This is a genomic window from Kocuria dechangensis (assembly GCF_014636775.1).
Taxonomy (GTDB): domain Bacteria; phylum Actinomycetota; class Actinomycetes; order Actinomycetales; family Micrococcaceae; genus Kocuria; species Kocuria dechangensis.
Window position 1 is genome coordinate 1 of record NZ_BMEQ01000006.1, and the last position, 112,192, is coordinate 112,192.

The following is a 112,192-nucleotide window of genomic DNA, read 5'->3' on the forward strand; positions in this document are numbered from 1 at the left end:
GGCTCTCCGCCTCGCGCACCTCCCCGACCACCAGCCGGTCCGGGCGCATCCGCAGGGCCTCCTTGACGAGCCGGCGCAGGGGGATCTCCCCGGTCCCCTCCAGGTTGGGCTGGCGGCACTGCATGCCCACCACGTCGCGCAGCGGCACCTGCAGCTCGAAGATCTCCTCCACCGTCACGACCCGCTCGCGCGCCCCGATGGACGCGCACAGGCAGTTGAGCAGCGTGGTATTGCCCGCCCAGGTGGTCGCGGACGGGACGTCACGTAAGCAACAGGGAGCCGCTTGTCGGCTGTCCAACCTACGGTGAAGACATGACGTTCTCCGGGTATGACAGGGCCGAACCGTACTGGCTAATCAAGATGCGGCAGGCCGCTAAACAGCGCCCCAGAACTCGCTTTGTGAAGATTCGCTGGATCGAACTGCAGCACCTACTCCGCGAACGAGATGCCCTGTGGCAAGCAGCTAGTCCGGCAACTCGCGACAGGCTTGTGGCTCTGCGGGAGAAAGATGACTACGGCTACCTAGCGCCGTACGAGCTGAAGGCTTGGCAGGAGTGGCGCGACGGAGAGGAACCCGCCGAGACGGTGTCTTGAAAACTGGCGGGCCGGCCGAAGCAAGTGGCATGGACATTGCGCGTTCAGCACTGGGCACGCGCCCTCTCCCATGGCGGGGTCTGCACTCCAGCCTTGGACGTAAGATGCCAGCACCGGCACGAGCTGCAGAAGTACGCGCCTTTAGGCCCAATAAGGCCGCGTTTCGCATAACTGCGGGCCATTACTCGCATGGCGCTCACAGCCGTTCGACGGCTGGCGTAACGAATCTTCGAGCATTCCGACATGTCGATTTTCCTCGACTTGTCGCACTCGGCGGGCTCATATCCTGCCCGGTGCGCGGTTCACGCCTCATAGCGATCGGCCACGAAGGAACCTGAAGGCTCCGCTTGCGGACCACCATAGCCGAACAAAGCCGCTCATGCCGCCGACCACGGATCACTACGGGACCCCATCCAGCAGGCGGTGTTTTGAGGACTAGCCGAGTTGCCCGCCTGGGTGGCCCCGGAGGGAGCTCGCTTTGCACCCCGGAGCGTGCTCCATGAGTATCCCAAGGTCACCTGCCCGAGAGCGGCGAGTCCCCGCTCAATCCCTGCCAACCGGAACGCCACAGCCGTCTTCATGGCTTGAAGACTGATCCGCAGAGTTCGCTGATCTCAGAGGCCCGTCAGCACCTCCAGCGCCGATCCCAGCCCATCCTCGTCCCGGACAGCCCGCCCCACGCCCGCCGCCCGTTCCCGGCAGGCCATGGCCTCGCCCATGGCGGGGACCAGCGTGGCCTGCGTGAGCTTCCGGTACGGGACCGGTGCCGGGGCGAGGCCGAGCCGGTGGAGCTGGCGGCCCCAGAACGGCTGGTCGGCGATGAACGGCACCACCACGGAGGGCACTCCCGCCCGCGCCACGGTGTGGACCGTGCCGGCGCCGCCGTGGTGGACGGCCAGGGCGGCGCCGGGCAGGACCGCGTCGAGCGGCGCGGTCGGCAGCGCGAGCACGTCGTCGTCGCGGAGGTTCTCCGGCAGGGCGAGGCCGCCCCAGCCCGTGAGCAGCAGCGTCCGCAGCCCGTGGGCGCGGGCGCTCTCGACGACCGTCCGCCCCCGGGCATGCGGATTCCCCGCCGCCATGGAGCCGAAGCTCGCCACCAGGTACGGCCCGCCGCGGACGAACTCGGCCACGGCCGGGTCCGGCTCCTGGGCCGCCGAGTCCTCGTGCCACGCCCCGGTGAGGTGCACCGACTCCGGCCAGTCCGCGGGCCTCGGGAGCAGGTGCGGGCTGATGGCCTCCAGCGTGGCCCGGGGCGGTGAGGCCGGGGACGGGGCACGGCCGCCGGGCAGCTGGGCGCAGGCGCGCTCCATGTCCCGCCGGAACATCCGCTCGGCGGCCCGGGCCACCGAGTAGGTCGCCCGGTTGAGGCGCCCTAGGTCCCGGTTGACCACCCCGGGGGCGGGGAACTCCCGGGTGGGCGTGACCACGGGTACGAACTCCGCCAGCACGTGCGGGGCGCCGAGGGCGTCCGCCACGGCCGGGGCGGTGAGGACCTTGGGGTGGTGGACGACGACGTCGGGCCGGAACGCCAGCGTCTCCCGCACGGCGGCGGCCAGCATGCGCCGCATGCCGGGGCCCACCTCCGTGCGGAAGTGGCGCACCGCCGTCCACTGGGAGATCCCGTGCGTCTGGATCAGCCGGTGGAAGTCGACGTCGAGGGTCACTGCGTCCAGCCCTGCGACGTCCACGCCGGAGTTCTCCGGCAGGCCCAGCCGGACCTCGTGGCCGTGGGCGGACGCGCGACGTGCCAGCGCCGCGAACGGCTCCACGTCCCCGCGGGAGCCGGAGGTCAGCAGCATCATCCTCATGGACACAGTGTGCTCCTGCGGGGCTTCCTGGGCAGTGGTCTCGCTGATCCGTGTGTGTACCACGGGCCCCGGTCCGCGCGCCGCATGAGGATTCCAAGGGTCCTGTTGCGGCTCAAGGACATCCGGCGTGCACGGCTCGCGCCTCCCCGTTCACCGCGCTGGTGGCGATTAGCGTTCGTGCTGGGCAGTGCACCGGACCGTGCGTCTGGATCGGTGGATGCTCACCAGACCGACCACCACACAGATCGGAGCCCCCGTGAGCCGTCCGGACCGCCGCCAGGAGGAGACACCGGAGCGCAGGGAGTCCGGACTGCACTCGATGGCCATGCACTTCGGGGGCCGGATCGTGGAGGGCCGGGAGTTCAGGGAGGCCGCCCTGGAGCGGATGCAGACCAACCTTCCGGGCTTCCCACCGGAGCGCTACGCGGCCGAGCTCGACGCCGCCCTGGCCCGGATCGACGAGGCCCAGGTGGGCGTCATGGTCCGCCGGGAGCAGCTGATCGCCCAGGCCCGCGAGCTGGATGTGCTCAACGCGGTGTTCACCATCCGCTACTTCAACCGCCGCTACTCCGGGCACGTCGGGGAGTACGGCCTGGGCCGGATCAACCTCGTCGACGCGCTGGGCGATCTGTGCTCGCGCGAGCAGATCACCGAGGCGGTGCAGCGCTGCGACGCCCTGATCGAGGAGGGGATCCGCATGGGCATCGGCTCCTGGGACCACGAACCGAACATGGCTCGCCTGCGTGCTGTCCACCCCGGCTTCAACGACCGCGCCCTGATCGACGCCCTGGACTGGGGCCACCTCATCCACCGCTGAGGCACAGCACGCTCCCCACCGGAGATCCAGCACCCCTGCGGAGGGGACGCACGGGGTGACGGGCGTCGGCACGGCCTCCGACGTCACCGCCGGGCTCAGGGGCCCGACGGCGCCGGCCGAGACGTTCGCCGGGCGGAGCCGCGGGAGACCGACCGGACGGCGTCCGGCTCAGCCCAGCAGGATCACGTCCAGCCGCCGGGGCCCGTGCACTCCCTCCACGCGTTCGAGCTCGATGTCCGAGGTCGCCGAGGGCCCGGAGATCATCGTGACCGGGGCGGTGGGGGTGACGCGGGCCAGCGCCTCGGGGATCAGCTCGACCACCGTGGCGGCCGGCACCACGCAGATGTGGTGGTCGGGCACCAGGCTGATCGCCCTCCGGCCCTCGTCGGGGCGGCCGGTGAGGAAGATCGTGCCGGTCTCGGCGCAGGAGACGGTCGAGGAGGTCACCACGGCGTCCACGGCGTTGAGCTCGCGCACGCCCAATGCTGACGCCGCGCGGGCGTCGTTGGGGTCCGTGAGTGCTCGCCGTGCGGCGGTGTCCTCCGGCAGCCACGACCGGTCCAGCCCGGCGGGCACCACGTAGCGGGACGAGGCGCCCAGCAGCTCGGCGATCCGGCCCGGCAGGGACTCCGGGGTCTCGTGGTGGACGGTGGCCTTGTAGTCGACCAGTCGGTCCTCGAGCATCTCGAGGACCTCCGCCGCCGCCCGGTCCGAGGCGACCCGATAGGTCCGCTCCGCCGCGGGAGCCGAGGGTGTGTCGTGCAGGGCACCGCGGATGCGGGCCAGGATCTCGGTCTTGGCGTCGGTCATCGCTCTCCCTCGTCGTGCTGGGTGTCGGTCTCGGGGCCGGCCGCATCAGAACCGGAAACCGGCCCACCGTCCTGAGCCACCCGCTGCTCCGTCTCCTCGCTGTGCTTGGCCCACCAGTTGCGGAAGGACTCCTTGGGCGGGGCAGGGATGTCCCGCTCGTCGGTCCAGCCGCCGGCCATGCCGGGCAACCAGGAGATCGCGTGGTCCTTGCCGGCGACGGCCCGGCCCAGCGGCAGCCCCTTCTCCGCGAGCGCCATGCGCCTGCCGGAGGACATCACGAAGGAGGCGCTCTTCATCATGAGGTCCATCTGGGACGGGGCCTGCGGCAGGCGCCGGGTCCGGGCCGGCGCAGCGGCCGCACCTTCGTCGGACCGCTCGCCGTGGCGGGTGCGGACGTCCTCGTCGCGCAGGTGCACGAGGATCTCCGGGATGTTGATCTTCACCGGGCACACGTCGTAGCACGCCCCGCACAGCGACGACGCGTAGGGCAGCGACGCGTTCTGCTCCGACTCGATGCCGGTCAGCTGCGGGGAGAGGATCGCCCCGATCGGGCCCGGGTACGTGGAGCCGTAGGCGTGGCCGCCGGCCTGCTCGTAGACCGGGCAGACGTTCAGGCACGCCGAGCAGCGGATGCAGTGCAGCGCCGAGCGCCCGGCCGGGTCGTCGAGCACCGCGGTGCGGCCGTTGTCCAGCAGCACCACGTGCACGTCCTGCGGCCCGTCCCCGGGAGTGACCCCGGTCCACATCGAGGTGTAGGGGTTCATCCGCTCCCCGGTCGACGACCGCGGGAGCAGCTGCAGGAACACCTCCAGATCCTGGAAGGTGGGCACGATCTTCTCGATGCCCATCACGGTGATCAGCGTCTGGGGCAGGGTCAGGCACATCCGGCCGTTGCCCTCCGACTCCACCACGGTCAGCGTCCCGGTCTCGGCGACCCCGAAGTTCGCCCCCGACACCGCCACCGAGGTGGAGAGGAACTTCTCCCGCAGGTGGGTCCGCGCCGCCTCGGCGAGGTCCCGCGGCTCGGAGGTGAGCGTCTCGTCGGTCTCGGCCATCTCGGCCAGGAAGATGTCCCGGATCTCGTGCCGGTTCTTGTGGATGGCCGGGACCAGGATGTGCGAGGGCTTGTCGTGGCCCAGCTGGACGATCAGCTCCGCCAGGTCGGTCTCCGTGGCGGTGATCCCGTGCTCCTCGAGGTGGGCCTCGAGGCCGATCTCCTGGGTGGCCATGGACTTGATCTTGATGACGTCGGTCGACCCGGTGGCCTGCACCAGCTCGGTGACGATCCGGTTGGCCTCGGCCGCGTCGCGCGCCCAGTGAACGGTGCCGCCGCGGGCGGTGAAGTTGGCCTCGAACTGCTCGAGCAGCTCCGGCAGCCGCGCCATCACCTGCTCCTTGACGGCGGAGCCGGCCGAGCGCAGCTCCTCCCAGTCGGGCAGCTCCCCCGCCACCCGGGCGCGCTTGCCGCGGATGGTGTGGGTGGCGTGACGGATGTTGGCGCGCATCTGCGTGTTGCCCATCTCCGCCTTCGCGGCGGCCGGGAACGCGGTGGAGGCGTGCAGGTTGCCCTGGCCGTGGACGGGGCGGACGGCGGGCATGCCGAGTGCGGTGCGGCTCACCGGGCACCTCCTTCGGGAACGGACGGGGCGGGGGTCGACGACGCCGCGCGGCGCGCCTTCGGGGTCTGGATGGACAGCTCCACCGGCCCGGAGACCTCCAGCGGGTTCTGACGGGTGGAGGCGAGGATCTCGGCGAAGTGCACGGTGGCCACACCGGTCTCCCTGCGGGACATGGCCCCGCCCAGGTGCATCAGGCAGGAGGCATCCCCGCCGGTGCACAGCTCGGCGCCGGTGGAGACGATGTTGCCGATCTTCTCCTCGGCCATCGCCGCGGAGACGTCCGGGTTCTTGAAGGAGAAGGTCCCCCCGAAGCCGCAGCACTCCTCGGCGTCGGGCAGCTCCACGAAGTCGATGTCCGCGACGGAGGCGACCAGGTCCTTCTGGCGGTCGCCCAGGCGCAGCAGGCGCATGCCGTGGCAGGAGGGGTGGTAGGTCACCCGGTGCGGGAACCAGGAGCCCAGCTGGGCGGCGGCGTCGGTCACGCCGAGCACGTCGGTCAGCAGCTGGGACAGCTCGTAGGTGTTGCCCGCCACCGCCTCCGCGGCCCGCGCCAGGTCCTCGTCGCCGGCGGACCGGGCGATCATCGGCTGCTGGTGGCCCAGCGACGCCACGCAGGAGCCCGAGGGTGCCACGGCGACGTCGTAGTCGGCGGCGGTGAAGGCCTTGACGTGGTTGCGGACCACGGGCACGGCGTCGGCGAAGTAGCCGCTGTTGACGTGCATCTGGGAGCAGCAGCCCTGGCCGGGCGGGAACACGACCTCGTGGCCCAGGCGCTCCAGCACCCGCACCGTGGCCAGCGCGACCCGCGGGTACATCGCGTCCACGATGCACGTGGCGAACAGTGCGATTCTCATGCGACCTCCGGGATCGGGAGAAGAAGAAGGGGACGACGACGCCGCGCCGCCTGTGGTCTGACCATGCTAGACCGGTGAATCCCGTCACACAATCAGCGGGCGCAACGAGCCCGCCGCATGGGCGGAGCGGTTGGCGGTGTGACCTGGCTCATGTACTCTTCGTGGTCAGACCATTGTGGTCCGACCATAGCCGTGACGTGTTCCCGGCCGGTCCCGCACTGTTCCGTCCGCCAGTCCCCGTCCCTGGGAGTCCGAGTGACCACCTTCACCGCGATGACCGACGCCGTCGGCGGGAGCGTCGCGCTCTCCGCCCTCGTCGGCACCATCCCGCTGCTCACGTTCTTCGTCATGCTGCTGGGCGTCAAGGCCCGCGCCCACGTCTCCGGCGGCACCGCGCTGCTGGCGGCGATCGTCGTCGCCGTCCTGGCGTTCGGCATGCCGCTCTCCCTGACCCTGCTCTCCGCCACCCAGGGCGCGGTCTACGGCCTGTTCCCGATCGTGTGGATCGTGGTCATGGCGCTGTGGTTCTACCAGGTGACCGTCCTCAGCGGCCGCTTCGAGGACCTGCGGACCATCTTCGACACCATCGGCGGCGGGGACCTGCGCATCCAGGCGGTGCTCATCGCCTTCTGCTTCGGCGGCCTGCTCGAGGCCCTCGCCGGCTTCGGCGCGCCCGTGGCGATCACCGCCACCATGATCCTGGCGCTCGGGCTCAAGCCACTGAAGACCGCCACCGTGGTGCTCATCGCCAACACCGCGCCCGTGGCGTTCGGCGCGATCGCCATCCCGATCACCACCGCCGGCGTGCTGACCGGCCTGGACCCCGCCCGGATCGGTGCGGTCGTCGGCCACCAGGCGCCGTTCTTCGCGGTCATGGTGCCGTTCATCCTGCTGTTCATCATCGACGGGGTGCGCGGGCTCAAGGAGGCCTGGCTGGCCGCTCTCGTCATCGGCCTCTCCTTCGCGGTGGCCCAGTGGTGGACCGCCACGTACTTCTCCTACGAGCTCACCGACGTCGTAGCCTCCCTCGTGGGCCTGGGCGCCGCGGTCATCCTCCTGCGCTTCTGGCGACCCAAGGGCGCCGACGCCGTCCGCACCCGCCTCGGCGTGGAGAAGCCCCCCGCCCCCGAGGGCCTGACCCCGGGACGCGTGTGGATGGCCGTGCTGCCCTACGTCCTGGTGGTGGCGGTCTTCGGCATCGCGAAGCTGTGGACCCTCGGCGCGGACGTGCCGGCCGCGCTGGCCACCACCGATGTGTCGATCCCCTGGCCGGGCCTGCACGGACACCTGGTCAACGCCGCCGGCGAGCCGGTCAGCACCACCATCTACAAGCTCCAGTGGCTGTCGAGCCCCGGCACCCTGCTGCTGCTCACGGGCCTGCTCGTGGCCGTGATCTACTCCGTGTTCCACGGCAACGGCCGCTTCCGGCTCTCGGTGGGCAACGCCGTGGCCGAGATCGGGCGCTCGTTCTGGAAGATGCGCTTCTCCGCGCTGACCATCATGAGCGTGCTCTCCCTGGCCTACGTCATGAACACCTCCGGCCAGACCATCTCGATCGGCACCTGGGTGGCCGGCCTCGGGGCAGCGTTCGCGTTCCTCTCCCCCGTGCTCGGCTGGCTCGGCACCGCAGTGACCGGCTCCGACACCTCGGCCAACGCGCTGTTCTCCAACCTGCAGAAGACCGCCGCCGAGGGCACCGGGCTCGACCCGCACCTCATGACCGCCGCGAACACCTCCGGCGGCGTGGTGGGCAAGATGATCTCCCCGCAGTCCCTGGCCATCGCCGCGACGGCGGTGGGCATGGAGGGCAAGGAGTCCGCCATCTTCCGCTCCGTGATCTGGTGGTCGCTCGGCCTGCTCCTGCTGCTGTGCACCCTGGTGTTCCTGCAGTCCAACGTGCTGGCCTGGATGCTGCCGACCTCCTGACCGCACGCCCGGGGCCCCGTCCGACCACCCGGTCCGGCGGGGCCCCGCGCATCCCTAGAATGGTCCGGATCCCCTTTACCCCTCAGGAGCAGCCCGTGCCCCCGGCCCCACGCACGTACACCGTCGTCCTCGACTGGCTCGAGCAGCGCCTGCGCTCGGGCGAGATCTCCGTGGGGGACAAGCTGCCCGGCGAGCGCCAGCTGGCCGAGGAGTTCGGGATCTCCCGGGCCTCGGTCCGGGAGGCGATCCGGATCCTCGACGCCATGGGCCTGGTCCGCTCCTCCACCGGGTCCGGGCCGAGCGCCGGGGCGATCGTCATCTCGGAGCCCTCCGCGGCCCTGGCCTGGGCCCTGCGGATGCACGTGGCCACCCGGTCGCTGCCGGTGCGGGACCTGGTGCAGACCCGCCTGCTGCTGGAGACCCAGTCCGCCGTCGAGGCGGCCGCCGCGCCGGACTCCCCCGAGCGGGCGGCGGTCCTGGCGCACGCGGCGGAGCTCGTGGCGGCCATGGACGACCCGGAGCTGCCCGACGAGCGCTTCCACGCCCACGACGCCCAGTTCCACGTGCTGCTCACCTCGCTCGCCGGCAACGTGGTGGTCGAGACGATCATGTCCTCGCTGCGCCAGGCGACCATCGGCTACGTGCAGGAGACGGTCGCCCGCCTGGAGAACTGGCCGCAGGTGCGCCGCACCCTCCAGGAGCAGCACCAGGGGATCCTGCAGGCCTTCCAGGAGCGGCGGGGCCAGGACGCCGCGGCCGCGCTGCACGAGCACATCACCTGGTTCTTCGGCTTCAGCGCCGAGCGGTAGGCGGGCGCGCCCCGCGCGGCTGCTCCGCAGCTCGGCAACTCCGCGGCTCCGAGGCTCGACGGCCGCGCGGCTCGACGGCTGCGCGGCCCTGCCGCCTGCCGGACACACGACGACGGCCCCACCGGAATCCGGTGGGGCCGTCGCTGTTCGACCATGAGGTGCACGGTAGGGGGCCGCCGGCCGTGGGGGGTGCAAGGTGATCCAAGCCTTGCTCGGCCGCATCCCGGTCCAGGGGGGACAGTCCCGGGGTAGCCCCCTACCGTGAGCAGCCGGTGGACCATCCGGTCCGGCGCGGGCCCCTTCGGGGGGATGGGCCTCGTGCCGTACGGATGTCTCTCAACCCGCCCACCGGCTTTCCTTCTTCTCTGCTCGCACTACTCATCCTGCCCGGCCCGGACACCAAGATAAATGCACTTTCGTCTATTTTCTAATGGAAATACGTCCTGACCTGGGCCGCCGGAGCCGCTCAGTCGCGCAGCTGCGGCTCCACGAGCCCGCTCTGGTACGCCTTGATGAGGGCCTGGACGCGGTCCCGGACGCCGAACTTCTCACAGACGCGGCCGAGGTAGGCCTTCACACTGCCCTCGGACACGTGCATCTGCTCCGCGATCTCCCGGTTGCTCAGCCCCTGCGCCAGGAGGGTGACGGTCTCCATCTCGCGCTCGGTGAGCAGCGAGCGCAGCCCGTCGTCCGCCGGCCGGTGCTGCTGGTCCGGCACGGAGATGACGTTGTCGGCGAGCGCTCGCGCGATCGTCGGAGAGAGCGCGATCTCGTTGTCGAGCACCTGGTGGACCGCCGTGATGATCTCGTCCGGACGCGCGTCCTTGACGAGGTAGCCGGCTGCCCCGGCGCGCAGGGCCGGCACCACGAACTCCAGGGTGGAGAACGTGGTGAGGGCCAGCACCTTCGATCGGGGGCTGCGGGAGGTGATCTCCCGGGTCGCCTCGATCCCGTCCATCACGGGCATCTTCATGTCCATCAGCACCACGTCGGGGTCGGACGCCAGGCACCGGTCCACGGCCTCTCTGCCGTTGGCCGCGGTGCCGATCACCTCGAACCCGGGCTCGGCCGAGAAGAAGGACTTCAGGGCCTCCAGCATGAGGGGCTGGTCGTCGACGACCAGGAGTCTGCAATCTGTCACGCCCGACAGTCTATTTTTCCGGCAGGGCGACGCGCGACCGCCACGACGGTCGCGTCATCTTCGACAAAAGTCGCGTCAGCTCTGGACAAAGGTCAATGGTTCAGGTTCATTCGCATTGGCAAAATTGAGGTCAGCAGGACAGCGCACCCCCCTCTCCCGGCCGGGACACCTCTCTCCCCCCAGGTCCCCGCCGGAAGTCCCCCCGATCCGCTGCTGTCCGCTGACTTCACAGGAGCCCCCCATGAACAAGAAGAAGCTGACCACTGCCCTCGCCTCCGCCGCGCTCGCCGCGTCCTTCATCGTGGCCCCCGTCGCCCCCGCGAACGCCGGCCCGGTCATGACCCCCAAGGCCCCCGGCTACGTCATCTGCAAGTGGTGGCCCGTCTTCTGCTGATCATCTGCGGTAGACCTTTGATGTGACCGACACCATCGCATCCCCCGCCTCTTCGACACGAGCACCACGCACAGCCCGGAAGATCTCGTTCTTCCACGCCGAGCCCGTCGCCCGGTGGCTGTCCGTGGTGCTCGTGGTCTATGCCCTGATCCTCCTGCTGGAACAGCTCCGGTACGTCGTCACGCACTTCACAGGAGACATCACCCTCGACCTGATGCGCGCACTGGACGCCGTCCTGTCCTACGCCGTGATCGGCATGATCGGCTGGCGCGCCACCTGGGCCTCGCTGGCCTCGGTCACGTGTCTCGTCACCTCCGCACTGTCGAGCTACTACGGCACCGTGATCATCACCGTGTGCGTGGTGACGATCGCCGTCGTGGCGACCGCGACCCAGCGCTTCATCGCGACCCATCTGCTGGCCTACCTCGTCTGGGCTCTCGTGGCCACCAATCTCGAGGGACCGTTCAACGACTCGCTGTTCTGGTCCATCCTCAACGCCCTCATCATCTCGGCTCTCCTGGGCGGGGCGACCCGCTACTTCCGGCTCCAGCGCCGGAAGAACGAGCAGCGCGTCCGCGACCTCGAGATCCTCAACGAGCGCCTGCGGGAGGACGAGCGCCAGGCGCTCGCCCGCGACCTGCACGACGTCGTGGCGCACGAGCTGACGCTCATCACCATGCAGACCATGAGCAGGCGCCGCTCCGAGGACGTGGGCGAGCTGCACCAGGTCCTCGAGACCGTCGAGGACGCGGCCCGCTCGGCGCTGCACGAGCTGCGCGTGCTCCTGCGGCTGCTGCGCAACGAGAACGACGGCGAGCACCCCCGCGACGTCACCGGCGCGGGCCTGGCGATCGGCAGCCTGGCCCACGTGGTGACCTCCCTGGCGGCGAGTCTCAAGGACCTGCGCTTCGACCCCCAGGTCACGATGACGGGCGATCTCGAGGGGACGCCGACCACCACCCGCGGCACGGCGGCGCGCATCCTGCAGGAGGCCGTCACGAACATCATCAAGTACGCCCCGCGCGACTCCGTCTGCGGGATCACCGTGACGGCGGACGAGCACGAGCTGCGCCTCCTGGTGACCAACCCGCTCCCCCGGACCGGACAGCAGCCGTCGTCGGAGCTGTCCTCGGGCCTGGGCCTGCGCGGCATCGCCGAGCGCGTGTCCCTGCTGGGCGGTGAGGTGGAGAGCGGCCCGGTGGGAGGCCAGTGGGTGCTGGACGCACGGCTGCCCGTGGACGGCCGGGACGCCCTGTGAGGCCCAAGCCCCCGGCCGGGTCCGCCCCGGGGGCGGGGGCCGGCTCCACCACGCGGTCCGGAGCCGTCCCGCTGGCCGCGCTCCCGCCGCTCGCTGAGCGGGTCGCCGCCGTCGTGGCGGCCATCCCGGCGGGCCGGGCGCTGACCTACGGGGACGTCGCCGAGCTGGCCGAGTGCCGCTCCGCGCGGGCCGTCGGCACGGTCATGGCCCGCAACCCCTCCGGCGCGGAGCTCCCGTGGTGGCGGGTGGTCACCGCGCAGGGCACGCTGGCCGACCACCTCCAGCTCGAGGCCCGGCGGCACTACCTGGACGAGGGCACGCCCCTGCGCGAGGACGACCGACACCTGGTGCGCGTGGACCTGCGGCGCGCCAGGTGGTCACCGGGCGCGCCGCAGGGAGAGGGCGCGGAGGCCGCGCAGCGGGGCTGAGGCGGCTCAGTACTCGACCGGGCCGGCCACCTCCAGGAAGTTACCTGCGGGGTCGAAGCGGCGCCCGGTGAGCCGCTCGAACGCCTCGACGTAGCGGGCACGGGTCTTCTCGACCACCTCGTCGGGTAGCTCGGGCACCGGGCCCTTTCCGGTCCAGCCGGACTCGTCGGAGCGCAGCCAGTCCCGCACGTACTGCTTGTCGAAGGAGGGCTGGGCCTTGCCAGGCTCGTAGGTCTCGGCGTCCCAGAACCGGGAGGAGTCGGGGGTGAGCACCTCGTCGCCGAGCGTGATGGCGCCGCGGTAGGAGTCCAGGCCGAACTCGACCTTGGTGTCCGCCACGATGATCCCGCGCTCGCGCGCGATCGCCTCGGCGGTGGCGTAGATCCCCAGGGTCAGCTCGCGCAGCCGGTCCGCCACGGCGCGGCCCACGACGTCGGCCATCTCCTGGAAGGTGATCGGGAGGTCGTGCTCGCCCACCTCCGCCTTGCCGGTCGGGGTGAAGATCGGCTCGGCCAGCCGGGAGCCGTCCACGAGCCCGGGGGGCAGCGCGATCCCGCAGACCTCGCCCGAGGCGCGGTAGTCCTTGAGCCCGGAGCCCGTGAGGTAGCCGCGGGCGATGCACTCGACCGGGAACATGGAGAGGTTCTTGCAGATGATCGCGCGGCCGCGGACGGACTCGTGGACGTCCGTGCTCAGCACGTGGTTGGGCACCTCGGAGAGCTGCTCGAACCACCACAGGGACAGCTGCGTGAGGATCTTGCCCTTGTCCGGGATCTCGGAGGGCAGGATCTCGTCGAAGGCGCTGATCCGGTCGGTGGCGACCACCAGCACGGAGCCGGCGCGGTACTCGGCGTCGTCGTGGATCGCCACGCCGGTGGCGCGCAGCCGCGACTCGTCCGGGACGTAGAGCTCACGGACCTTCCCGGAGTAGACGTGGCGCCACCCGGGGATCTCCGGCGGGGTGGTTCCGGTGCTCTGCTCGGTCATGCCTGCTCCTGCCGGGGACGGGGTGCGGAATGGGAGGGGACGGTGATCTGCCCGCGGGCGGCCTTCAGCGCGATGTCGGTGCGGTGCTGGGAGCCCTCGAGCTCGATCAGGTCCGTGCCGCGGTAGGCGCGGTCGCGGGCCTCGTCCAGGTCCGCCCCGAGCGCGACGACGGCGAGCACGCGGCCGCCGGCCGAGACGATCCGGCCGGCGTGCTCGCCCTCGGGGGCGGTGGCCGTGCCGGCGTGGACGACGTGGACGCCCTCGAGGGCCTCGGCGGCCTCGAGACCGCCGATGGGATCGCCCTTCCGGGGGCTGTCGGGGTAGTCCTGGGCGGCGACGACGACGGCCACGGCCGACTCGGGGCGCCAGCGCAGCCGCTCGGCCTCGTCGAGGCGGCCGGTCGCGGCGTCCATCAGGAGCCGGCCCAGCGGCGTGGCGAGCCGGGCCAGCACGGCCTGGGTCTCGGGGTCCCCGAAGCGGGCGTTGAACTCGATCACGCGCAGGCCGCGGCGGGTCACGGCGAGCCCGCAGTACAGCACGCCCACGAAGGGTGTGCCGCGGCGGCGCATCTCGTCGACGGTGGGGCGGGCGACCCGCTCCACGACCTCCTCCACGAAGCCCTCCGGCAGCCACGGCAGCGGGGTGTAGGCCCCCATGCCGCCGGTGTTGGGGCCCTCGTCGCCGTCGAAGATCCGCTTGAAGTCCTGGGCCGGGCTCAGCGGCAGCACGCGCGTGCCGTCGGTGATCACGAACAGGGAGACCTCGGGGCCGTCGAGGAACTCCTCGATCACCACCGTCCCGCCCGCGGCGAAGCAGGCGTTGGCGTGGGCCAGCGCGGCGTCGCGGTCGGAGGTGACGACCACGCCCTTGCCCGCGGCCAGCCCGTCGTCCTTGACGACGTAGGGGGCACCGAAGGTGTCCAAGGCGTCCGCGGCCTCCGCCTCGGTGGTGGCCACGCGCGCCATCGCGGTGGGCACGCCGGCCGCTGCCATCACCTCCTTGGCGAACGCCTTGGAGCCCTCGAGCCGGGCCGCGGCCTGCGACGGGCCGAAGACGGGGAAGCCCGCCTCGCGCAGGGCGTCGGCCACGCCCGCGACGAGCGGGGCCTCCGGGCCGACGACGACGAGGTCGACCTCGAGCTCGCGCGCCAGCTGCGTGGCCGGCGCAGGGTCGTCGGCGTCCACGGCGTGCACCGGGACGACCTGCGCGATGCCGGCGTTGCCGGGAGCGCAGTGGACCTGCTCGACCTCGGGGTCGGCCAGGAGGGCACGGATGATTGCGTGTTCGCGGCCGCCTGGGCCCAGTACCAAAACCTTCACGCCCCCAGGCTAGTTCTCGCCGAGGGTGAACAGCACATCGGGACCGCTCCTGGCGACCAGGAGATCCGTCGCGCGGCCCTCCCCGGACCGGCCCGGCGCGCCGCGCGGGCGCTGACATACTGGGGCGATGCAGACCTTCACCTCGGACCGCGCCGTGGACCTCGCCGTGATCGAGCGCAGCGGCTTCGTCGAGTCCCGCCACCGCGGCTCCGCCGTCGTCCTGGACCCGGACGGGAACGCGGCCGTGACCCTCGGGGACGTCGCGGCGCCGATCTTCCCCCGCTCCACCCTCAAGCCGTTCCAGACGATCGCCTCCATGAAGGCCGGGGTCCCGCTGCGCGGGGCCCAGGTGGCCATCGCCTCCGCCTCCCACATCGGCTCCGCCGAGCAGCTCGACGCCGTGCGCTCGATCCTCTCCGCCGCCGGCGTGGACGAGGACGACCTGCAGTGCCCGCCGGACTGGCCCGAGGACGAGGAGGTCCGCACGGAGCTCGTCCGCGCCGGCCGGGGCCGGGCCCGGATCTGCATGAACTGCTCCGGCAAGCACGCCGCGTTCCTGTGGGCCTGCACCGAGAACGGCTGGTCGACCGACGACTACCTGGATCCGGAGCACCCCCTGCAGCGCACGGTCCTCGAGACGGTCGCGGAGTTCGCCGGGGAGCCCGTGGCGCACGTGGGCGTCGACGGCTGCGGGGCCCCGCTGGCTGCGATCTCCCTCACCGGCCTCGCCCGCGCCTACTCGACCCTCGGCCGGGCCGCCGGCAACCTGCAGGCCGACGCCCGCGCCGCCACGGTGGCCCAGTGCATGCTCGACTACCCCGAGTTCGTGCACGGCCGCGGGAAGTACAACACCGTGGTCATGGAGGAACTCGACGTCGTGGCGAAGCTCGGCGCCGAGGGCGTGCTCGCGCTCGGCACCCGCGACGGCTGGTCGGTGGCGCTGAAGGTCCTCGACGGCGGCTCCCGCGCCAACGCGCTCGTCGGGCTGGCCCTGCTCGCCCACGCCGGGGCCGTGCCCGCCCCCGCGGCCGCCGCGGTGATCGAGCAGGTCGTGCGCCCGATCATGGGCGGCTCCCGGCCGGTGGGCCGGATCCGCCTGGCCGACCCGCTCCTGGAGCTGCTGGGCCCGGACCTGGCCCGGGCGCTCGGGCAGGACTAGGCCGTGGCCCGCCGCCGGATCGACCCCGCGGACGGCGCCCTGGCCCTGGCCGCGTGGCGCGCGGACCCGGACGGGGCACCGCGCCCCACCGTGGCCACGGCCGTCCGCTACGCTCTCGAGGAGCTCGCCGAGCGGCTCCCGGGCAACAGCGTGGAGGTGCGCGTCCCGCCGTTCGGCGTCACCCAGTGCGTGGCCGGGCCCCGGCACACCCGCGGCACCCCGCCCAACGTCGTCGAGACCGGCGCCCGCACCTGGCTGGCCCTCGTGACGGGTGCGCTGTCCTGGGACGAGGCCGTCGCCGCGGGCGCGGTTGTGGCCTCGGGCACAAGGACCGATCTGGCGGACGCCCTGCCGCTGTTCTCCCGGTAGCCTGGAGTCCATGAGCTCCGCACCCTCCTCCCCCTCCCCGCGCCCGTCCGCGCGAGCCTCCTCGCGCCGACGCCGCCGGGACCGGGCGGCCGTGCCCCTCGCCGCGTCCGGGACCCAGCAGATGACCCTGCGCCGGGCGCCCAACATCTGGGCGTTCGTCGTGCTCGGCGGTCTGCTCGGCGTCGTCGCGGGCCTCCTCGTGGGCCTGGCCGGCGACGGCAGCGCGCAGTTCACCCAGGGGGCCGTGGTGATGTTCATGGTCTCGGTCGGGGCGGTGCTCGGCCTCCTCGCCGGCGCGGTCGCGGCCCTGGTGCTGGACCGGATCTCCGTGGCCCGCGCGCGGGCCGTCACCACCGAGGTCGTGGCCGGGGGCGCCGACGCCCCCGCCCCCGCGCGTCCCGACGACGCACGGTCCGACGACCCGCAAGCATGAGAGAAGGCCGATCGACGTGATTCGCCCTGATGGACAACTCAGCCACGACCTGCTGCCCGGCGAGAAGGGCCCCCAGGACGCGTGCGGCGTGTTCGGCGTGTGGGCCCCGGGCGAGGACGTCGCGAAGCTCGCCTACTACGGCCTCTACGCGCTCCAGCACCGCGGCCAGGAGTCGGCCGGGATCGCCGCGAGCGACGGCGAGCGCATCGCGGTGTACAAGGACATGGGCCTCGTCTCGCAGGTCTTCGACGAGACGACCCTCAACACCCTGACCGGGCACCTGGCCGTGGGCCACTGCCGGTACTCCACCACCGGCGGCTCCCACTGGGCCAACGCCCAGCCGACCCTGGGCGCCACCCCGCACGGGACCGTGGCGCTCGCCCACAACGGCAACCTCACCAACTCGGCGGAGCTCTACGACAAGCTCATCGACAAGTCCGGGTTCCCCTCCCGCGGCGAGATGGCGCAGGGCAACACCACGGACACCGCCCTGGTGACGGCGCTGCTGGCCGAGCACCCGCACGGCTCGCTGGAGGAGGCGGCCCTGCACCTGCTCCCCCAGCTCGTGGGCTCCTTCTGCCTCGCGTTCATGGACGAGCAGACGCTCTACGCCGCCCGGGACCCGCAGGGCATCCGCCCGCTGGTGCTCGGCCGCCTGGACCGCGGCTGGGTGGTGGCCTCGGAGACCGCCGCGCTGGACATCGTGGGTGCGTCCCTGGTCCGCGAGATCGAGCCGGGCGAGTTCGTGGCGATCGACGAGAACGGGCTGCGCAGCCAGCGCTTCGCCGAGACCCGCCGCGCGGCCTGCGTGTTCGAGTACGTCTACCTGGCCCGCCCGGACACCACGATCAACGGCCGCTCCGTCTACGAGTCCCGTGTGGAGATGGGCCGCCGGCTCGCCCGCGAGCACCGCGTCGACGCGGACCTGGTGATGCCCACCCCGGAGTCCGGGACCCCCGCCGCCATCGGCTACGCGGAGGAGTCCGGGATCCCCTTCGGCAACGGCCTCGTGAAGAACGCCTACGTGGGCCGGACCTTCATCCAGCCCTCGGACACCATCCGCCAGCTCGGCATCCGGCTCAAGCTCAACCCGCTGAAGTCCGTGGTGGCCGGCAAGCGCCTGGTGGTCATCGACGACTCCATCGTGCGCGGCAACACCCAGCGCGCCCTCATCCGCATGCTGCGGGAGGCCGGGGCCGCGGAGATCCACGTGCGCATCTCCTCCCCGCCCATCAAGTGGCCCTGCTTCTACGGCATCGACTTCGCGTCCCGCGCGGAGCTGATCGCCAACGGGCTCGGCGTCGAGGAGATCCGGGCGTCCCTGGGCGCCGACTCCCTGGGCTACATCTCCGAGGACGGGATGATCGCCGCCACCCAGCAGGAGCGCGCCGAGCTGTGCACGGCGTGCTTCTCGGGGACCTACCCGACCCGTCTGCCGGACGCGGACAAGCTGGGCAAGAACGTGTTCGAGGCCCGCGGCCCCGTGGACGTCTCGCCCCGCCGCGCCGATGACGAGCCCTCGGTGGCGCGCCGGCCCGAACACGCCTCGGCCGTGTCCATCGACACGCACCCCTCGGCCGACGACGGGTTCTCCCGCCACGCGACGGAGCACGCCACCGTGTCCGACGAGGACAGCGGCGTCGCGGCCTCCTGCGTGGGCTGCGACCCCGGACCGGACTCCGACCTGGAGGACTTCCTGCTCCCCGAGGACAAGGTCCCCGCGGACGCCCCCGACCAGCACCAGACCGCGAAGGACGCCTGACCATGGCCCAGAACCCCGCCTCCCCGAACCGTTCCGTCACCTACGCCGGCGCCGGCGTCGACGTCGAGGCGGGCGACCGCGCCGTCGAGCTCATGAAGAGCGCCGTCCAGGCGACGCACAACCAGAACGTGGTCGGGGGCGTCGGCGGGTTCGCCGGGCTGTACGACGTCTCGGAGCTCCTGACCTACCGCAGGCCCTACCTCGCCACCTCCACGGACGGGGTGGGCACGAAGGTCGCGATCGCCCAGACCCTCGACGTGCACGACACCATCGGCTACGACCTCGTGGGCATGGTCGTCGACGACATCGTGGTCGTCGGCGCGAAGCCGCTGTTCATGACCGACTACATCGCCACCGGCAAGGTCGTGCCCGAGCGGATCGCGGACATCGTGCGCGGCATCGCCGGCGGCTGCGAGCAGGCGGGCACCGCCCTGGTCGGCGGCGAGACCGCCGAGCACCCGGGCCTGCTGGCCCCGGACGAGTACGACGTCGCGGGCGCGGCCACCGGTGTGGTCGAGGCCGACGAGCTGCTCGGGCCCGACCGCGTCCGCTCCGGCGACGTCGTCATCGGCATGGCGTCCTCCGGGCTGCACTCCAACGGCTACTCCCTGGTGCGCAAGGTCATCAACGTGGCGGGCTGGTCCCTGGACCGCCAGGTCACGGAGCTCGGCCGGACCCTGGGCGAGGAGCTGCTCGAGCCGACCCGCGTCTACGCCGCCGACGTCCTGGACCTGGCCGCGGCCTTCCCGGTCAACGGGGCCGACGGGACCACCGGTCAGGGCGTGCGCGGCTTCAGCCACGTCACCGGCGGCGGCCTCGCGGCGAACCTCGCCCGCGTCCTGCCCGGCGGGCTGGAGGCGACGGTCGACCGGTCCACCTGGGAGCTGCCCGCGATCTTCCAGCTCATCGGCCAGCTCGGCCACGTCCCCCTGCCGGACCTGGAGCGCACCCTCAACCTCGGGGTGGGCATGATCGCGGTCGTCGACCCGTCCGTCGCCGACGACGCCGTCGCCCACCTCAACGCCCGCGGGCTGAGCTCCTGGATCATGGGCAGCGTCGGCGAGATCGACCCGGCGGCCGACCACAGCGGCCCGGACTGGGTGCAGGGCGCCAAGGGCGTGGACGGCGGCGCGGTGCGCCTCGTCAACGCCTACGCGGGCTGAGCCGGCACATCCCACCGGTTTCCACCGCCGAGGGGCGCCGTCCTGCCGGAGCACGCGAGTCGTTCCGGCAGGACGGCGCCCCTCGGTGCGTGCCGGCGTGTGCCGACATCGGAGGACGCCCCGCCGACAAGGCGGCCGGCACTTGCTGCCGACGGGCCTGCCGGTGAGGCGTGCGAGGGAACGCAAAGAAGGTGCCCGTCCGTGACGGGCACCTCTGTTGCGGAATGCAGTTGAGACGAGCGGAGTTCCCGGTGGTTACCGGCGGAAGTCCTCGTCGTAGTCGTCGGCGTACTTGTCGACGTAGGCCGAGTACTCGTCCTCGTCCTCGTCGATGCGGTCCACGACAGGTTCCTCCACCGGGGAGGGCTGCTCGCTGCCGCGCAGCTCGCGCTGCAGAGCGGTCAGATCGGTCTGCGGGCTGAAGTACTTCATCTCCCGCGCCTGCCGTGTCGCCTTAGCCTTTTGACGGCCGCGCCCCATGGCGTGACCCCCTCTGTCTCTTGGTCCGGGCGGCGGTACACAGGCACAGAGTACGGCCCCGGAAATGTCTTATGAATGGTTCGTGGGTCCAGGGTACATGTTTTGCCGGGTCGTTGCGCCCGCCCCCCGGGCCCGCAGGGCGCACTGTCGGGCACGTCACGGCCGGCGCTCCGGGAAGTGCCCCCGGGGATCCCGCGGTGGTCCCGCGACGCCTCTTCGACAGGCGCGACCGACCCGTCCACGGCAGGAGGGCCGCCGCCGGGGTCTCCCCCGGCGGCGGCCCTCCGGGGACCCGCCGCTCAGCTCGCGGCGTGGGCCTCCTCGTGCACCGAGGTGACGGTGAGCCCGTCCGCCACGACATCCGCGTTGACGTCCACCCGGACCGTGTCTCCGTCCACGACGGCCCCCGCGAGGATGGCCTTGGCCAGGCGGTCGCCGATCTCCCGCTGCACCAGCCGGCGCAGCGGCCGCGCGCCGTAGGCGGGGTCGTAGCCGGTGAGGCCCAGCCACTCGATCGCTGCCGGGGTGACCTCCAGGGACAGGCGGCGCTGCCCCAGGCGATCGGCCAGCTGGGCCACCTGGATGTCCACGATCTTGGCCAGGTCGGACGTGGACAGCGGGTCGAACAGGATGACGTCGTCGAGACGGTTGAGGAACTCGGGCTTGAACGAGGCGTTCACCACGTTCATCACCGCCTGCTTCTTGGCCTCCTGGTCGATCGTCTGGTCCACCAGGAACTGGCTGCCCAGGTTGGAGGTGAGGATCAGGATCACGTTGCGGAAGTCCACGGTGCGGCCCTGCCCGTCGGTGAGCCGTCCGTCGTCGAGGACCTGCAGGAGGATGTCGAAGACGTCCGGGTGGGCCTTCTCGATCTCGTCGAGCAGGACCACCGAGTACGGGCGGCGCCGCACGGCCTCGGTCAGCTGGCCACCCTCCTCGTAGCCCACGTACCCCGGAGGGGCCCCGACGAGCCGGGAGACCGTGTGCTTCTCGCCGTACTCGGACATGTCGATCCTGACCAGGGCCCGCTCGTCGTCGAACTGGAACTCCGCGAGGGACTTGGCCAGCTCGGTCTTGCCGACGCCCGTCGGGCCGAGGAACAGGAACGAGCCGATGGGCCGGTTCGGGTCCGCGATGCCCGCGCGGGACCGCCGCACCGCGTCCGCCACGGCGGTCACGGCCGTGCGCTGGCCGATCAGCCGCTTGCCCAGGATCTCCTCCATGTGCATCAGCTTCTCGGTCTCGCCCTGCAGCATGCGGCCGGCGGGGATGCCGGTCCAGGCCGAGACCACCTCGGCGACGTCGTCTGCCGTGACCTCCTCGGAGACCATGGTGTCGTGCGGGACGTTGGTGTCCTCCTGCTCCTGGGCGGCGTCGAGCTCCTTCTGCAGGGCGGGGATCTCGCCGTAGAGCAGCCGGGACGCCTCGCCGAGGTCGCCCTGGCGCTGGGCCATCTCCGCCTGCGAGCGCAGGTTGTCGATGCGCTCCTTGAGGTCGCCCACCCGGTTCAGGCCCGCCTTCTCGGCCTCCCACCGGGCGTTGAGCGCGTCGAGCTCGGCCTTCTTGTCGGCCAGCTCCTGCCGCAGCGCGTCGAGGCGCTCGACCGACGCGGGGTCGGTCTCGCGCTCCAGCGCGAGCTCCTCCATGGTCAGCCGGTCGACGGCGCGGCGCAGCTGGTCGATCTCCTCCGGGGCGGAGTCGATCTCCATCCGCAGCCGGGACGCGGCCTCGTCCACGAGGTCGATGGCCTTGTCCGGCAGCTGGCGGCCGGGGATGTACCGGTTGGACAGCGTGGCGGCCGCGACGAGCGCGGAGTCCGCGATCTGCACCTTGTGGTGGGCCTCGTAGCGCTCCTTGAGCCCGCGCAGGATCGCGACGGTGTCCTCCACGGAGGGCTCGCCCACGTAGACCTGCTGGAAGCGGCGCTCCAGGGCGGCGTCCTTCTCGACGTTCTCGCGGTACTCGTCGAGGGTGGTGGCGCCGATCAGGCGCAGCTCGCCGCGGGCGAGCATGGGCTTGAGCATGTTGCCCGCGTCCATCGCGCCCTCGGCCGCGCCCGCGCCGACGACGGTGTGCAGCTCGTCGATGAAGGTGACGATCTGCCCCTCGGACTTCTTGATCTCCTCGAGCACGGCCTTGAGCCGCTCCTCGAACTCGCCGCGGTACTTGGCGCCGGCCACCATGGACCCGAGGTCCAGGGAGATCAGCGTCTTGTCCCGCAGGGACTCCGGGACGTCGCCGGCGACCATGCGCTGGGCGAGGCCCTCGACGACGGCGGTCTTGCCGACCCCGGGCTCGCCGATCAGGACGGGGTTGTTCTTGGTGCGCCGGGACAGCACCTGCACGACGCGGCGGATCTCGGAGTCACGGCCGATCACCGGGTCGAGCTTGCCCTCGCGGGCCATGGCGGTCAGGTCGGTGCCGAACTTCTCGAGCGCCTGGAAGGTGCCCTCGGGGTCTGGGGTGGTCACCCGGCGGTCTCCTCTCACGGAAGGGATGGTGGTCCTGAGCTGGTCGGGGCCGGCGCCCGCGGTGCGCAGGATGTCGCCGGCCCTGCCCTCCTGCTGGGCGATCCCGTACAGGAGGTGCTCGGTGGAGATGTACTCGTCGCCGAGGGACTGGGCGAACTTCTCCGCGGCCTGGATGGCCTGGAGGCTGCCCCTGTTGAACTGGGCCTGCGCGGTGGACGCCCCCGAGGCGGAGGGCAGGGCCTTGATGGCGGCGCTGGCCTGCGCCGAGACGGCGTCGACGTCGGCGCCGGTGGCCTTCAGGACGGCGACGGCCACGCCCTCGCGCTGGTCCAAGAGGGCTTTCAGGATGTGGGGCGGCTCGACCTGGGGGTTGCCCGCGGTCGAGGCGTTGGTCGAGGCTGCGGAGAGAGCCTCTTGCGACTTGGTGGTGAACTTGGTCTCCACGGGGGCTCCTTGTCGGTCGGACGAACGGGGACGAACCGGTCTGAACGCTTCTCCACACCGAGTGCGCTCCAGGGGTTCAGCTAACCTGAGTCTATCGCACTCAACTCTGCTCGGCCAGGAAATGTTCCGGTCAGTACAGGGTTCCCGGAGGGCGCGGCTCCGGGGAAGACCAGCGGAAGATGTCGCGGTGGGATGTCGAGATCCCGCGCACGGCTCCGCCCCCGGGGGCGCGTTCGTCCGCCGCGGCACGGAGCGCGACCCATATCACATCCCTCTCAACCTGTCCAAGATCACACCCCAGAACCTTGGACGGGCTCGACACCGCCCGTAACATCGAAGCTTCATCCAGTTCGGCTCGACGACGCGCCTTCCACTCCACCCCTGCTCCACACGGAAGGAACCGCCATGTCCGCACCTCGCACTGCCGTGCTCCAGGTGGTCAACGCCCCCGGCCGCACCGGCACCCGCCTCGCCCTGTTCGCCCTCGCCCTCGGTGGCTTCGGCGTCGGCACCACCGAGTTCGCCTCGATGGGGCTGCTCCCCTTCATGGCCGAGGACCTCCACGCCTCCATCCCCTCCCTCGGCCACGCCATCTCGCTCTACGCCCTCGGCGTGGTCGTCGGCGCGCCGCTGATCACGTCCCTGACCGCCCGGGTGGAGCGCAAGACGCTCCTGCTCGGCCTGATGGCCGCATTCACCCTCGGCAACGCCCTGTCCGCCGCCGCGCCCACGCTCGACCTCCTGTACGTGGCGCGCTTCCTCTCCGGCCTGCCCCACGGGGCCTACTTCGGGGTCGCCGCCGTGGTGGCGTCCTCCCTGGTGCCCCGCGAACGCCGGGGCACGGCCGTGGCCCGCGTCGCCCTGGGGCTGACGGTCGCCAACATCGTCGGTGTGCCCCTGGCCTCCGCCCTCGGCGGCGCCCTGGGCTGGCGCTCCGGCTACGGCCTCGTGGTCGTCATCGGCCTGCTCACCGTCGCGGCCCTCGCCGTCTGGGTTCCGCGCACCCGCAACGACGGCGGCGTCTCCGTGGCCCAGGAGATCCGCGCGCTGGGCCGTCCCCAGGTGACCCTGACCCTCGTGGCCGGCGCGGTCGGCTTCGGCGGCATGTTCGCCGTCTACACCTTCATCTCCCCGATCCTGACCGAGCTCAGCGGGCTCGGCATCTCCACGGTGCCCTGGGTGCTGGCCGTGTTCGGCGTGGGCATGACCCTCGGCTCGCTGCTGGCCGGCCCGCTGGTCGACCGCTCGATCGAGCGCACCGCCATGGGCGCGGGCGCGGTCTCCGCGGTGGCGCTGGCCTTCTTCGGCCTGTTCGTCCACGTCCCGACCGCGGCCGTCCTCGGCGTGCTGTGGATCGGGATCATGGGCTCCGTCTTCACCACCGCGCTGCAGATGCGCCTGCTGCGCGAGGCCAAGGATGCTCCCTCCCTGACCGCGGCCATGAACCACGCGGCGTTCAACCTCGCCAACGCGATGGGCGCCTTCCTCGGCGGGACCGTCATCTCCGCCGGGTGGGGCTACCGCTCCCCCGCCTGGGTGGGCGTCGGGCTGGCCCTGGCGGGCCTGCTCATCCTGGGCTACGCGGTCCGGCTGCACCGGTCCACCCAGCGGGCGTGAGCACCCAGCACGCCTGACCACCCAGCACGCCTGAGCACCCAGGCGTCCTGAGGGCCCAGAAGTTCTGAACACCCAGCAGTCCTGAACACCCAGCAGTCCTGAACACCCAGCGGTCCTGAACACCCAGCGGTCCTGAACACCCGCGGCCCGGAGGCCGGTCACTCCCCGACCGGCCTCCGGGCCGCGGCACGTCCTGCCCCTGAGTTCAGGCGCCGCTCCGGGCCCGCCGTGCCACCGGGTCCACCGGCTCCTCCGACTCCACCGGCTCGTCCGACTCCACCGCCCGCACGAAGTCCGCGCACAGCCCCGGCCACTGGGCCAGCTCCGCGGGAGTCCCCGCCACGTGCAGGGCGTCGCCGGGCAGGACCGCCCGCAGCGCCTCGGCCGTCGACAGCGGGTGGGCGGCGTCCCCGGACCAGGCCAGCACCAGGGTCGGCACGCCGATCCGGGACAGCGCGTCGAGCGGCGGGAGGTCGGTGGCGGCCGCGCCGCGCAGCACGGTGGGCAGCAGGCCCGGAGCGATCCGCGGCGGGTGCGTCTCCCGGTCGGCCACCGCCGGCGGCCGCGGCGCGCTCCGCCCGGCCCGGAGGTAGGCCTGGAGCCCGTGCCGCTCGACCAGCTCGGCGCTCTTCCGGTAGATCGACGCCTGGCCGCGGCGCGAGGCCCAGGCGGTCGACGGCACGCACAGCGTGAGCGACCGGAACCGCTCGGGCCGGGCCAGCGCGGCGTGCAGCAGCGTGGCCGCACCCATGGACGGTCCGATGCCGTGCACCGGCTCGCCGGGCGCCACGGCGTCCAGCAGGTGCAGCAGGTCCTCGGCCAGCCGCGGCCAGGCCCAGTCGCCGGCCACCGGCTCCGCGGCGGAACGCCCGTGGCCGCGGGCGTCGTAGCGCACCGTCCGGTGGCCGGCGAGCCCGGCGGCCAGGTCAAGGCCCCCGGCGGTGTTGGCGGCGCGGTCGGACATCAGGCCGTGCAGCTGGACCACCGGCGGACCGGAGCCGGTCACGTCGTAGGACAACTGGCAGCGGGTGAGGTCGAGCGTCGGCATGCGCCCACGCTACGCCTGTGCGATCGTGGACGACGGTGGACCGTACGAGTCGTCGACGGCCGGACAGCGTCCCCCCCGACCAGGAGGTGCGCATGCGGTTGACCAACATCACGCACGCCCGGCTGCCCGAGGGCCGCCTGTCCAGCTGCACGATCCCCGCCACTCGCACCGGCCGCCGGCTGCCGGTGTCCTTCGACCAGGGCATGCACGTCGGCGCCGGTCCCCGCCCGGGGACCTGGATGGCCGTGTCCCTGGAGCTGGCCGCGCCGGTGACCACCGCGGAGCTGGGACGGGCCTGGGCCGGCGTGGTGGCACGCCATCCCACCCTGCGCACCGTCTTCTCCGCCGACGACGACGGCCGCCCCCGGCTCCACGAGATCGCCGACGCAGTGGAGCCGGTGTGGACCGGCCACGACGTCGGTCCCCTCGGGACGAGAGCCACCCTGCAGAGGGTGGTCGACGACGCCTGCTCTCCGCTGGCCCGGCCCTCGCACCGGCTGTGCCTGATCGAGCCCGCGGACGGGCCCGTCGTCGTCGTGATCGCGGCGGACCACTCCCACGTGGACGCCTGGTCCCTGCCCCTGCTCGCCCGGGACCTGGTCGACGGCCTGGCCGACGTCCGCGCCGGCCGCCCGGCCGGGGCGGGCCGTGAGCCAGCGGGGGCCTTCGTCGAGCACACGCGGGAGCTGGCGGCCCGTCCCCCGGCCCCGCCGCGGGTCGTGGAGCGGTGGGAGCAGATCCTCGCCGACGGCGGCGGCACCATGCCCGTGTTCCCGCTCCCCCTGGGCGACCTCAGCACCCCGGCCCCCGAGACGGTCACCACCGACGACGTGCTCGGCGCCGACGGCCTGGAGCGGCTGGAGGCCCGGGCCGGCGAGCTCCGCGTCCGGCTCCTGGACCTCGTGGTCTCCGTGCTGAGCCGGGCGGCCGCCGACGTCACCGGCCGGCCGCTGCGCGCCGTCCTGCCGGTGCACAGCCGCACCGAGCCGCGGTGGCGCGACGCCGTGGGGTGGTTCATCACCAATTCGGTCCTGGACTGCGCGTCCTCCGACCCCCAGGACTGCCGGGCCGCCGTGCGCGAGACGCTGGAGCTGGGATCGCACGCCCTCGAGCCCATCATGCGGCCCCACGGCGGCATGCCCGTCCCGCCCGGCATGTTCATGCTGTCCTACCTGGACTACCGGCGGCTCCCGGTGACCCTGGCCCCGGAGCTGCAGGCGCAGCACATCTCCGCCTCGGCGCCGACCACCGGGGTGCAGGTGTGGTTCGTCGTCGGGGACAGCGGCCTGCACCTGCGCGCCCGCTACCCGGGGACCGAGGAGGCCCACGTGTCGGTGGGCTCGTGGCTGGACGCCGTCGTGCGGGGACTGCGCACGGAGGCATCCAGGGGGCTGCCCTGCGGATCGGCGAGCCGCTCCGCCTGACCCCGCCGGCGGACGCCGCGGCGCCCCTGGTCACCGCCCTTCCGTCGCGCCTACCCTGGATTCCTGGCGTCGGTCGTGCTGGACCGGCGCCCGAGGGGGTCACCGATGTCCACCCGTGAGGGACGCACACTGCTGACGCGCCGGGACGCCGTCCGTCGGGAGCCGCTGAGCACGGGCCGCAAGGTCCTGCTCGGCTGCGGCATCGCGGCGTCGGTGCTCTACGCCGCAGGCAACGACCTGCTCGCAGCCTTTCTGTACGCGGGCTACAGCCCCCTCTCCCAGGCCATCAGCGAGCTCACGTCGCCCGGCGCGCCGACCAGGACGTCGCTCGTGGTGATGGGCTTCCTCTACGACGCGCTGATCCTCGCCTTCGGCATCGGCGTCCGGCGCTCGGCCGGGGGCAGCCGCGCTCTGCGGGTGGTGGGCGCACTGCTGATCGCCCATGCCGCGGTCGGGCCGCTGTGGCTGCCGTTCCCGATGAGCGCCCGCGGAGCACCCACGCCTCCCGGGTCGTTGACCGACACCATGCACCTGGTCCTCGGCGGGCTGACCGTGCTGATCATGCTCTCGATGCTCGGAGCCGGTGCGGCGGCCTTCGGCAGGGGGTTCCGGCTGTACTCCGTGCTCACCGCGCTGGCGGTGCTGGGCTTCGGTGCCTGGATGAGCAGCTACGTGCCGGCGGTGCCCGCCGGGGAACCCACTCCGTGGATGGGGCTGGCCGAACGGCTCATGATCTGGGCGTGGCTGCTGTGGATGGTCGTCCTGGCCGTCCTGCTCCTGCGGGACTCCCCCGCCCGCCCCGATCCCGGCCCGCGGGACTCCGGAGGAGGCGGCTGATGAGGATCGCGCTGGTCGGCGACGTCATGCTCGGCCGGCTCGTCAACGACCGGCTGAGGCGGGTCGGCCCGGCCTATCCGTGGGGGGACGTCCTCCCCTTGCTGGAGCGGGCCTCGCTGCGGTTCGCGAACCTCGAGTGCGTGATCGCCGACGACGGCCCGCCCTGGCCCCGCAAGACGTTCCACTTCCGCTCGGACACCAAGAACGTCGACGTCCTCCGGGTAGCCCGCATCGACGTCGTCTCGCTGGCCAACAACCACACGCTCGACCACGGCGTGCCGGCGCTGCGGGAGATGCTGCCGGTGCTCGACCGGCACGGCATCCTCCACGCCGGGGCCGGGCTGGACGCGGAAGCGGCGCGCAGGCCCGCGGTCTGCACCCGGGACGGAACCGCGGTCGGCTTCATCGCCTTCACGGACAACGAGCCGGGCTGGGCAGCCGGCCCCGGCTCCCCCGGCGTCCTCCACGTGCCCGTCGACCTCGGGGAGGCACGCGCCCAGGAGCTCCTGGAGCTCATCCGGCAGACCCGGCTCCGCACCGGCTTCCTCGTCGTCTCCGCCCACTGGGGATCCAACTGGGGCTCCGAGGTCCCCGAGGAGCACCGCGCGTTCGCCCACGCGCTGGTGGACGCCGGGGCGGACGCCGTCTTCGGGCACTCCGCCCACATCTTCCGCGGCGTCGAGGTGTACCGCGGCAGACCGCTGGTCTACAGCGCCGGCGACTTCATCGACGACTACGCCGTCGACCCCGAGGAGCGCAACGACCAGTCCTTCCTCTTCCTGCTCGAGGTCCAGGACGGCCTGCCCCGGAGCCTGCGTCTGCACCCGACCGTGATCGCGGACTTCCGGGCGGGACTGGCCACGGCGGACGCACGGTCGATCGCGGCCCGCATGCAGGAGCTCAGCGCCGAGCTCGGCACGTCGTTCTCGTGGCTGGACGAGGAGCGCTTCCTGGTCCTTCCCCTGGCCTGAGGCGGGCCCGGGGAGGCTCCGCGAGTACATCAGGCGGGCCATGCCCGGCTCCCTTCCCTCGCAGGAGGTCGGGCACCTCGACCATGCCCCTCACGGCCGACACCAGACCGGTCCGCCGGCAGAGACCAGGTGCCCGCGCCCGCGTGGCACACTCGGTCCCATGCGCGAGCTCGTCGTCCTCGGCACCGCCTCCCAGGTCCCCACCCGGACCCGCAACCACAACGGGTACCTGCTGCACTGGGACGGAGAGGGACTGCTCTTCGACCCGGGTGAGGGCACGCAGCGGCAGATGATCCACGCGGGCGTCTCCGCCTCGCGGATCACGCGCATCTGCCTCACCCACGTCCACGGCGACCACTGCTTCGGGCTGCCGGGCGTGCTCTCGCGCATGGCGCTCGACGGCGTGGCGCACCCGGTCCACCTGCACTACCCCGCCTCCGGCGAGGACGTGGTCCGGGCGCTCGTGTCCCTCGCCTCCCCCGGCACCGACCTGCGGCTGCACCCGCACGGGAGCGGCGGGACGGTCGCCCCGGGCCTGGAGGTGCGGCCGCTGCACCACCGTGTCGAGACCTACGGCTACCGGCTCGTCGAGCCCGACGGCCGCACCCTCCTGCGGGACCGGCTCGCGGCGGCAGGGATCACGGGGCCGGACATCGGCCGCCTGCACCGCGAGGGAAGCCTGCCCGGCGTACGCGTGGAGGACGTGAGCGTGCTGCGGCCCGGCCAGCGCTTCGCCCTCGTCATGGACACGGCACCGTGTCCCGGCGCCGAGGAGCTCGCCGACGGGGCCGACCTCCTCGTGGCCGAGTCCACCTTCAGCGACGACGACGCCGATCTCGCCGCGCGGCACCGTCACCTCACGGCGGGCCAGGCCGGCGCGCTCGCGGCGGCCGGCGGTGTCGGCACCCTCGTCCTCACCCACTTCTCCTCGCGCTACGGGGACCTCGCCCCGCTCGCCGAGCAGGCGAGAGCCCGCGCCGGCGGGGCGACCGTGGTGGCCGCGCAGGACCTCGACAGGATCCCCCTTCCCCGGCGGCGCCGGGCCTGGTGCTGAGCCACGACCCGCCGCCGTCCTGGCCGCCGCGCTGGTCGCGGCAGGAGGCGCAGGGCCGGCTCAGGGCACAGGACCGCTGTTGACGGCCCGCGGCCCGGCGCGTTGGATGGAGCGGTGGATCTCCCCTCCCTGCCCTGGCTGGAACGTCACCAGGTGGCCCTGTACGTCGCCGCGATCGCGGCCGCCGGGCTGGTGGGGTGGACGGTTCCCGGCTCGGCGGCGCTGGGATCGGCGATCAGCCCGGTGCTGGGCCTGCTCCTCTTCGCCACGTTCCTGGCGGTGCCCTTCACCTCGCTCGGCCGGGCGTTCGCCGACCTCAGGTTCCTGACCGCGGTGCTGGTGCTGAACTTCGTCGTCGTCCCCGTCGTCGTCCTGGTCCTCTCCCGGGTGGTCGCCGGCCACGAGGCCCTGCTGCTGGGGGTGCTGCTGGTGCTGCTGACCCCGTGCGTGGACTACGTGATCGTCTTCTCGGGCCTCGCCGGCGGCGCCGCGGACCGCCTGCTGGCGGCGTCCCCGCTGCTGATGCTGGCCCAGATGCTGCTCCTGCCGCTCTGTCTGACGCTCTTCGCCGGGGCGGGGACGGTCGCCCTGGTGGAGGTCGCCCCGTTCGTCGAGGCGTTCCTGCTGCTCATTGCGCTCCCGCTCGCGGCGGCGGCGGCCGTGCAGTGGGCGGCGCCGCGCGCGGCGGCCGCCCGGCGGATCGAGAGCTCGACGGGCGCGGCCATGGTGCCCCTGATGGCCGCCACGCTGTTCACGGTCGTCGCCTCCCAGGTCCGCGGCGTCGGGGAGCAGCTGGGGACGCTGGTCGCGGTCGTGCCGCTCTACGTCGCCTTCCTGGTCGTCATGGTCCCGACGGGCCTGCTCGCCGCGCGCCTCGCCCGCCTGGACGTGCCCGCCACGCGGGCCCTGGCGTTCAGCGGGGCCACCCGCAACTCCCTGGTGGTCCTGCCGCTCGCCCTGGCGCTGCCGGAGCAGCTGGCCCTGACGCCGCTGGTCGTCGTCACCCAGACGCTGGTCGAGCTGGTGGGCATGGTCGTGCTCGTCCGTCTGCTCCCGCGGCTCACCCCGGCCCGGGCTGCCTCGCGGAGCTCCGCGTAGGGGTCCGGAGGGCTCAGGCCGCAGAGGACAGCGTCAGCTGCCGCCGGTGGAAGTCGAAGTGCTCGGTCCCGTAGTGGTAGACCTCCGCCAGGCTCATGCGGTCCCGGAAGAACGGGTCCCACCGGACGGGGAAGTGCATGCCCCGGCGCAGCGCCTCCTCGGGCTCGCCGTCCAGCTGATCGTGCAGGGCGGCGACCGTGCGGTCGAACCAGCGCGTCAGCCGCGGCCCGTGGAACGCGAGCGCCCCGCCGCAGGAGCCGAGGTAGTTCACGAGGTGGAAGGGACGGGTCCCGGCGTCGAGCGCCCGGGCGAAGACCCGGCCGACGGGGTCCGGCAGCCGGCCCATGAGGCGGACCAGCCCGAGCAGCCGGCGCACGACCAGGTACCCGAAGAACATGTGGAACAGCATCTGCCCGTTGGTCCACCGGGTCCCGTCGGTGCGCCGGCGCAGGTCCGCCGGCGACGCCCTGTCCACCAGGGCGTGGAAGACCGCCTGCGCCCGCTCCAGCTCCTCGTGGATCGCCCGCCGGTCCACCGGTGCACCGTCCATGCTCAGCACCTCGTTCGTCCGTCAGCTCGTCCGTCTGCTCTTGAGTCTGTTCGTCCGTCTGCTCATGCGTCGGCTCGTCCGTCGTGCCCGGGCGTCCCGCGACGCGGGGGCGCACGGGGAAGCGCTAGTCGCGGCGGGTGACCTGCCGGAAGTACTGGACACCGGCGACGAGGTGCAGGACCGCGGCGACCTGGACGAGCACGCGGCCGCTGACCGTCACCTCGGTGCTGTTCCAGGCGGGTCCGGCGAGCACGAGCACGGAGCCGACCATCAGCAGCGCCGTCTTGGCCTTCCCCACCCTGGTCACCCGCAGGACGCCGAAGGTCCTGTGCCGCAGCGCGGCGATGCCGATCACGACGTCCACCACCACGATCGCGATGATCACCCACCACGGGAAGAGGCCGACGGCGGCGGCCGCGACTGCGATGGCCATGGTCCCCAGCCGGTCGGCGATGGGATCCATGACCTCGCCCACGCGACTGCGCTGGTTCAGGGCCCGTGCCAGGACGCCGTCGACCCAGTCGGTCAGCGAGAACACGGCGACGAGCACCAGCGCCCGCACGGGGTGGTCGTAGATGTGGAGGACGGCCAGCACGGCCGGGACGATCAGGCAGAACCGCGCCACCGAGACGACGTTGGGCAGTGTGAGCACGCGGTGGTAGTACGGCGACTCCTGCGGATCGACTGTGTCCTGGCCCTCCATGGTTCTCCCGCTCCTCCCGCGCGCCGGGCGGTCAGGTCGAGGGACCGCGCGGCTCGCTGCTTCGAGCGTATTCCATGGACGGGCGGTTCGCCGGAACGGGCCGGACACAGGGTGCCCGGCCCCGGCGCCGCCCGCCCCCGGGTGCGGGCCGTGCCCGGGGACCTGAGGCGCCCGCAGGTCCGGACCTGGGCCCTGTGACCAGCATCGTATTGGCTCCTCCCCGAGGATCACGTTAGGGTGCTGTGGTCCGGAAACCCCGTCCGGCGCCTCCCCCTCCCACCCCCGGGAGGTCCGGCTCGCCGGCTGTCGCATCCACCGCTGCGGCGCTCCGCTCCCGCAGCGGATTCCGCCCCGGCCCGACGCCGGAGGTGGTCGCGGCCTCCGCCGGCGCCCTGCTCGACCGGGCCGGCCGCCGCACGCGCCACCGCCCGGACGGCCCGCTGCACCAGGGCGGGCACCCGATCCTGCTGGGAGATCCTCCTTGACCCTGCTGACCGCCGAGCGCACGCGCGCCGCACGTCCGCCGGCCCCTGGGCGCCCCGCCCGCCGTCCCGAGATCCAGGGCCTGCGCGGGGTGGCCGTGCTGCTGGTGGTGGCCTTCCACGTCTGGACCGACCGCGTCTCCGGCGGGGTGGACGTCTTCTTCGTCCTCTCCGCCTTCCTGCTGACGGGCTCCTTCGCGCGCCGGATCGAGCGGGGCGGGCCCCTGGAGCTGCGGGCGTACTGGCTGCGCACGTTCAGCCGCCTGATCGGGCCGCTGGCCGTGATGCTGCTGGCGGTGCTCGCCGCGGTGCTCGTGCTCTACCCGCCCAGCCGCTGGGACACGCTGATCGGCCACGCCTGGGGCTCGCTGCTCTACGTCCAGAACTGGGTGCTCGCGGCCGAGGCCGTCGACTACTACGCCGGGGGCGGAGCGGCCTCCACCCCGCTGCAGCACACGTGGTCGCTGTCCCTCCAGGGCCAGGTCTTCCTGGTCTGGCCCCTGCTGCTGGCCGGGACCGCCTGGGCGGCCCGCCGGACCGGCCTGCGCTTCCGGAGCCTCGCGGCGGGCGTGTTCGGCGCCGTTCTCGCGTCCTCCCTCGCCTGGTCCGTGCTCAGCACGGCGGCGGAGCCGGAGGGCGCCTACTTCAGTTCGTTCACCCGGGCGTGGGAGTTCGCCCTCGGCTCGCTGGCCGCCCTCGCCGTCGCGGCCCTGCCGCCGGGGGCTGGGCCGGGCTCCGCGCGCCGCTTCCCGGAGCGCGCCACCGGGGCCGCAACGGGGGCCACAGCCGGGGACGCCGCCCGGAAGGCCCTCACCACGCCTCTCGGAGCGGCCCTCACCACTGCTCTCGCCGCGGGCCTCGGGTGGGCAGGCCTCGCGGCCGTCGTGGCGACCCCGTTCCTGATCGACGCGCAGACCCGCTTCCCCGGCGCGGTGGCGCTCGCCCCCACCGTGGGCGCCGCCGCGGTGCTGCTGGCAGGGGCCGTCGTGCACGGGTCACCGGCGGGGGTCGACCGCCTGCTCGCCGCCCGCCCCCTGACCTGGATCGGGGACCGGGCCTACGGCATCTACCTGTGGCACTGGCCGCTGCTCATCACCTACGCGCTGCTGCTGCCCGGCGAGTCCGTCCCGGTGCTGCACGGTCTCGGCGTCCTCGCGGCGTCCCTGGTCCTGACCCGCGCCACCGCTCCCCTGACCCGGCTGCCCGCGGTGCTGGCCCGGGCCGGACGGGCGCTCGCGCGGCGCCCCCGGTCCACCGTGGGGGACCTCGCCCGGCTGGTCGCGACCGTGGTCCTCGTGGCCGTTCCCGTGGGCACGGCCCACGGCGGGACCGTCCTGCGCGAGGCCCAGCTGCAGGCCGTCGAGCGGAGTGCCGAGAACTACCCCGGCGCCGCCGTCCTGCGGGGAGACGCGATCGCGCCCACCGGGGTGCCCGCCGTCCCCACGGCCGCCGAGCGCGAGGGCGAGTGGGGCGAGACCGGCGTGGAGTGCGCGCCCGAGGACGGCGCGGACCTGATCGGCGAGCTCGGCGACTGCTGGACCGTGGGGCCCACGGACGGGTCGGAGCCCGAGCGCACGCTCGTCGTCATCGGCGACTCCCACGCGATGCAGCTGCTGACCCCGATCAACCGGGCGGCCGAGCAGCACGGGTGGAAGGTCGTCAGCTACCTGCGGATGGGCTGCCGCTACGCGGCGGAACCGGCCGAACCGGCAGAGCAGGACGGGCAGGACGACGGGTGCGCCGCCTTCAACGCCGCCGCGAGGGACGCGGCCCTCGCCCAGGCGCCGGACGCGGTGCTGACGATCGGCACCCGCAGCCTCGCGGCGGCCCCGCACGAGGAGCTCGTGAGCGGCTACGAGGAGGGGGTGGGCGCGTTCCTCGAGGCCGGGGTGCCGGTGGTCGCGTTCCGGGACAACCCGCGCTTCTCCTACGACATGTTCGAGTGCGTCGAGGTCTTCGGTGCCCAGCACCCGCGGTGCAACGTCCCGCGCTCGGAGGCCCTGCTGCCCGTCAACCCGCTCCTGGAGGTCGCCGCGCGGCACGAGCAGCTGCACGTCGTGGACCTCACCGACCGGCTCTGCACCGAGGACGTGTGCCCCTCGGTGATCGGCAACGTCGTCGTCTACCGCGACCTCGACCACGTCACGTCCGCGTACGGGGCGACCATGACCCCTGACGTCTCGGAGCGGCTGCGCTCTACCCTGGGCTGGTAGGCGGCGTCCCGCCGCCTCCGAGCAAGGAGCCGGCCGTGGACCCCACCGTGCACTTCGTGACCCTCTCGACCCCGGACCTCGACGCCGCCCGCGGCTTCTACGCCCGTGGGCTCGGCTGGACGCCCCTGCTCGACGTCCCCGGCGAGATCCTGTTCTTCCAGGTGGCCCCGGGGCTGGTGCTGGGCCTGTTCGACGCCGGGAAGTTCGCCGAGGACCTCGGCCGCACCGGCCGGACCGCGGCGGAGGGCGTGACGCTCTCGCACAACGTGGGCGGCGAGGCGGAGGTCCGGGCGGCGGTGGAGGCGATGGCCGCCGCCGGCGGGACCGTCCTCAAGGCCCCGCAGGAGGGAGCCTTCGGGGGCGTCTTCCACGCCCACGTCGCGGACCTGAACGGGGTGGTGTGGGAGATCGCGCACAACCCGGGGTGGCGGATCGACGACGACGGCGCCGTCCACCTGGGCTGACGCCGTGGACACCGAACCCGGGAACACCGAACCCGGGAGCACAGAGGCCGGGAACACAGAGCCCGTGGACGAGCTGCGCCGGATCGCCGCGGCCTTCCCGGACCTGCGCTGGTCGTCGGCGCGGCGCGTCACGGAGGGCTGGGACCACGTCGTCGTGATCCTCGACGACGCCCTCGTGTTCCGCTTCCCCCTCGAGCCGCACTACGCGGCTCTCCGCGAGCTGGAGACGGAGGTGCTCGAGCACCTGTCGGGGCTCACCGCGGCCCGGCTGCCCCGCCGCACGCACGTGGCGCCCGACGGCTCGTTCGTCGGCTATCCGCTGGTCCCCGGGCGCACGCTCACCCCGGAGGTCCTGGCCGGCCTCGGCCCCGGGGAGACCGCGGAGGTCCTGGACCAGCTGGCGGCGTTCCTGTCCGCCCTGCACACCGCCCCGCTCGCGGGCACGCCGCTGGAACGGGTCCCGCCCTCGTACCTGCCCGAGGACCAGCGGGAGGTCCGCCGGGCGGTCGGCGTCCACCTGCGCGGTGTCCTGGAGCCGCAGGAGCTCGCCGAGGTGGAGGAGATCCTCGCCGACGTCGACCGCCTCCTCGAGGCCGACCTCCCGCGGGTCTTCCTCCACGGCGACGTGTACAGCCGCCACCTGCTCTGGGACGCCGGGGCGCGGCGCCTGGGCGTCATCGACTTCAGCGACATGTGCCTGGGCGACCCCGCCGTGGACTTCGCCGAGCTCCACGAGTACGGCGACGACGTGGTTTGCGCCGTGCACGGGCGGTGGACGGGACCGCGGGACCCCGGCCTCCTGGAGCGGGCGTGGACCTACCAGCGGTGGGCGGGGGTGTACCTGATGACGGACCACTTCGAGGTCGGGAAGACGTCGTGGGCGCAGGCCCGGGCCACCTTCGACCGGGTGCGGCGGGGGCGCCGTCCGGGCGGGTGAGCAGCCGGCCGAGCGCTCGGCCGGACCAGCGCCCGGCAATGGCCCGGCCGCGCAGGTCAACCGCGCAGGTCAACCGCGCAGGTCAACCGCGCAGGTCAACCGCGCAGGTCAACCGCGCAGGTCAGGCGCGCAGGTCAGGCGCGCAGGTCAGCCGCGGACGTCGAAGACCAGGTGGTGCTCGACGTCGTGCAGGAAGTACACGGCGAAGGTCGCCACGGTGAAGTCCTTGCCGTCCCCGCGCCGGCCGTCCCGCTCCCACTGGTCCCCCGTGACGGCGTCGAAGGCGTCCGCGGTGGCCCGGGCCTGCTCCGTCAGCTGCGCGGCGACCTCGTGGGGCTCCTGCAGGTTGTAGCGCCCCTCGACCGCGGCGGCGTCCTGGTCCCAGTCGGGGAAGACGGGGGTCTGCTCGGTGAGCATGAGCCGCAGCCGCTCGCGGAAGACCCCGCAGAGGTCCCGGACGTGGGAGGCGTACTCGAGCGGGGACCAGGTGCCCGGCACGGGCCTCGCCGTGACGTCGGGGCGGTCCAGGACGGCGGTCCACCGGTCGAGGGTTGCCCGGAGCCGCTCCCCCGTGGTCGTCACGTCGAAGCGGGGGTCGAAGCCGCAGTCGTCGCACCCGCCGTCGATGACGACGGTCCAGTCCTTGGTCTCGGGCGGGACGGGCGAGGTGTCGGGGATCTGGGGGTGCTCAGCGGTCATGGGGCCAATCTACTCACCGCGCTGCTCAGCGTGTCCACCCCGATGAGCCGCACCCGGCGGTTCACAGCCCCTGCCGGTCCAGGATCTCGTCCTCGGTGAGCGGCTCCCCCCGCTGGATCCGGCGGGTGCGGCGGAGGTCGGTCGCGGCCAGCGCCAGCGCGGCGACGGCCAGCACGAAGGAGAGGATCCCGAGGGTGTTGGCGAAGCCCGCCGACAGCCCCAGCAGGCCGGGGTCGGTGGCCCGGGTCAGGAGCGAGACGCCCTGCCCGTCCACGCGGTCGGGCAGCACGGCGCCGAACCCCAGCACGACGAGCCACGCCGCGAGCGTCGTCAGCGACGCCCGCAGGGAGGCCCCGGCGGGGACGTGCGCGCGGGCGTCGCGGCGCAGCACCTCGGCGCCGGCGCCGAGGAGGACGGTCAGCGGCAGGCCGAGCGCCAGGGCGTGGAGGAGCACGAGCTCCCCGGCCGCGCCGGCGACCCCGCGGCCCGCGGCGACCCACACGCCGAGCAGGAGCGCCAGGGGCGGCGCGAGGACGGGCACGGCGCGCTGGAGGCCTGAGGCGCGGCGCGGGACGGGATCGAGGGGTGCTGGCACGCGCGCCAGTCTATGCGTCCGGCGCCCCGCTAGGCTGGAGCGCATGTCGTCCCCCGGATTTCCGCACGCCGTCCTCTTCGACCACGACGGGACCCTCGTCGACACGGAGCCCCTGTGGGAGGAGGCCAAGCGCGCCCTGGCCGCCGAGCACGGACGCGACTGGACGGCGCAGGACACCGCGGCCACGCTCGGACGGCCCATCCCGGTCACGATCGCCCGGATGCGGGAGATCGGCGTGGACCTCGACGACCGCACGATGTTCCGGGCGATCTACGAGCACAGCGTCCGCGTCCTGGAGGCGGCCCAGCTCGAGTTCATCGAGGGCGTCGGCGCCCTGCTGGAGGAGCTGTCCGCGACCGGGATCCCGGCCGCGATCGTCACCAACGCCACGTCGGAGGTGGCCCGGCTCACGGCCGCCGCGGCGCCCCGGGGCCTGTTCCGGGTGGTGATCGGGGACGAGGAGGTCGCCGCCGGAGTGCGCCCCAAGCCGGACCCGCACGCGTACCTGACGGCCGCCCGGCGGCTCGGGGTGGACCCGGCACGGTGCGTCGTGGTCGAGGACTCCCCCAGCGGCGCCGCGAGCGGGGTGGCGGCCGGCATCCCCACGGTGGTCGTGCCGGGGATCAAGGCGGTCCCCGCCGGCCCCGGGCTGGTGCACCTGCCCTCCCACCGGGAGCTCTCGCTGGAGCTGCTGCAGTCGCTGGACCCGCACGCGCCGTCGTCGCCGTTCCACCCCGACGCCGTCTGGAGGGCCTGAGCCGTGGACCGTTCCCCGCAGGCCGTGGACCGTTCCCCGCAGGCCGCGGGCTTCCCCGCCGCCGTCCTCTTCGACCACGACGGCACCCTGGTGGACTCGGAGCCCCAGTGGGCGGTCGCCAAGCGCGCCGTGGCGGCCCGCTACGGCGTCGCCTGGGAGACCGAGGACGACCTCCTCACCCTGGGCAAGACCGTCCCGACGTCCGCCGCGCTCATGGTCGAGCGCGGCGCCGCGGGCACCGTCGAGGGCATCACCGCGGAGCTCGGGCGGGAGGTCGCGGACGCCCTCACGGGCGAGGTGCCGTTCCTGCCGGGGATGCGCGAGCTGCTGGACGAGCTGGCGGCGGCCGGGATCCCCGGGGCCGTGGTGACGAACGCCCTCACCGTGGTCGCGGAGGGCACCGCGTCCGGCGCGCCCGAGGTGCTGCGGGTGGTCGTCTCCCAGGAGGACGTGGAGCACCCCAAGCCGCACCCGGAGCCCTACCTGCTCGCCGCGCGGCGGCTGGGCGTGGACCCGGCCCGGTGCGTGGCGATCGAGGACTCGCAGACCGGCGCGGCGAGCGCGGCGGCGGCCGGGATGCCGGTCGTCGTGGTCCCGGGCGAGCTCGCCGTGGCGCCCGCCCCGGGGCTCGTGCTCGTGGACTCCCACACCGACGTCACGCTGGCGTTCCTGCGCTCCCTGGGGACCTGAGCGTCCCGGGGCCGCCGCGGGCACGCCCCGGAAACGCCGCGAGGGCGCACCTCCCGCCGATCTGCACGGTGCCGAGCACGGTGCGGAACAGCGGGTGGTGCGCCCTCGCGGACGGGTGGACTCAGCGGGTCGCGGTGCCCTGGGGGGACGACGCGCGGCGCGGGCTGCGGCTGCGGCGACGGGCCGCGGCCTGCGTGGCGCGGTCCGGCGCGGACTCGGTGGAGTACGCCGGTGCCGCGGAACGGGTCGGCGCGGCGGAGCGCGCCGGTGCCGCGGAGCGAGGGGCCGAGCCGTTGCCGGGGCGGGAGCCGCCACGGGTGCCGGACTCGGGGCGCTGGTCGCGGGAGGCGCTGCGCGGCTGCTCGGAACGGCCCTGGCCGCCACGGCCGCGGCCGGCGCCGGAGCGCGTGCGGCTCTGGCCGCCGCGGCTGCCGCCGGGACCCTGCACCTGCACGGGCTGCGGCACGTACGCGACCTTCTCGGCGCGCTCGCCCACGAGGTCGGCGACGACCGGCGAGCCGATGGTCACCGCGTCGAAGTCCGCGGTCACGCCGGCGGCCTTCATGAGCTGCGTGACCTCGCGGCGCTCCTCCTTGGTCGCGACCGTGACGACGGAGCCCGAGGCGCCGGCGCGGGCGGTCCGCCCGGAGCGGTGCAGGTAGGACTTGTGCTCGGTCGGCGGGTCGATGTGCACGACCAGCTCGACCTCGTCCACGTGCACGCCGCGGGCTGCGACGTCCGTGGCCACGAGCACGCGCACGTCACCGGCGGAGAACTGGGCCAGGTTGCGGTCGCGGGCGTTCTGGGACAGGTTGCCGTGCAGGTCGACGGCGGGGATGCCGATCTGCGTGAGCTTGCGGGCCATCTTCTTGGCGCGGTGCTTGGTGCGCGTGAACATCACGCGGCGGCCCGTGCCGGAGGCCAGCGCCTCGATGAGCTCCTGCTTCTCGTCCGCGTCCACGACGAGCACGTGGTGGTCCATGGTGGACACGGTCGCCTGGGGGGCGTCCACGGAGTGCTTGACGGGGTTGGACAGGAACTGCTTCACGAGCTTGTCCACGCCGCCGTCGAGCGTCGCGGAGAACAGCAGCCGCTGCCGGCCCTGGGGGGTGCGCTTGAGGATGCGGGTGACCACGGGCAGGAAGCCCATGTCGGCCATGTGGTCGGCCTCGTCGATGACGGTCACGCGGATGTCGTCGAGGGTGAGGATGTTCTGCTTGAGCAGGTCCTCGAGGCGGCCGGGGCACGCGATGACGATGTCGGCGCCCTTGGCGAGCGCCCGCTCCTGGTTCTTCTGCGAGACGCCGCCGAAGATCACGGTGGTGGTCAGACCGGCGGCCTCGGCGAGCGGGGCGATGGCGCGGTCGATCTGGGTGGCGAGCTCGCGGGTGGGGGCGAGGACCAGGCCGGTGGGCCGGTTCGCGCGGCGGGCGGCGCGGGCGCCGCCGCCGCTCAGCCCGGCGAGCCGGGCGACGAGGGGCAGCGCGAAGGCCACGGTCTTGCCGGAGCCGGTCCTGCCGCGGCCGAGCACGTCACGGCCGGCCAGGGAATCGGGGAGGGTCTTCTCCTGGATGGGGAACGCCGACTCGATGCCCTGCTGGGACAGGACGGCGGAAAGGGCCTCGGGCACGCCGAGGTCAGTGAAAGTAGCCAAAACTGGGATACGTCTTTCGATCGGATGTCCCGGCAAGGGGGTAGCGCGCCGGGTTGCGCCGAATGACTCCTGGAGCCCCTTGGAGCGGGCAGAGACCGTCTGGAACGGTGCCGCGCGAAGAAGAACGGGGTGCTCGACGCCTGCCTGTTCCCCTGTTGACGGAGAACAGTGCCATGTGCAATACCCTCCACCCTACAGCACGGGCCGGCGGCCGCCCCGGAAATGTGGCCGAGAGCACGCCGGCGGCCCGGCACCGTGGGGGCCGGGCCGCCGCGCTGAGGGCGTGCCGGGGGCCGCTCGGGGAACCGGGAGGCAGCTACTTCAGCAGCTTCCGGAGCAGGTCGCCCGCCCCGATCGTGGTCCTCCGGTAGACCTTGTTGTACGCCGCGCGCTTGGGATCACGGACCCACCCCATGCCGGGGCGGCCGTAGCCGGGGATGACCGCGCGCTTGACCCTCCGCTTGACCCGCGCGGTGGTGCGCGCCCTGATCGAGCCGAGGGGGTTGGGGCGGCGGATGCCGAACTTCACCATGGGATCCTCCTGAGATCGGGGGGGCATCAGGCTACAGCGCGGTGTAGCCGCCGTCGACGAGGTAGTACCCGGCGGTCATGAAGGACGCGTCCTCCGACAGCAGGAACGTGGTCAGGGCGGCGACCTCCTCGGGGCGGCCGAGCCGGCCGAGGGGGTGCTTGGCGGCGAGTCCCTCGAGAACGCCCTCCGGGGCGTTCTTCAGCAGCGGGGTCTCGATGTAGGCCGGGCCGACCGCGTTGATCCGCACGCCCCGCTGCCCGTACTCGACGCCGGCCTGCTTGGTCAGCCCCACCACGCCGTGCTTGGCCGCGGTGTAGGCGCTGTTGCCCTGGGCGGTGGCCACGGTGCCGTGGATGGAGGCCATGTTCACGATGGCCCCTCCGCCGGCCTGCTCGATGGCGGGCAGCTGGTAGCGCATCCCGAACATCACGGCGTGCAGGTCGATCTGGACGGTGCGCACCCAGGCGTCGATGTCCGACTCGCCGACGGCGTCCGCGGACCCTGCGATCCCGGCGTTGTTGACGGCCAGGTGCAGGCCGCCGTAGGTCTGCTGGGCGAACTCGACCGCCGCCGCGCAGTCCTCGGCCTTCGACACGTCCTGGCGGAACCCGGCGGCGGTGCCGCCGGCGGCCATGATCGCCTGGACGACGTCGTCGATGCGCTTCGTGTCGATGTCGGTGACGACGACCTTCGCGCCCTTGGCCGCGAGGTCCTTGGCGCAGGCCTCACCGATGCCCGAGGCGGCACCGGTGACGAGGGCTACCTTGCCCGAGAGATCAGCCATGATGTGCTCCTTGCTGTAGGACGAACAGGTCCTCCCAGTCTGGCCCGCCCCTTCCGCGCCCCCACGGGGGCGCGCGAGGAGTTCACCGGGATTTCTTCCCCGGCGCCCTCCCCGCGCGGCCGCGTGCGGTCCAGCGGCTCGGTCCCGCGGCACGGTCTTGCTGTGCGGGCCTCACCGCGCGGGTCTCACTGCACTGTCCCGCCCGCCGGGCTCACCCCTCGGCGGCGTCCTCCGCCTTCGCGGCGTCCTTGCGCTCGCGCAGGGCGGTGGAGTCGGCCTCCTGGGCGGCCTTCTGCTCGCGGACCACCTCGGTGAGCAGCTTGGTCATCTCCTTGGCCACGCCGGCCGCCGACTGGGGGTTCTGCCCGGTCACGAGCCGGTCGTCGACCACCACGTTCTCCGCCCAGTTGGGCGCGGGGCGGAAGTCGGCGCCCTGCTCCACGAGCTTGTCCTCGAGCAGGAACGGGACGACGTCGGACTTGCCGACCTCGTCCTCCTCCTTGTTGGTGAACGCGGTGACCTTCCGGCCCTCCACGATGCGCAGGCCGTTGGCGAGCTCCACGTCCACGAGCCCCGAGGGCCCGTGGCACACGGCTCCCACGATGCCGCCGGCGTCGTGCACGGCCGCGACGAGCTTCTGCAGGTCAGGATTGCCCGCGAAGTCCCACATGGTGCCGTGCCCACCCACGAGGTAGACGGCGTCGTACTGGCCGGGATCCACCACAGAGATCCGCGGGGTGTTGTACAGGGAGGCCCGGACCGTCTCGTCCTCGAGGTACTGCCGCTGGATCTCGTCCTCCTCGTCCTTGCCGTCCTGCGGGGGCTGCCCGCCGGCGATCGAGGCGAAGTCGACGAAGTACCCGGCGTCGCGGAACACCTTCCACGGGTGGGCTGCCTCGCCGACGAAGTAGCCGGTGGGCTCCCCCGTGTCGCCGAGGGTGTCATGGCTGGTGAGAACGAGCAGAACCTTCTTCATGGTCTCGATGTCCACGTCTGTCCTTCCGTCGGGCGGCGGGCGCGGGGACGCCCGCCGGGCGTCCGGCCAGCATAGGGTCGCGGGGCCGCCGGGAGCCCGCCTGTTCGCTCCCGGCCCAGACCGCAGCGCCCCCTCCCCTGGTAGGGTCGTTGACAGCTCAACGACCCCGTCCCCGCTCTCGAAAGGACCGACCATGAGCCTCTCCAACGCAATCCTCCGTGGCGTCTCCGGCGCCTACCTGCTCCAGTCCGGCTACGGCAAGAAGGACCTCCCGACGGAGGCCGCCGAGGGTCTCAAGCAGTTCGCCGCCACCGGCGTCCCGCAGTTCAAGGAGTGGGACGCGGACACCTTCGGCAAGTTCGTGGCGTGGTCGGAGATGGGCATCGGCGCCGCCCTGCTGACCCCGTTCGTCAACAAGCGGGTGGCGGGCCTGGCCCTCGGAGCGTTCTCCGCGGGGCTGCTGACCATGTACTTCAAGAACCCTGCGATGACCCAGGAGGACGGCATCCGCCCGTCCGAGGCCGGCACCGGCCTGTCCAAGGACATCTTCCTCGCCGCGATCGCCGGCGCCCTGGTGACCTCCAAGTAGGTTCTGCCCAGGAGCTCCGCAGCGGGTGCCGCCGGTCCTGACGGATCGGCGGCACCCGCTTCTTCATGCCCTCCTCCGGCCCGCCTTCGTCCCGGCCGGGCAGGGCTCCGCCGCTTAGGACGTCCGGGGTGGGCGGGAGAATGGGCCCATGACGACGACGGCGCACCGCCGGGCGCGCCCTGTTCCCGGTGCCGATCGCACCGCTCCTGCAGGGGAGCGGGTGCTCGACGCCGGTGTCCGCGCAGAGGTGCGGGCCGTCGTCGGGGTGCTCGTGGACTCCGCCAGGGCCGAGGCGCAGGAGGCCGGGCGTCAGCTGCGCTGCCTCTACCGGCTCTGGCTGCTGGCGTGGGAGGACCGGGAGATCGACTGGATCTCCTCGGCGGAGGTCGGGAGTCGTCCCGGTCGAGGCCGACGAACGGGCCTGCTCCCTCCTGGAGACGGAGGACCAGCTCCTGCTCGACGTCGCCGACGAGATCGGCGCGGCGCTGAACCTGCCGGCGGCCACGGCGCTGGACAGGGTCCGGGAGGCCGTGGTGCTGGGCCTGCACCTGCCGGAGGTGCTGGAGGCGCTGGAGCAGGGCCGGTTCGGTGCCCGCCACGCGGCGGTGATCGCCGACCAGTGGCGCGAGCTCGTCGAGGACCCCGCGTCAGGCGAGGAAGCGCCACCGGAGGCCGTGCGCGGGCTCGTGGCCGAGCTGACGGCGCGGGCGCCGCACTGCACGGTGGCGCAGTTGCGTGCCGTGGCGCGCCGCCGTCGGGCGGTCCTGCTCGCCGAGACCCAGGAGCGGCGGCACCGTCGGGCGCTGGGGCAGCGGCGCGTGTGGGTGGAGCCCGGGGAGGACGGCACGGCCTGTCTGCACGCGGTGCTGGACGCGCCCACCGCGCTCGCGGTCCGGGACCGCCTCGACGCCCTGGTCGGCCGGCTGCGGCCTGCCGAGGAGCTGCGCGCGGCCGGGGAACTGCGCGCGGCCGGGGAACTGCACGCGGCCGGGGCCCGGCGCACCGACGACCAGCTGCGGGCCGACGTCCTGGCCGACCTCCTGCTGGACGGGGAGCTGCCGGACGATCCCGACTTTCCGCGCGGGGTGCGGGGGCAGGTCTCGATCACGGTTCCCGTGCTCACCCTGCTCGCCCCGTCGGGCGCCGCGGGAACCGGCCCCGGCACCGACGGACGCGCCGCACGGACCGACGCGCCGATCCTCTCCGGCTACGGGCCGATCGACCGGGAGACCGCGGAACAGCTCGCCGCGGGCGCGACGGCATGGCACCGGGTCCTCACGCACCCGGTCACCGGCGTCGTCCTGGACCACGACCGCACGGTCTACGCGGTCCCGGCCGGCCTCCGGCGCCGGCTGCTGCTGCGGGACGGGACCTGCCGGTTCCCGGGGTGCCGTCGCCGGGCGGAGCGCTGCGACCTCGACCACACCGTCGCGTGGCAGGACGGTGGGCGGACGGCCGCGGACAACCTCGCGCACCTGTGCCGCCACCACCACCTCGTCAAGCACCGGGACGGAGCGCTGGGCCGGTGGCGGGTGCGGCAGCTGGGCCCCTCCCCCGGCGGAGGGGTGCTGGAGTGGACGTCACCGGGTGGACGGACGTACCGGACCGCCCCGGAGGGAGCCCTGCTGGAGGGGGCGCAGCCGGACGGAGTTGCTCCGGAGCAGGCTGGTCCGGAATGGGCTGGTCCAGAACGGGCCGGTCCGGAACGGGCCGCGGCGGTGATGGCCTCTTCTCCGGGTGCCGTGCCCGGGATCCCGTCATCAGGACCTGCGGATTCGCGGACCGATGACGTCAACGTGCCGGATCCGCCGCCGTTTTGAGCGGGGCACTGGCCGGAGCACCTCAGGTCCGACGTCTTCAGCCCGGGGACCCGTCGCGTCGGACGCCCTCAAGCCTGGATCTATCAGGCCGGAGACCCGTCGGGTCGGACGCCGCCAGGCCCGGCCCCTTCAGGCCGAGGCCCCTCGGGGCGGACGCTGTCAGGCCCGGACCCGACAGACCCGCCTCCCGCAGGCCGGGACCCGTCGCGTCGGACACCGTCAGGCCCCCACCTGTCAGAACCGGACCCGTCGCATCGAACACCGTGTCAGGCCCCCACCTGTCAGACTCGATTCCTTCAGGCCGGCGGCTTCCCCGGGTCCTCGGGCGTGGTCTCGACGGACACCCGGTAGCCCATGCTGTGGGTCTGCCCCGGTTCCAGGCGCACGGCGTTCGCTCCGACGTTCGCGCCCTCCACGCAGACGAAGTCGGTCCAGCCGTCGGCGCCCACATCAGGGAGGGCCGCGGCCTTCTCGGCCCAGGGGTTCCACACCACGGTGTTCTGCGACCCGGTCTTGCGGATCCGCAGCACGCGGCCGAGCACGGGGTCCACGACCGCCACGTCGGCGGACGACTCGTAGACCCGGTCGACCTCTCCCTCGGGGGTGAGCTCGCCCTCCTGCACGCAACCGTCCTGGTCCAGGACCTTGTCGCGGTAGGCGGCCCCGTCGAGTCCCTCGACGCGGACCCGGTGCACGTCGCCCACCACGAGGTAGGCGTGCAGGGCCTCCTCGAAGTCGAAGGCGTGGTCGTCGGTGTTGGTCACGTTCAGCTGGAGCAGCAGCTCCGGGCCGAAGCGCACCGAGTACTCGGCCTCGAACCGGTGCGGGAACTGCTCCCGGTGGGCGGGGTCCTTGATGTCCGTGTCATGGAGCCGGTAGACGATCACGGCCTCGTGGTCGGAGGACTCGCGGGTCTCCACGTGCCACGGCGTCGTGCGGGCGAAGCCGTGCTTGGGCTCGCGGCCGCCCGAGGCGCCGTCCGCGAACCACGGGAAGCAGATCGGCACCCCGCCCCGGATGGGGCTGCCCTTCTCGAGAGCCGTGCTCGGGGACAGCCACAGCACCGGGGCGTGGCCCGTGGGGATCCAGTCGGTGACGTGCGCTCCCTGGTCGTAGACGGCGCCGGTGGCGTCCGCGCAGGAGAGGAGGCGGGGCTGGGGGAGTTGGCTCATGGCCCCAGGCTAGACGGAGGGCCCGGCCCCCGTCAGGAGGCCGGGCCCTCGGCGCCCGACGGCGCCGGTTGCGCGTTCGCTCGGACCGGGAGCGCACTCATTCCAGGAGTGCGCTCACACCAGGAGCGCAGTCAGACCAGGAGCGCGCTCACAACAGGAGTGCGCTCAGACCGGGCGCCGGTGCGTCAGGCTCAGACCCCGGTCCGCTCGTAGGAGTCGATGGCGCCGGGGCGGCCCTCCATGAACGTCTCCACCTGCTCGCGGTTCGCGCGGAGCTTGGGGTCGTTGTTCAGGTAGTGCTTTGTCTCCCGGGCGATCAGGCCGGAGAGGATGAGCAGCCCGACGAGGTTGGGGATGGCCATGAGCCCGTTCATCACGTCGGCGAAGTTCCACACGACCGCCAGCGGGATGGTGCAGCCCACGAACACCACGGCGGAGAACACCACGCGGTAGGGCATCACGGCCCCGCGGCCGAACAGCCGCTCCATGCAGCGCTCGCCGTAGTAGGCCCAGCCGAGGATGGTGGAGTACGCGAAGAGGATGAGGCCCAGCGTGACCACGAAGTGGCCCCACTCACCCGGCAGACCCTGGCTGAAGGCGTCCCCGGTCATGGTCGCGGCGAAGTCCTCGCCCTGCTCCCAGACACCGGTCGTGATGAGGACCAGGCCGGTGAAGGTCACCACGATGATCGTGTCGATGAAGGTCTGGGTCATGGAGACCAGGCCCTGGCGGACGGGGTGGGTGGTCTGCGCGGCCGCCGCGGCGATGGCGGCCGAGCCCATGCCGGACTCGTTGGAGAAGATGCCCCGGGCCACGCCCATCTGCACCGCGAGCATGATGGCCGAGCCGGCGAAGCCGCCGACCGCGGCGGTGCCGGTGAAGGCGTCGGTGAAGATCAGGGCGATCGCCTGCGGGATGGCCGTGACGTTCACCAGCAGGATGACCATGGCGCTCAGCACGTAGAAGAGGATCATGAACGGCACGAGGCCGGCGGTGACCTTGCCGATGGACTTGATGCCGCCCACCAGGACGGCCAGCGTCAGCGCGGCCAGCACGATGCCGGTGATCCAGGTCGGCAGCCCGAAGGAGCTCTCGACGTTCGAGGCGATGGCGTTGCCCTGGGTCATGTTGCCGATCCCGAAGGCGGCCAGTGCCGCGGCGACCGCGAAGAAGAGACCGAGGAACTTGCCGAAGCCGTTGCGGATGCCGCGCTCCAGGTAGTACTGCGGGCCACCGGAGATCTCGCCCTTCGCGTCCGTGGTGCGGAAGCGGACGCCGAGGAACGCCTCGGAGTACTTGGAGGCCATGCCCAGCAGGCCGGTGACCCACATCCAGAACAGCGCGCCGGGGCCGCCGATCGAGATCGCGGTCGCCACGCCCACGATGTTGCCGGTGCCCACGGTCGCGGCGAGCGCCGTGGTCAGGGCCTGGAACTGGGAGACGTCGCCGCCGCGGGCGTCCGCGTCCTTGCGCTCGAACAGGGCCAGCCGCAGGGCGGAGCCCAGCTTGCGGAACTGCAGTCCGCCGAGGCGGAAGGTCAGGTACAGGCCGGTGAGCAGCAGCAGTGGGATGAGGACGAACGGCCCCCAGATGATGCCGCCCAGCGTGCCGAGGGCGGTCTCAATGGACTCGAGCATGTGGTCTCCCGTGGGTGTCGGGTGGATCGGGGAAGCGGAACGGAGGGCGAATGTGACCTCCGTCTCGGCTGGACGAATCAAATCACACGTCGGCCCCGAGCACGAACATCCGCCGCTCCGGAGGACCTCAGTGTCGCCCCGGACCGTTTCCCCGGTGTTACGCGGCGGTAAGGGGACCGCGGCCTGCGGGCGGGCCGCCCGAGAGCCGGCGGGCCAGCAGCACCGCGACCAGGGCGAGCACCGAGCAGACGGCCATCGACACGGCCATGGGCACCGCGGTGTGCTGGCCCGCGAGCCCGGTCAGCGGGCTGACGAGCCCGCCCATCAGGAACTGGACCAGGCCCAGCACCGCCGACCCCGCACCGGCCCGGCCGGGCACCCGCGACTGGGCGAGCGCCACCGCGTTGCCCATGGTGAAACCGATGCAGGACTGGCCCACGAACAGGTGCGCCAGCGTGGTCCACCCGGTGATCCCCACCAGGATCAGGCCGAGGCCCAGGAGGTTGACCGTGCACATGACCACGACCGCGGCGCGCAGGATCGTGCCGGGCTCCACGCTGTCGACCAGACGGGTGTTGACCACGGCCCCCAGGATCGACCCCCCGGCGTTGACCGCGAAGACCGCGGAGTAGCCGAGCGCCGAGTAGCCGAGCACGTTCTGCACCACGAAGGACGAGGCGGAGATGTAGGAGAACAGGGAGCCGAACACCAGGCCGAAGGTCAGCGCGTAGGCCATGAACGACGGGGTGCGCAGCACCCTCCAGGAGCCGGCGACGACGGCGCCGACCCCGCCGCGGTGGCGCTCGTGCCGCGGCAGGGTCTCCGGGACCACGAGCACCGAGCACGCGAGCATCAGGAGGCCGAACCCGGCGAGCACCCAGAAGACGGTCTGCCACGGGGCCACGGTGGCGATCACCCCGCCCAGCAGCGGTGCCACGACCGGTGCGAGGGACGTGATGGTCGCGAGGATCGAGAACAGCTTGGCGGCCTGGCGCCCGGTGGCGATGTCCGAGACCACGGCCCGGGCGATCACCACGCCCGCCGCACCGGCGGCGCCCTGCACCGCGCGCAGCACCATGACCGTCCCGATGGTCGGGGCCAGCACCACCGCGACGGAGCTGAGCAGGAACAGCACGTTGCCCGCGACCATGAGCCGGTGCCGGCCCAGCACGTCGGACACGGGCCCGAGCAGGAACTGTCCGAGGGCCATGCCGACCATGTAGGTGGTCAGGGTCAGCTGCACCGCGGAGGCCGACGCCCCGTAGTACCCGGCCATGGCCGGCATGGAGGCCAGGTACATGTCCGTGGCCATCGGGCTCACCGCGCTGAGGATGCCCAGCGCCGCCACCAGCACGACCCGGTCCTTGCCGCCGGAGAGGCCCAGCCGGGATCGGACGACGTCGTCGGGGGTCGGTGAGCTCATGGGCCGTCCTTGGGGCGCGGGGAGTCGGAAGCTGTCCCATGCTAGCGGCGCGGGGGACGCTGCCCGCCCCGGCGAGGAGCTGGTGCAGAGCCGGGCGCAGAGCTGGTGCAGGGCCGGGCGCGGGGCCGGCGCAGGGCGCTCTCGGCGCCTGGGAGAATGCCCCCATGAGACTTGCCGTGTACACCGGGGCATCCTTGGGCTCCGACCCCCAGTTCGTCGAGGCCGCCCGGGCCTTCGCCACCGCTCTCGCCCGCCGCGGAGTGGGCATCGTCTACGGCGGAGGGCACGTGGGCCTGATGGGCGCCGTCGCCGACGCCGCGCTCGCAGCCGGCGGCGAGGTGATCGGGGTGATGCCGCAGTCCCTGGTCGACGACGAGACCGCCCACACGGGCCTGACCGAGCTGCGGGTGGTGCAGACCATGCACGAGCGCAAGGCGGGGATGGCCGACCTCGCGGACGGCTTCGTCGCGCTGCCCGGCGGGCTGGGCACCCTGGAGGAGATCTTCGAGGCCTGGACCTGGCTCCAGCTCGGCGTGCACGCCAAGCCGGTGGGCTTCCTCAACGTCTCCGGGTACTGGACGCCCCTGCTGGACGCGGTCGCCTCGATGTCCGCGGCCGGGCTCGTGCGTCCCGACTACCTGGCCGCCGCCGTGGTCGCCGAGGACGCGGACGAGCTGCTGGCCCGTTTCGCCGGGTGGCAGGCGCCGCGCCGGCGCTGGGCCGAGCGGGCCGTTCCCGGCGCCGACGCGCCCGTGACCCGTCCTGCCCCTAGGATGTAGGGCGATGACCGAGCAGACACCCTCCCCCGCCGAGGGGCCCGCGCAGGGCCCCGTCCCCGAGGCGTTCCACCGCCAGCCGTACTCCTTCGTGCGCCGCGGCGACCGCCTCACCGCCCGCCGCCAGAAGGCGTGGGACGACTGGGCGCCCAGCCGGGTGCTCGACGTCCCGCGCGTGCGCACGGACACCTCCGTGCACCCGGACCACGACTTCGACGCCGCCGCCGCATTCGGGTGCGAGGCGCCCCTGGTGGTGGAGATCGGCTCGGGGCTGGGCGAGGCCATCGTGAACGCCGCCGCCCAGGAGCCCGGCCGGAACTACCTCGCCGTCGAGGTGTACAAGCCCGGGATCGCGGACCTGCTGCTCAAGGCGAGCCAGGCCGGCGTGGACAACGTCCGGGTGGTGCAGGCCAACGCCCCCGAGGTCCTGGAGCACATGCTCGCCCCGGCCTCGGTCGACGAGCTGTGGGTGTTCTTCCCGGACCCGTGGCACAAGACCCGCCACCACAAGCGGCGCCTGGTCTCCCCCGCGTTCGCGGAGCTCGCCGCCCGGGTGCTGAGGCCGGGCGGACTGTGGCGCCTCGCCACGGACTGGCAGGAGTACGCGCTGGTGATGCGCGAGGTGCTCGACGCGTCCCCGCACTTCGAGAACCTCCACCCCGGCCCGCTCGCCGACGACGCCCGGCCCGACGTGGGCTGGGCCCCCCGCTGGGAGGGCAGGATCCTGACGAGCTTCGAGCGCAAGGCGCAGGAGGCCGGCCGCGTCCCGCGCGACCTGACCTACCGCCGCCTGCCCTGAGCACGGGCACCGGCCCGGGACGGGGCGCTCAGCGGCCCTGCTGCGGGGGCCGGTAGAGCACGACGGCCTGCGAGATCTTCCGGGCGCGGGGCCGCGAGCCGCGCGCCATCCGGACGATGTCCCCGCCGACGCCGGCGGCGAAGATCCGGGAGGACTCCTCGGCCCGCTCCCGGGCCTCCTCGAGCTCCCTCGTCAGCTCCGTGACCCTGGACCGCAGGGCGGCGACCTGGTTCTCCAGCTGCAGGATCCGCCGGATCCCCTCGAGGGACACCCCCTGCTGGGACAGCACCTGGATCTGCTGCAGCTTCTCGATGTCGCGCTGCGAGTAGCGGCGCGCCCGGCCGGGCGCCCGGGACGGCTTGACCAGGCCCAGTCTGTCGTACTGGCGCAGCGTCTGCGGGTGCATGTCCGCGATCTCCGCGGCCACGGAGATCACGAACAGCGGCTGGTCGGCGTCCAGGGCCATCTCAGACCTGCGCCTTCCGGGCCAGGTCGGCCCGCGGGTCCTCGCTCGCGGTCGCCTCGGCGAACGCGCGGACGGCGGCCCGGGCCTCCTCGTCCAGCTCGGCCGGGACGTGCACCTCGACGGTCACGATGAGGTTGCCCGTGCCCTTCGACGTGGTGAAGCCGCGGCCCTTGACGCGGAACCGGCGGCCCGACGACGTGCCCTCCGGGACCTTGACCCGCACGGTGCCGCCGTCGAGCGTGGGCACCTCGATCGTGGCGCCGAGCGCCGCCTCGGGGAACGTGATCGGCACGGTGACCTCGACGTCGTCCGTGCCCGGCACCCGGGTGAAGAACGGGTGGGGGCGCACGTGCACGGTGACGTAGAGGTCGCCGGAACCGCCGGGCCCGGAGTGGCCCTTGCCCGCCAGCTTGAGCTTCTGCCCGTCCCGCACGCCCTGCGGCACCCGCACGGTGGTCTCCTGGCCGTTGCCGCGGCGCAGCTTGACGGTGGTGCCGTGGACCGCGGAACGGAACGGGATGGTGGTCTCCGTCCGGATGTCCTCGCCGCGCGCGGGCGGGGCCTGGCGGCCGCCGTAGCCCCCGGGCGCGCCGTACCCGCCGGGACCGCCGAACTGGGAGAACAGGTCCTCGAAGCCGGGCCCGCCGCCGTAGCCTCCGCCACCGGTGGTGGTGTAGGTGGTGCGACGGCGTCCGCCGCCGCCGAAGATGTCGCCGAAGAGGTCCTCGAAGTTCGCGGACCCGCCGGCGCCACTGGGACCCCCGGCGGTGAAGCGGGCGCCGGAGCCCATGGCGCGGATCGCGTCGTACTGCTTGCGCTCCTCGGGATCGGACAGGACGGAGTTGGCCTCCGTGATGTCCTTGAACCTCCGCTCGGCCTCCGGGTCCCCCTGGTTCTGGTCCGGGTGGTACTGGCGGGCGAGCTTGCGGTACGCCTTCTTGATGTCGGCGTCGGACGCGTCCTTGGAGACGCCGAGGATGCTGTAGAAGTCCTTGTCGATCCAGTCCTGGCTGGCCATGACGCCTCCTTTCTGTGGGGCCGGTCGGGGACCCGCCGTCGGCGGGCCCGCGGATGGGGAGTCCTGCGGTGGTCCCCGCTCCCGCGGGGACCGGGGACGGGAGGGGAGGCCCGTTGCCGGACCTCCCCTCCTCACGTCTCGGTCAGGCCTGGACCGGCCTCACTCGGCGACGGCGACGGCGACCTGGGCCGGCCGCACCACGCGCTCGCCGATCCTGAAGCCGGAGCGCAGCACCATCGCGACCTGGTCGGGCTCGACCTCGCTCGTGGGCTGCTGCAGCACGGCCTCGTGGACGTTCGGGTCGAACTTCTCCCCGACGGCACCGATGCGGGACAGCCCCTGGCGGACGAGGATCTCCTCGAGCTTGTTCGCGATCGACGCGAACGGGCCCTCGGAGAGGTCCCCCGCCTGGCGGGCGGCGTCGATGTCGTCGAACACCGGCAGCAACGCCTGCAGGAGGTCGCCGGTCACGAAGGTGCGCAGCTGCTCCTTCTCACGGGCCGTCCGGTGCTTGAAGTTCACGAACTCGGCCTGCAGCCGGCGCAGCTCCTCGAGGCGCTCCGCGGCCAGGAGCGCGTCCTCCGAGGCGGTCTCCGCGGCGGCCCCCTGGTCGGCCGACTCGGCGTCGGTCGACTGCGGGGTGCCGAGGATGTCGTCCACGGTCAGGCCCTCCGGGCCGGCCTCCCCCTCCTGGGGGCGGCCGGCGCCGGCGGTCTCCGCGGTGCCCTCGACGGGCTCGTCCGGCGTGCGCCCGGCGTCGCCCGCCGGGTTCTGGTCGGGATCGGGCGTGGAGTCGGGCATGCTCACTTCTTCTCGTCCTCGTCGTCGACGACCTCGGCGTCGACGATGTCCTCGTCACCGGCGGCCCCGCCGGTGGCACCGGCACCGGGGGCGCCCTCGGCGCCGTCCGCGGAGGCCTGGGCGTAGAGGGCCTCGCCGAGCTTGGTCTGCGACTGCTGCAGCTTGTCGTAGGCGGTCTTCACGGCGTCGTCGTCCTCGCCCTCGAGGGTCTTCTTCAGGTCGTCGACGTCGGACTGGACCTCGGACTTGACGTCCGCGGGCAGCTTCTCGTCGTTCTCCTTGAGGAGCTTCTCGACGGAGTAGGCCTGCTGCTCGGCGTTGTTGCGCAGGTCCGCGGCCTCGCGGCGCTTCTTGTCGGCCTCGGCGTTGGCCTCGGCGTCCTTGACCATGCGGTCGATGTCCTCCTTGGACAGCGAGGTGCCGCCCGTGATGGTCATCGACTGCTCCTTGCCGGTGCCCTTGTCCTTGGCGGACACGTGCACGATGCCGTTGGCGTCGATGTCGAAGGTGACCTCGATCTGCGGCATGCCGCGCGGGGCCGGCGCGATGCCGGTCAGCTCGAAGGTGCCCAGGTTCTTGTTGTCCCGGGTGAACTCGCGCTCGCCCTGGAAGACCTGGATGGACACGGACGGCTGGTTGTCCTCCGCGGTGGTGAAGGTCTCGGACCGCTTGGTCGGGATGGCCGTGTTGCGCTCGATGAGCTTGGTCATCACGCCGCCCTTGGTCTCGATGCCCAGCGACAGCGGGGTCACGTCGATCAGCAGGACGTCCTTGCGGTCGCCCTTCAGCACGCCGGCCTGGATGGCGGCGCCGACGGCGACGACCTCGTCCGGGTTGACGCCCTTGTTGGGCTCCTTGCCGGCGAGCTCCTTGACCTTGTCGTAGACGGCCGGCATGCGGGTCGAGCCGCCGACGAGGACCACGTGGTCGATGTCGGCCACGGAGATCCCGGCCTCGGCGATGACGTCCTTGAAGGGCTTCTCGGTCCGGGCCAGGAGGTCGCGGGTGAGCTCCTCGAACTTGGCGCGGGTAAGCCGCTCGTCCAGGTGCACCGGGCCCTCGGGGGTGACGGACAGGTACTGCAGGGAGATGTTGGTGCTGGTCGCGGAGGACAGCTCCTTCTTGGCCTGCTCCGCGGTCTCCTTGAGGCGCTGCAGGGCGATCTTGTCCTTGGACAGGTCCGCACCGGTCCTGGACTTCACCTGCTGGAGCAACCAGTCGACGACGCGCTGGTCCCAGTCGTCGCCGCCGAGGCGGTTGTCGCCGGCGGTGGCGCGCACCTGGATGGTGGAGAACTGGTCCTCGTCCTTGCCGACCTCCAGCAGGGAGACGTCGAAGGTGCCGCCGCCGAGGTCGAAGACGAGGATGAGCTCGTCCTCCTTGCCCTTCTCCAGGCCGTAGGCCAGGGCCGCGGCGGTGGGCTCGTTGACGATGCGCAGCACGTTGAGACCGGCGACCTCACCGGCCTCCTTGGTGGCCTGGCGCTCGGCGTCGTTGAAGTACGCCGGGACGGTGATGACGGCGTCGGTGACCTTGTCGCCGAGGTAGGACTCGGCGTCGGTCTTGAGCTTCATGAGGATGCGGGCCGAGATCTCCTGCGGCGTGTACTTCTTGCCGTCGATCTCCTTGCTCCACGAGGTGCCCATGTGGCGCTTGACGGAGGCGATGGTGCGCTCCACGTTGGTGACGGCCTGGCGCTTGGCGATGTCGCCGACCAGGGTCTCGCCGTCCTTGGAGAAGGCGACGACGGAGGGCGTGGTGCGGTTGCCCTCGGCGTTGGCGATGACCGTGGGCTCGCCGCCCTCGAGCACCGCCACGCAGGAGTTGGTGGTGCCGAGGTCGATTCCTACTGCACGGGACATGGGGAGTTCTCCTTCGTGTCGAGCTGAACCGGGTGGGCCGCGGCGGCCCGCGCACCGGAGGTCTCAGGGTCTTGAGTTTTCCTGGCTCAAGTCTGCCACGTGAGCATCCGATGTCAAGTTAAGTTGAGTGTCCTCCACTCAACTATGGGACCGGCGGCACGGCCCGCCGATGTGAGTTCCCCCGCACCCGCCGACCAGCGGCGACACCGTTCGGTAAGGTGGAACGTTGCGTCCGCGCCCTGGGCCCGCCCCGATCCCCTCCGGCCCGCCCCGGCGCGACCTCCCCGGCCCCGGCACGTCCGGGCCCGACACCTCAGGGCACGACCCGAACGAAACGTCCGCACGCATACGAAACCGCACGCACCGATCCCACCGGAGGAATTCCGTGAACACACCCCCCAGTCCGCCGCCCTCCGCGCCGAGCAGGCCGGAGTCCCCGCAGCAGTCCGCGTCCGGCCGCGCCGCCCGCCGCCGCGCCTCCTACCCGCGCGGGCTCCACCCCGCCCTCGTCCCCGGCCTCTCCGTCGAGGACCAGAACCTGCGCCACGGCACCGACCGGACGGTCCTGCTCGTGACCGCCGTCCTCATCGCCGCGTTCGTCGCCTGGGGCGTCCTCTCCACCGAGTCCCTCACCGCGGCCTCGGGCGCCGCCCTCACCTGGGTCACCGCCAACACCGGCTGGTTCTTCACGCTGCTGTCCACCGCGGCGGTCGTGTTCATGCTGGTCGTCGGCTTCGGCCGCACCGGCCGCATCCCGCTGGGCATGGACGACGAGAAGCCCGAGTACTCCTTCTTCTCCTGGCTGTCCATGCTCTTCGCCGCCGGCATGGGCATCGGCCTGATGTTCTACGGCGCCTCCGAGCCCCTGAGCCACTTCGGCGCCGCCGTGCCCGGCTTCGCCGCCGAGGCCGGCTCCGAGGAGATGACCGTCCGCGCGCTCGTGCAGACCGCCTTCCACTGGGGCCTGAACCCCTGGGCCATGTACGCCGTGGTCGGCGCCGCCATCGCCTACGGGGCGTTCCGCCGCGGCCGCGCCCCCCTGATCAGCCGCATCTTCGTGCCGCTGCTGGGCAAGCGCCGCGCCGAGGGCGGACTGGGCCGGCTCATCGACGTCTTCGCGATCTTCGCGACGCTCTTCGGCACCGCCGCCTCCCTGGGCATCGGCGCCCTGCAGATCTCCCACGGCCTCGAGCTCGTCGGCGGCTGGGGGCCCTTCGGCAACGGCGCGGTCATCGCGATCATCGCCGTGCTGACCGCCGCCTTCATCGTCTCCGCCGTCTCCGGCGTGGCCCGCGGCATCCGCCTGCTCTCCAACACCAACCTGGTCCTGGCGTTCGCCCTGGCCCTGTTCGTGTTCGTGGCCGGCCCGACCGTCCTGATCCTCGACCTGGTCCCCGCCGTGTTCAGCACCTACCTGCTGGACTACCTGCAGATGACCGGACGCACCGCGGCCTGGGGCGAGGAGACCGCCGCCTTCACGGGCAGCTGGACCGTCTTCTACTGGGCCTGGTGGCTCTCCTGGTCCCCGTTCGTGGGCATGTTCATCGCCAAGATCTCCCGCGGGCGCACGCTGCGCCAGTTCGTGACCGTGGTCCTGGTCGTCCCCTCCTCCATGTGCGTGCTGTGGTTCGTCGTGATCGGCGGGACCGCCCTGCACCTGCAGCGCACCGGCACGAACCTGGCGGCCGCGGGCGGGCAGGAGGCCGTGCTGTTCGGCCTGCTCGACGCCCTGCCGCTGGGCGCCGTGACGTCCGTCCTCGCCATGGTCGTCATCGCCATCTTCTTCGTCACCAGCGCCGACTCCGCCGCCATCGTCATGGGCACCCTCTCCCAGCGGGGCGACCCCGAGCCGAACCGCGGGATCGTCGCCTTCTGGGGCGTGTGCCTGGGCGCGATCGCCATCGTGATGATGCTCGCGGGCGGGGACGACGCCCTCGCCGGCATGCAGAACCTCGTGACCGTCTCGGCGCTGCCCTTCGCGGTGGTCGTCGCGTTCCTCATGGTCGCCTTCTACAAGGACCTCCGCAGCGACCCCGCCACCATCCGCAGCCAGTTCGCGCGCTCCGCCGTGGACAAGGCCGTGATCCACGGGATCGAGGAGCACGGCGACGACTTCGCCCTGCAGGTCGAGCACGCCAACGGCTCGCGGGCCGCCGGCGAGACCTTCGACTCCCACGACCCGGCGGTGACCGACTGGTACCGGGAGGCCGATCTGCAGACCGAGCCGCAGACCGATCAGACCGGGACGCAGCAGCCTGCCGGGCGGGCCGCGGACGGGACCGCGGAGGGATCCGCGGAGGAGCCCGCCGGGGCCTCGTCCCGGGGCTGAGCCGCCGCCCGGGCGCGGGCGGGAGGGAACGGCAAGCCCACTTCCCGCTCGCACCCGGGCCCGCATAGAATGCTCTCCATGCATCCGATCGCCACCGTGGCCGCCGGTCCGGCCCGCCCTGCCGTGGTCGCGAGCTGTGCCCCCGGGAGACCCGTCAGCCCGTGATCGACGTCGACCTCCACCTCAGCCCGGCGGTCGCGGCGGCCAACACCGCGGGCGCCACCCTCGCCCGGCTCCTCCCCCGGCCGGACCGCCGCCCCTTCCTCATCGGCATCGACGGCCGCTCGGGGGCGGGCAAGTCCACGCTCGCCGAGCAGCTCGTCGCCGTCCTGCGGCCCGTCCGGGACGTCACCCTCTTCCACCTCGAGGACCTCTACCCGGGGTGGGACGGGCTGGAGGCGGGCGTGCGCACCTACGTCGACACCGTCCTGACCCCCCTGCGCGCCGGTCACGACGCGGAGTGGACGGCGTGGGACTGGGTCACCGACTCCCCCGGCACCCCGCGGCTGACCCGCGTGGCCGAGGTCGTCGTGCTCGAGGGCGTGGGCGCGTGCAGCGCCGCGGCCCGCGAGCTGCTCGACGTCTCCGTGTGGGTGGAGCTGCCCACCGTCCTGCGCTACGACCGGGCGCTCAGCCGCGACGGCGAGTACTACGCCCGGCACTGGGACCGCTGGGCCGCCCAGGAGGACGCCTACCTCGCCACGGACCCCGTCTGGGACCGCGTGGACATCCTGCACCCCGGCCCCGTCTGCTGAGCCGGCGCCCGCACCGCCCGCCCGGACGACCCGCACCATGGCCCCTCCGGCGACCGACCCCCAGGAGGAACCCGTGACCAGCACCGTCGTCGTCCTGGACCCCGCCCGCCCGGAGGGCGCCCTCGTGGACCCGTCCGTCCCCCTCGTGCGGATCGACGACCAGGGCCTGACCCGCGGGGACGGCGTGTTCGAGACCATGCGCGCCGTGGACGGCCGGGTGCAGAAGTTCTCGGCCCACCACCGGCGCCTCACCGCGTCCACCCGGCTGGCCCAGCTGCCCGTCCCCTCGGAGGAGCTCTGCCGCCGCGCGGTCGAGCTGGCCCTCGCGCACGCGGCCCCCGGCGGTGACGGCGGGCTGGGGGCCGAGCACAGCGTCAAGATCACGGTCAGCCGCGGCACCCCGGAGGACGGGCCGTGGTCCTGGATCGTGGTGAGCCCCGTGCCGGAGTCCACGTTCCGGCAGCGGAGGGAGGGCGTCGACGTGGTGCTGCTGCCCCGCGGGCACGACCCCGCCCACGACGCCGGGTACCCGTGGCTGCTGCCCGGCGCCAAGACCCTGTCCTACGCGATCAACATGGCCGCCCTGCGGCACGCCCGCTCGCTCGGGGCGGAGGAAGCGATCTTCACCGCCGGCGGCCGCCGCGTGCTGGAGGGGGCGACGTCGTCCGTGGTGTGCGCGCGCGTGCGGGACGGGAACCGCGTCCTGGTCACCCCGGAGCCCTCGCACGGGATCCTGCCGGGCACCACACAGGCCAAGATCTTCGACGCCGCCCGCCGGGACGGCTGGGAGCTCGGCTACGGGCCGCTGTACCCGGCGGACCTCATGACCTCGGACGCCGTGTGGCTCGTCTCGAGCGTGCGGCTCGCCGTGCCGGTGCGCCGCCTCGACGCCCAGCCCCTGCCCGTGGACCCGGGGCTGACCCGGTTGGTCACCGGCTACGTCACAGCGGACTGATCCATGGGCTGATCCGCGGCTTTCTCCGCCGCCTGAGCGCCGGGCCCGGGCGCTCCTGCCCGGACCCGATGCTCATGCCCAGATGAACCGGTGCTGCCCGGCCAGCACCGACACGACCGGCCCCGCCGCGGCGAGGAGCGCGCACGCGCCCAGCACCACGGCGTCCCGCCACGACCGCCGGGGCACCCGCGCCCAGGTGCGGGGACCCGCCCCGAAGCCGCGGGCCTCCATGGTCACGGACAGCCGGGTGGCCCGGCGCAGGGACTGCACGAGCAGCGTGAACGCCTGGCCGCCGAACTCCCGGAGCGCCGCCGCGGGGCCGTGGCCGGACCCGGCGCCGCGGGCGCGGCGGGCCATGGCGAGCGTGTTCCACTCCGCCACCATGACCCCCACGAGGCGCAGGGCCGCGAGGGAGGCGAGCACGAAGCGGGCCGGCAGCCGCACCGTCTGGGCGAGGCCGTCGGCGAGGTCCGTCGGGTCGGTCGTCAGCAGCACCAGCAGCCCGGGCAGCGCCAGGGCCAGTCCGCGCAGGGCGATCGCCGCGCCCGCGGCCACCGACCCGGCCGAGATCTCGGTGACGCCCAGGTCCAGCAGCACGGGTCCCGAGTCCTCGGCGAGCAGGGCCGTGCCCCATCCGCTGACGAGCGCCGCGACCACCACGGGCCACGCCCTCAGCAGCAGGGCGAGCGGCCGCTGCCCCGCGAGCCCGAGGAGCAGGAGCTCCCCCAGCAGGACGACGCCGGAGGTCACGGGGTCCGCGCTGACCACGAGCACCGCGGTGAGCAGCAGCGCCCCGGCCAGCTTGACCACGGCGTCGGCGCGGCCCAGCAGGGAGCGCCGGGCGGCCGGGAGCAGGACGTCAGCGCTCACCGGCTCCCCTCCCCGGTCGTGCCCGCCGGGCGGAGGACCCGCGGCGGGTGCTCGCCCAGGTCCAGGACGTCCGCGCCGAGCGCGCGGACGAACTCGGCGTCGTGGGTCACGGCGAGCACGGACGTGCCGGCCTCCACGAGCCCGACGAGCAGGTCCACGAGCTCGGCCCAGGTCAGGGCGTCCTGGCCGAACGTGGGCTCGTCGAGGACGAGGACGTCGGGGGCCGTGGCGAGCACCGTGGCCACCGACAGGCGGCGCTGCTCGCCGCCGGAGAGCGTGAAGGGGTTGGCCTCGGCCACGTGCGCCAGCCGCAGCCGGTCGAGCAGCTCGTCCGCGCGGCGGCGGCGCTCCTCCGGTCCCGCGCCGGCCAGGCGGGGACCGTGCTCCAGCTCGTCCCGCACGGTGGGGCGCAGGAACTGGTGCTCGGGCTCCTGGAAGACCGTGCCGATCCGGGCCACGAGCTCCCGCCCGCTCCACGCCAGCGGGTCGGGGCCCGCACCGCGCTCCAGCCCCGGGTGGGCGGTGACGGTCCCGCGCACGGGGGCGAGCAGGCCGGCCAGGGTCAGGGCCACGGTGGACTTCCCGGCGCCGTTGGGTCCGGTCAGCGCGAGGACCCGGCCGCGGCGCAGCACCGCGTCCACGTCCGCCACGGCCGGCGGCAGGTCGCGGCCGGCGGCGGCGTCGGTCGCGGGCCGCCCCGTCCGCAGGGCGCGGCGGCGGGCCCGCAGCTGCCGCCGAGTGGGCTGCCGGCGGGAGACGGACAGGTCCCCCGCCGTGAGCAGGGGCACCGCGGGCGCGTCCGGTGCACGGGGGGCCGGCCGGGTCGGCGGCACCCAGCCGGGCACCCACACGCCCGCCGCGCGCAGCTCGTCGGCGGCGGCGCCGAAGACCTCCGCGGGGGGACCGTCGTGGGTGATCCCGCCCCCGCGGCCCAGGACGACCACACGGTCGACGGCGTCCGCCCACACCGCCGTGCGGTGCTCCACGACCACGAGGGTCGCCCCGCTGCGCTCCAGGCACGAGAGCACGGCGTCGCGGACCTGCTCGACCCCGGTGGGGTCGAGGTTGGCCGTCGGCTCGTCGAGCAGCAGCAGCCCGGGGTCCATGGCCACGGCGCCCGCGAGCGCCAGGCGCTGCTTCTGCCCGCCGGACAGGGCGGAGGTGGAGTGGTCCAGCGGCAGGTTCAGGCCCACCTGGTCGAGGGCCTCGCGCACGCGGGGCCAGATCTGCTCGCGCGGCACGGCGAGGTTCTCGAGGCCGAAGGCGGTGTCGTCGCCGATCCGGGAGAGCACGACCTGCGACTCGGGGTCCTGCTGCACGAGCCCCGCGCGCCCCCGGGCCTGCTCCGGGGAGACGCCGTCCAGCAGCAGCTCGCCGAGCCGGGACTGCCCGTCGTCGTCGTGCAGGACGCCCGCGAGGGCGTGGAGGAGGGTGGACTTCCCGGCCCCGCTGGGACCGAGCAGCAGCACCCGCTCGCCCGGCTCGAGGACGAGGTCGACCCCGTGCAGCGCGGGCTCGGCCCGGCCGGGGTGGTGCCAGCCGAAGCCGTGGGCCTCGACCCGGGCCCCGCGCGCGGCGGCCACGGGGGCCGCCGCCGCGGCGGTCGCGGTCATCGCCGGGCGGCCCGGCCCGAGGCCAGCCCGTCCAGCACCCCGGTGCGGGCCAGCGCCTTCGTGGCGGCCCACATGAGCAGGCCCGCCAGCACCGCCCCGGACAGGGCGGCCAGGACCACGTAGACGACCTGGTGGGAGAGGGCCCACTCGTAGTTGTAGAGCAGGTTCTCGCTCACGCCGAGGAAGATCCCGCTCACCGCGCCCGCGGCGGCGGCGACGAGGGCGTTGTAGCGGCGGTAGCGCACGGCGGCGAAGACGAGCTCGGCGCCGATGCCCTGGACCAGCCCGGAGATGACGACGGTCCAGCCGAAGTGGGTGCCGAGGAAGCCCTCGATCACCGCGGCGAGGAGCTCCACGAAGAGTGCGGCCCCGGGCTTGCGGATCACGAGCCCGCCCAGCACGCCGGCCACCAGCCAGCCGCCGGCGATCAGGCCCACGGACGGCGGGTAGGCGACCGAGGCCGCGGCCACGCCGGGGTAGAGCAGGTTGGACCACGCCCAGAAGACGACCGCGCACACGGCGGCGAGGACGGCGGCCACGACGATGTCGACGACGCGCCAGGAGCGGTTCCGGGGCGTGCGCGTGCGGTCTGCGGGACGGTGGACGGTGGTGTTCACGGTGTTTCCTCCTGGGCTCAGCGAGCCGACGGTGCCAGGAGGGGAGGGGCGGGCGCACGGGGCCGGGGCCCACGTCCACGAGTCGCCCCTGAGGTGCTCGACTCCCTTCGCCGGTGCTAGCCGGAGCAGGTTCGAGGGTCTGCGGCGATCCGCACTCTCAGCGCCTTGCCGCCGTTGCCGGCGGGGTGCGCTCCCCTGTCGTTTCAGTGCGGCCCAGTCTACCCCCTGCAGGGCGCCGGGCGCGCGCCCGGCGCCAGAGCGGTCAAGCAGGCGTGCGAAGCAGCCGTGGGAAGCAGGCGTGGAGGTCAGGCCGGGAACCGGCCAGGGCACGCAGAGGGCCCGCCCTCGATCCTGGACGGATCACCGGGCGGGCCCTCGGGGAGGGACGGCTCAGACCTCGGACTGGCTCGCGACCTTCGGCCGGGCCTGCATCTTGGCGATCTGGCGGCTGATCGCCACCTTGAGGATGGTCCCCACGAGACCGGTGATCAGCGACCAGATGATGATGTCGGTCCAGGTCTCCTCCGGGTCCGGGTTCCTGGCGGGCGGCGGGTTGCCCGTGATCCGCTGCCAGGCGGCGCCGAGCACCTTCTGGGACAGCGCCACGCCGCCGAGCGAGGCGCCGGTGCCGAGGAGTTCGAGGATCTTGGTGTTCATGGACTGCTGCTCCTTGTCGTCGGGGCGGCGCGGGTGCGCCCTGTCGATCGTGCCCAGCCTAACGCGTCCCGGAGGATCCGTCAGTCTGCTGTCCGTCCGGGGAACGGCCCTCCTGGGCCCGCTCGAGCACCTTCTGCAGGTCGTCCTGGGTGAGGGTGTCCCGGTTGAGGTGCTTGGTGCGGTAGGTGGAGCGGCCCACCATGTGCGCGGAGACCGGCACGGTGAGCAGCTGGAAGATCCAGCCCAGGGCGATGAGCGGGACCATGGACGGGTTCCGGTTGGCGAGGGCCACCCCGGTGAGCATCAGGAGCAGGCCGAAGACCTGCGGCTTGGACCCGGCGTGCATGCGGGTCAGCAGGTCGGGGAAGCGGACCAGGCCGATCGCCGCGGCCAGGGACATCAGGGCGCCCACCACGAGGCACACGGCCGTGAGGACGTCCAGGACGGTGTCGGCCACGGGGCTCACCGGCCGTGCTCCGCGGTCTGGGTGGCGAAGCGGGCCACCGTCACGGAGCCGATGAACCCGATCAGGGAGACGATCACCATGAGGATCAGGTTGTTCAGGTGCTGGTGGTAGGCCATCTCCACCGCCAGCGCCGCGGCGACGATCGCGAGCAGCACGTCGGTGGCCACCACGCGGTCGAGCAGGGACGGACCCTTCGCGAGGCGGTAGAGGGTGCCGGCGGCGCCCGCGCCCAGCAGCACGGCGGCCACAGCCACGGCGGCTTCCATCACGGTCGGTCCTCCTGGGGGGTCTCGTGCCCGGGCGTCTCCCGCGCGGGGTCCTGCTCCGTGGCCGCGGGACGGTCGGCCACCATCTGCTGCTGCGCCGTGACCGGCGCCTTGATCGCGGCGCTGAGGCGCGTGCCGCCGGCGCGGTGCTCGGCGCGCAGGGCGTCGAGCTCCTCGCGCGTGCCCATGATCCGGATCCACGCGGCCTCGATCCGGCGCACCGCCCGGCGGAAGGCCTCCGCCTCCTCGGGCCCGCGCACGTTGAGGGCGTGGAAGTACACGGTGGAGGTCGAGCGGTCGACCTCCACGACGAGCGAGCCGGGGATCAGGGACATCGTGTGGCCGGTGGCGGTGATGAGCAGGTCGGAGCGGGTGCGCAGGGGCACCCCGATCACGGCGTTGCGCGTGCGCGGCCCCACGACGATCGCCACGAGCATCACCTGGAAGCTGGCCACGGCCACCTGCCACACGAACGTGGCGGCGAAGAGGATGAACTGCAGCGGGTTGAACCGCCCGGACAGCTGCACGGCCGGGAGGTAGAGCACCCAGGTGACGAGCAGGGCCAGGAGGAGGCCGAACAGCAGGTTGCCAAGCCCGAAGTCCCCCCAGAGCGCGCCCCACACGAGGACGAGCCACACGAGCAGGGGCAGCTCGACGAGCAGCGAGTTCTTGGGCCGGCTCACGGGGCCACCTCCACGGCCGGGAGGTTGGCGGACGACGGGTCCAGCACCGCCTCCACGTAGCGCTCGGGCCGGACCAGGTTCTCGGCGGCGTTGTCCGCGAGCTGGAACAGCGGCCCGGCGAAGACGGTCAGCGCCACGCCCACGACGACCAGCGAGGCGGTGGCGCCGAGCATGGAGGGCGACATGAGCCGGATGTCGCCCTTGCCCGAGAACCGGCCGGCCTGGTCGTCCACCCCGCCGGAGGAGCGCAGGAACCGGGAGCCGGCGGGGACCGGGGCCATGAGGATCGGGTCCGGGTACTCGGCGTCCTCGGGCGCCCGCAGGAACACGCGGTTCCACACCCGGATCATGGCCAGGAGCGTGAGCAGCGAGACCAGCACGGAGGCGCCCACGAGCACGTAGGCCAGCCACTCGCCCCGGTCCACGCCGGCCTGGAGCAGGCCGGTCTTGCCGAGGAAGCCCGAGAACGGCGGGATGCCGCCCAGGTTGAGGGCGGGGAGGAAGTACAGCAGGGCGAGCACGGGGGCGATCCTCGCGAGTCCCGCGAGCCGGTCCACGTTGGTGGAGCCGCCGCGGCGCTCGATCAGCCCGGCCACGAGGAACAGGCTCGTCTGGATGACGATGTGGTGGGCCACGTAGTAGACGGTCGCGGACAGCGCCGTCTCGCTGCCGATCGCCACCCCGAACACCATGTAGCCGATGTGGCTGATCAGGGTGAAGGAGAGCATGCGCTTGATGTCGATCTGCGCGAGCGCGCCGAGGATGCCCACCACCATGGTGAGCAGCGCGACCCACATCAGCAGGCCGTCCAGCCGGTCCCCCGGGAACAGCAGCGTCTCCGTGCGGATGATCGAGTAGACGCCCACCTTGGTGAGCAGGCCCGCGAACACCGCGGTGACCGGGGCTGAGGCCGTGGGGTAGGAGTCGGGCAGCCAGAAGGAGAGCGGGAACACGGCCGCCTTGATGCCGAAGGCGATGAGGAGCATCAGGTGCAGCTGCATCTGCGTGCCCACCGGCAGATCGCCCAGCTTCCCGTGGAGGTCCGCCATGTTGATGGTGCCCGTGGCCGCGTAGATCATCGCGATGGTGATGAGGAACAGCACGGAGGAGATCACCGAGACCACCACGTAGGTGACGCCGGTGCGGATCCGCTGGGCCGTCCCGCCCATCGTCATGAGGACGTAGGACGCGGTGAGGAGGATCTCGAAGCCCACGTAGAGGTTGAACAGGTCCCCGGCCAGGAACGCGTTGGACACCCCCGCCACCAGGATCAGGAACGACGGGTGGAAGATCGAGATGGGCCCCTCCTCGTCGCCGTCGGCCACGCCCTGGCCCGTGGCGTAGACGAGCACGGCGAGCGAGACGACGGTGGAGACCACGAGCATCAGCGAGGAGAGCTGATCCACGACCATGACGATGCCCCAGGGGGCCTCCCAGTTGCCGAGGTGCACGACCTGCGGCCCCTGGTCCCACGTGCTGACCAGGATGAGGGCCTCGACCACCAGGCTGACCACGAGGGAGCCGATGGCCACGACCCGCTGCAGCCCGTGCCGGCGTAGCAGGACGAGGCTCAGGGCCGCCCCGAGGAACGGCACGATGACGGCCAGCGGGGCCAGCTGGGCGAAGTGGACGGTCACCGGCGCTCCCCCCGCTCGGCCCCGCGGTGGCCGGGGGCCTCGACGGCCTCCTCGGGGTTGTGGCGGGCGGGCCCGTCGTCGGCCAGGGGCCGGGACGCCAGCTCGGCCTCGAACTCGGTGGTGTCCAGGGGGACGTCGGCGTCGTCCTCCACGTCGTAGGAGGACTGCCGCGCGACGCGCCGGTCCTCGACGTCGTCCTGGATCTCGTCCCGGCGCCCGAGCACCCACGAGCGGTAGATCATGCCGAGCAGGAACGCCGTGACCGCCAGCGAGATGACGATGGACGTCAGGATCAGCGCCTGGGGCAGGGGATCGCTGTAGTCCTCCGCCGGGATCGAGCTGTCGTAGAGGGGGGCGTAGCCGGGGACGCCCCCGGCGTGCAGGATCAGCAGGTTCGTTCCGTTCGTCAGCAGCATCAGGCCGAGCAGCACCCGGGTCAGGGAGCGCTCCAGGATCAGGTACACGCCCACCGCGTAGAGCACGCCCATCACGACCAGCAGGGTCAGGTTCACGCTCATCGGTCCTCGCCTCCCCGTTCCGCGACGGCGACGGAGCCCGTCCCGCCGTCCGCCGCCGCGCCGACCGTGACCGGCGCGTTCCGCGCCCCCTGCCGGGAGACGCGGATGCGGGTGCCGCGGGTGCGGCGCCGCCGGCGCACGCCCTCCTCCTCGATCCGCTCGTCGATCCGCCCGCCCAGGGAGCGCAGGATGTCGAGGATGAGCCCGACGACGATGAGGTAGACCCCGATGTCGAAGATCAGGGCGGTCACGAACTTCTCGTGGCCGAACACGGGCAGGTCCGCCTCGAACGTGTAGCTCTGCATCACCGAGCCGCCCAGGAACACCGGGGTGATGGCGTAGAGGGCCGCGATGGCCAGGCCCGCGCCCAGCATGGTCCCGGCGTTGATGGGGGTGGCCCGCTCCAGCTCGTAGCGCCCGCCCGCCAGGTAGCGCACGGTGAGGGCCAGCCCGGCCATGAGCCCCCCGGAGAAGCCGCCGCCCGGGTCGTTGTGCCCGGCGATCAGCAGGTACAGGGAGACCATCATGAACGTGTGGAAGAGCAGGCGGGTGACCACCTCGAAGATGATGGAGCGCCGCTCGGGGGCCAGGGTGCGCCCGGCCAGCAGGTAGGGGTCGCCCGGGCCCTCGGCGAAGCGGCGCACGAGGCCGACCTCCGCGTCCGCGCCCGCGGGCTGGACGGCCGCCGCGTTGCGGCCGCGGATCACCTTGAGCTGGTCGGTGGTGGGGTCCGCGCCGGAGCGCACGAGCCGGTCCCCGCGGCCGGTGACGAAGATCAGGGACGCCACGCCCGTGGCGGCGAGGACCAGCACCGAGATCTCCCCGAAGGTGTCCCACGCGCGCAGGTCCACGAGGGTGACGTTGACGATGTTCTCGCCGTCGCCCTGCTCGTAGGCGAGCCGCGGGAACTGCAGCGAGATGGGTTCGGCCGTGCGGGAGGACATGCTGAAGGCGGCCAGGGCCATCATGAACAGCCCGAAGACCACGGCGAAGCCGGCCCGCAGGGCGCGCCGGCCGACGGGGTTGCGGTGCCACAGCGGGGCGGGCAGGGAGCGCAGGGCGAGCACGAACGCCACCAGCAGGACGGTCTCGACGAGCGTCTGCGTCAGGGCGAGGTCCGGGGCGCCCTGGAGGGCGAAGATCAGGGCCATGCCGTAGCCGGTGACGGAGACGAGCAGCACGGCCAGGAACCGCTTCTTCGCGGTGGGCACCAGCAGCGCGGCGACGACCATGGCCGCCCCGGCGACCAGCTGGGCGGGCCCGTCCGACACGCGCAGGGTGCCGAGCGGCGGGGTCTCCTCCACGATCAGGGCCACCAGCGGCACGACGATGGACGTCACGAGGATGACGGAGAGGTAGAACATCAGCGAACCGCGCTGGGTGCGGCCGGTGATCCACACGGCGGCGAGGTCCAGGGCGTTGATCACCCGCCGGTAGACGAGCTCGCCCGCGGGCAGGGACGGCAGGGACCGCTGGAAGGCGGCGACGGGCCGCTTCCCGAGGTGCAGCAGTGCTCCAGCGGCGACGATCAGCGCCGAGAGGCCGAGCGCCGGGGTCAGGCCGTGCCACAGGGCCAGGGAGAAGTGGTGCTCGCCCATGCCCGGGAACTCGTCGACATATGGCTGCAGCAGCATGTTCACCGACTTCGGCCACAGCCCGTAGGCCACGGTGAGGACGGACAGGACCAGGGGCGCCGCGAGGAAGGCGGGCTCGACCCGCTCCATGTCGCTGATCCTGGAGCGGCCGGTCTCCCCCGCCTCGAGCTCCGAGAACCGGGCGGACTTGTGGGCGAAGCCGCCCCACACGAAGCGGGCGCTGTAGGCGAAGGTGAGGACGGAGCCCACCACGATCCCGGCGAGCACCACGACGCCGGCGGGCCCGGTGGCGGCGTGCCCGAACGCGCCGAGCACGGCCTCCTTGGCCACGAAGCCGGCCAGCGGGGGCAGGCCGGCCATGGAGGCGGCCGAGACCAGGGCGACGGCGAAGAGCATCGGCACCCTGCCCGCCAGCCCGGACAGGCGGCGGATGTCGCGGGTGCCGGCCCGGTGGTCGATGATGCCCACCACCAGGAACAGCGCGGCCTTGAACAGGCCGTGGGCGAGGACCATGCCCATGCCGGCCTGGGCGGTGTCCGCCGTGCCGTGGCCGACGACCAGGATGAGGAAGCCGAGCTGGCTCACGGTCCCGTAGGCGAGGATCAGCTTGAGGTCGTACTGCTTGAGCGCGGCCCAGCCGCCGAACAGCATGGTGCCCAGCCCCAGCACCACGACCGTGGGCTGCCACCAGGCGGTCTCCGCGAAGCCCGGGGCGAGCCGGGCCACCAGGTAGACCCCGGCCTTCACCATGGCCGCGGCGTGCAGGTACGCGGACACGGGGGTCGGGGCGGCCATCGCGGCGGGGAGCCAGAAGTGCAGCGGGACGAGCGCGGACTTGCTCACCGCGCCCACGAGCAGCAGGAGCACCGCCACGTCCACCACGGTCCCGCGCGCCGCCAGCTCCGGGGCCATGCCGAGCAGCTCGGAGATCCGGTAGGTCCCGGCGGTCTGGCCGAGCATCACGATCCCGACCAGCATGGCGAGCCCGCCCGCGGTCGTCAGCACGAGGGCCTGCAGCGCCGCCCGGCGGGCGGACAGGCGGGTCCTGCTGTAGCTGATGAGCAGGAAGGACAGGACCGTGGTGATCTCCCAGAAGACGAACAGCAGCAGGAGGTCGTCGGCGGTCACCAGCCCGAACATGGCGCCGGCGAACGCGAGCAGCTGGGCGCCGAAGCCGCCGATGCCGCTGGCGTCGGACTTGAAGTAGCGGGCGCAGTAGAAGAGCACCAGGGAGCCCACGCCGAGCACCAGCAGGGACATGGTCCACGAGAGGGCGTCCATCCGCAGCACCAGGTCCAGGCGGAGGGACGGGATCCAGCTGACGCCCTCCTCCCAGCCGCCCCGGGCGTCCGCGCCGTACACGCGCGGGGCGGAGGCCAGCAGCCACAGGAAGCCTGCGAGGGGGACGGCCGCGAGGACGTAGAAGGCGCCGCGCCCCCACCGTGCGAACAGCATCGGCGCCACCACGGCCGTCGCTGCGTGCAACAGGAGCACAGCGGTCATGGGGCGCCTCCGGGGTCGTGCGGACGTGGTCGGCTGGCAGGGTCAGCCTCGGTGAGGGTCGGCGGAATCGGCAGTGGGAGATCACTCCGGAGGGACACCCCCCGGGGTGTACCACCCTATCAAAGGCTCTTTTCCGCTCCGTTTCGGCGTCCCCCGCCGGGTCCCGCCCCTCGCGGGCCCCGGCGCGCCTAGCATGACAGCCATGGACGCCGCTCCCCCCGGTCCCCCGCTCGGCCCGACGGCCCGCCGGGCCGCCCCCTTCGCCCCGGACCGCCGGCACGTCTGGGCGTGGAGCCTGTGGGACGCCGGCTCCGCGGCGTTCAACGCCGTGATGACCACGTTCGTGTTCACCGTCTACCTCACCGGCGAGCCGTTCGGCGGCGAGGACCACGCCTCCCAGGTGCTGGGCTACGGGATCGGCGCCGCGGGCGTCGTCGTCGCGCTGCTCGCGCCCGTGGTGGGCCAGCGCAGCGACGGCGCCGGGCGGCGCAAGCTGTGGCTGGGCGTGAACACCATGCTCACGGCCGCGCTCACCGCCCTGTGCTTCTTCGTCTACCCCCAGTACCCGTTCCTCTACCTGGGCGTGGCCCTCCTCGCCCTCGCGAACATCTTCGACGAGTTCGCGGTGGTCAACTACAACGCGATGCTGCCCGGGATCGCGGGCCGGGAGCACATCGGCCGCGTCAGCGGCCAGGGCTGGGCGACGGGCTACTTCGGGGGGATCGTGGCCCTGGCGATCGTCCTGTTCGGCTTCATCACGCCCGGTCTGCTGGGGCTGCCGGAGGCGGACGCCCTGAACGTGCGGGCGGTGGCGCTGTTCTCGGGGCTGTGGATCGTGCTCTTCTCGATCCCCGTCCTGCTCGTGGTGCCGGAGATCCGCGCGACCCACCGCGGGCCGCGCCCGTCGGTACTGCGCTCGTACCGGCAGCTGTGGCAGACGCTGCGGGAGCTGCGCCGGGACGCCCCGCAGACCCTGTGGTTCCTGCTCTCGTCCGCCGTGTTCCGGGACGGGCTCAACGCCGTCTTCACCTTCGGCGGGGTGATCGCGGCCGGCACGTTCGGCTTCAGCCTCACCGACGTGATCGTCTTCGCGATCGTCGGCAACGTGTCCGCGGGGATCGGGGCCCTCGTGGGCGGCCGGCTCGACGACCGCGTGGGCCCGAAGCGCGTGATCGTGGCGTCCCTGGTGTGCATCGTGGCCGCCGGGACGCCGCTGCTGGTCCTGGACGGGACGGCCGCGTTCTGGGTCTGCGGGCTGCTCCTGTGCCTGTTCGTGGGCCCCGCCCAGTCGGCCTCGCGCACCTTCATGGGCCGGCTCACGCAGGAGGGCCGGGAGGGCGCCCTCTACGGGCTCTACGCCACCACGGGCCGGGCCGTGAGCTTCCTGGCGCCCACCCTGTTCGCCGTGTTCGTCTCCGTGCTCGGCGCGCAGCGCTGGGGGATCCTGGGGATCCTGCTGGTGATCCTGGCCGGCCTGCTCCTCCTGCTGCGGGTCCGGGACCCGCAGGCGGCCGGCACCGCGCCGGGGACGCGGCCGGGATCGCTCACCGGGGCGTGACGGCGGGACTGCGAGCCGGGCCACGAGAACCTGGGCCGGCCCCCGGGCGGGCCGCTCAGATCCGGGTGCGGAAGAAGTTCAGGTGGCTGCGCGAGGCCGTCGGACCGCGCTGGCCCTGGTACCGGTTCTCGTAGGTGCCGTCGCCGTAGGGGTGCTCGGCCGGGGACGAGAGCTGGAAGAAGCACAGCTGCCCGATCTTGGAGCCCGGCCACAGCTTGATGGGCAGGGTGGCCATGTTGGAGAGCTCCAGCGTGACGTGGCCGGAGAAGCCGGGGTCGATGAACCCCGCGGTCGAGTGGGTGAGCAGCCCCAGCCGGCCCAGCGAGGACTTCCCCTCGAGCCGCGCGGCGATGTCGTCCGGCAGGGTGACCTTCTCGTAGGTCGCGCCGAGCACGAACTCGCCCGGGTGCAGCACGAACGCCTCGTCCGGCGCGACCTCCACGAGCCGGGTCAGCTCGGGCTGCTCCACGGACGGGTCGATGTGGGCGTACTTGTGGTTGTCGAAGAGCCGGAACCAGCGGTCCAGTCGCACGTCGACGCTGGCGGGCTGGACCATGGCGGGGTCGTAGGGCTCGAGGAGGACCCTGCCGCCGTCGAGCTCACGGCGGATGTCGCGGTCGGAGATCAGCACGGTCCCCAAGGTAGCGCACAGGCACGCCCTCCTGACCGCGGCCCGTGTGGTGTACAGTGTTCTGGTGTCCCCGTCCGGTGCTCGCACCGTGCGGGAGCGAGGACGCGCGGCTGTAGCTCAATGGTAGAGCGCACGCTTCCCAAGCCTGATACGCGGGTTCGATTCCCGTCAGCCGCTCCGAGACCGAACGCCCCGTGGCCCGCAGGCCCGGGGCGTTCGTCATCTCCTCCTCTCCTCGCTCTTCCCCGGGGACGACCCTCCGGTAGAATCGGGACCGCGCCCGTTCGGGCGTCCCCCACCACGCCGCCTCCGAGGAGCACTGCTCGAGTCATGCTGCGCACCATGTTCAAGGCCAAGATCCACCGGGCCGTCGTGACCCAGGCCGACCTGCACTACGTCGGCTCCGTCACCGTCGACCAGGACCTGCTCGACGCCGCCGACATCCTGCCGGGCGAGCTCGTCTCCATCGTGGACGTCACCAACGGCGCCCGGCTCGAGACGTACACCATCGCCGGCGAGCGGGGCTCCGGCGTCGTGGGGATCAACGGCGCCGCCGCCCACCTGGTGCACCCCGGGGACATCGTCATCCTCATCAGCTACGCCCAGATGGAGGACGCCGAGGCCCGCGCCTACGTGCCCTCCGTGGTCCACGTGGACGGCCGGAACCGGATCGTGGAGCTGGGCGGGGACCCCGCCGAGGCGCTGCTCGACGGCGTGGCCCGCCCCCCGCACTCGCGCACCCTGGAGGACGCGCAGGCCGACCTCGCCGGCGCCGCCCGCGTGTGACCCGCCCGGCCGCGACCCGCGCCGATCCCTGCGGCGCCCGGGGCACGGGATAGACCGGGGCATGGGATAGAACTGTAGGGGCCCGCGACCGCGGGCCCCCATCAGTGCGAGGAGGGTCCCGTGGCCGGAGTGTTCTCGGGGTTCTTCATCGTCTGGGCGGTCATCCTCGCGGGCTACATGGTGGGCCGCCGCGGCGTGCTCGGCCCCCACGGGCAGGAGATCCTCAGCAAGTTCTCCTTCTACGTGGCGAGCCCCCCGCTGCTGTTCCTCACGATCTCCGAGGCGGACGTCGCCCGGATGTTCTCCGCGCCCCTGCTGGTCGCCGCGGTCTCCGCGGTGCTGACCACCCTCGCCTACGCGGGCCTCTCCCGCTGGGTGCTGCGCAGGGACGCCGCCTCCACCGTGATGGGCGCCCAGGCCGCGTCCCAGGTGAACTCGGCGAACCTCGGCATCCCGATCGCCACGTTCGTGCTCGGCGACGCCACCCAGGTGGTGCCCGTGCTGCTGTTCCAGCTCGCCCTCAACACGCCCGTCTACCTGACGATCATGGACACCCTCACCGACGGCCGCCGCCCCAGCCTGCGCACCGTCGCGCAGAACGTGGTCACCAACCCCATGATCGTCGGCTCCGTGCTCGGGATCCTGTTCGCCGTCACCGGGTGGCGGCTGCCCGAGGTCGCCGAGGAGCCCGTGCGCCTGATCGCCGGCGCCTCGATCCCCGCCATGCTCATGGCGTTCGGCATCTCCCTCGTGGGGGCGGTGCCGCTGCGGCGCGGCGAGAGCCCGCGCCGGGACGTCGCGATCGCCTCCGTCTTCAAGCTCCTGCTCCACCCCCTCCTCGCGTTCCTCTTCGCGCGCTTCGTCCTGGGCCTGGACGGCCACCTGCTCTACGCGGTGGTGGTCATGGCGGCCCTGCCGACCGCCCAGAACATCTACGTGGCCGCGGTCCGCTACGGCCGGGCCGAGGTGCTGTGCCGGGACACGGTGCTCGTCACCACGGTGGTCGCGATGCTCACCATGGCCGTCGTGGCGCTCCTGCTCTCCTGAGCCGCCGGGCTCTCCCGGCAGGCCTCCGGACGCACCTCCGACCCCACCTCCGGGCCGACATGCGCACACGCGAATCATCAGGCTACTGGCCTGTGAGGTAGCACACCCATAGACTGAAGGCCCGCGGAGGAGCGGGCGACGGGTTGCACGCACCGCCGTCCGCGCCGCCGACCGGGGTCCGGGAGGGCCCCCTTCGACGCCCTTCGCGGGCCGCCATACCGCCGAAGGGGAGGACCAGACAGTTGACCACCACCTCACGACCCCGACCAGCCCCGGGACGACGGCGGCTCAGCGCCGCCGTGTCCCTCGGCGCCGTGGGAGCCCTGATACTCACGGGCTGCGGCGACGCCGACGCGGGTGACACCCCGACCCTCACCTGGTACATCAACCCTGACGCCGGCGGGCAGGCCGAGATCGCGCAGCAGTGCTCCGAGGCCTCCGACAGCCGGTACAACATCGAGACGGCCCTACTGCCCCTCGACGCGGCCGGGCAGCGCGAGCAGCTGGCCCGGCGCCTCGCCGCCGGGGACCGCTCGATGGACATCATGAGCCTCGACCCGCCGTTCATCCCCGAGCTCGCCGAACCCGGCTTCCTGGCCGACGTCCCGGACGAGGTCGAGGAGTCCACCACCCAGGACGTCCTGGCGGGCCCCCTCGAGGGCGCCAAGTGGAACGGCGAGCTCGTCACGGTCCCCTTCTGGGCCAACACCCAGCTGCTCTGGTACCGGGAGTCCGTGGCCGAGGCCGCGGGCCTGGACATGGACCAGCCCGTGACGTGGGACCAGATCATGGACGCCGCCCGCGAGCAGGACAAGTACCTCGGGGTGCAGGGCACGCAGGCCGAGTCGATGACGGTGTGGGTCAACGGCCTCATCGAGTCGGGGGGAGGCTCCATCGTGGAGAACCCCGAGGCCCCCGCGGACGAGGTGTCGATCGGCATGGACTCCGAGGCGGCGCGGAAGGCCGCGGAGATCGTCGGGACGATCGGCCGGGACGGTCTCGGCGGGCCGGGCCTGCCGACCTCCACCGAGAACACGACGATGATCGAGTTCCAGTCGGACAACGGGTCGTTCATGGTCAACTGGCCGTTCATCTACGCGGCCACGGCGGCCGCGGTGGAGGACGGGACCGTCGACCAGTCCGTCTACGAGGACATCGGGTGGGCCCTGTGGCCGCGGGTCGACGAGGACGAGCCCTCCGCTCCCCCGCTGGGCGGGATCAACATCGGCGTGGGCGCGACCTCCGAGAACCAGGACCTCGCCTGGGAGGCCGTGGAGTGCATCGTCTCGCCCGAGAACCAGGCGAACTACTTCGTGACGAACGGCAACCCCGCCGCGTCCGAGGCCGCGTACGAGGACCCCGCGGTGCGGGAGGCGTTCCCGATGTACGAGACCATCCGTGAGTCCCTGGACCAGGCGGCGCCCCGCCCCCAGACTCCTTACTACAACGAGGTCTCCAGCGCGATCCAGCAGGAGTGGACGCCGCCGGCGTCCGTCACCGAGGACACGCCCCGGAACACCGCCGAATTCATCGAGGCCGTCCTGAAGGGAGACCAGCTGCTATGAGCACCGTCGTCAACCCCAACGCCCCCGGCACGGAGCCCGGGTCGCTGGCCCCGGCCCCGGTCAAGGGCCGGCGCAGCGCCAGGACCGGCCTGTCCGACCGGGCGAAGTCGGAGCGCAAGCTCGGCTGGATGCTCGCCGGACCGGCGTTCATCCTCATGCTGCTGGTCACGATGTACCCGATCCTGCAGGCGCTGTGGGACTCCCTGTTCTCCTTCCGGCTCACCGACCCGGGCAACAAGGAGTTCGTCTTCCTGGGCAACTACGCCACGGTCCTGTCCGACGCCCTCTTCTGGAAGGACCTGGGCGTGACCGTGCTGATCACCGTGGTGACGGTGGTGGTGGAGCTGGTGCTGGGCTTCGCCCTGGCCCTGGTGATGAACAACGCCATCCGCAACACCCGCGGCCTGCTGCGCACCGCCATCCTGGTGCCCTACGGCATCATCACCGTGGTCTCGGCCTTCGCCTGGTTCTACGCGTTCGACATCACCACCGGCTACATCAACAACTGGTTCTCCTGGCTGCCGGGCATCGGCCCGGACTTCAACTGGTTCGCCTCCCAGTGGCCGGCCCTGTTCGTGATCATGGCCTCCGAGATCTGGAAGACCACGCCGTTCATCTCCCTGCTGCTGCTCTCGGGCCTGGCCCAGGTGCCCAGCGAGTTCACCGAGGCCGCCAAGGTCGACGGCGCCACCTGGTGGCAGCGGATGTCCCGGGTGGTCATCCCCAACATGAAGGCCGCCATCATGGTCGCGGTCGTGTTCCGCGCCCTGGACGCGTTCCGCATCTTCGACAACATCTTCATCATGACCCAGGGCCAGTACGGCACCGAGACCCTCTCGCTGCTGGCCTACCGCACCTCGATCGGCCGGCTCGAGATCGGCCTCGGCTCCGCGATCTCCGTGATCCTGTTCATCTGCGTCCTGCTGATCGCCTTCGTCGCCATCCGGGTGTTCAAGGTCGACCTCGCCGGCTCCGGAAAGGGAAGGTAACCGCCCATGTCCACCAAGCAGAAGGTCGGATGGGCCGTCGTCTCGGTCCTGGTCCTGGTCTACGCGCTGTTCCCCGTCCTCTCCATCCTGATGACGTCCTTCAAGACGCCCTCGGACCTGACCTCCGGGAAGTTCCTGCCCAAGGAGTGGGTGGGCGAGAACTACTCGTCGATCTTCGTGGGAACCGCCCGGGACCTGTTCGTCCCGTCCCTGATCAACTCGATCGGCATCTGCCTGATCTCGACGGCCATCGCGGTGGTCCTCGCCACGTTCTGCGCGTACGCGATCGCCCGCCTGGACTTCCCCGGGAAGAGGGTCATCCTCACGACCGCACTGGCCGTGTCCATGTTCCCGGTGATCTCCCTCGTGACCCCGCTGTTCAACCTGTGGCGTCAGATCGGGCTCTACGACACCTGGCCCGGCCTGATCATCCCCTACCTCTCGCTGACCCTGCCGATCTCGATCTGGACGCTCACCGCGTTCTTCCAGCAGATCCCGTGGGACCTCGAGCGGGCGGCGCAGGTGGACGGCGCGACCACGTGGCAGGCGTTCCGCAAGGTCATCGTCCCCCTGGCCGCGCCCGGCGTGTTCACCACCGCGATCATCGCGTTCTTCATCGCGTGGAACGACTTCGTCTACGGCATCGGCCTCACCTCGACCGAGGCCGCCCGGCCCGTGCCCGCGGCGCTCGCGTTCTTCACCGGCGCCTCTCAGTTCGAGGACCCGGCGGGCGCGATCTCCGCGGCCGCGATCATCGTCACCATCCCGGTGGTGCTGCTGGTGCTGCTCTTCCAGCGCCAGATCGTCTCCGGTCTGACCCAGGGCGCGGTCAAGGGCTGAGCCCGCACGCCCCGAGCCTCTTCCCGAACCGAACGAAGGACTGAGTCCAAGATGGCATCCATCACCCTCAACCACCTCGTCAAGCAGTACGGCGACGGTTTCCCCGCGGTCAACGACGTCTCGATCGACATCGCCGACGGCGAGTTCCTCATCCTGGTGGGCCCGTCCGGCTGCGGCAAGTCGACGCTGCTGCGCATGATCGTGGGCCTGGAGGACATCACCTCCGGCGACCTGCTGATCAACGGCCAGCGGGTCAACGACAAGGAACCCCGCGAGCGCAACCTGTCCATGGTGTTCCAGAACTACGCGCTCTACCCGCACCTGACGGTGTACGAGAACATCGCGTTCCCGCTGCGCCTGTCCAAGGGCAAGTTCAGCGAGGAGGAGATCGACCGCAAGGTCCGCACCGCCTCCGCGACGCTGGACCTCGACGACCACCTGCAGCGCAAGCCGGCGAACCTCTCCGGCGGCCAGCGCCAGCGCGTGGCGATGGGCCGGGCGATCGTCCGGGAGGCGGACGCGTTCCTGTTCGACGAGCCGCTGTCCAACCTGGACGCGAAGCTGCGCGGCCAGATGCGCGCCGAGATCGCCCAGCTGCAGCGGCGGATGGGCATCACCGCGGTCTACGTCACCCACGACCAGACCGAGGCCATGACCCTGGGCGACCGCGTGGCCGTGCTCAAGAAGGGCATCCTCCAGCAGATCGCCTCCCCGCGCGAGCTCTACGAGCAGCCCGCCAACCTGTTCGTGGCTGGGTTCATCGGGGCCCCCTCGATGAACTTCATCCCGGCGCACGTGCGGGGCGAGGTGTTCGCCACCCCGCTCGGCGACATTCCCATCCCGGCGCAGGCCCAGGGGAAGATGACGCAGGCGGGCGAGATCGTGCTGCTGGGCGTGCGCCCGGAGCACTTCGAGGACGCCAAGTTCGTGGACGAGGCGAAGCTGCCCTACGGGTCGGTCTTCGAGACGGAGTTCACGCACACCGAGTGGCTGGGCAACCAGCAGTACGGCTACATCCGCTACCAGCAGGACGAGGCGGTCCAGGCCAAACTCAACGAGCTGGCCCGCGACCTGGACGGCGACGAGATGGCGCCCCAGCTGGTCGTGTCCCTCGACGCGTCCTCGCGCATCCGGGGCGGGACGCAGGGCCGGATCTGGCTGGACACCCGGCGGATGCACGTCTTCGACCCGGAGACGGGCGACAACCTCACCCGCGACGTCGAGGCCGGTGCCGAGCTGACCCGGGAGGCGGCCGAGGAGCGCGAGGCCGAGATCGAGCGCGCCCGCCGGGAGATGGCCGCCGCCGGCTGAGCCCCGCAGGCGCAGCACAGGAACAGCGCAGGAACAGCGCAGGTGCTGTGCCGGCACAGCACAGGAGCCCGCCGCCCCGGACGTCCGGGGCGGCGGGCTCCTCCCGTGCCCGGGTGCCTGTGCGGCTCGGGTTCATGTCCAGCGCGGGTCCCGGCCCAGCGCGGGTTCCTGCCCGGCTCCCGTCCGCGGCCGACCGGCCGCGCCCTCAGGCCCCGCTCTGCTGGAGCACCGACAGCCACACCACGAGGGCGACGACGGCGAGCAGCGCCGCCGATCCCGCCGCGGAGCGCAGCCGCGGGTGCCGGAGCCGCCACGGCACGAGCCGGGGCCAGCGCCTGACGGCATCCCGGACGGTGGCCGACTCCACGTGGGTGCGCGGCCGGCCCAGGGCCTCGGCCACCTCGCCGAGGGTGCGGGCGTCCCACACGGCGCCGTCGAGGGCGAAGACCCGCCGCCCCGCGGCGTCCCCCACCCACAGGTGGGGCCGGCCGGCCTTCCGGGGGCTGCCGGCGTCGCGGTGCAGCGACCCGACCGTGACCACGTGGTCCACGTCGGCCAGCGACGCCGCGGCGAAGCCCACGGTGCGGGAGCGCAGGAGGTGGTCGTCGGTGCGGGCCACGAGCACGGGGCGCAGCCGGCCCCAGCAGGCCGCGGCGGCCGCGAGCACGACTACGGCCACCACGACCGCGATCCCGGCGGCGGGGCGCCGGTAGTAGAGGAAGAGCATCCCTGCGGCCAGCACCAGCAGCGGGGGCACGCAGGACAGCAGGCGGCGCCAGTAGGAGCCCAGCCGGGGGTGGAAGACCTGGCGGACGGGACCGTACTTCTCGGGGACCTGCCGGACGGCGTCGGCCATGGGTGTCAGCTCCAGGGGATCGGGGACGGTGCGAGCCTTGCGGCACAGGAAGCGTACCCGCCCCGGGGAAACGGCAGGTGGACGGGCGGGTGTGCGGGAGGGTGGACGGGAGAGGGATCGGATAGCGTGGACGGATGGAGTCCAACGTCCGCGTGCTCAAGGCCATCGGGGCCTGGCTGTTCCTCGTGCTGCTCGGCGTGGCCGCCGCGGCCGTCACGATCGCCCTGGTCAACAAGTACATGTACGGTCCCGAGACGGACGTCAAGGCGTACTTCGAGGACCTGAGGGACGGGGACGGCGGCGAGGCCCTGGGCCTGCTCAACGCCCGGGTCCCGGACTCGAACGCGGCCATGCTCGACGGCGACCCGCTGGAGACCGCGGCCGCGGGCATCGAGGACCTGGAGGTCTCCACGGTCTCCGACGACGGCGAGCAGGCCGTGGTCCGCGCCGACTACACGCTGGACGGCCAGGAGCACAGCTCAGAGTTCCGGCTGCACCCCGCCGACACGCAGTGGGGGTTCTTCACGGTGTGGGCGTTCGACGAGACCCCGCTGCCCACGGTCGAGGTGCGCCTGCCGGGGGCCACGTCCGTGGACATCAACGGGATGTCGGTCGCCCTCCCGGAGTCCTCCCGCCAGTTCTCGGCGTTCTTCCCGGGGACCTACACCGCCTCCTACACGTCCGAGTTCGTGGAGACCGAGCCCGTGAGCACCGTGGTGACCTCCCCCGGCCAGCGCGCCGAGATCCTGCTCGAAGCGCGGCCCACCCAGAAGCTCGAGGACGAGGTGGACCGCCAGCTCCGGGAGCACCTCGACGGCTGCGCCGAGCAGGACACCCTCTACCCCGCCGGCTGCCCCTTCTCCTTCGAGTTCGACGGCCGCGTCGACGGGGAGGTCGGGTGGAGCATCGAGTCCTACCCCGACCCCGAGATCACGGTGGGCGACGGCGCGGACGGCGGCTGGTCCCTCTCCCCCGCCCGGGGCACGGCGAAGATCTCCTTCGACTCCCTCGACCTGTTCACCGGGGACGTCGAGCGGATCGAGCGGACCGTGCCGTTCGAGGTCTTCGCCGACCTGCGGGTCGACGACTCGACCGTCACGGTCACCCCGCGCCGCTGAGCCCTGCCCACGCCTGAGCCCCGCCCACGGCGAGGGGCGCCGGTCGTCGACCGGCGCCCCTCGTGGCAGGCCACGGGCTCAGTTCGTGCCCCTCAGGCCACGGCCCCGGTTCGTGCCCTCAGGTCACAGCCTCGGCTCACAGCCTCAGTTCACGCCGCGCAGGTCGAGGACCAGCTGGGCCTCGCCGTCGCCGTCCAGCACGAACGGGATGCCCCAGTCCTGCTGGTACAGGTGGCAGGCAGCGTGGTCGGGGATCTCCCCGCCCGGTTCCCCGTCGCACGCCGCGGCGCGGGCCGTGATGTGCAGGACGCCCTCGGTGACGCCCTCGGCCAGCACCAGCTCCCGGCGCAGGCCCTGGGCGGTGCCGGCGCCCTCAACGAGCGCGTCCTCCGGGGAGGACGAGATCTTCAGCTGGGTGGGATCGCCCCAGCGGTCGTCGAGCTTCTGCCCGGTGGGGGCCTTGAACCGCACGTCGATCCCCAGCCGGCCCGGGGCCAGCTTCGTGCGGGGCCGCTGGGTCTGGGAGGCCCCCTCGTCGACGCGCTGAGCGGTGGCCGGGATGGGCACGCGCACGAGCCGGTGGGCGTTGGCCTCCACGACGACCAGCAGCGGCTCGTCGCCGGAGACGTCCAGCAGGACGTCGGAGGGCTCTGCCAGCCCGCGGGCCAGGGTCGCGACCTGGCGGGTGCGCGGGTCGTAGTGGCGCACGGCCCCGTTGTAGGTGTCGGCCACGGCCACGGAGCCGTCCGGCAGCTGGGCCACGCCGAGGCAGTGCTGCATCCGGGCCTGGTCCGCGTCCCCGTCGCGGAAGCCGAAGTCGAACAGCCCCTCGCCCACGGCGGTCTCGACGGTCACGGCCCCGTCCTCGGCGAACCGGACCACGCGCAGGGCGGAGGTCTCGGAGTCGGCGACCCACACGTTGCCGAGGTGGTCCTCGGCCAGGCCCGAGGACTGGGCGAACCACGCCTCGCGCGCGGGGCCGTCCTTGAGCCCCTCGTCGCCCGTCCCCGCGAGGACGGCGAGCTGCCCGGTGCGCGGGTCGAAGGAGAACAGCTGGTGGGTGCCGGCCATGGCCACGACGAGCCGGTCCGCCTTCGTGGACCACACCACGTCCCACGGCGAGGACAGCGCCACGGTCAGCGGGTCGGCGCCCTCGGGCACGTGGTCGGGCTCGGCCCCGCGGGCCCGCTCGGCGTCGAGCAGGCGCTGCACGCCGCTGCCGGCGACGGTGCGGACCTCGCCCGTGACGAGGTCCACCCCGCGCAGGCGGTGGTTGACGGAGTCGGCCACGACCACGTCGTAGCCCGCCGCGGCGCGCACGGCCTCCGGCAGCAGGGTCAGGCCCTGGGGCTCGGTGAACAGCGCGGTCCCCGCGTCCCCGTCCCGGTGGCCCTTCCCTGCGCCGATGGTCCGCTGGACCGTCTCGAGGTCGTTGCCGAGCTGGACGAGGCGGTGGTGGCCGGTGTCGGAGACCAGGAACGAGCCGTCGGGCAGCGGGAGGACCTTGCCCGGGAAGCGCAGGTCCCCCTCGGGGGCGGGGCGCGGGACGTAGGGGCCGTCGCCGCGGTGCAGGGTGCCCTTCGCGCCGTGCTCGGCCACGAGCTCCTCCACGAGGGAGACGAGGCCCTGGACGTGGCCCTCCCCCGACAGGTGCGCCACGATGTAGCCCTCCGGGTCAACGACCACGAGGGTGGGCCACGCGCGGGCCGTGTAGGCCTGCCAGGTGGTCAGCTCGGGGTCGTCGAGGACGGGGTGGTGGATCTCGTAGCGGTCCACAGCCGCGGCGAGCGCGGCGGGGTCGGCCTCGTGCTCGAACTTCGGGGAGTGCACGCCCACGGTGACGAGGACGTCGGCGAAGCGCTCCTCGAGGGGGCGCAGCTCGTCGAGCACGTGCAGGCAGTTGATGCAGCAGAAGGACCAGAAGTCGAGGATCACGATCTTGCCGCGCAGGGCGGCGAGGTCGAGCGGCTTGTCGCCGGTGTTGAGCCAGGCCCTGCCCTCCAGTTCGGAGGCGCGGACGCGGGAGGTGAGGCGCATGGGGTCGGGGTCCTTTCGGGGAGGGGTGCGGTCGGGGCTCAGCGGCGTGCGGGACGGTCGTCGCGCTCGGCCAGCCGGGCCATCATCTCGTTGTACGCCTTGAGCTCGGCGTCGTCCGTGCGGTCCGCCGCGCGGTCCACGCGCCGGTTCTCCTTGCTGCCCTCGATCGCCCACATGACGGCGACGACGACGGCGACGACGACGGTCGGGAACTCGCCGATGCTCCACATGAGGGCGCCGCCGAACTGCTGGTCCTCGATCGCCGTGCGGCCCCAGTCGCGGCCCATGTTGCCGAACCAGGAGGCCTGGAGCAGGGTGTCGGAGCCCATGATCGCCACGCCCACGAAGGCGTGGTAGACCATCGTGGCCAGCAGCAGGATCAGGCGCATCATGTGGGTGGGCCGCCTGGGGATCGGGTCGATGCCGATGAGCACGAGCATGAACATGTAGCCCGTGAACAGGAAGTGCACGATCATGAGCACGTGCCCCACGTGGTAGTGCAGCGTGAAGTGGAACAGCGGGGTGAAGTAGAAGACCACGATCGAGGCCGCGAAGTTCACGGCGGCGAAGATCGGGTGCGTCACGATCCGGCCCCACGTGGAGTGGACGAGGCGCAGGAGCCACTCACGGGGCCCGCGGGTGCCGTCCTGGCGGGGCTCGAGGGCCTTGAGCAGCACGGTGACGGGGGCGCCGAGGACCAGGAAGATCGGCACGACCATGGTGAGCACCATGTGCTCGACCATGTGGGCGGAGAACAGGACGCGGCCGTAGACGGCGACGCCGCCCGAGGTGATCCAGAACAGGATCCCCAGGCCCGTCAGCCACGAGAGCGTGCGCAGCACGGACCAGGAGTCCCCGCGGCGGCGGACCCGCACGAACGCCCAGAGGTAGACGACCGCCAGGAACGCGCACACCGCGAGCCACAGCGGGTCCACGCGCCACATGGTGAACCACGACGCGGCGGTGGGCTCCGGTGGCAGCTCGTACCAGGTCAGGATCAGCGCCGGGGAGGCGTCCGGGGCGAGCTGCTCGGGCACGGGCGGGGCGGTGCGGGACAGGGCCACGGCGACGCCCATGACGGCGCCCATCACCAGCAGCTCGCCCAGCACGAGCTGCCACAGCGCCCGGCGCACCGTGAGCCGGCCGGCCTCGAGCGCGGGGACCAGCCACCGGCGGTGGGCGAGCCCGGCCAGGCCGAGGGCCAGCGTGAGCGCGGCCTTCACGAGCACCAGCCGGCCGTACGGGCTGACCAGCTGCTCCCAGGTGCCGATCCGCACCGCCGCGTTGAGCACGCCGGAGAGGAGCACCAGGAAGAAGCCGCCGAACGCCACGGCGGAGAAGCGGCGCAGCACCACGGCTGCGATGGGCACGCGGCGCCGGGCCCCGGCGCCGCGGCCGGCGCCCTCGGGCAGCGTCCCGGTGCCGGCGTCCCGCGCGCTCAGCAGCGGGGAGAGCCAGGCCAGCGCCGCGAGCCCGCCGGTCCACAGGCACACGCCCAGCAGGTGCAGGCCGAGGGAGTTCACGGCGCCCATGTGGTCGTCGCCGCCGGCGGCGTGCCCGGTGAGGGCCATGGCCACCAGCGCCGCGCAGGCCAGGGCGAAGGTGACCAGCAGCCCGAGCAGGGCGCGGACGCCGACCACGAGGGTCGTGACCACGGCGGCGACCACCACGACCGTGGCCTGCGCCTGGCCCGTGGGGATGTCCGTGGCGTAGTGCAGCAGCTGCTGGGTGTAGGTGTCGTCCCCGCCCACGGGCAGGCCCGCGACGTCGGAGTAGGACAGCACGAGGACCGCGACGGCGGCCACGGTCCACACCGCGGACGCCGCCGCGGCCAGGCGCAGCGTCGCGGTGAACAGCGGGTGCTCCGGCTCCTCGTCGTCGCCCCGCCCGCCGGAGGCGGTGCGGCGGCGGACCCCGCCCTGCGTCCTGGGGACCACGCCGAGGGCCAGGAGCAGGGCGCCCATGACCACCACGAGCGCGCAGTTGTGGACGACCTCGGCCACGGGCAGGCCCCAGCGCACCAGCGCCCCGGGGTCGGCGGCGAGCGGCGCCGCGCCGGACCCGGTGTAGAGCATGGCCACGACCAGGGCGGCCAGGGCCACCACGGGCACGGCGGCGAGCAGCCACGGATCGATGCCCCGGGCGCCGGGGCCGTCCGCGCCGGGGGCGGCACCCCGTGCGGGGCGCCGGTCCGTCCTCGTGATCATTCCGGTTCTCCTTCACCCGCCCTCGACGACGGGACGGCTCCGTCCATTGTCCCCCGCCGCGCAAATCGCCCGGACGCCCTGTGAGCAGGACCACGGGGCGCCCGGGCGGCGGTCACGTCCCGAACAGGACGTCGCCCACGAACCCGCCCTCCGCGCAGCCCGGGGGGACGGCGAAGACGGCCGAGCCGACGGGCACGGTCCACGTGTTGAGCATGTCCAGCTCGTCGAGCCGCCGCTGGATCGGCACGAACTGCCCGTCCACGTCCGACTGGAAGGACGCGAAGACCATCCCCGCGGAGCTGACCCCGCCTTCCGCCTCACCGCGGCGCGCGGTCCCGGAGGCGCCGGCCACCGGCTGGTCGTAGTTGTAGGCGCGCCGGTGGATCCTCTCCCGGGGGTCCTCCGAGCGGGAGCGGCGCACGTGCGCGTAGTCCGCGATGACGGGGAAGCCCAGGGGTCCCCTGGCCGCGAGGTCCGGCTCGTCGTGCTCCGCCGTCCCGGTCAGGGGCGCGCCGTCCCGGAGCCGCCGGCCCACGGCGTCCTCGCGGGCCGGGGTGTCGGCCTCGTCCCAGGTGTCCAGGTTCATGGCGATCCGCCGGACCACCAGGGCCGTGCCGTCCTCCGTCCAGGGCGCGAAGCCGTCCCGGCCGTAGACCGTCCGCTCGAACTCGTCGGTGCCGGCCCGGGCGTTGGCGGTGCCGTCCACCTGGCCGAAGAGGTTGCGCATGCTCTGCCCTTCGGGGACCGAGCCCACGGTGTGCCGGAAGCCGTCCTGCACCCAGCGCACGGCTGCGAAGGACCGGGCGTCCTTGAGGAGCATGCGCTGGGCGTGGGCGACGGTGAGGCGGTCGTCGGCGCAGATCTGCAGCAGGAGGTCGCCGTCGTTCCAGCGCTCCTCGAGCCGGTCGATCGAGAACGCGGGCAGGGGCCGCAGCCAGGCCGGCCGCCGCGCGGGGGCGACGAGCTCGAAGATCCGCGGGCCGAAGCCGAACGTGACCGTGAGCCGGGCGGGGTGCTCCGCGAGCCAGGGCTCCTGGTCCCCGATCGGCGCCCGGCCCTGGGTGAGGGCGGCGGCGTCGTCGGAGAGCACGCGCAGCATCCGGCGCACGGAGTCCCGGGTGGCCCCGGCGTGCAGGTCGAGCGCCACGAAGGCCGCGAAGGCCTGCGGGGCGGTGCCGACGCCGGCCTGGCGCGCGCCGTGGAAGGGCTCCGTGCGCTGCCCGTGCGCGACCGCCCCGGGTCCCTCCCCGACGGTCGGCCCGCCGAGGGCGCCGGCCCGGCGTGCGGACTCCAGTCCGACCGCGGAGGCGGCGCCGACGCCGGCGACGCCGCCCGCGACGAGCAGGCGACGCCGGCTGACCCGCGCGGACCTCTCACTCATGGCAGCTGGGCAGGTCGGCCCCGGCGGCAGGCATCGCTGTGGCCGTCGCCCCCGCGGCGTGGCCCTGCTCGGCGTGGCCCTGTTCCGTCCGGTTCTGCTGGCTGTCGCTCTGCTCGCCGTGGCTCTGTTCCGTCTGGTCCTGCCCCGCGTGGCCCTGCTCGGCGTGGCTCTGCTCACCCGCGTCCGGGCGGTACTCCTCCTGGGCGCCGGCGTAGTCCTTGATCACGGCCGTCCAGGCCTGCTCGGCCCCGTCCTCGAACCGGAGCGTCAGCTCGAGCTCGTCACCGGCGTAGAGACCGCACTGCAGGTCCAGGAGCATGATGTGGTCCGCCCCCGGCTCGAGCGCGTAGGACTCCCCCGGCCCGACGGTGATGGGCTCCTCCCGCTGCCGCATGACCGTGGCCCCGGTCTCCGGGTCCAGGACGGTCTCGTGCAGCTCCACGGAACCGGCGGCGTTCCCGGCGGCGGCTCCGGTGATCACGACGGGCTCGTCGCCGTCGTTGACCAGGGTCCCGAAGACCCCGGTCATGCCGCCGTCGGTGCGGGCCTTGACCCACGGCTGCTCGACGGTGAGGCGCTGCTCCCCGTCGGCCTCCGGGGCCGCGGAGGTCTCGGACGGCGCACCGGACGCCGCGGAGGTCTCGGACCGGCCGTCGGCCGGGGCTGCGGCCGGGGCTGCGCAGCCCGTCAGGGCGAGAGCACCCACCGTGAGGACGGCTGCGGTGCGGGGACGGACGCGCAGGGAGGAGCGCGGGGACGAGGACGGCGGGAGGGACCGGGAGAAGGGCAGGGAGAAGGGCAGGGTGGAGCGCATGGTGGTGTTCCTTCGGATCCGGAGCGGAGCAGGATGTGGGTTGCGCGCAGGTGCGCGGCGGGAGAGAAGCCGCGCAGGTGCGCGGCGAGAGAAGGGCGGCGCTCAGCCGTCGCGGCGACGGCGGCGCGAGGCCAGCACGACGGCCCCGAGCACGGCCAGGGAGGCGGCCCCGCCGCCGACGGCGACGACCCACAGGGGGACGCCGCCGGAGACCGGCGCGGAGGCGTCCTCGGCCTCGGCGGCCGGGGCCGCGCTGTCCTCCGCGGCACCGTCAGCGGCGCCCTCCGACGCGCTGTCCGACGCGCCGTTCCCGGCGGACGCACTGCCGGAGGCGCTCGCGGCCGGGGCCGCCGGGTCCTCGCCGGAGGCGCTCGCGGCCGGGGCCGCCGGGTCCTCGCCGGAGCCGTCGCCGACCTGGTAGCTGAACGTCCCCTCGACGGGGTGGCCGTCGCTGGAGACGACCCGCCACACGACGCGGTAGCTCTCGTCCCCCGCGCCGGTGGCGGTGAGGGGCTGGCGCACCGTCGTGCCGGCCTGCTCGAGCGGGCCGTCCGTCACGGACCGCCCCTCGGAGTCGGTGACGAGCACCTGGTGCCCGATGTCCATGATCTCCCCGGTGAAGGAGAGCTCCACCTCCTCGGGCGCGGTCTCCAGGACGGAGTCCGGCTCGGGGAGCACCGCGACGAGCTCGTCGTGCGCGGCGGCGGGGAGGACGGACAGGGCGGACAGGGCGGCGGCCGCCAGGAGGGCGGCGGTGGTGCGGGTGGTGCGCATGGGAGGAACTTCCTTCGTTGCCGTGCGGGGCGTGGGTCGACCGTCGGGACGGTTCCGCGGACCGGGAGCGGGCCGCGGGTGCGTGCGTCGGCCTCGCGCCCTGCCGGGTCCGGTCCGGCTCAGCCGGCGGGAAGGAGGGCGCGACCGGTCGGGAGGACCGGCAGGAGAGGACGACGGCGCCCGCGGGGCGGCCCGCGGTGGGAGCGCACCGGGCGCAGCAGGGACTGGTCGGTCAGCACGTGCGGGCGCCCCTCGGGCACGGCCCGGGGCCGCTCCGTCACGACCGGGAGAAAGAGGGCCTGCCAGACGTCGCGCACGCGCAGGCGCAGCGCGTCGAGCAGTGCCACGGCCGCGACCTCGCCGTGGCGCATGAGGGCGTAGCCGGCGACGGCCGCCAGGACGTGCAGGACCAGCATGGCGGGGCCGCCGTGGGCCGTGTGCGCCTCGGCCTCGAGTACGAGCACCGGACCGGCTGCGGGCGCCCCCGCGACCGCGTGGTGGGTGCCGTCGGCCACCGTGGTGACGGACCCGGACGCGGTGAACAGCGCGTGGAAGACGCCCTGGCTGAGCAGGACGCCGGCGAGCAGCGAGGAGCGGGAGAGCACCCGGCCGGCCAGGGCCACGCACAGCGGCCCGGACAGCGCCAGGGACAGGAGCACGAGCATGGGGGCCGGGGCCTGCCCGCCGGCGCCCACGTGGGAGGCCACGGCGAAGGAGGTGGCGATGACCGCCCCGGCCCAGCCGCGGGCGAGGCGCCGTGCGCGTGCGCTCACGCCTCCACCTCCCTCGGGTCCCCCGGCCGGTCGGCTCGGTGCTCCAATTATGCGTCGGCCGTCGGGCCACCGGCCAATCGTTGCGCGGCGGGGCCGCGCCGGGCGGGTCGCCGAGGCAGGGCACCCCGGGCGGCCGGCGGCCGGTGCCCGCCGCCCGTCACGGGGCGGGACGCAGGGGGCTGGGGTGCGCCAGGGCGGCGCAGGCGTGCGCCGCGGCCTCCCGGAGCAGGCGGGGGGCGTCGCCGACGAGTTCGGCGAGGGTCGCGGGCCCCCGGGCGATGGGGAACGCGGCGGTGAGCCCGGCGGCCCGGCACTGCGCGGCGTCGAGCTCCACGGACCCGGCAACGACGACGACGGCGCAGCCCGGCCGCGCGTGCCGCCGCACGGCGTCGACGACCTTGCCGCCGAGGGACTGCTCGTCCAGCCGGCCCTCGCCGGTGAGCACCACGTCCGCGCGGGCGAGGGCCGGGCCCAGCCCCACGGCGTCGCCCACGAGCTCGGCCCCCGGCACGGTCTCGGCGCCCAGCAGCGCCACGAGGGTCAGGGGCAGACCGCCGGCCGCGCCGAGGCCGGGCCGCTCCAGGTGCTCCGCGGGGTCCACGCCGGCGCGGGCCGCGAGGATCCGGGCCAGGTGCTCGAGGCCGGCGTCGAGGACGGCGACCTCCTCGGGGCCGGCGCCCTTCTGGGGACCGAACACGGCGGCGGCGCCGCGCGGCCCGCACAGGGGGTTGTCGACGTCGACGGCGATCCGCCAGGCGACCTCACGGGCGCGGGGGTGCAGCGCGCCGAGGTCCACCCCGGCGACGCCTGCCAGGCCCTGACCGCCCGGCGGGACGGGCGAGCCGTCCGGGGCGAGGAAGCGCGCGCCGAGCGCGCCCAGCAGACCCGTGCCGCCGTCGGTGCTGGCGGAGCCGCCGATGCACAGCAGGATCTCGTCGACGCCCTCGTCGAGCAGCCGCCGGGCGATCAGGCCCACGCCGTGGCTGTCGGCGCGCAGCGGCTGGAGGGGGACGTCGGAGACGTGCGGGAGGCCGTTGCCCTCGGCCGCCTCGACCACGCCGGTGCGCCCGTCGGCGGAGACGCCGTACCGGGCGGTGCGCGGGCGGCCGAGCGCGTCGCACACCTCCACCCGGCGGGGCTCCTGGCCCCACACGGCCAGCAGCGCGTCGAGGGTGCCCTCCCCGCCGTCGGCGAGGGGCAGCTCGAGGACCTCCGCGGCGTCGCCGAACACGTCGCGGGCCCCGCGGGCTAGGGCCCCCGCGGCCTCGGCGGCGCTGACGCTGCCCTTGAAGGAGTCGGGGGCGGCGACGATCACAGGGCGGGCGGGAGCGGACATGCCTGCCAGACTAGTGCGGCCGCAGGCGCAGCACCACGGGCGCGCCACCCCGCCGGAGAAGCCGGCGGCTCCCCCGGGCACGCCGAAGGGGCGGCCCCCAGTGCGGGGGCCGCCCCTTCGGCGAAGCCAGTGGAACGGTCCGGGACGGACCGGCAGGTGTCCCTACTTGTTGGACACGGCCGCCTTGAGCTTGGAACCAGCGGTCAGCTTGACGCCGTGGCCGGCCGGGATCTCGATGGACTCACCGGTCTGCGGGTTGCGGCCGGTGCGAGCGGCACGGTCGGTGCGCTCCACGGAGAGCCAGCCCGGGATGGTGATCTTCTCGCCGGCGGAGACGGACTCCTCGAAGACCTGGAACAGCGCGTCCAGGACGCCGTTGACGGCGGCGTTGGTGGTGCCGGCCTTCTCGGCGACCTCTGCGACGAGTTCACTGCGGTTCTTAGCCATGTTCATGTCCTCCTGGACTTGGGGTCGTGGGGAAGCACGGCACCGGGTGCCGGGCGCGCTCCTGCGTCAGAAATTACCAGCTGGACTTGGTGATGCCCGGGAGCTCACCGCGGTGCGCCATCTCGCGGAAGCGGACGCGGGAGATGCCGAACTTCTGGAAGGTGCCGCGGGGACGGCCGTCGATCTGGTCGCGGTTGCGCAGGCGCACCGGCGAGGCGTCGCGGGGAAGCTTCTGCAGGCCCAGACGGGCGGCCTCGCGGGCCTCGTCCGTGGCGTTCTCGTCCACGAGGGTCTTCTTCAGCTCCGCACGCTTGGCGGCGTAGCGCTCGACGATGACCTTGCGCTGCTCGTTCTTGGCGATCTTGGACTTCTTGGCCATGGATTCAGCGCTCCTCGCGGAAATCGACGTGCTTGCGGACGACCGGGTCGTACTTCTTGAGGACCATGCGGTCCGGGTCGTTGCGGCGGTTCTTGCGGGTCACGTAGGTGAAACCGGTGCCGGCGGTGGACTTCAGCTTGATGATGGGACGAACGTCCTTGTCCTTGGCCATGTCAGATCTTCTCCCCACGTGCGAGCAGGTCGGTGACGACCGCGTCGATGCCGCGCGCGTCGATGACCTTGATGCCCTTGGCGCTGAGGTTGAGCGTCACGTTGCGACGCAGCGAGGGCACCCAGTAGCGCTTCTTCTGGATGTTCGGGTCGAACCGGCGCTTGGTGCGGCGGTGCGAGTGCGAAATGCTGTGGCCAAAGCCCGGCTGAGCTCCGGTCACCTGGCAGTGCGCTGCCATAGTGTTCTCCTCCAATGTTGACGAAATGACGGCACGCAGTGGGAGCCGTGGATGATCCCTCACCCGCGGCCGAGCGTCCCGTCACCTGAGAAATGCCACCGTTCGCCAACCGGGCCCTCTCGTAAGGCCCGCACGGCCGGAACCGGCGAGGGCCTCGCCACGATGAAGACGGTGAGGATCAAGGTGCCGGAAGGTGGACTCCACCACACGACAGCCTTGAAGTCTAGGCCCGCGCGGGCCCTCCCGCAACTTGACGTCAGGCGTGACAAGCTTCGGACGAGTCTACCGGCTCACCGGGGCCCCGCAAACTCGGGGGGATCGTCCACCAGCCGCACCGGGGCCGGCTTGGACTCCGGCTCCTGGCCGAGCGGGTGGCGGCAGGCGATGGCGGTGTACGAGTGGTGCCGGCCGATCGGGACGATCAGCGGCGTGCGCGCGACGGGGTCCAGGACGATCCGTGCGCGCAGCCCGAAGACGTCGGCGAGGAAGCCCTCGGTGAGCACCTCCGCGGGCACGCCCTGGCGGACGACCCGCCCCTCCTTGAGGGCCACGAGGTGGTCGGCGTAGCGGGCCGCGAGGTTGAGGTCGTGCAGCACGAGCACCATGGTGGTGCCGGAGCGGCGGTTGAGGTCGGTGAGCAGGTCGAGCACCTCGACCTCGCCGGCGACGTCCAGGAAGGCGGTGGGCTCGTCCAGGAGCAGGACGTCGGTCTCCCCCGCCAGGGCCATCGCGATCCACGCCCGCCGGCGCGGCCCCCCGGAGAGGTCGTCCACGAGGCGCCCGGCGACCGGGGCCAGGCCGGTGAGCTCGAGCGCCCGGTGCACGGCCTCGTCGTCGCCGGGCCCGGGGCGGCCGAACAGCCCCTGGCGCCGCGGGGTGCGGCCGCGGTGGACGAGCTCGGCGACCGTCAGGCCGGTCTGCTCCGGGGCGTCCTGCGGCAGCAGCCCCATGACGGTGGCCACGTACTTCGACGAGCGGGAGTGGACGTCCTTGCCGTCGAGCAGGACCACCCCCGACGTCGGGCGCAGCATCCTGCCCAGGCCCCGCAGCAGGGTGGTCTTCCCGGACGCGTTGGCGCCCACGATGACCGTCACCCTCCCCTCGGGGATCTCCACGCTGACGTCCCGCAGGACGTGCTCGGCCCCGTAGGCGAGGCTCAGGTCGACGGCGCGCAGGGTCGTCACGCGACCACCCCCGGGGCGTCGGCCGGGGCGGGCCCGGCGGGGACGACGGGGCGCGGCGTCAGGGTCGTGTACCGCGGGTACCGCGGGGCGACCGCGTCCCCCGACGACGTTCCCCGCAGCCGCCGCCCGATCCAGGGCAGCAGGTACTCCCGGGCCCAGTACAGGTCCTCCTTGAGCACCCCCGGCGTGGCGGTGACGGGCAGCCGGTCGGCGGGCGGCAGCTCGAGCGCGTGCGGCACGCCCAGCAGCTCGAGCATCCGGGCGGCCACGAACGCGTGCCCCGCGGGGGACATGTGCAGCCGGTCCACCGCCCAGTAGCGCCAGTCCTGCAGCTCGCGCATGCGCCAGTAGTCGAGCACCAGGCACCCGTGCCGGTCGGCGATCTCCCGGACGTGCTCGTTGTAGAGCGCCTGCCGGGGCCGGGTCCAGGCCGTCGGCGCCTCCTGGCCGGGGTCGAAGGCGGTGAACAGCACCACCCGGGCCCCGGAGGACCGCAGCCGGGCCACGGCGCCCTCGTACACCCCCATGAGGGCGTCGACGTCCGCGCGGGGCCGCAGCATGTCGTTGCCGCCCGCGTACAGGCTCACGAGGGTCGGCTCGAGGGCCAGGCAGGCGTCGAGCTGCTCCTCGACGATCCCGCGCAGCAGCCGGCCGCGGACCGCCAGGTTGGCGTAGCCGGTGTCCGGGTGCGCCGCGGTGAGCTGCTCCGCCACGAGGTCGGCCCAGCCGCGCACGCCGTTGGGGCGGGCGGGGTCGGGGTCGCCCACGCCCTCCGTCATGGAGTCCCCCAGCGCCACCCAGCGCATGGGCTGCGACAGCGGCCGGCCGGCGGGGTCCGTCGTCGTGCCTCTGCTCGTCGTGGGGTCCGTCATGCGTTCCGCTCCGCCGCGCCGGCCAGGGGCGCGGTGCCGTCCGCGCGCCGGGGCTGCTCGGGCTCGCCCACCCGCTCGAACCGCGGGTGCGTGCCGAGCGCCTCGTTGACGGCCCGCACGAGGGCGTTCGCGCGCACGTTGTCCGGCAGGGCCTCGAGCAGGACGGGGTTGCCGTCGCCGTCGGCCAGGGGGATCCGCCAGTTGGGGTACTCGTCGCCGGTGCCCGGCTGGTTCTGCATCCGCCGCTCGCCGACCGCGTCGACGAGCGAGACGTTGAGCAGCAGGGCGGGGGCCTGCGCGAGGTAGCGGTACAGGGCCAGGACCCGGCCCTGCTCGTCCGTGGCCTCCCCCTCGGGGAGCAGGCCCCGGGCAGCGACCGCGGCGAAGAACGTGTCCAGCTGGCGGCGCGCCTCGGCGCGCTCCTCCTCGACGGGGCGGGCCAGCAGCCCGAGCCCCTCGCGGACGTCCACCTGCACGCCCTGGAGGAACCCCGCCGTGGGCGGGAAGTCGTGGGTGTTGACGGAGGCCATGCTCAGCTCCCGGTACCGGGAGGGGTCGAGGGGCTGGTCCCCGTCGACCTCGAACCACAGGATCGACGTGCCGAGCACGCCGCGCTCGGCGAGGTGCTCGCGGACCCAGGGCTCGAGGGTGCCGAGGTCCTCCCCGATCACGACGGCCCCGGCGAGCTCGGCCTCGAGCGCCAGGATGCCGACCATCGCCTCGTGGTCGTAGTAGACGTAGGCGCCGTCGGCGGCCTCCTGCCCGTCCGGGATCCACCAGAGACGGTACAGGCCCAGGATGTGGTCCACGCGGATGCCGCCGGCATGCCGGAAGATCGTGCGCAGCATGTCCCGCCACGGCAGGTACCCGGCCTCGGCGAGGCGCCCGGGGTGCCAGGGAGGCTGGGACCAGTTCTGGCCCTTCTGGTTGTACATGTCCGCGGGCGCGCCCACGCTGACCCCCGGGGCCAGGACGTCCTGGAGGGTCCAGGCGTCGGCGCCCTGCTTGTGCACGCCCACGGCGAGGTCGTGGATCACCCCGATGTCCATGCCCGCCAGGTGCGCGGCGCGCTGGGCCGCCTCGAGCTGCTCGTCGAGCAGCCACTGCATCCAGACGTAGAAGTCGATGCGGCGGGCCAGGCGGGTGCGGGCCTCCGCGGCGTACGGGGAGTCCGGGGTCGCGGCGGCGTCGGCCCACTCGGGGGCGTCCTCCCCCAGCTCCTCCCGCAGGGCGCACCACAGCCCGAAGTCCTGGAGGCCCTGCCCGCCCTCGGCCACGAACCGGCGCAGCTGCTGCTGGCGGTGCGGGGAGCGGCGGACCGTGAACAGCAGCTCCAGGCTCTTGAGCTTCGCCGCGTACGCCGTGTCCCGGTCGATGGAGGAGGTGTCCAGGTTTGCCCGGCGCTGGATGGCGGCCAGGGTGTTGACGACCTCGAGGTCGCCCGGCCGCAGGTACGCGTACTCGGGGACCTCGGCGATGCGCAGGTAGAGGGGGTTGAAGAAGCGGCGGCTGGTGGGCAGGTACGGCGAGGGCTCCACGGGCGGGACGGGCTCGGCGGCGTGCAGCGGGTTGACCAGCAGGTAGTCCGCCCCCTGCTCGCCCGAGATCGCGGCGAGGCTCGCGAGGTCGGACGCGTCGCCCACGCCCCACGAGCGCCCGGAGGTCACGGAGTAGATCTGGGCCATGTAGCCCCAGCGGCGCCTCCCGCGCAGCCGGTCCGTGGTGGACAGCCGGGCGGGGGTGACCGCCAGGGGCGCGGCGACGGGGAGGCCGCCGTCCACGTCCGGGCACTCGGCCCGAAGCTCGTACCAGCCCACGGCCAGGGGCTCGGGCACCTCGAAGACCACCTGTCCGGTGAGGACGCCGTCGACGTCCCGCGGGGGGAGCGGCTCCTCGACCTGGCGTGCCGGGGTCGGCGTGCCGTCCTCCGCCACGACCGTCACCCGCACGGGAGAGCCGTGCGGGACGTGGACCGGGAAGCGGGTGCGCGCGCCCTCGACCGCCACCACGACCGGCGGGAGCGTCCGCCGCCACGGGGCCAGGTCCCGCTCGGCGAGGGACGTCTCGATCGCGGCGTCGTCGGAGACGTCGGCGCCGAGGGCGGTGAGCACGGCGCGCAGGGTCTTCTCCGCGACCTCCCGCTCCTGCCCGTCGAACCCGGAGTAGGTGGTGGAGACCCGGTGGGCCTCGGCGAGCCGGCGCAGCGCGGCGGGAGTGGTGGTGTCGGCCATGGCCTCCACTCTAGCCAGACCCCGCCGCGGTGCGCAGTGGGCTGACGGACGCGCGCCGCCGCCCGCTACGCGAGCGTCCCGGCGACGTCGATGACGAAGCGGTACCGGACGTCGGAGGCGACCACGCGGTCGTACGCGGCGTCGACGTCGTCGGCGCCGATCAGCTCGATCTCGGACTCCACGCCGTGCTCCGCGCAGAAGTCGAGCATCTCCTGGTGCTCGGGCAGCCCGCCCACCATCGACCCGGTGAGGACCCGCTGCGGGGCGATCAGGGCGCCGGGGCGCACGCTGTACGGCTCGGTGGGCAGTCCCACGGAGCACAGCACGCCGTTGATCCGCAGCAGGGAGAGGTAGCGCTCGATCGGCAGGTCGGCGGAGACGGTGTTGAGGATGAGGTCGAAGCGGCCCTTGTTGCGCGCGAACGTCTCGTCGTCCTTGGTCGCGAAGTAGTCGACGGCCCCGAACGCCAGGCCGTCCTCCTGCTTGGACAGGCTCTGGCTCAGGACGGTGACCTCGGCGCCCATGGCGGCGGCGATCTTCACCGCGACGTGCCCGAGCCCGCCCATGCCCAGGACGGCGACGCGCCGGCCGGGCCCCACGCCCCAGCGCTTGAACGGGGCGTAGGTCGTGATCCCGGCGCACAGCAGGGGCGCGGCCTTCGCGGGGTCCAGGGCCTCGGGGACGCGCAGGACGAAGCGCTCGTCGACGACGACGGCCCCGCTGTAGCCGCCCCTGGTGGGGGTGCCGTCGGCCTGGGGGGTGTTGTAGGTGGCGGTCACGCCCTCGATGCAGAACTGCTCCTGGCCGTCGGCGCAGTACTCGCAGCGGCCGCAGGAGTCGACGAAGCAGCCGACGCCCACCGTGTCGCCCGGGGCGAAGCCGGTCACGGCCTCCCCGACGGCGCTGACGCGGCCGACGATCTCGTGCCCCGGGGTGACGGGGTAGTGCGTGCCGCCCCACTCGTTGCGGGCGGTGTGGATGTCGGAGTGGCAGATCCCGGCGTACTGGATCTCGATCGCGACGTCCTGGGGGCCGACCGGGCGGCGCTCGATCGTGGTGCGGCGGAAGCCGGAGTCGGCGGAGGTGGCCTCGAGGGCGGGAACGGTGGTCATGCGGTGCTCCTGTCGTGCATCGGGGTGGTGCAGGGGGACGGTGCGGGAGGTGCCGGCCGGCCGGTGCGGGGTGTTCACCAGGCCTGGGCCACGAGCTCCAGGGAGCGGGCTCGCACCTCCGGGTCGTGAGCATAGCTGTTGAGCATCAGCTCGTCGGCGCGGGTGATCTCCACGATCTGGTCGAGGTCCGCCACCACGCGCTCGGGCGTGCCGACCGCCGAGACGGCGAGGTGCTGCTCCACCATGGCCGCCTCGGGCGCGGTGAGCTCGACCCGGTCGACGGGGGGCTGCAGGGGGCCGCGGTCGTTGCGGGCGATGCCCCGCACGAGCTGCTGGTGGGTCGTGAACTGGCGGCGGGCCTCCTCGTCCGTGTCGGCGGCCAGGACGTTGGCGGCCACGACCACGTAGGGGCGCTCGACGGTGGCGGTCGGGGCGCCGGCGTCGAAGCGCTGCCGGTACAGGGCGATGGCGTCCATGATCATGGCGGGGGCGAAGTGCGACGCGAACGCGTAGGGCAGCCCGAGCCGGGCGGCGACCTCCGCCCCGCCGGTGGAGGACCCGAGGATCCACAGCGGGACGTCGGTGTCCCGGGCCACCGGCGCCCGCACGGCCTCCTGCTCCTGGCCGCCGAACAGCCGCACCAGCCGGCGGACGTCCGCCTCGAAGGTGTCGTGGCCGGCGTGACCGCGGCGCAGCTCCATCGCGGTGCGCATGTCGGTGCCCGGGGCGCGGCCCAGGCCGAGGTCCACCCGCCCCGGGTACAGGTTGGCGAGCGTGCCGAAGGCCTCGGCCACCGTCAGCGGCACGTGGTTGGGCAGCATGATCCCGCCGGAGCCCACCCGGATCCGCTCGGTCGCGGCGAGCGCCTGGCCGATGAGCACGGCCGTCGCCGAGGACGCGAACGCCTCGGTGTTGTGGTGCTCGGCGTACCAGAGGCGCCGGTAGCCCGCGGCGTCCAGCCGGCGGGCCAGCTCCACCGCCTCCCGGAGGGCGTCGGTGACGGAGCGCCCCGCGGACAGGGGCACCAGGTCGAGGGCGGACAGCGGGACGCGGGCGGGGGTCGGTGCTGGCAAGGGGAGCTTCTTCCGTGTCGGTGTCGGTGTCGGTGTCGGTGTCGGTGTCGGTGTCGGTATCAGTGTCGGTGTCGGGGTCGTCGTGGCCGGCGGTGGCGAGGTCCGTGCCGTCGTGGCCGGAGGGGTCGTCCGGTGGCGGCAACACCGTCCGCGGGGTGCGTTATTCCGCCCACACCCCGCCCGCCGCGCTCCCCGGGTGGGGCACGATGGGACCATGACGACTTTCCAGGCCCTGCCGCCCTCCCCCACGGACGCCTTCCCCGACCTCCTCGCGCCGGCCCAGGACTGGGCGCCGTCGTGCGTGGTCTTCGACTGCGACGGCATCCTGATGGACACCGAGGCCAACTGGACGGAGGTCCAGCGCGTCGTCTCCGAGCGCAACGGCCTCGTCTACACGGACGAGATGCAGCGGCGGATGATGGGCTGGTCGGCCGCGGACGTGGCGGACGCGATCGCGCGGGCCGCCGGCGCGGACCGCGCCGCGGTGCTCGCCGACGTGCTGCGCACGGAGGCGGAGCTCCTGGCCGGGCGGCTGGTGCCCATCGAGGGGGCCCTCGACACCGTGCGCGCGTTCGCGGAGCGGGTCCCGGTGGCCGTGGCCAGCAACTCCACCCGCACCATCCTCGGGGTCAAGCTCGAGTCGGCCGGCTTCGCGCCGCTCCTGACCACCTGGGTCTCCTCCGACGACGTCGCCCGCGGCAAGCCCGCCCCGGACATCTACGCCGAGGCGGTGCGGCGGCTGGGCTTCGCCCCGGCCGAGGCGCTCGCCGTGGAGGACTCCGCGGCGGGGGCCACGGCGGCGCTGGCCGCGGGCCTCGTGGTCGCCGCCGTGCCGTCCGCGCCGGACGGGGACCCGGTGCCGGGGCACCTGCGGGTGGCGTCGCTGACCGACCCGGCGTTCCGGGGGCTCATGGCCCGCTGGCTGGGCTGAGCACAACGCCGCCCGGCCCGCGGGAGCGGGCCGGGCGGCGTTGTGCGGGCAGGCCGGGGGTCAGCGGTTCCAGAGCCCGTACGTCTGGGCCAGCTCCGAGACCTTGCGGGCCCGGGCGAGGCGCGGGAGGTAGCTGCCGTCACCGACCGTGTGGCCGGAGTCGTGCTCCTCGATGAGCTCGCGGGCCCACCGGATCTCCTGCTCGCTCGGGGCGAGGTTGCGGTTGATCCCGTCCGTCTGGTCCGGGTCCAGGCACAGCTTGCCGGTCATGCCCATGGAGTGGGTGACCTCGCACGCCGCGGCGAGCTCCTCGCCGGTCGCCCCCAGCGTGGGGCCGTCGATGGGACCGGGCAGCTCCCCGACCCGGGAGGCCACCACGAGCGTCGAGCGCGCGAAGGCCAGGGCCAGGGGGTCCGCGCTGGCGCCGGTGTCCCGGCGGAAGTCGCCCACGCCGAAGGCGAGGCGGAACACGCCCGGGGCCCGCGCGATGTCGTAGGCGTTCATGATGCCCACGGCCGACTCGATGAGCGCGACCACCGGCGTGCCGGCGGGGGCCATCATGGCCGTCTTGGTGATGTGGTCGGGGTGCTCGGTCTTGGCGAGCACGATCCCGCGCAGGTGGCCGCACCGGCTCAGCTCCGCGAGGTCCTTCTCCCAGTAGGGGGTCGTGATGTCGTTGATCCGCACCCAGGCGCTCGCCCCGGCGTTGAAGGCGTCGACCACGTTCTGCCGGGCCTCGTCCTTGCCCTCGGCCGGGACCGCGTCCTCGATGTCGAGCACCACGGAGTCCGCCTCCGAGGCGAGGGCCCGGGGGAAGAGCGAGGGGTCCGCGGCCGAGGTGAGCAGCCACGAGCGGGAGAGACGGGCGGGCAGCGCGGCGGCGCGCTGGTTGCGGTAGGGGGCCACGAGGGTCCTTTCCAGGGGGCGGCGGGCAGGGAAGGCCCCGGGGTGCACGTCGTCGTGGGCGGGCCTGCCCGGGGCGCTCAAGCTGACCATTCTAGGGGCGTCGCCGCCTCCCGGGAAACCGTCGCCCCGGACGGGGTCAGGCGGGCAGCGGCGTGTGGGCGGGGTCGACGCGCTCGCCGGGCCGGACGGGACCGGGGGCCGTGCCGTCGCCGAAGGGGGAGCCGCCCAGCGCCTCCCGGCCGTGCGGGGACAGCCAGTTCTCCAGGGCGGGCCCCACCGGCACGATCTGCGAGGGGTTGATGTCCTCGTGGACCACGTAGTAGTGCTCCTTGATCTGCTGGAAGTCCACGGTGTCCCCGAAGCCGGGGGTCTGGAAGAGGTCCCGGGCATAGGCCCACAGGTTCGGCAGCTCCGTGAGCTTGTGGCGGGAGCACTTGAAGTGGGAGTGGTAGACCGGGTCGAAGCGCACCAGGGTGGTGAACAGCCGGACGTCGGCCTCCGTGATGTGCTCGCCCATCAGGTACCGGCGGCCGGCGAGGCGCTCCTCCAGCCAGTCCATGGCGGCCCACAGCCGGTCGTAGGCCTTCTCGTAGGCCGCCTGGGAGCCGGCGAACCCGCAGCGGTAGACGCCGTTGTTGACCTCGGTGTAGACGCGCCGCATGACCTCGCGCATCTCGTCCTCGAGCTCGGCCGGCCAGAGGTCCGGGGCGCCCTCGCGGTGGAACGCGGTCCACTCCTTGGCGAAGTCCTCGGTGATCTGCGGGAAGTCGTTCGTGACCACCTGCCCGCTGCCGATCTCGACGACCGCGGGGACGGTGATGCCGCGCGGGTACCCGGGGAAGCGGGCGAAGTACGCCTGCTGGAGCCGCTCGATCCCCAGCACGGGGTCCTTGCCGTCGGGGTCGAGGTCGAAGGTCCACGACCGGGCGTCGTGGACCGGGCCGGGCAGTCCCACCGAGATCGCGTCCTCCAGCCCGAGCAGGCGGCGGACGATGAGGGTGCGGTTCGCCCACGGGCAGGCCCGGGCGGCCACGAGCCGGTAGCGGCCCTCGGCCACGGGCCAGGCCCGCGCGCCCTCGGAGACCCCGGCGCGGTCCGGGTCGCGGACGATCCGGTCCTCGATGTACGTGGTGTCGCGGGTGAACTCCTCCCCCGCGTGCACGTAGGCGCCGGCGGTGCTGTACTCGGAGTGCTGGGTGCTGCGCTGGGACACGATGGGCTCCTGGGGCGCGCGACGGGCTGGTGCGCCGCGCACGGGTGGACGACGGTGCGGCCCGCGGACCGGGCCCTCAGTTTTTGATGATACGTCAATCATCCCGAGCGCACCAGGCCCCGCCGTCGGGGGCGAGGTCTACAGTGGAGTCGTCCAGCACCCCGTCGAGATCCGGAACCGCCATGACCGCCCCCGACCCCGAGCCCGAGTTCGGCCAGCGCCTCCCGCCCGAGCGGAGCACAGGCCGCACCCCGCCCCCTGCCGCGCCGCGCGTCCCCGTGTCCCCGCGCGCCGCGCGCCGGATGGCGCGCGGGATCTCCTTCACCCTGGTGATGCTGGGCCTGCTGCTGGCCATGGGCCTCACCGCCGTGGACCTGGACCGGGGCTGGGCCGCAGGGATCCCGCCGGTCCTGCTCGGCGTCGCCGGCTTCGTCGCCGTCCAGGCCCAGCTGCACCCGGCCCTGCGCGACCCGTCGGCCGCGCCGCTGCACCACCGCTCCAAGCTCTGGCTCGTCCCCACCGCGCTGCTGCTCCTGGGGGTCGCCTCCGTGGGCGGGGCGCTCGCCGTGGCGCCGGCGCTCGAGGGGACCGGCAGGGCGGACCAGGTCGCCGAGTGGGTGAGCGTGCTGGTGGTCTCGGGCATGACACTGGTGGTCGCCTCGGCCCTCGGCTTCGGGCTCGTGGCGATGGCCGCCCTCACGCCGCGCGACGACGACGACTCACCCCTGCGCCCCACCGGCTACGCGGCGCAGCTCCGGCACGGCCGCTCCCCGCGGGGGTACTACGACTCCGAGTGGATCCGCCGGCCCGCGCACTACGGCAGGGAGGACCGCGGGGCGGGGGGCGCCGACCACGAGACCCCCGGGGGCGGGGATCCGGACAGCAGGGACCAGGACAGAGGGGGCCCGGACAGCAGGGACCAGAACAGAGGGGGCCCGGACAGCAGGGACCAGAACAGAGGGGACGAGGGGAACAGGAACCCCGGAAGCAGGGACTCCGCCGCGTGACGACCCCCGCCTCCTTGACACTTGTTGATGCGTCAATATAAAATTAGGGGTTTGACCACACGAGAGGGGAACCCCGCATGAGCCGCCCGGAGTCCGGCGACGTCCACTGGCTGAGCGACGAGGAGCAGCGCGTCTGGCGCGGCTTCCTCGCACTGAGCCGCAGCATGCAGGCGGCCATCGACCGCCAGCTCGCCCGCGACAGCGCCCTGTCCGGATCCGAGTACGACGTCCTCGTGCTGCTCTCGGAGAGCAGCACCGGCGTGGCGCGCTCGCGCGACCTGCTCAACGAGCTGGGCTGGGAGCGCAGCCGGCTCTCCCACCTGCTCACCCGCATGGCCCGGCGCGGTCTGCTCGAGCGCCTCCCCTGCGACAGCGACGCGCGTGGCCTCGACGTGCGGATCACCCCGGAGGGCCGCCGCACCATCGAGGCGGCCGCACCCGGCCACCTCGAGATGGTGCGGGCCGCGCTCATCGACCAGCTGACACAGGAGGAGATGGACGCGCTGCTCTCGGTCTCCGACAAGGTCGTGCCCCGGCTGAGGGAGCTCGGTCTCTGCTGAGGCCCGGACCCGGCCGGCCCGAGGACCGCTGCGGGTGCCTGTCAGCGCCTGATGGTTCAGGGACGGGCCCTGCCGCTTGGGGGGATCGGCAGGGCCCGTCGGGCATCCCGATCGGGGGGAACGGGATGCCGGGCGTCGGCAGGATCCATCCGGACGCCGATGGGGGGATCGCGTCCGGGCCATCGCCGACGACAGCTTTACTGTAGACGCAGTGATCTGCATGAGCAAGCGAACGGATCATCTCCGGCACCGCATGTCGCCGCAGGCCGGAGCGGTGTCCCCGCGCACGGCAGCACCCCCGCCGGCCGTGGCCGGCGGGGGTGCTGCTGGTCCTGCCGGGCGGGCCCGGGCGGAGGATCGGGGGCGGACCGCTACTTGGTCTGGCCCTCCTTGGCGAGGACGTAGTCGTAGACGACCTCCTCGCCCTCCCCGCCGTCGGTGCGCGGCTTGGGGTCCAGCATCAGCTCGGGCTTGACCGCCGAGGCGATGTCGTCCTCGTTGTGCGGGTCCCCCGGGAAGTACAGCTGCTGGGTGACCAGCTGGTAGCCCGGGGCGGAGACCTTGATGTGGATGTGCGCCGGGCGCCACGCGTGCCACCCGGCGGCACTGATGAGCTGCCCGCAGGCCCCGTCGGTGGGGATCTGGTAGGGGGCCGGGCGCTTGGTGTTGATCTCGAAGTAGCCGTTCCCGTCGGCCTTCACCGTGCCGCGGAACAGCCACTCCGGCAGCTCCGGGGCGTACTGGGAGTAGAAGCCGTTGGCGTCGGCGTGCCAGATCTCCACCTGCGCGCCCTGGATCGGGTTGCCGTCGGTGTCCGTGAAGTGGCCCTTGAACAGCAGCGGGGTGCCCGGCTCGTCCTCGCGCATCTGGAGGGTGCCCGGGGTGGGGAGCACCGGGGAGCCCGGGACGTAGTAGGGGCCCTCGATGGTGCCCACGGCACCGGGGCGCTCCTGGGAGTTGATGTCCTCGATGGTGTGCTCCAGCCACACGTCCAGGAACAAAGGCCACTCCCCGTCGGTGCCGACCTTGATCAGCCACGCCTTCAGCGCGTTGTACTCCTCGTAGGTGACCTGGTGCTTGACCGCGATGTCGTTGATCGCCTTGATCGCCTCACCGGCCAGCAGCGACACGCGCTCCTGGGGCACCTGAAGCTTGGCCAGCTTTCCCGAGGCCGTGAAGCGCTCGGTGGCCTTGGTGCCGGCCTCGACAGCCGTGCCCTCGTTTTCCTTGCGGGTTTCCGTCATGGTGATCTCCACATTCTTCGTTGAACAGTAGGCGGGACGCACCTGCCGCCCTGTCGCCGGACAACCGGGTCCCGCCCGGGCCTGTGGCACCGGACACGCGGTGACGTCTCTCACAGCCTATGCCCGCGGATCAGGACGCTACAAATATTGATTGACCGCTTTCTGAGTACCAAGTGGTACATAACGCCCCCCTGGGCCACTCCTAGGGGTTCACCTGATGTGAGTGGGGTCACGAGCGAACAGAATGGCATGCATACCGTCCGGCCGCGGGCCGGACCCGGGATCTCCCGCCGGCCCGCGCCTCCGTCCGCAGAACCTCTCCTCAGAAGGAGCACGACATGACCGAGAACCTGACCCACGTCCGCGAGGTCCTCTCCGACGCCGTGATCGACGACCGCGAAAAGGGCATCATCCGCGCCAAGCGGGAGATCTTCACCGACGAGGAGATCTTCGAGCTCGAGATGAAGTACATCTTCGAGGGCAACTGGGTGTACCTGGCCCACGAGTCCCAGATCCCCAACGTGGGCGACTACTTCACCACCGACATCGGGCGCACCCCCGTCGTGATCACCCGCGACAAGGACGAGAAGCTCAACTGCATCGTCAACGCCTGCTCCCACCGCGGCGCGATGCTGTGCCGCCGCAAGACGGACAACCGCACCACCTTCACGTGCCCGTTCCACGGCTGGACGTTCAAGAACTCCGGCGAGCTGCTGAAGGTCAAGGACGGCCGCACCGGCGGCTACCCGGAGAACTTCAACAAGAACGGCTCGCACGACCTCACCAAGGTCGCCCGCTTCGACTCCTACCGCGGCTTCCTGTTCGGCTCCCTGAACCCGGACGTGCTGCCCCTGGAGGAGCACCTGGGCGACGCCACCAAGGTGATCGACTCGATCGTCGACCAGTCCCCCGAGGGCCTCGAGGTCCTGCGCGGCGCCTCGACCTACACCTACGACGGCAACTGGAAGGTCCAGGCGGAGAACGGCGCCGACGGCTACCACGTGACCTCCGTGCACTGGAACTACGCCGCGACCACCGCCCGCCGCACCGCCGGCGACTCCGCCAACAAGACCAAGGCCATGGACGCCGGCAAGTGGGGCAAGGTCAAGGGCGGGTTCTACTCCTACGAGCACGGCCACCTGCTGCTGTGGCAGGAGTGGACCAACCCGCAGGACCGCCCGCTGTGGGACCGCCGCGAGGAGCTCGTCGACAAGTACGGCGAGGAGATGGCGAACTTCATGATCAACATCTCGCGCAACCTGTGCCTGTACCCGAACGTCTACATCATGGACCAGTTCTCCTCGCAGATCCGGCACTTCCGGCCGATCTCCGCGGACCAGACCGAGGTCACGATCTACTGCATCGCCCCCAAGGGCGAGTCGCAGGAGAACCGCTCCAAGCGCATCCGCCAGTACGAGGACTTCTTCAACGCGACGGGCATGGCGACCCCGGACGACCTCGAGGAGTTCCGCTCCTGCAACAAGACCTACTGGGCCACCTCCGCCCCCTGGAACGACATGTCCCGCGGCGCCACCCACGAGATCCAGGGACCCGACGAGCAGGCCCAGGCCCTCGGCATGTCCAAGGTCATCGCCTCCGGCGTGCGCACCGAGGACGAGGGCCTCTACCCGGTCCAGCACACCTACTGGAAGGAAGTCATGGAGAAGGGTCTGGCCGCGGAGGAGCGTGCCGCCGAGCAGTCCGCTCCCGTGACCGCCTGATCCCGGACCTCCCCGAACCACAGAAAGAGTGCAGAACACCATGGCCAACCTGCTGAACCCCCTCACGGCGCTCAAGACCGCCGAGGAGATCGCGACCCTCGAGACCGTCCGCGCCTTCCTGTACAAGGAGGCCCGGCTGCTGGACGACCGCCAGTTCGACGAGTGGCTCGAGTGCTACCACCCGGACTCCGAGTTCTGGATGCCGTCCTGGGGCGACGACGACCGGCTGACCGAGGACCCGCAGAACGAGATCTCCCTGATCTACTACGACAACCGCGGCGGCATCGAGGACCGCGTGTTCCGCATCAAGACGGACCGCTCCTCCGCCACGTCCCTGCCGGACCCCCGCACCGGGCACAACATCACCGACGTGGAGGTCCTCGAGCACGACGGCGACCAGGTGAAGGTCCGCTTCAACTGGTTCACGCTGTACTTCCGCTACAACACGACGGACACGTACTTCGGCACCAGCTTCTACACGATCGACCTCTCGGGCGAGCAGCCGGTCATCCTGAAGAAGAAGGTCGTCCTGAAGAACGACTACATCCACCACGTGGTGGACGTCTACATGATCTGACGGCTCCCGCCGCGCCCGGCGCCCGGCCACGCGCCGGGCGCCGTGCGCGGCGTCCCCGTCACCCCCTGCTCACCGAGCACCCCCGCACAGACTCGCGGGCCGCGAGGACGCGGCCCCCCACCCAGGAGGAAATCATGGGCCACCAGGTAGCCCTCAGCTTCGAGGACGGCGTCACCAAGGTCATCAAGGTCGGCGACTACGAGACCGTCCTGGACGCCGCCTACAAGGCGCGCATCAACATTCCGGCGGACTGCCGCGACGGCGCCTGCGGCACCTGCAAGGCCTTCTGCGACTCCGGCACGTTCGACCCCGGGGACTTCATCGACGACGCCATGACCGAGGAGGAGCTCGAAAAGGGCTACCTCCTCACCTGCCAGGCGGTCCCGGAGTCCGACATGGCCATCCAGATCCCCGCGACCGCCGAGTCCGCGAAGACCTCCGCCGCCACGTTCACCTCCACGCTCAAGGAGCTGAACAAGCACTCGGAGTCCACGATCTCCTTCACCCTGGACGTGCAGAAGCGGGACGCCCTGGCGTTCCTCCCCGGCCAGTACGTCAACATCAAGGTCCCGGGCACCGACGCGGAGCGCTCCTACTCCTTCAGCAGCGGCCCCGAGGTCGAGGACGCGGCCTTCATGGTGCGCATCACCCCGCAGGGCGCGATGTCCGAGTACCTGCGCGACCGCGCCGCCGTCGGCGACACCATCGAGTTCACGGGCCCCTACGGCTCGTTCTTCCTGCGCGAGCCGAAGCGCCCCCTGCTGCTGCTCGCCGGCGGCACCGGCCTGGCCCCGCTCCTGTCGATCCTGGAGAAGCTCTCCGAGAACCCGCCCAGCACCCCCGTGCACCTGATCTACGGCGTGACCCGCGAGGCGGACATCGTGGGCCTGGACTGGATCCGCGCGTACGAGGCGAAGCTCCCGGCCTTCACCTGGGACTACATCGCCTCCGAGGAGGGCACCTCCGCCCCGCACACCGGCTACGTCACCCAGATCATCGAGCCGCAGCACCTCAACGACGGCGACGTCGACGTCTACCTCTGCGGCCCGCCCCCCATGGTCAACGCCGTCTCCAAGTGGCTGGACACCGAGGGCGTCCAGCCCGCCAACTTCTACTTCGAGCGCTTCGCGCCCAAGGAGTCCACCGGCGGCGACGCCGAGACCGGCGCGCCGGCCCCCGCCGAGAAGGTCGAGGCCGAGGGCGACACGATGACCCGCGCCGAGGCCGTCTCCTCGATGGAGACCGGCCGGCTGGAGTTCCGCAAGGAGGACAGCTTCGCCCACCTCGACGCCCGCATGGGCCTCGAGCTCGCGGTCACCGAGCTGATGCTGGGCCGCCTCACGGAGGAGCAGCTGCACCAGTTCCGCCGCCTCGCCGAGGCCACCACGCGCTCCGTGGGCGCGGGCACCGTCCAGGACCCCGAGGAGTACGTGCGGACCAACGAGGAGTTCCACGAGTACCTCTTCCTGGTCTGCGACAACCCCACGCTGCTGGAGTCCTACCGGCGCCTGGACGTGCGCGAGCAGATGGCGGCGACCTTCGAGAAGGGCACCGAGATCTTCGCGCGGGTCGCCCAGGACCACCTCGACGTCGTCGAGGCCTTCGAGCAGAAGAACAAGGACCGCGCCCGCGAGGTCATCATGGCCCACGCCCGCGACGCCAAGGAGACCATGGCGACCGCGATCGACGCCAAGGAGGGCGGTCGCTGATGGCCGCGCCGTACGCGGGCCAGTTCCTCACGCCGGGCCGCTTCGCCGGCAAGGTCGCGCTCGTGACCGGCTCCGCGCAGGGCATCGGCCAGAAGGTGGCCGAGCGGATCGGCGCCGAGGGCGGCGCCGTGGTCCTGGTGGACCGGGCCGAGCTCGTGCACGAGGTCGCCCGGGGCATCAACGACGCCGCAGAGGCGTCCGGCTCGGGCGGCTCCGCCACCTCGGTGACCGCGGACCTCGAGACCTTCGCGGGCGCCCAGGAGGCCGTGGACGCGGCCCTGGCCGCCCACGGCCGGGTGGACGTGCTCGTCAACAACGTGGGCGGCACCATCTGGGCCCGTCCCTACGAGGAGTACGACGAGGAGAAGATCGAGAAGGAGATCCGCCGCTCGCTCTTCCCCACGCTGTGGTCCTGCCGCGCCGTGCTGCCGGCCATGCTGGAGCAGGGCTCGGGCACGATCGTCAACGTCTCCTCGGTCGCCACCCGCGGCATGAACCGGGTGCCCTACGCCGCGGCGAAGGGCGGGGTCAACGCCCTGACCCAGTCCCTGGCCATGGAGGTGGCCGGGCGCGGGATCCGCGTGGCCGCCACTGCCCCCGGCGGCACCGAGGCCCCGCCCCGCAGGGTCAAGCGCGGGCCCGAGGCCGAGAGCGCCACCGAGAAGGAGTGGTACCGCACGATCGTGGACCAGACCGTGGAGTCGTCGTTCATGAAGCGCTACGGCACGCTCGACGAGCAGGCCGCGCCCATCGTGTTCCTCGCCTCCGACGAGGCCTCCTACGTCACCGGCAGCGTCCTGCCGGTGGCCGGCGGGGACCTGGGCTGAGCGTGCCGTGACGGAGGCCCGCCGGCGCGGCCGCTCGCCCCGCCGGGGTAGACTCGCGGCCATGACGGCGGGCTTCCACCAGGGCGACTCCGGCGAGGAGTTCCCGCTCGTCGGCCGGGCGGACGTCTTCGAGGAGCTGCTGGAGACCTTGCGCACCGTGCGCAAGGGCCATGTGCGCGCGGTCGTCCTGAGCGGCCCGCCCGGCTCCGGCAAGACGGCCCTGCTGGAGCTCTTCCTGGAGCACTGCCGCTCCGTGGCCCGCGGCGTGCGCGTGCTCAGCGCCACCGGTGACGAGTGGGAGGCCCAGCTCGCCCTCGCCGGCTACTCCCAGCTCATGCTCACCGCGCCGCTGCGCTCGGCCAAGGGCTACGACGGCGGGCCCGCGCTGCCCTCGACCCCCGTCGCCCACCTCACCCCGGCCCAGGTGGTCAACTACGCGTCCACCCTCACCACGCACCTCGAGGGGCTGCAGGCGCGCGGCACCGTGGTCGTCACCGTCGACGACGTCCACCGGCTCGACGAGGAGAGCCTGCGCATCCTCGTGTTCGTGATGCGCCGCCTGCACGGCAAGCGGGTCATGTTCGTGCTGACCCTCGACCCCGGCCAGGCGGGGCGCGTGCCCACCGGGGTGCTCGACTTCCTCACCGGCCACCAGGTGATCAGGATCCCGCTGGAGCCGCTCGCCCCCCACCAGGTCCAGGACCTCGCCCGGCAGCTGTTCGGCCTCGACCTGAGCGCGACCGCCGCGCACGGGCTCGTGCGCCACACCGGCGGCGTGCCTCAGCAGATCGTGGAGCTGCTGAACGAGCTGCCCGAGGACACGTGGCAGTCGTGGTTCCCGTCCCTGCCCGCCAGCTCCCGGGTGCGGGCCCGCGTGCGCAGCGTGCTCGGCGACGCCTCCCCCGCCCTGGCCGACGTGGCCGAGGCGGTGTCCGTCCTGGGGCACAGCGCCGGGCTCGCGGAGGTCACCCACGTGAGCGGGGTGCAGGACGTCATGCCTCCCCTCGACGAGGGCCACCGCGCCGGGCTCCTCAGGCTGTCCGTGGACCAGGCCCGCTCCGTCGTGGAGTTCTTCGAGCCCGGCGCCGCCGAGGCCGTCTACGAGGAGGTCGTCCCCAGCCGGCGGATCGAGCTGCACCGCCGCGCGGCGGCCACGGTCCAGGACGAGGGCGAGCGGCTGGGCCACCGCGTCTCCGCGACCCCCGGCCCGGACGAGCCCCTGGCCGAGGAGCTCGAGGACTTCGCCCGCCGCCAGGCCATGGTGGGCGCCTGGCAGGACGTCTCCACCGCCCTGTTCTCAGCGTCCCGGCTCTCCGCGGACCCTCGCGCCCGCAACGACCGCCTCCTGCGGGCCGTGGACGCCCTGGTGGGCTCGGGCAACATTGCGCAGGCGGACATGTGGGCCGCCGCCGTCGACGCCATGCCCTCCTCCCCCCTGCGCTCCTCCGTGCTCGGCTACCTCTCCACGGTCTCGGGACAGAACCGCAGCGCCGGGACCCAGCTGGAGATGGCCTGGCGCACGTGCAACCCCGAGCAGGACCCGGGCGCCGCCGCGCAGATCGCCCAGCGCTTCACGCTGCACGGCGTCGCCTCCTGGGACGGGCCCCTCATCACCCGCTGGGCCGAGACGGCGATGTCCCTCACGGACCCCGGCACCCCCGCCCACATCGAGTCCGAGGCCATCTACGGGCTCGGGCTGTTCGCCCAGGGCAGGCTGCGGGAGGCGGAGCGCTCCTACGAGACCGCGTTCCGGCACGCGGCGGAGAACGCCCAGAAGCAGCGCGTGCAGATGGGCGCCGGATGGCTGGCGCTGCGCGCCGACGACGTCGAGACGGCGCTCGTGAACTTCGAGGCGGCGGCGCCCACCGAGTACCGCGGCGGGTCGCTGCGGATCTCCCTGTGGGCGGAGGCGTGGCTGGCCCGCACGCAGCTCGTGCTCGGCAACTGGGACGCGGCCGCCGCCACGGTGGCGCGCGCCTCCGTCCGGCTCGAGACCTCCCGGATGCCGCTGATCCGCCCGCTGCTGTACTGGACCGCCGCGGAGCTGTGGTCGATGCGCGGGGACTGGGACCGGGCCCGGCACTACGTCTCCCAGTCCGCGGTGCAGCCGGGCACCTACCGGGCCATGCAGGTCCCGGCCAGCCTGGCCCGGGCCCGCTTCCACGAGGCGCGCGCGGACTACGAGAGCGCGCTCGCCGTGCTGCAGCCGCTGACGGACATCGACCCGTGGACCGACGAGCGCGTGTCCTTCTGGCCGTGGCAGGACACCTACGTCAACGCCCTCGTCATGACGGACCAGCTCGACGCCGCCGACGCCTTCCTCACCGGCTTCGAGAGGCTGCGCCGCGAGCGCGAGATCCCCTCGGACCAGGCGCGCATGTCGTGGGCCCGGGGCCGGCTCGTGGCGGCCCAGGGGGACCCGGACACGGCGCGGGAGCACTTCGAGGCCGCCCTGGGGCACCTGCGGGGGCTGAACCGGCCCTACCTGCGGGCGCGGATCAGCTTCGCGTACGGGCAGAGCATGCGCCGGGCGGGCAAGCGGCGCCTGGCGTCCTCGGTGCTGCGGGCCGCCCGCGACCTCTACGACTCCCTGGGGGCCACCACGTACGTGGACCGGTGCGACCGGGAGCTCAAGGCCACGGGGCTCGACGTCGGGAACCTGCCCGACCCCGCGGACCCGGTGCTCGCCGCCGTGGGCCGCACGCAGATCCAGCTCACGGCCCAGGAGCAGGCGGTGGCCGAGCTCGTGTCGGCCGGGGCCACCAACAAGGAGACCGCCCGGGCCCTGTTCCTGGCGGAGAAGACCGTCCAGTACCACCTGACGCGCATCTACGGGAAGCTCGGGATCCGCTCCCGCAGCGAGCTCGCCGCCCGCTACCGGCCCGCCGACTGACACCCGCCGGCTGACACTCCCCGACCGGCCTCGGCCGCCCGCCTCCGTCGCGCCGGTCCCCGTCGCACCCGCGGTCCCGTCGCACCTCCCCCAGGACGGCAGAGGAGCGCCGCCCGGGCCGGGCGGCGCTCCTCTGCCGCCTCGCGGCGGGGCTGCGTCCTACTTGACGTCGGAGGGGTGCTTGGCCAGCGGCACCACGGTGATGTCCATGTAGGGGAACAGCGGCAGGTTCTGCAGGATGTCGTGCAGCTCCTCGTTGGACTCGACGTCGAAGACCGAGTAGTTGGCGTACTCGCCCACGACGCGCCAGATCTCCGGCCACTTCCCGGAGCGCTGCAGCTCCTGGGAGTAGGCCTTCTCGGTGGCCTTGATCTCCGCGGCCTCCTCGGCGGGCATGTCGGTGGGGAGGTTGATGTCCATGTGGACCAGGTACTTCACGGTGCGTCCTTCCGTCGGGATGGGGATTCGGGGTGAAAACTCGGGGTGCAGATCCGGGGTGCTGCGGGCGGGTCTAGCGGTCGGTGCGGTACTTCATGAGCTTCTCCTCGTCCACGGCGGTGCCCACGCCGGGCACCTGCGGGACTCGGATCCGGCCCTCGGAGATGACCACGGGCTCGGCGAGGAGGTCGTCGGCCATGTCCAGGAAGTTCGACAGCTCCCCGGCCCGCTTCGAGGTGTGGGCGAAGGCGGCGCCGAAGACCACGGAGGCCACCGTGCCGACCTGCGTGTCGATCTGGTTGCCGACGTAGACGTCCACGCCCATGCCCTCGGCCATGCCCACGATCTTCGCGGCCTCGGTGAAGCCCGAGCGGGCGGTCTTCACCGCCAGCAGGTTCGCCCCGCCGGTGAGGATCTCCCGGGCGGCCTCCCCGAGGTTCGGCGCCGACTCGTCCGCGGCGATGGGGATCATCGACTT

104 protein-coding genes, 1 tRNA gene and 1 pseudogene (1 of these 106 cut by a window edge) are annotated in these 112,192 nt (G+C 73.0%); 47 read left to right on the top strand and 59 right to left on the bottom strand.

The window, feature by feature from the left end; genetic code table 11:
• Window positions 1-253 (bottom strand): annotated as a pseudogene (locus tag IEW07_RS07395) (ATPase, T2SS/T4P/T4SS family); the annotation flags it as partial.
• Window positions 254-312: 59 nt separating this feature from the next.
• Here IEW07_RS07395 and IEW07_RS07400 point away from each other — a divergent pair.
• Window positions 313-594, top strand: a complete 282-nt coding sequence (locus IEW07_RS07400) for a hypothetical protein (protein WP_188535809.1) — start codon at window positions 313-315, stop codon at window positions 592-594.
• A gap of 614 nt (window positions 595-1,208) precedes the next feature.
• On the opposite strand, the gene IEW07_RS07405 is transcribed toward IEW07_RS07400, so the two are convergent.
• Window positions 1,209-2,402 carry a glycosyltransferase gene (locus IEW07_RS07405; RefSeq protein WP_229741635.1) on the bottom strand — a complete coding sequence of 398 codons (1,194 nt, stop codon included), beginning with the start codon at window positions 2,400-2,402 and terminating at the stop codon, window positions 1,209-1,211.
• A gap of 256 nt (window positions 2,403-2,658) precedes the next feature.
• On the opposite strand from IEW07_RS07405, the gene IEW07_RS07410 reads away from it, so the two are divergent.
• Window positions 2,659-3,219 (top strand): hypothetical protein, encoded by a 561-nt coding sequence (locus tag IEW07_RS07410; RefSeq protein ID WP_188535810.1) that lies wholly within the window; start codon window positions 2,659-2,661, stop codon window positions 3,217-3,219.
• A 168-nt stretch (window positions 3,220-3,387) separates the two neighbouring features.
• On the opposite strand, the gene IEW07_RS07415 is transcribed toward IEW07_RS07410, so the two are convergent.
• From IEW07_RS07415 to IEW07_RS07425, 3 genes are read right to left on the bottom strand one after another with little or no spacing between them, the layout of a single operon-like run.
• Complete coding sequence (locus IEW07_RS07415; RefSeq protein ID WP_188535813.1) at window positions 3,388-4,029, bottom strand: LutC/YkgG family protein; 642 nt, start codon at window positions 4,027-4,029, stop codon at window positions 3,388-3,390.
• On the bottom strand, window positions 4,026-5,648 hold the full coding sequence (locus IEW07_RS07420) for a lactate utilization protein B (RefSeq protein ID WP_188535815.1): 1,623 nt from the start codon (window positions 5,646-5,648) through the stop codon (window positions 4,026-4,028). The genes IEW07_RS07415 and IEW07_RS07420 overlap by 4 nt, the downstream gene beginning before the upstream one ends.
• A complete protein-coding gene (locus IEW07_RS07425; protein ID WP_188535817.1) occupies window positions 5,645-6,502 on the bottom strand; it encodes a (Fe-S)-binding protein in 858 nt (285 codons plus the stop codon). Before IEW07_RS07425 ends, IEW07_RS07420 begins: the two co-directional genes overlap by 4 nt.
• Window positions 6,503-6,757: 255 nt before the next feature.
• Between IEW07_RS07425 and IEW07_RS07430 the strand changes: the two genes are divergently transcribed.
• Window positions 6,758-8,428, top strand: a complete 1,671-nt coding sequence (locus IEW07_RS07430; RefSeq protein WP_188535819.1) for an L-lactate permease — start codon at window positions 6,758-6,760, stop codon at window positions 8,426-8,428.
• Window positions 8,429-8,523: 95 nt separating this feature from the next.
• The gene (locus IEW07_RS07435) at window positions 8,524-9,237 is read left to right on the top strand and encodes a FadR/GntR family transcriptional regulator (RefSeq protein ID WP_229741636.1); all 714 of its coding nucleotides are present in this window, start codon (window positions 8,524-8,526) and stop codon (window positions 9,235-9,237) included.
• Window positions 9,238-9,703: 466 nt separating this feature from the next.
• On the opposite strand, the gene IEW07_RS07440 is transcribed toward IEW07_RS07435, so the two are convergent.
• Entirely contained in the window at window positions 9,704-10,378 is a 675-nt protein-coding gene (locus IEW07_RS07440; protein WP_268235529.1) for a response regulator transcription factor, read from the bottom strand.
• 241 nt (window positions 10,379-10,619) lie between these two features.
• Here IEW07_RS07440 and IEW07_RS07445 point away from each other — a divergent pair, with 241 nt between their 5' ends.
• The 3 genes from IEW07_RS07445 to IEW07_RS07455 are packed head-to-tail and all read left to right on the top strand — an operon-like array spanning window position 10,620 to window position 12,458.
• On the top strand, window positions 10,620-10,772 hold the full coding sequence (locus IEW07_RS07445; RefSeq protein WP_188535823.1) for a hypothetical protein: 153 nt from the start codon (window positions 10,620-10,622) through the stop codon (window positions 10,770-10,772).
• A gap of 22 nt (window positions 10,773-10,794) precedes the next feature.
• Entirely contained in the window at window positions 10,795-12,030 is a 1,236-nt protein-coding gene (locus tag IEW07_RS07450) for a sensor histidine kinase (RefSeq protein WP_188535825.1), read from the top strand.
• Window positions 12,027-12,458 (top strand): MGMT family protein, encoded by a 432-nt coding sequence (locus IEW07_RS07455; RefSeq protein ID WP_229741637.1) that lies wholly within the window; start codon window positions 12,027-12,029, stop codon window positions 12,456-12,458. The genes IEW07_RS07450 and IEW07_RS07455 overlap by 4 nt, the downstream gene beginning before the upstream one ends.
• Before the next feature lie 6 nt (window positions 12,459-12,464).
• Here the strand turns inward: IEW07_RS07455 and IEW07_RS07460 are convergent, their stop codons facing one another.
• Complete coding sequence (locus tag IEW07_RS07460; protein WP_188535827.1) at window positions 12,465-13,445, bottom strand: phosphoribosylaminoimidazolesuccinocarboxamide synthase; 981 nt, start codon at window positions 13,443-13,445, stop codon at window positions 12,465-12,467.
• Window positions 13,442-14,764 carry a phosphoribosylamine--glycine ligase gene (gene purD, locus IEW07_RS07465; RefSeq protein WP_188535829.1) on the bottom strand — a complete coding sequence of 441 codons (1,323 nt, stop codon included), beginning with the start codon at window positions 14,762-14,764 and terminating at the stop codon, window positions 13,442-13,444. The genes IEW07_RS07460 and purD overlap by 4 nt, the downstream gene beginning before the upstream one ends.
• Window positions 14,765-14,891: 127 nt before the next feature.
• Here purD and IEW07_RS07470 point away from each other — a divergent pair, with 127 nt between their 5' ends.
• The 5 genes from IEW07_RS07470 to purM are packed head-to-tail and all read left to right on the top strand — an operon-like array spanning window position 14,892 to window position 19,650.
• Window positions 14,892-15,923, top strand: a complete 1,032-nt coding sequence (locus tag IEW07_RS07470; protein ID WP_188535831.1) for an asparaginase — start codon at window positions 14,892-14,894, stop codon at window positions 15,921-15,923.
• Window positions 15,924-15,926: 3 nt separating this feature from the next.
• Window positions 15,927-16,292, top strand: a complete 366-nt coding sequence (locus IEW07_RS07475) for a sterol carrier family protein (RefSeq protein ID WP_188535833.1) — start codon at window positions 15,927-15,929, stop codon at window positions 16,290-16,292.
• Window positions 16,293-16,302: 10 nt separating this feature from the next.
• Window positions 16,303-16,725 carry a hypothetical protein gene (locus IEW07_RS07480; RefSeq protein ID WP_188535835.1) on the top strand — a complete coding sequence of 141 codons (423 nt, stop codon included), beginning with the start codon at window positions 16,303-16,305 and terminating at the stop codon, window positions 16,723-16,725.
• A 16-nt stretch (window positions 16,726-16,741) separates the two neighbouring features.
• Complete coding sequence (purF, locus tag IEW07_RS07485; protein ID WP_188535837.1) at window positions 16,742-18,487, top strand: amidophosphoribosyltransferase; 1,746 nt, start codon at window positions 16,742-16,744, stop codon at window positions 18,485-18,487.
• A gap of 2 nt (window positions 18,488-18,489) precedes the next feature.
• Complete coding sequence (purM, locus tag IEW07_RS07490) at window positions 18,490-19,650, top strand: phosphoribosylformylglycinamidine cyclo-ligase (RefSeq protein WP_188535839.1); 1,161 nt, start codon at window positions 18,490-18,492, stop codon at window positions 19,648-19,650.
• 255 nt (window positions 19,651-19,905) lie between these two features.
• Here purM and IEW07_RS07495 read toward each other — a convergent pair whose 3' ends face one another.
• Both IEW07_RS07495 and clpB read right to left on the bottom strand, forming a co-directional pair.
• Complete coding sequence (locus tag IEW07_RS07495; RefSeq protein WP_188535841.1) at window positions 19,906-20,130, bottom strand: DUF3073 domain-containing protein; 225 nt, start codon at window positions 20,128-20,130, stop codon at window positions 19,906-19,908.
• A 299-nt stretch (window positions 20,131-20,429) separates the two neighbouring features.
• Window positions 20,430-23,045 carry an ATP-dependent chaperone ClpB gene (gene clpB, locus IEW07_RS07500; protein WP_188535843.1) on the bottom strand — a complete coding sequence of 872 codons (2,616 nt, stop codon included), beginning with the start codon at window positions 23,043-23,045 and terminating at the stop codon, window positions 20,430-20,432.
• Between the two features lie 405 nt (window positions 23,046-23,450).
• Here clpB and IEW07_RS07505 point away from each other — a divergent pair, with 405 nt between their 5' ends.
• Window positions 23,451-24,662, top strand: coding sequence for an MFS transporter (locus IEW07_RS07505; RefSeq protein WP_188535845.1), 1,212 nt, complete (start codon window positions 23,451-23,453; stop codon window positions 24,660-24,662).
• A 205-nt stretch (window positions 24,663-24,867) separates the two neighbouring features.
• Here the strand turns inward: IEW07_RS07505 and IEW07_RS07510 are convergent, their stop codons facing one another.
• On the bottom strand, window positions 24,868-25,710 hold the full coding sequence (locus IEW07_RS07510) for an alpha/beta fold hydrolase (RefSeq protein WP_188535846.1): 843 nt from the start codon (window positions 25,708-25,710) through the stop codon (window positions 24,868-24,870).
• A 92-nt stretch (window positions 25,711-25,802) separates the two neighbouring features.
• Here IEW07_RS07510 and IEW07_RS07515 point away from each other — a divergent pair, with 92 nt between their 5' ends.
• The 5 genes from IEW07_RS07515 to IEW07_RS07535 all read left to right on the top strand — a co-directional run bounded on the left by IEW07_RS07515 (window position 25,803) and on the right by IEW07_RS07535 (window position 31,094).
• Window positions 25,803-27,134, top strand: a complete 1,332-nt coding sequence (locus IEW07_RS07515; RefSeq protein WP_188535849.1) for a condensation domain-containing protein — start codon at window positions 25,803-25,805, stop codon at window positions 27,132-27,134.
• A 105-nt stretch (window positions 27,135-27,239) separates the two neighbouring features.
• Window positions 27,240-27,971, top strand: a complete 732-nt coding sequence (locus IEW07_RS07520) for a DUF998 domain-containing protein (protein WP_188535850.1) — start codon at window positions 27,240-27,242, stop codon at window positions 27,969-27,971.
• On the top strand, window positions 27,971-28,942 hold the full coding sequence (locus tag IEW07_RS07525) for a CapA family protein (protein ID WP_188535852.1): 972 nt from the start codon (window positions 27,971-27,973) through the stop codon (window positions 28,940-28,942). The genes IEW07_RS07520 and IEW07_RS07525 overlap by 1 nt, the downstream gene beginning before the upstream one ends.
• Before the next feature lie 160 nt (window positions 28,943-29,102).
• A complete protein-coding gene (locus IEW07_RS07530; RefSeq protein WP_188535854.1) occupies window positions 29,103-29,996 on the top strand; it encodes a ribonuclease Z in 894 nt (297 codons plus the stop codon).
• A 114-nt stretch (window positions 29,997-30,110) separates the two neighbouring features.
• Window positions 30,111-31,094 (top strand): bile acid:sodium symporter, encoded by a 984-nt coding sequence (locus IEW07_RS07535; RefSeq protein ID WP_188535856.1) that lies wholly within the window; start codon window positions 30,111-30,113, stop codon window positions 31,092-31,094.
• A 13-nt stretch (window positions 31,095-31,107) separates the two neighbouring features.
• Here IEW07_RS07535 and IEW07_RS07540 read toward each other — a convergent pair whose 3' ends face one another.
• Both IEW07_RS07540 and IEW07_RS07545 read right to left on the bottom strand, forming a co-directional pair.
• The gene (locus tag IEW07_RS07540) at window positions 31,108-31,644 is read right to left on the bottom strand and encodes a DinB family protein (RefSeq protein ID WP_188535858.1); all 537 of its coding nucleotides are present in this window, start codon (window positions 31,642-31,644) and stop codon (window positions 31,108-31,110) included.
• 124 nt (window positions 31,645-31,768) lie between these two features.
• Entirely contained in the window at window positions 31,769-32,347 is a 579-nt protein-coding gene (locus tag IEW07_RS07545) for a CDP-alcohol phosphatidyltransferase family protein (protein WP_188535860.1), read from the bottom strand.
• 481 nt (window positions 32,348-32,828) lie between these two features.
• On the opposite strand from IEW07_RS07545, the gene IEW07_RS07550 reads away from it, so the two are divergent.
• From IEW07_RS07550 to IEW07_RS07560, 3 genes are all read left to right on the top strand, one after another.
• Window positions 32,829-35,042, top strand: coding sequence for an acyltransferase family protein (locus IEW07_RS07550; protein ID WP_188535862.1), 2,214 nt, complete (start codon window positions 32,829-32,831; stop codon window positions 35,040-35,042).
• 35 nt (window positions 35,043-35,077) lie between these two features.
• The gene (locus IEW07_RS07555; RefSeq protein WP_188535864.1) at window positions 35,078-35,506 is read left to right on the top strand and encodes a VOC family protein; all 429 of its coding nucleotides are present in this window, start codon (window positions 35,078-35,080) and stop codon (window positions 35,504-35,506) included.
• 64 nt (window positions 35,507-35,570) lie between these two features.
• Window positions 35,571-36,443 (top strand): phosphotransferase family protein, encoded by an 873-nt coding sequence (locus IEW07_RS07560; RefSeq protein ID WP_229741638.1) that lies wholly within the window; start codon window positions 35,571-35,573, stop codon window positions 36,441-36,443.
• Between the two features lie 147 nt (window positions 36,444-36,590).
• Here IEW07_RS07560 and IEW07_RS07565 read toward each other — a convergent pair whose 3' ends face one another.
• Together IEW07_RS07565 and IEW07_RS07570 are read right to left on the bottom strand one after the other, a co-directional pair.
• The gene (locus tag IEW07_RS07565; RefSeq protein ID WP_188535866.1) at window positions 36,591-37,142 is read right to left on the bottom strand and encodes a DinB family protein; all 552 of its coding nucleotides are present in this window, start codon (window positions 37,140-37,142) and stop codon (window positions 36,591-36,593) included.
• 61 nt (window positions 37,143-37,203) lie between these two features.
• Window positions 37,204-37,737, bottom strand: coding sequence for a hypothetical protein (locus IEW07_RS07570; protein ID WP_188535868.1), 534 nt, complete (start codon window positions 37,735-37,737; stop codon window positions 37,204-37,206).
• A 43-nt stretch (window positions 37,738-37,780) separates the two neighbouring features.
• Between IEW07_RS07570 and IEW07_RS07575 the strand changes: the two genes are divergently transcribed.
• Window positions 37,781-38,494 (top strand): HAD family hydrolase, encoded by a 714-nt coding sequence (locus IEW07_RS07575; protein WP_188535870.1) that lies wholly within the window; start codon window positions 37,781-37,783, stop codon window positions 38,492-38,494.
• A gap of 3 nt (window positions 38,495-38,497) precedes the next feature.
• Window positions 38,498-39,184, top strand: coding sequence for an HAD family hydrolase (locus IEW07_RS07580; RefSeq protein ID WP_229741639.1), 687 nt, complete (start codon window positions 38,498-38,500; stop codon window positions 39,182-39,184).
• Between the two features lie 121 nt (window positions 39,185-39,305).
• Here the strand turns inward: IEW07_RS07580 and IEW07_RS07585 are convergent, their stop codons facing one another.
• The 4 genes from IEW07_RS07585 to IEW07_RS07600 all read right to left on the bottom strand — a co-directional run bounded on the left by IEW07_RS07585 (window position 39,306) and on the right by IEW07_RS07600 (window position 43,145).
• Entirely contained in the window at window positions 39,306-40,838 is a 1,533-nt protein-coding gene (locus tag IEW07_RS07585; protein ID WP_229741640.1) for a DEAD/DEAH box helicase, read from the bottom strand.
• A 316-nt stretch (window positions 40,839-41,154) separates the two neighbouring features.
• The gene (locus IEW07_RS07590; RefSeq protein WP_229741641.1) at window positions 41,155-41,370 is read right to left on the bottom strand and encodes a hypothetical protein; all 216 of its coding nucleotides are present in this window, start codon (window positions 41,368-41,370) and stop codon (window positions 41,155-41,157) included.
• Between the two features lie 31 nt (window positions 41,371-41,401).
• The gene (locus IEW07_RS07595) at window positions 41,402-42,154 is read right to left on the bottom strand and encodes an SDR family NAD(P)-dependent oxidoreductase (RefSeq protein ID WP_188535872.1); all 753 of its coding nucleotides are present in this window, start codon (window positions 42,152-42,154) and stop codon (window positions 41,402-41,404) included.
• A gap of 211 nt (window positions 42,155-42,365) precedes the next feature.
• Window positions 42,366-43,145, bottom strand: coding sequence for a type 1 glutamine amidotransferase domain-containing protein (locus tag IEW07_RS07600; protein ID WP_229741642.1), 780 nt, complete (start codon window positions 43,143-43,145; stop codon window positions 42,366-42,368).
• 178 nt (window positions 43,146-43,323) lie between these two features.
• On the opposite strand from IEW07_RS07600, the gene IEW07_RS07605 reads away from it, so the two are divergent.
• Window positions 43,324-43,719 carry a hypothetical protein gene (locus IEW07_RS07605; protein ID WP_188535874.1) on the top strand — a complete coding sequence of 132 codons (396 nt, stop codon included), beginning with the start codon at window positions 43,324-43,326 and terminating at the stop codon, window positions 43,717-43,719.
• A 233-nt stretch (window positions 43,720-43,952) separates the two neighbouring features.
• Window positions 43,953-45,539, top strand: a complete 1,587-nt coding sequence (locus IEW07_RS07610; RefSeq protein WP_188535876.1) for an HNH endonuclease signature motif containing protein — start codon at window positions 43,953-43,955, stop codon at window positions 45,537-45,539.
• A gap of 296 nt (window positions 45,540-45,835) precedes the next feature.
• On the opposite strand, the gene IEW07_RS07615 is transcribed toward IEW07_RS07610, so the two are convergent.
• The 3 genes from IEW07_RS07615 to IEW07_RS07625 form a co-directional block, all read right to left on the bottom strand.
• Window positions 45,836-46,711 (bottom strand): D-hexose-6-phosphate mutarotase, encoded by an 876-nt coding sequence (locus IEW07_RS07615; protein ID WP_188535877.1) that lies wholly within the window; start codon window positions 46,709-46,711, stop codon window positions 45,836-45,838.
• Between the two features lie 191 nt (window positions 46,712-46,902).
• Complete coding sequence (locus IEW07_RS07620; protein ID WP_188535879.1) at window positions 46,903-48,348, bottom strand: alanine/glycine:cation symporter family protein; 1,446 nt, start codon at window positions 48,346-48,348, stop codon at window positions 46,903-46,905.
• Window positions 48,349-48,505: 157 nt separating this feature from the next.
• A complete protein-coding gene (locus IEW07_RS07625; protein WP_188535880.1) occupies window positions 48,506-49,771 on the bottom strand; it encodes a multidrug effflux MFS transporter in 1,266 nt (421 codons plus the stop codon).
• Between the two features lie 164 nt (window positions 49,772-49,935).
• Between IEW07_RS07625 and IEW07_RS07630 the strand changes: the two genes are divergently transcribed.
• On the top strand, window positions 49,936-50,550 hold the full coding sequence (locus IEW07_RS07630; protein ID WP_188535882.1) for an LOG family protein: 615 nt from the start codon (window positions 49,936-49,938) through the stop codon (window positions 50,548-50,550).
• 4 nt (window positions 50,551-50,554) lie between these two features.
• Window positions 50,555-51,346 (top strand): tRNA (guanosine(46)-N7)-methyltransferase TrmB, encoded by a 792-nt coding sequence (gene trmB / locus IEW07_RS07635; RefSeq protein ID WP_188535884.1) that lies wholly within the window; start codon window positions 50,555-50,557, stop codon window positions 51,344-51,346.
• Between the two features lie 28 nt (window positions 51,347-51,374).
• Here trmB and IEW07_RS07640 read toward each other — a convergent pair whose 3' ends face one another.
• The 4 genes from IEW07_RS07640 to dnaK form a co-directional block, all read right to left on the bottom strand.
• A complete protein-coding gene (locus tag IEW07_RS07640) occupies window positions 51,375-51,812 on the bottom strand; it encodes a heat shock protein transcriptional repressor HspR (RefSeq protein ID WP_188535886.1) in 438 nt (145 codons plus the stop codon).
• A gap of 1 nt (window position 51,813) precedes the next feature.
• Window positions 51,814-52,830 carry a DnaJ C-terminal domain-containing protein gene (locus tag IEW07_RS07645; RefSeq protein WP_188535888.1) on the bottom strand — a complete coding sequence of 339 codons (1,017 nt, stop codon included), beginning with the start codon at window positions 52,828-52,830 and terminating at the stop codon, window positions 51,814-51,816.
• A gap of 159 nt (window positions 52,831-52,989) precedes the next feature.
• Window positions 52,990-53,631: a nucleotide exchange factor GrpE gene (locus tag IEW07_RS07650; protein ID WP_371870215.1), complete on the bottom strand. Its 642-nt coding sequence runs from the start codon at window positions 53,629-53,631 to the stop codon at window positions 52,990-52,992.
• Window positions 53,632-53,633: 2 nt separating this feature from the next.
• Window positions 53,634-55,493 carry a molecular chaperone DnaK gene (dnaK, locus tag IEW07_RS07655; protein WP_188535890.1) on the bottom strand — a complete coding sequence of 620 codons (1,860 nt, stop codon included), beginning with the start codon at window positions 55,491-55,493 and terminating at the stop codon, window positions 53,634-53,636.
• Window positions 55,494-55,878: 385 nt separating this feature from the next.
• Between dnaK and IEW07_RS07660 the strand changes: the two genes are divergently transcribed.
• The 3 genes from IEW07_RS07660 to IEW07_RS07670 all read left to right on the top strand — a co-directional run bounded on the left by IEW07_RS07660 (window position 55,879) and on the right by IEW07_RS07670 (window position 59,532).
• On the top strand, window positions 55,879-57,822 hold the full coding sequence (locus IEW07_RS07660; RefSeq protein WP_188535892.1) for a BCCT family transporter: 1,944 nt from the start codon (window positions 55,879-55,881) through the stop codon (window positions 57,820-57,822).
• Between the two features lie 161 nt (window positions 57,823-57,983).
• Window positions 57,984-58,577: a uridine kinase family protein gene (locus IEW07_RS07665; RefSeq protein ID WP_188535893.1), complete on the top strand. Its 594-nt coding sequence runs from the start codon at window positions 57,984-57,986 to the stop codon at window positions 58,575-58,577.
• 73 nt (window positions 58,578-58,650) lie between these two features.
• Complete coding sequence (locus IEW07_RS07670) at window positions 58,651-59,532, top strand: aminotransferase class IV (protein WP_188535896.1); 882 nt, start codon at window positions 58,651-58,653, stop codon at window positions 59,530-59,532.
• Between the two features lie 72 nt (window positions 59,533-59,604).
• Here IEW07_RS07670 and IEW07_RS07675 read toward each other — a convergent pair whose 3' ends face one another.
• The 10 genes from IEW07_RS07675 to IEW07_RS07720 all read right to left on the bottom strand — a co-directional run bounded on the left by IEW07_RS07675 (window position 59,605) and on the right by IEW07_RS07720 (window position 69,957).
• A complete protein-coding gene (locus tag IEW07_RS07675) occupies window positions 59,605-60,402 on the bottom strand; it encodes an energy-coupling factor transporter transmembrane component T family protein (protein ID WP_188535898.1) in 798 nt (265 codons plus the stop codon).
• Entirely contained in the window at window positions 60,399-62,015 is a 1,617-nt protein-coding gene (locus IEW07_RS07680; protein ID WP_188535900.1) for an ABC transporter ATP-binding protein, read from the bottom strand. Before IEW07_RS07680 ends, IEW07_RS07675 begins: the two co-directional genes overlap by 4 nt.
• Complete coding sequence (locus IEW07_RS07685) at window positions 62,012-62,632, bottom strand: ECF transporter S component (RefSeq protein ID WP_188535902.1); 621 nt, start codon at window positions 62,630-62,632, stop codon at window positions 62,012-62,014. Before IEW07_RS07685 ends, IEW07_RS07680 begins: the two co-directional genes overlap by 4 nt.
• 390 nt (window positions 62,633-63,022) lie before the next feature.
• A complete protein-coding gene (locus tag IEW07_RS07690; RefSeq protein WP_188535903.1) occupies window positions 63,023-63,289 on the bottom strand; it encodes a DUF4235 domain-containing protein in 267 nt (88 codons plus the stop codon).
• 58 nt (window positions 63,290-63,347) lie between these two features.
• Window positions 63,348-63,755, bottom strand: a complete 408-nt coding sequence (gene mnhG, locus IEW07_RS07695) for a monovalent cation/H(+) antiporter subunit G (RefSeq protein ID WP_188535905.1) — start codon at window positions 63,753-63,755, stop codon at window positions 63,348-63,350.
• Complete coding sequence (locus IEW07_RS07700) at window positions 63,752-64,024, bottom strand: MrpF/PhaF family protein (protein ID WP_371870216.1); 273 nt, start codon at window positions 64,022-64,024, stop codon at window positions 63,752-63,754. The genes mnhG and IEW07_RS07700 overlap by 4 nt, the downstream gene beginning before the upstream one ends.
• The gene (locus tag IEW07_RS07705) at window positions 64,021-64,704 is read right to left on the bottom strand and encodes a Na+/H+ antiporter subunit E (protein ID WP_188535909.1); all 684 of its coding nucleotides are present in this window, start codon (window positions 64,702-64,704) and stop codon (window positions 64,021-64,023) included. Before IEW07_RS07705 ends, IEW07_RS07700 begins: the two co-directional genes overlap by 4 nt.
• Entirely contained in the window at window positions 64,701-66,341 is a 1,641-nt protein-coding gene (locus IEW07_RS07710; RefSeq protein WP_188535911.1) for a Na+/H+ antiporter subunit D, read from the bottom strand. The genes IEW07_RS07705 and IEW07_RS07710 overlap by 4 nt, the downstream gene beginning before the upstream one ends.
• Window positions 66,338-66,859, bottom strand: coding sequence for a Na(+)/H(+) antiporter subunit C (locus IEW07_RS07715; RefSeq protein WP_188535913.1), 522 nt, complete (start codon window positions 66,857-66,859; stop codon window positions 66,338-66,340). The genes IEW07_RS07710 and IEW07_RS07715 overlap by 4 nt, the downstream gene beginning before the upstream one ends.
• Entirely contained in the window at window positions 66,856-69,957 is a 3,102-nt protein-coding gene (locus IEW07_RS07720; protein WP_188535915.1) for a Na+/H+ antiporter subunit A, read from the bottom strand. Before IEW07_RS07720 ends, IEW07_RS07715 begins: the two co-directional genes overlap by 4 nt.
• 202 nt (window positions 69,958-70,159) lie before the next feature.
• Here IEW07_RS07720 and IEW07_RS07725 point away from each other — a divergent pair, with 202 nt between their 5' ends.
• On the top strand, window positions 70,160-71,515 hold the full coding sequence (locus tag IEW07_RS07725) for an MFS transporter (RefSeq protein WP_188535917.1): 1,356 nt from the start codon (window positions 70,160-70,162) through the stop codon (window positions 71,513-71,515).
• A gap of 55 nt (window positions 71,516-71,570) precedes the next feature.
• Here the strand turns inward: IEW07_RS07725 and dcd are convergent, their stop codons facing one another.
• The gene (gene dcd / locus IEW07_RS07730; RefSeq protein WP_188535919.1) at window positions 71,571-72,146 is read right to left on the bottom strand and encodes a dCTP deaminase; all 576 of its coding nucleotides are present in this window, start codon (window positions 72,144-72,146) and stop codon (window positions 71,571-71,573) included.
• A gap of 106 nt (window positions 72,147-72,252) precedes the next feature.
• Between dcd and IEW07_RS07735 the strand changes: the two genes are divergently transcribed.
• The 7 genes from IEW07_RS07735 (at window position 72,253) to IEW07_RS07765 (ending at window position 78,684) form a co-directional block, all read left to right on the top strand.
• Window positions 72,253-72,323, top strand: a tRNA-Gly gene (locus IEW07_RS07735).
• A gap of 153 nt (window positions 72,324-72,476) precedes the next feature.
• On the top strand, window positions 72,477-72,932 hold the full coding sequence (panD, locus tag IEW07_RS07740) for an aspartate 1-decarboxylase (RefSeq protein ID WP_188535921.1): 456 nt from the start codon (window positions 72,477-72,479) through the stop codon (window positions 72,930-72,932).
• A 120-nt stretch (window positions 72,933-73,052) separates the two neighbouring features.
• Window positions 73,053-73,979: an AEC family transporter gene (locus tag IEW07_RS07745; protein WP_188535923.1), complete on the top strand. Its 927-nt coding sequence runs from the start codon at window positions 73,053-73,055 to the stop codon at window positions 73,977-73,979.
• A 242-nt stretch (window positions 73,980-74,221) separates the two neighbouring features.
• Complete coding sequence (locus IEW07_RS07750) at window positions 74,222-75,544, top strand: extracellular solute-binding protein (RefSeq protein WP_188535925.1); 1,323 nt, start codon at window positions 74,222-74,224, stop codon at window positions 75,542-75,544.
• Window positions 75,541-76,533, top strand: a complete 993-nt coding sequence (locus IEW07_RS07755; protein WP_229741644.1) for a carbohydrate ABC transporter permease — start codon at window positions 75,541-75,543, stop codon at window positions 76,531-76,533. Before IEW07_RS07750 ends, IEW07_RS07755 begins: the two co-directional genes overlap by 4 nt.
• 6 nt (window positions 76,534-76,539) lie before the next feature.
• Window positions 76,540-77,373, top strand: coding sequence for a carbohydrate ABC transporter permease (locus tag IEW07_RS07760; RefSeq protein ID WP_188535926.1), 834 nt, complete (start codon window positions 76,540-76,542; stop codon window positions 77,371-77,373).
• Between the two features lie 51 nt (window positions 77,374-77,424).
• Entirely contained in the window at window positions 77,425-78,684 is a 1,260-nt protein-coding gene (locus IEW07_RS07765) for an ABC transporter ATP-binding protein (RefSeq protein WP_188535928.1), read from the top strand.
• 205 nt (window positions 78,685-78,889) lie between these two features.
• On the opposite strand, the gene IEW07_RS07770 is transcribed toward IEW07_RS07765, so the two are convergent.
• Complete coding sequence (locus tag IEW07_RS07770; RefSeq protein WP_188535930.1) at window positions 78,890-79,540, bottom strand: hypothetical protein; 651 nt, start codon at window positions 79,538-79,540, stop codon at window positions 78,890-78,892.
• 134 nt (window positions 79,541-79,674) lie between these two features.
• Between IEW07_RS07770 and IEW07_RS07775 the strand changes: the two genes are divergently transcribed.
• Window positions 79,675-80,658: a zinc ribbon domain-containing protein gene (locus IEW07_RS07775; RefSeq protein WP_188535932.1), complete on the top strand. Its 984-nt coding sequence runs from the start codon at window positions 79,675-79,677 to the stop codon at window positions 80,656-80,658.
• Window positions 80,659-80,802: 144 nt separating this feature from the next.
• Here IEW07_RS07775 and IEW07_RS07780 read toward each other — a convergent pair whose 3' ends face one another.
• From IEW07_RS07780 to IEW07_RS07855, 16 genes are all read right to left on the bottom strand, one after another.
• Window positions 80,803-82,695, bottom strand: coding sequence for an NHL domain-containing thioredoxin family protein (locus IEW07_RS07780; protein WP_188535934.1), 1,893 nt, complete (start codon window positions 82,693-82,695; stop codon window positions 80,803-80,805).
• Between the two features lie 38 nt (window positions 82,696-82,733).
• Complete coding sequence (locus tag IEW07_RS07785; RefSeq protein WP_188535936.1) at window positions 82,734-84,902, bottom strand: bifunctional copper resistance protein CopD/cytochrome c oxidase assembly protein; 2,169 nt, start codon at window positions 84,900-84,902, stop codon at window positions 82,734-82,736.
• Between the two features lie 112 nt (window positions 84,903-85,014).
• Window positions 85,015-86,283, bottom strand: coding sequence for a Dyp-type peroxidase (locus IEW07_RS07790; protein ID WP_188535938.1), 1,269 nt, complete (start codon window positions 86,281-86,283; stop codon window positions 85,015-85,017).
• On the bottom strand, window positions 86,276-87,097 hold the full coding sequence (locus IEW07_RS07795; RefSeq protein ID WP_188535940.1) for a copper chaperone PCu(A)C: 822 nt from the start codon (window positions 87,095-87,097) through the stop codon (window positions 86,276-86,278). Before IEW07_RS07795 ends, IEW07_RS07790 begins: the two co-directional genes overlap by 8 nt.
• A gap of 102 nt (window positions 87,098-87,199) precedes the next feature.
• The gene (locus tag IEW07_RS07800; protein WP_188535942.1) at window positions 87,200-87,871 is read right to left on the bottom strand and encodes a copper resistance CopC family protein; all 672 of its coding nucleotides are present in this window, start codon (window positions 87,869-87,871) and stop codon (window positions 87,200-87,202) included.
• Window positions 87,872-87,990: 119 nt separating this feature from the next.
• Window positions 87,991-88,644 (bottom strand): hypothetical protein, encoded by a 654-nt coding sequence (locus tag IEW07_RS07805; protein WP_188535944.1) that lies wholly within the window; start codon window positions 88,642-88,644, stop codon window positions 87,991-87,993.
• A gap of 157 nt (window positions 88,645-88,801) precedes the next feature.
• A complete protein-coding gene (locus IEW07_RS07810; RefSeq protein ID WP_188535946.1) occupies window positions 88,802-89,980 on the bottom strand; it encodes a glycerate kinase in 1,179 nt (392 codons plus the stop codon).
• A 162-nt stretch (window positions 89,981-90,142) separates the two neighbouring features.
• Window positions 90,143-90,427, bottom strand: a complete 285-nt coding sequence (locus IEW07_RS07815) for an HU family DNA-binding protein (protein ID WP_188535948.1) — start codon at window positions 90,425-90,427, stop codon at window positions 90,143-90,145.
• A 73-nt stretch (window positions 90,428-90,500) separates the two neighbouring features.
• Window positions 90,501-90,806, bottom strand: coding sequence for a 30S ribosomal protein S14 (rpsN, locus tag IEW07_RS07820; RefSeq protein ID WP_188535950.1), 306 nt, complete (start codon window positions 90,804-90,806; stop codon window positions 90,501-90,503).
• Window positions 90,807-90,810: 4 nt separating this feature from the next.
• Window positions 90,811-90,978 carry a 50S ribosomal protein L33 gene (gene rpmG / locus IEW07_RS07825; RefSeq protein WP_017832642.1) on the bottom strand — a complete coding sequence of 56 codons (168 nt, stop codon included), beginning with the start codon at window positions 90,976-90,978 and terminating at the stop codon, window positions 90,811-90,813.
• Window position 90,979: 1 nt separating this feature from the next.
• Window positions 90,980-91,216: a 50S ribosomal protein L28 gene (gene rpmB / locus IEW07_RS07830; RefSeq protein WP_188535952.1), complete on the bottom strand. Its 237-nt coding sequence runs from the start codon at window positions 91,214-91,216 to the stop codon at window positions 90,980-90,982.
• 290 nt (window positions 91,217-91,506) lie between these two features.
• Complete coding sequence (locus IEW07_RS07835) at window positions 91,507-92,400, bottom strand: ABC transporter ATP-binding protein (protein WP_188535954.1); 894 nt, start codon at window positions 92,398-92,400, stop codon at window positions 91,507-91,509.
• Window positions 92,397-93,272, bottom strand: coding sequence for an SGNH/GDSL hydrolase family protein (locus IEW07_RS07840; protein WP_188535955.1), 876 nt, complete (start codon window positions 93,270-93,272; stop codon window positions 92,397-92,399). Before IEW07_RS07840 ends, IEW07_RS07835 begins: the two co-directional genes overlap by 4 nt.
• Window positions 93,269-95,503, bottom strand: a complete 2,235-nt coding sequence (malQ, locus tag IEW07_RS07845) for a 4-alpha-glucanotransferase (protein ID WP_188535957.1) — start codon at window positions 95,501-95,503, stop codon at window positions 93,269-93,271. The genes IEW07_RS07840 and malQ overlap by 4 nt, the downstream gene beginning before the upstream one ends.
• Before the next feature lie 65 nt (window positions 95,504-95,568).
• Window positions 95,569-96,615, bottom strand: coding sequence for an NAD(P)-dependent alcohol dehydrogenase (locus IEW07_RS07850; RefSeq protein WP_188535959.1), 1,047 nt, complete (start codon window positions 96,613-96,615; stop codon window positions 95,569-95,571).
• A 74-nt stretch (window positions 96,616-96,689) separates the two neighbouring features.
• Window positions 96,690-97,688, bottom strand: coding sequence for an LLM class flavin-dependent oxidoreductase (locus IEW07_RS07855; RefSeq protein WP_188535961.1), 999 nt, complete (start codon window positions 97,686-97,688; stop codon window positions 96,690-96,692).
• A gap of 214 nt (window positions 97,689-97,902) precedes the next feature.
• On the opposite strand from IEW07_RS07855, the gene IEW07_RS07860 reads away from it, so the two are divergent.
• Window positions 97,903-98,619, top strand: a complete 717-nt coding sequence (locus IEW07_RS07860; RefSeq protein ID WP_188535963.1) for an HAD family hydrolase — start codon at window positions 97,903-97,905, stop codon at window positions 98,617-98,619.
• Window positions 98,620-98,679: 60 nt separating this feature from the next.
• On the opposite strand, the gene IEW07_RS07865 is transcribed toward IEW07_RS07860, so the two are convergent.
• Both IEW07_RS07865 and IEW07_RS07870 read right to left on the bottom strand, forming a co-directional pair.
• The gene (locus IEW07_RS07865; RefSeq protein WP_188536158.1) at window positions 98,680-99,525 is read right to left on the bottom strand and encodes an HpcH/HpaI aldolase/citrate lyase family protein; all 846 of its coding nucleotides are present in this window, start codon (window positions 99,523-99,525) and stop codon (window positions 98,680-98,682) included.
• Window positions 99,526-99,661: 136 nt separating this feature from the next.
• Window positions 99,662-100,738, bottom strand: coding sequence for a glutathione S-transferase family protein (locus IEW07_RS07870; protein WP_229741645.1), 1,077 nt, complete (start codon window positions 100,736-100,738; stop codon window positions 99,662-99,664).
• Window positions 100,739-100,920: 182 nt separating this feature from the next.
• On the opposite strand from IEW07_RS07870, the gene IEW07_RS07875 reads away from it, so the two are divergent.
• Entirely contained in the window at window positions 100,921-101,745 is an 825-nt protein-coding gene (locus tag IEW07_RS07875) for a hypothetical protein (RefSeq protein ID WP_188535967.1), read from the top strand.
• A 77-nt stretch (window positions 101,746-101,822) separates the two neighbouring features.
• The gene (locus IEW07_RS07880; RefSeq protein WP_188535969.1) at window positions 101,823-102,305 is read left to right on the top strand and encodes a MarR family winged helix-turn-helix transcriptional regulator; all 483 of its coding nucleotides are present in this window, start codon (window positions 101,823-101,825) and stop codon (window positions 102,303-102,305) included.
• A 371-nt stretch (window positions 102,306-102,676) separates the two neighbouring features.
• Here IEW07_RS07880 and catA read toward each other — a convergent pair whose 3' ends face one another.
• Window positions 102,677-103,549: a catechol 1,2-dioxygenase gene (gene catA, locus IEW07_RS07885; RefSeq protein ID WP_188535971.1), complete on the bottom strand. Its 873-nt coding sequence runs from the start codon at window positions 103,547-103,549 to the stop codon at window positions 102,677-102,679.
• A 338-nt stretch (window positions 103,550-103,887) separates the two neighbouring features.
• On the opposite strand from catA, the gene benA reads away from it, so the two are divergent.
• The 5 genes from benA (at window position 103,888) to IEW07_RS07910 (ending at window position 111,276) form a co-directional block, all read left to right on the top strand.
• The gene (gene benA / locus IEW07_RS07890; protein ID WP_188535973.1) at window positions 103,888-105,270 is read left to right on the top strand and encodes a benzoate 1,2-dioxygenase large subunit; all 1,383 of its coding nucleotides are present in this window, start codon (window positions 103,888-103,890) and stop codon (window positions 105,268-105,270) included.
• Between the two features lie 40 nt (window positions 105,271-105,310).
• Entirely contained in the window at window positions 105,311-105,847 is a 537-nt protein-coding gene (gene benB / locus IEW07_RS07895; protein WP_188535975.1) for a benzoate 1,2-dioxygenase small subunit, read from the top strand.
• 134 nt (window positions 105,848-105,981) lie between these two features.
• Window positions 105,982-107,556 carry a benzoate 1,2-dioxygenase electron transfer component BenC gene (gene benC / locus IEW07_RS07900; RefSeq protein ID WP_188535976.1) on the top strand — a complete coding sequence of 525 codons (1,575 nt, stop codon included), beginning with the start codon at window positions 105,982-105,984 and terminating at the stop codon, window positions 107,554-107,556.
• Complete coding sequence (locus IEW07_RS07905; RefSeq protein ID WP_188535978.1) at window positions 107,556-108,383, top strand: 1,6-dihydroxycyclohexa-2,4-diene-1-carboxylate dehydrogenase; 828 nt, start codon at window positions 107,556-107,558, stop codon at window positions 108,381-108,383. The genes benC and IEW07_RS07905 overlap by 1 nt, the downstream gene beginning before the upstream one ends.
• A 61-nt stretch (window positions 108,384-108,444) precedes the next feature.
• Entirely contained in the window at window positions 108,445-111,276 is a 2,832-nt protein-coding gene (locus IEW07_RS07910; RefSeq protein ID WP_188535980.1) for an AAA family ATPase, read from the top strand.
• A 159-nt stretch (window positions 111,277-111,435) separates the two neighbouring features.
• Here the strand turns inward: IEW07_RS07910 and catC are convergent, their stop codons facing one another.
• On the bottom strand, window positions 111,436-111,714 hold the full coding sequence (gene catC, locus IEW07_RS07915) for a muconolactone Delta-isomerase (protein ID WP_188535982.1): 279 nt from the start codon (window positions 111,712-111,714) through the stop codon (window positions 111,436-111,438).
• Between the two features lie 73 nt (window positions 111,715-111,787).
• Window positions 111,788-112,192: the final stretch of a mandelate racemase/muconate lactonizing enzyme family protein gene (locus IEW07_RS07920; RefSeq protein WP_188535984.1), read on the bottom strand. 699 nt of this gene lie beyond the right edge of the window; 405 of the gene's 1,104 nt are visible here — the last part of the coding sequence; its start codon lies off the right edge, out of view; the stop codon is at window positions 111,788-111,790.

What these genes read in the sequence shown, in the direction of transcription:
- IEW07_RS07400 (WP_188535809.1), top strand. Translation starts at nt 313, where the DNA reads ATGACGTTCTCCGGGTATGACAGGGCCGAACCGTACTGGCTAATCAAG.
- IEW07_RS07405 (WP_229741635.1), bottom strand. Translation starts at nt 2,402, where the DNA reads ATGAGGATGATGCTGCTGACCTCCGGCTCCCGCGGGGACGTGGAGCCG.
- IEW07_RS07415 (WP_188535813.1), bottom strand. Translation starts at nt 4,029, where the DNA reads ATGACCGACGCCAAGACCGAGATCCTGGCCCGCATCCGCGGTGCCCTG.
- IEW07_RS07425 (WP_188535817.1), bottom strand. Translation starts at nt 6,502, where the DNA reads ATGAGAATCGCACTGTTCGCCACGTGCATCGTGGACGCGATGTACCCG.
- IEW07_RS07445 (WP_188535823.1), top strand. Translation starts at nt 10,620, where the DNA reads ATGAACAAGAAGAAGCTGACCACTGCCCTCGCCTCCGCCGCGCTCGCC.
- IEW07_RS07460 (WP_188535827.1), bottom strand. Translation starts at nt 13,445, where the DNA reads ATGACCGAGCAGAGCACCGGAACCACCCCGCCGGAGATCCCCGGGTGG.
- IEW07_RS07470 (WP_188535831.1), top strand. Translation starts at nt 14,892, where the DNA reads ATGCAGACCTTCACCTCGGACCGCGCCGTGGACCTCGCCGTGATCGAG.
- IEW07_RS07480 (WP_188535835.1), top strand. Translation starts at nt 16,303, where the DNA reads ATGAGCTCCGCACCCTCCTCCCCCTCCCCGCGCCCGTCCGCGCGAGCC.
- purM (WP_188535839.1), top strand. Translation starts at nt 18,490, where the DNA reads ATGGCCCAGAACCCCGCCTCCCCGAACCGTTCCGTCACCTACGCCGGC.
- IEW07_RS07495 (WP_188535841.1), bottom strand. Translation starts at nt 20,130, where the DNA reads ATGGGGCGCGGCCGTCAAAAGGCTAAGGCGACACGGCAGGCGCGGGAG.
- IEW07_RS07505 (WP_188535845.1), top strand. Translation starts at nt 23,451, where the DNA reads ATGTCCGCACCTCGCACTGCCGTGCTCCAGGTGGTCAACGCCCCCGGC.
- IEW07_RS07510 (WP_188535846.1), bottom strand. Translation starts at nt 25,710, where the DNA reads ATGCCGACGCTCGACCTCACCCGCTGCCAGTTGTCCTACGACGTGACC.
- IEW07_RS07515 (WP_188535849.1), top strand. Translation starts at nt 25,803, where the DNA reads ATGCGGTTGACCAACATCACGCACGCCCGGCTGCCCGAGGGCCGCCTG.
- IEW07_RS07520 (WP_188535850.1), top strand. Translation starts at nt 27,240, where the DNA reads ATGTCCACCCGTGAGGGACGCACACTGCTGACGCGCCGGGACGCCGTC.
- IEW07_RS07525 (WP_188535852.1), top strand. Translation starts at nt 27,971, where the DNA reads ATGAGGATCGCGCTGGTCGGCGACGTCATGCTCGGCCGGCTCGTCAAC.
- IEW07_RS07530 (WP_188535854.1), top strand. Translation starts at nt 29,103, where the DNA reads ATGCGCGAGCTCGTCGTCCTCGGCACCGCCTCCCAGGTCCCCACCCGG.
- IEW07_RS07540 (WP_188535858.1), bottom strand. Translation starts at nt 31,644, where the DNA reads ATGGACGGTGCACCGGTGGACCGGCGGGCGATCCACGAGGAGCTGGAG.
- IEW07_RS07545 (WP_188535860.1), bottom strand. Translation starts at nt 32,347, where the DNA reads ATGGAGGGCCAGGACACAGTCGATCCGCAGGAGTCGCCGTACTACCAC.
- IEW07_RS07565 (WP_188535866.1), bottom strand. Translation starts at nt 37,142, where the DNA reads ATGACCGCTGAGCACCCCCAGATCCCCGACACCTCGCCCGTCCCGCCC.
- IEW07_RS07575 (WP_188535870.1), top strand. Translation starts at nt 37,781, where the DNA reads ATGTCGTCCCCCGGATTTCCGCACGCCGTCCTCTTCGACCACGACGGG.
- IEW07_RS07590 (WP_229741641.1), bottom strand. Translation starts at nt 41,370, where the DNA reads ATGGTGAAGTTCGGCATCCGCCGCCCCAACCCCCTCGGCTCGATCAGG.
- IEW07_RS07595 (WP_188535872.1), bottom strand. Translation starts at nt 42,154, where the DNA reads ATGGCTGATCTCTCGGGCAAGGTAGCCCTCGTCACCGGTGCCGCCTCG.
- IEW07_RS07605 (WP_188535874.1), top strand. Translation starts at nt 43,324, where the DNA reads ATGAGCCTCTCCAACGCAATCCTCCGTGGCGTCTCCGGCGCCTACCTG.
- IEW07_RS07615 (WP_188535877.1), bottom strand. Translation starts at nt 46,711, where the DNA reads ATGAGCCAACTCCCCCAGCCCCGCCTCCTCTCCTGCGCGGACGCCACC.
- IEW07_RS07620 (WP_188535879.1), bottom strand. Translation starts at nt 48,348, where the DNA reads ATGCTCGAGTCCATTGAGACCGCCCTCGGCACGCTGGGCGGCATCATC.
- IEW07_RS07625 (WP_188535880.1), bottom strand. Translation starts at nt 49,771, where the DNA reads ATGAGCTCACCGACCCCCGACGACGTCGTCCGATCCCGGCTGGGCCTC.
- IEW07_RS07630 (WP_188535882.1), top strand. Translation starts at nt 49,936, where the DNA reads ATGAGACTTGCCGTGTACACCGGGGCATCCTTGGGCTCCGACCCCCAG.
- trmB (WP_188535884.1), top strand. Translation starts at nt 50,555, where the DNA reads ATGACCGAGCAGACACCCTCCCCCGCCGAGGGGCCCGCGCAGGGCCCC.
- IEW07_RS07640 (WP_188535886.1), bottom strand. Translation starts at nt 51,812, where the DNA reads ATGGCCCTGGACGCCGACCAGCCGCTGTTCGTGATCTCCGTGGCCGCG.
- IEW07_RS07645 (WP_188535888.1), bottom strand. Translation starts at nt 52,830, where the DNA reads ATGGCCAGCCAGGACTGGATCGACAAGGACTTCTACAGCATCCTCGGC.
- IEW07_RS07650 (WP_371870215.1), bottom strand. Translation starts at nt 53,631, where the DNA reads ATGCCCGACTCCACGCCCGATCCCGACCAGAACCCGGCGGGCGACGCC.
- dnaK (WP_188535890.1), bottom strand. Translation starts at nt 55,493, where the DNA reads ATGTCCCGTGCAGTAGGAATCGACCTCGGCACCACCAACTCCTGCGTG.
- IEW07_RS07680 (WP_188535900.1), bottom strand. Translation starts at nt 62,015, where the DNA reads ATGACCGCGACCGCCGCGGCGGCGGCCCCCGTGGCCGCCGCGCGCGGG.
- IEW07_RS07690 (WP_188535903.1), bottom strand. Translation starts at nt 63,289, where the DNA reads ATGAACACCAAGATCCTCGAACTCCTCGGCACCGGCGCCTCGCTCGGC.
- IEW07_RS07715 (WP_188535913.1), bottom strand. Translation starts at nt 66,859, where the DNA reads ATGAGCGTGAACCTGACCCTGCTGGTCGTGATGGGCGTGCTCTACGCG.
- IEW07_RS07720 (WP_188535915.1), bottom strand. Translation starts at nt 69,957, where the DNA reads ATGACCGCTGTGCTCCTGTTGCACGCAGCGACGGCCGTGGTGGCGCCG.
- IEW07_RS07725 (WP_188535917.1), top strand. Translation starts at nt 70,160, where the DNA reads ATGGACGCCGCTCCCCCCGGTCCCCCGCTCGGCCCGACGGCCCGCCGG.
- panD (WP_188535921.1), top strand. Translation starts at nt 72,477, where the DNA reads ATGCTGCGCACCATGTTCAAGGCCAAGATCCACCGGGCCGTCGTGACC.
- IEW07_RS07755 (WP_229741644.1), top strand. Translation starts at nt 75,541, where the DNA reads ATGAGCACCGTCGTCAACCCCAACGCCCCCGGCACGGAGCCCGGGTCG.
- IEW07_RS07760 (WP_188535926.1), top strand. Translation starts at nt 76,540, where the DNA reads ATGTCCACCAAGCAGAAGGTCGGATGGGCCGTCGTCTCGGTCCTGGTC.
- IEW07_RS07765 (WP_188535928.1), top strand. Translation starts at nt 77,425, where the DNA reads ATGGCATCCATCACCCTCAACCACCTCGTCAAGCAGTACGGCGACGGT.
- IEW07_RS07770 (WP_188535930.1), bottom strand. Translation starts at nt 79,540, where the DNA reads ATGGCCGACGCCGTCCGGCAGGTCCCCGAGAAGTACGGTCCCGTCCGC.
- IEW07_RS07775 (WP_188535932.1), top strand. Translation starts at nt 79,675, where the DNA reads ATGGAGTCCAACGTCCGCGTGCTCAAGGCCATCGGGGCCTGGCTGTTC.
- IEW07_RS07780 (WP_188535934.1), bottom strand. Translation starts at nt 82,695, where the DNA reads ATGCGCCTCACCTCCCGCGTCCGCGCCTCCGAACTGGAGGGCAGGGCC.
- IEW07_RS07785 (WP_188535936.1), bottom strand. Translation starts at nt 84,902, where the DNA reads ATGATCACGAGGACGGACCGGCGCCCCGCACGGGGTGCCGCCCCCGGC.
- IEW07_RS07790 (WP_188535938.1), bottom strand. Translation starts at nt 86,283, where the DNA reads ATGAGTGAGAGGTCCGCGCGGGTCAGCCGGCGTCGCCTGCTCGTCGCG.
- IEW07_RS07795 (WP_188535940.1), bottom strand. Translation starts at nt 87,097, where the DNA reads ATGCGCTCCACCCTGCCCTTCTCCCTGCCCTTCTCCCGGTCCCTCCCG.
- IEW07_RS07800 (WP_188535942.1), bottom strand. Translation starts at nt 87,871, where the DNA reads ATGCGCACCACCCGCACCACCGCCGCCCTCCTGGCGGCCGCCGCCCTG.
- IEW07_RS07810 (WP_188535946.1), bottom strand. Translation starts at nt 89,980, where the DNA reads ATGTCCGCTCCCGCCCGCCCTGTGATCGTCGCCGCCCCCGACTCCTTC.
- IEW07_RS07815 (WP_188535948.1), bottom strand. Translation starts at nt 90,427, where the DNA reads ATGGCTAAGAACCGCAGTGAACTCGTCGCAGAGGTCGCCGAGAAGGCC.
- rpsN (WP_188535950.1), bottom strand. Translation starts at nt 90,806, where the DNA reads ATGGCCAAGAAGTCCAAGATCGCCAAGAACGAGCAGCGCAAGGTCATC.
- rpmG (WP_017832642.1), bottom strand. Translation starts at nt 90,978, where the DNA reads ATGGCCAAGGACAAGGACGTTCGTCCCATCATCAAGCTGAAGTCCACC.
- rpmB (WP_188535952.1), bottom strand. Translation starts at nt 91,216, where the DNA reads ATGGCAGCGCACTGCCAGGTGACCGGAGCTCAGCCGGGCTTTGGCCAC.
- IEW07_RS07840 (WP_188535955.1), bottom strand. Translation starts at nt 93,272, where the DNA reads ATGACGGACCCCACGACGAGCAGAGGCACGACGACGGACCCCGCCGGC.
- malQ (WP_188535957.1), bottom strand. Translation starts at nt 95,503, where the DNA reads ATGGCCGACACCACCACTCCCGCCGCGCTGCGCCGGCTCGCCGAGGCC.
- IEW07_RS07850 (WP_188535959.1), bottom strand. Translation starts at nt 96,615, where the DNA reads ATGACCACCGTTCCCGCCCTCGAGGCCACCTCCGCCGACTCCGGCTTC.
- IEW07_RS07860 (WP_188535963.1), top strand. Translation starts at nt 97,903, where the DNA reads ATGACGACTTTCCAGGCCCTGCCGCCCTCCCCCACGGACGCCTTCCCC.
- IEW07_RS07875 (WP_188535967.1), top strand. Translation starts at nt 100,921, where the DNA reads ATGACCGCCCCCGACCCCGAGCCCGAGTTCGGCCAGCGCCTCCCGCCC.
- IEW07_RS07880 (WP_188535969.1), top strand. Translation starts at nt 101,823, where the DNA reads ATGAGCCGCCCGGAGTCCGGCGACGTCCACTGGCTGAGCGACGAGGAG.
- catA (WP_188535971.1), bottom strand. Translation starts at nt 103,549, where the DNA reads ATGACGGAAACCCGCAAGGAAAACGAGGGCACGGCTGTCGAGGCCGGC.
- benA (WP_188535973.1), top strand. Translation starts at nt 103,888, where the DNA reads ATGACCGAGAACCTGACCCACGTCCGCGAGGTCCTCTCCGACGCCGTG.
- benB (WP_188535975.1), top strand. Translation starts at nt 105,311, where the DNA reads ATGGCCAACCTGCTGAACCCCCTCACGGCGCTCAAGACCGCCGAGGAG.
- benC (WP_188535976.1), top strand. Translation starts at nt 105,982, where the DNA reads ATGGGCCACCAGGTAGCCCTCAGCTTCGAGGACGGCGTCACCAAGGTC.
- IEW07_RS07905 (WP_188535978.1), top strand. Translation starts at nt 107,556, where the DNA reads ATGGCCGCGCCGTACGCGGGCCAGTTCCTCACGCCGGGCCGCTTCGCC.
- IEW07_RS07910 (WP_188535980.1), top strand. Translation starts at nt 108,445, where the DNA reads ATGACGGCGGGCTTCCACCAGGGCGACTCCGGCGAGGAGTTCCCGCTC.